The organism is Microvirga sp. KLBC 81 (assembly GCF_003075415.1).
Classification (GTDB): Bacteria; Pseudomonadota; Alphaproteobacteria; order Rhizobiales; family Beijerinckiaceae; genus Microvirga.
In genome coordinates this window covers 222,819-315,064 of sequence record NZ_QDAH01000001.1, presented here as the reverse complement: position 1 = coordinate 315,064, position 92,246 = coordinate 222,819, and the positions used below count along the sequence as shown (strand labels likewise).

General features: G+C 60.0%; 86 protein-coding genes, 2 tRNA genes and 2 pseudogenes (1 of these 90 only partly in view). 41 read left to right on the top strand and 49 right to left on the bottom strand.

Annotation, left to right across the window (positions count from 1 at the left end; genetic code table 11):
* Positions 1-332 precede the first annotated feature (332 nt).
* The 6 genes from DC522_RS01535 to DC522_RS01510 all read right to left on the bottom strand — a co-directional run bounded on the left by DC522_RS01535 (position 333) and on the right by DC522_RS01510 (position 7,020).
* Positions 333-1,091 (bottom strand): ABC transporter ATP-binding protein, encoded by a 759-nt coding sequence (locus DC522_RS01535; RefSeq protein WP_116526923.1) that lies wholly within the window; start codon positions 1,089-1,091, stop codon positions 333-335.
* On the bottom strand, positions 1,088-2,047 hold the full coding sequence (locus DC522_RS01530; protein WP_371678605.1) for an iron chelate uptake ABC transporter family permease subunit: 960 nt from the start codon (positions 2,045-2,047) through the stop codon (positions 1,088-1,090). The genes DC522_RS01535 and DC522_RS01530 overlap by 4 nt, the downstream gene beginning before the upstream one ends.
* Entirely contained in the window at positions 2,040-3,002 is a 963-nt protein-coding gene (locus DC522_RS01525; RefSeq protein ID WP_371678611.1) for an ABC transporter permease, read from the bottom strand. Before DC522_RS01525 ends, DC522_RS01530 begins: the two co-directional genes overlap by 8 nt.
* Positions 3,003-3,121: 119 nt before the next feature.
* Entirely contained in the window at positions 3,122-4,057 is a 936-nt protein-coding gene (locus tag DC522_RS01520) for a siderophore ABC transporter substrate-binding protein (RefSeq protein ID WP_116526921.1), read from the bottom strand.
* A 45-nt stretch (positions 4,058-4,102) separates the two neighbouring features.
* Positions 4,103-4,864: a siderophore-interacting protein gene (locus tag DC522_RS01515; protein ID WP_245443883.1), complete on the bottom strand. Its 762-nt coding sequence runs from the start codon at positions 4,862-4,864 to the stop codon at positions 4,103-4,105.
* 65 nt (positions 4,865-4,929) lie between these two features.
* Complete coding sequence (locus tag DC522_RS01510) at positions 4,930-7,020, bottom strand: TonB-dependent receptor domain-containing protein (protein WP_116526920.1); 2,091 nt, start codon at positions 7,018-7,020, stop codon at positions 4,930-4,932.
* A 398-nt stretch (positions 7,021-7,418) separates the two neighbouring features.
* On the opposite strand from DC522_RS01510, the gene DC522_RS01505 reads away from it, so the two are divergent.
* Entirely contained in the window at positions 7,419-8,873 is a 1,455-nt protein-coding gene (locus DC522_RS01505; protein ID WP_133239206.1) for a glycosyl transferase family protein, read from the top strand.
* A 78-nt stretch (positions 8,874-8,951) separates the two neighbouring features.
* A complete protein-coding gene (locus tag DC522_RS01500) occupies positions 8,952-9,389 on the top strand; it encodes an EamA family transporter (protein ID WP_116526918.1) in 438 nt (145 codons plus the stop codon).
* Between the two features lie 213 nt (positions 9,390-9,602).
* Here DC522_RS01500 and DC522_RS01495 read toward each other — a convergent pair.
* Both DC522_RS01495 and hemA read right to left on the bottom strand, forming a co-directional pair.
* Positions 9,603-9,677, bottom strand: a tRNA-Thr gene (locus DC522_RS01495).
* Between the two features lie 65 nt (positions 9,678-9,742).
* Positions 9,743-10,969, bottom strand: coding sequence for a 5-aminolevulinate synthase (hemA, locus tag DC522_RS01490; protein ID WP_116526917.1), 1,227 nt, complete (start codon positions 10,967-10,969; stop codon positions 9,743-9,745).
* Positions 10,970-11,365: 396 nt separating this feature from the next.
* Here hemA and murA point away from each other — a divergent pair, with 396 nt between their 5' ends.
* The 5 genes from murA to DC522_RS01460 all read left to right on the top strand — a co-directional run bounded on the left by murA (position 11,366) and on the right by DC522_RS01460 (position 15,494).
* Positions 11,366-12,655, top strand: coding sequence for a UDP-N-acetylglucosamine 1-carboxyvinyltransferase (murA, locus tag DC522_RS01480; protein ID WP_116526915.1), 1,290 nt, complete (start codon positions 11,366-11,368; stop codon positions 12,653-12,655).
* A gap of 123 nt (positions 12,656-12,778) precedes the next feature.
* Positions 12,779-13,216 (top strand): DUF2948 family protein, encoded by a 438-nt coding sequence (locus DC522_RS01475; RefSeq protein WP_116526914.1) that lies wholly within the window; start codon positions 12,779-12,781, stop codon positions 13,214-13,216.
* Complete coding sequence (gene hisD, locus DC522_RS01470; protein WP_116526913.1) at positions 13,216-14,508, top strand: histidinol dehydrogenase; 1,293 nt, start codon at positions 13,216-13,218, stop codon at positions 14,506-14,508. Before DC522_RS01475 ends, hisD begins: the two co-directional genes overlap by 1 nt.
* Positions 14,509-14,525: 17 nt before the next feature.
* A complete protein-coding gene (locus DC522_RS01465; RefSeq protein WP_116526912.1) occupies positions 14,526-15,011 on the top strand; it encodes a UPF0262 family protein in 486 nt (161 codons plus the stop codon).
* A 3-nt stretch (positions 15,012-15,014) separates the two neighbouring features.
* Positions 15,015-15,494, top strand: a complete 480-nt coding sequence (locus DC522_RS01460; RefSeq protein ID WP_256369825.1) for a low molecular weight phosphatase family protein — start codon at positions 15,015-15,017, stop codon at positions 15,492-15,494.
* On the opposite strand, the gene DC522_RS01455 is transcribed toward DC522_RS01460, so the two are convergent.
* The 3 genes from DC522_RS01455 to DC522_RS01445 form a co-directional block, all read right to left on the bottom strand.
* Entirely contained in the window at positions 15,459-15,782 is a 324-nt protein-coding gene (locus DC522_RS01455) for an AzlD family protein (RefSeq protein ID WP_116526911.1), read from the bottom strand. The genes DC522_RS01460 and DC522_RS01455 overlap by 36 nt on opposite strands.
* On the bottom strand, positions 15,779-16,480 hold the full coding sequence (locus tag DC522_RS01450; RefSeq protein ID WP_116526910.1) for an AzlC family ABC transporter permease: 702 nt from the start codon (positions 16,478-16,480) through the stop codon (positions 15,779-15,781). The genes DC522_RS01455 and DC522_RS01450 overlap by 4 nt, the downstream gene beginning before the upstream one ends.
* 71 nt (positions 16,481-16,551) lie before the next feature.
* Positions 16,552-17,220 (bottom strand): TerC family protein, encoded by a 669-nt coding sequence (locus DC522_RS01445; RefSeq protein WP_116526909.1) that lies wholly within the window; start codon positions 17,218-17,220, stop codon positions 16,552-16,554.
* A gap of 454 nt (positions 17,221-17,674) precedes the next feature.
* Between DC522_RS01445 and DC522_RS01440 the strand changes: the two genes are divergently transcribed.
* The 4 genes from DC522_RS01440 (at position 17,675) to DC522_RS01425 (ending at position 21,085) form a co-directional block, all read left to right on the top strand.
* The gene (locus tag DC522_RS01440; RefSeq protein WP_116526908.1) at positions 17,675-18,349 is read left to right on the top strand and encodes a tripartite tricarboxylate transporter TctB family protein; all 675 of its coding nucleotides are present in this window, start codon (positions 17,675-17,677) and stop codon (positions 18,347-18,349) included.
* Positions 18,349-19,851 (top strand): tripartite tricarboxylate transporter permease, encoded by a 1,503-nt coding sequence (locus DC522_RS01435; protein ID WP_116526907.1) that lies wholly within the window; start codon positions 18,349-18,351, stop codon positions 19,849-19,851. Before DC522_RS01440 ends, DC522_RS01435 begins: the two co-directional genes overlap by 1 nt.
* Before the next feature lie 60 nt (positions 19,852-19,911).
* Positions 19,912-20,886, top strand: coding sequence for a tripartite tricarboxylate transporter substrate-binding protein (locus DC522_RS01430; protein ID WP_116526906.1), 975 nt, complete (start codon positions 19,912-19,914; stop codon positions 20,884-20,886).
* 122 nt (positions 20,887-21,008) lie between these two features.
* Positions 21,009-21,085, top strand: a tRNA-His gene (locus DC522_RS01425).
* A gap of 84 nt (positions 21,086-21,169) precedes the next feature.
* On the opposite strand, the gene DC522_RS01420 is transcribed toward DC522_RS01425, so the two are convergent.
* Entirely contained in the window at positions 21,170-21,640 is a 471-nt protein-coding gene (locus DC522_RS01420; RefSeq protein WP_116526905.1) for a hypothetical protein, read from the bottom strand.
* A 29-nt stretch (positions 21,641-21,669) separates the two neighbouring features.
* A complete protein-coding gene (locus tag DC522_RS01415) occupies positions 21,670-21,924 on the bottom strand; it encodes a hypothetical protein (RefSeq protein WP_116526904.1) in 255 nt (84 codons plus the stop codon).
* A gap of 115 nt (positions 21,925-22,039) precedes the next feature.
* Here DC522_RS01415 and DC522_RS01410 point away from each other — a divergent pair, with 115 nt between their 5' ends.
* The 6 genes and pseudogenes from DC522_RS01410 to DC522_RS01385 all read left to right on the top strand — a co-directional run bounded on the left by DC522_RS01410 (position 22,040) and on the right by DC522_RS01385 (position 25,264).
* Complete coding sequence (locus tag DC522_RS01410) at positions 22,040-22,279, top strand: helix-turn-helix transcriptional regulator (protein ID WP_116526903.1); 240 nt, start codon at positions 22,040-22,042, stop codon at positions 22,277-22,279.
* A 208-nt stretch (positions 22,280-22,487) separates the two neighbouring features.
* Positions 22,488-22,679, top strand: a pseudogene (locus DC522_RS37150) (HNH endonuclease); the annotation flags it as partial.
* A 100-nt stretch (positions 22,680-22,779) separates the two neighbouring features.
* A complete protein-coding gene (locus tag DC522_RS01400; protein WP_245443881.1) occupies positions 22,780-23,349 on the top strand; it encodes a hypothetical protein in 570 nt (189 codons plus the stop codon).
* 275 nt (positions 23,350-23,624) lie between these two features.
* Positions 23,625-24,374, top strand: a complete 750-nt coding sequence (locus tag DC522_RS01395) for a hypothetical protein (protein WP_116526900.1) — start codon at positions 23,625-23,627, stop codon at positions 24,372-24,374.
* Positions 24,367-24,624, top strand: coding sequence for a WGR domain-containing protein (locus tag DC522_RS01390; RefSeq protein WP_116526899.1), 258 nt, complete (start codon positions 24,367-24,369; stop codon positions 24,622-24,624). Before DC522_RS01395 ends, DC522_RS01390 begins: the two co-directional genes overlap by 8 nt.
* Positions 24,625-24,640: 16 nt before the next feature.
* Positions 24,641-25,264 (top strand): hypothetical protein, encoded by a 624-nt coding sequence (locus DC522_RS01385; protein ID WP_116526898.1) that lies wholly within the window; start codon positions 24,641-24,643, stop codon positions 25,262-25,264.
* Positions 25,265-25,973: 709 nt separating this feature from the next.
* On the opposite strand, the gene DC522_RS01375 is transcribed toward DC522_RS01385, so the two are convergent.
* Both DC522_RS01375 and DC522_RS01370 read right to left on the bottom strand, forming a co-directional pair.
* Entirely contained in the window at positions 25,974-26,345 is a 372-nt protein-coding gene (locus DC522_RS01375; protein WP_116526896.1) for a Flp family type IVb pilin, read from the bottom strand.
* A gap of 555 nt (positions 26,346-26,900) precedes the next feature.
* Positions 26,901-27,221, bottom strand: a complete 321-nt coding sequence (locus DC522_RS01370) for a hypothetical protein (protein ID WP_116526895.1) — start codon at positions 27,219-27,221, stop codon at positions 26,901-26,903.
* Positions 27,222-27,620: 399 nt separating this feature from the next.
* On the opposite strand from DC522_RS01370, the gene DC522_RS35740 reads away from it, so the two are divergent.
* On the top strand, positions 27,621-30,323 hold the full coding sequence (locus tag DC522_RS35740) for a calcium-binding protein (protein WP_133239205.1): 2,703 nt from the start codon (positions 27,621-27,623) through the stop codon (positions 30,321-30,323).
* An 80-nt stretch (positions 30,324-30,403) separates the two neighbouring features.
* Here the strand turns inward: DC522_RS35740 and DC522_RS01360 are convergent, their stop codons facing one another.
* From DC522_RS01360 to DC522_RS01310, 12 genes and pseudogenes are all read right to left on the bottom strand, one after another.
* Positions 30,404-30,703, bottom strand: a complete 300-nt coding sequence (locus DC522_RS01360) for a hypothetical protein (RefSeq protein ID WP_116526893.1) — start codon at positions 30,701-30,703, stop codon at positions 30,404-30,406.
* A gap of 80 nt (positions 30,704-30,783) precedes the next feature.
* Complete coding sequence (locus DC522_RS35730; protein ID WP_245443896.1) at positions 30,784-31,230, bottom strand: hypothetical protein; 447 nt, start codon at positions 31,228-31,230, stop codon at positions 30,784-30,786.
* Positions 31,231-31,492: 262 nt separating this feature from the next.
* Positions 31,493-31,630: pseudogene (rpsU, locus tag DC522_RS35725) on the bottom strand (30S ribosomal protein S21); the annotation flags it as partial.
* A gap of 2 nt (positions 31,631-31,632) precedes the next feature.
* Positions 31,633-31,884, bottom strand: coding sequence for a hypothetical protein (locus DC522_RS01350; protein ID WP_116526891.1), 252 nt, complete (start codon positions 31,882-31,884; stop codon positions 31,633-31,635).
* Positions 31,884-32,522 carry a hypothetical protein gene (locus tag DC522_RS01345; protein WP_116526890.1) on the bottom strand — a complete coding sequence of 213 codons (639 nt, stop codon included), beginning with the start codon at positions 32,520-32,522 and terminating at the stop codon, positions 31,884-31,886. The genes DC522_RS01350 and DC522_RS01345 overlap by 1 nt, the downstream gene beginning before the upstream one ends.
* A gap of 65 nt (positions 32,523-32,587) precedes the next feature.
* Positions 32,588-32,950: a hypothetical protein gene (locus DC522_RS01340; RefSeq protein WP_116526889.1), complete on the bottom strand. Its 363-nt coding sequence runs from the start codon at positions 32,948-32,950 to the stop codon at positions 32,588-32,590.
* 146 nt (positions 32,951-33,096) lie between these two features.
* Positions 33,097-35,169 (bottom strand): AAA family ATPase, encoded by a 2,073-nt coding sequence (locus tag DC522_RS01335; protein ID WP_116526888.1) that lies wholly within the window; start codon positions 35,167-35,169, stop codon positions 33,097-33,099.
* Positions 35,166-35,387 (bottom strand): hypothetical protein, encoded by a 222-nt coding sequence (locus DC522_RS01330; protein ID WP_116526887.1) that lies wholly within the window; start codon positions 35,385-35,387, stop codon positions 35,166-35,168. Before DC522_RS01330 ends, DC522_RS01335 begins: the two co-directional genes overlap by 4 nt.
* Positions 35,388-35,395: 8 nt before the next feature.
* On the bottom strand, positions 35,396-35,635 hold the full coding sequence (locus DC522_RS01325) for a hypothetical protein (protein ID WP_116526886.1): 240 nt from the start codon (positions 35,633-35,635) through the stop codon (positions 35,396-35,398).
* Positions 35,636-35,852: 217 nt separating this feature from the next.
* On the bottom strand, positions 35,853-36,053 hold the full coding sequence (locus DC522_RS01320; RefSeq protein ID WP_205769453.1) for an AlpA family transcriptional regulator: 201 nt from the start codon (positions 36,051-36,053) through the stop codon (positions 35,853-35,855).
* A 95-nt stretch (positions 36,054-36,148) separates the two neighbouring features.
* The gene (locus DC522_RS01315) at positions 36,149-36,838 is read right to left on the bottom strand and encodes a hypothetical protein (RefSeq protein ID WP_116526885.1); all 690 of its coding nucleotides are present in this window, start codon (positions 36,836-36,838) and stop codon (positions 36,149-36,151) included.
* Entirely contained in the window at positions 36,835-38,124 is a 1,290-nt protein-coding gene (locus DC522_RS01310) for a site-specific integrase (RefSeq protein ID WP_116526884.1), read from the bottom strand. Before DC522_RS01310 ends, DC522_RS01315 begins: the two co-directional genes overlap by 4 nt.
* Before the next feature lie 1,220 nt (positions 38,125-39,344).
* Between DC522_RS01310 and DC522_RS01305 the strand changes: the two genes are divergently transcribed.
* From DC522_RS01305 to DC522_RS01290, 4 genes are read left to right on the top strand one after another with little or no spacing between them, the layout of a single operon-like run.
* A complete protein-coding gene (locus DC522_RS01305) occupies positions 39,345-40,466 on the top strand; it encodes a calcium-binding protein (protein WP_116526883.1) in 1,122 nt (373 codons plus the stop codon).
* Between the two features lie 57 nt (positions 40,467-40,523).
* A complete protein-coding gene (locus DC522_RS01300) occupies positions 40,524-42,503 on the top strand; it encodes a hypothetical protein (RefSeq protein ID WP_133239204.1) in 1,980 nt (659 codons plus the stop codon).
* Between the two features lie 57 nt (positions 42,504-42,560).
* On the top strand, positions 42,561-44,270 hold the full coding sequence (locus tag DC522_RS01295; RefSeq protein WP_116526881.1) for a type I secretion system permease/ATPase: 1,710 nt from the start codon (positions 42,561-42,563) through the stop codon (positions 44,268-44,270).
* Positions 44,271-44,281: 11 nt separating this feature from the next.
* Entirely contained in the window at positions 44,282-45,610 is a 1,329-nt protein-coding gene (locus DC522_RS01290; protein ID WP_116526880.1) for an HlyD family type I secretion periplasmic adaptor subunit, read from the top strand.
* Positions 45,611-45,664: 54 nt separating this feature from the next.
* Here DC522_RS01290 and DC522_RS01285 read toward each other — a convergent pair whose 3' ends face one another.
* From DC522_RS01285 to DC522_RS01270, 4 genes are all read right to left on the bottom strand, one after another.
* A complete protein-coding gene (locus tag DC522_RS01285; protein ID WP_116526879.1) occupies positions 45,665-46,879 on the bottom strand; it encodes a glycosyltransferase in 1,215 nt (404 codons plus the stop codon).
* Between the two features lie 139 nt (positions 46,880-47,018).
* Positions 47,019-48,146 carry a glycosyltransferase family 4 protein gene (locus tag DC522_RS01280; RefSeq protein ID WP_116526878.1) on the bottom strand — a complete coding sequence of 376 codons (1,128 nt, stop codon included), beginning with the start codon at positions 48,144-48,146 and terminating at the stop codon, positions 47,019-47,021.
* A gap of 16 nt (positions 48,147-48,162) precedes the next feature.
* Positions 48,163-50,742, bottom strand: a complete 2,580-nt coding sequence (locus DC522_RS01275) for a hypothetical protein (RefSeq protein WP_116526877.1) — start codon at positions 50,740-50,742, stop codon at positions 48,163-48,165.
* Positions 50,743-50,748: 6 nt separating this feature from the next.
* A complete protein-coding gene (locus DC522_RS01270) occupies positions 50,749-51,450 on the bottom strand; it encodes a hypothetical protein (protein WP_133239203.1) in 702 nt (233 codons plus the stop codon).
* A 232-nt stretch (positions 51,451-51,682) separates the two neighbouring features.
* On the opposite strand from DC522_RS01270, the gene DC522_RS01265 reads away from it, so the two are divergent.
* Genes DC522_RS01265 through DC522_RS01255 form a run of 3 tightly spaced genes read left to right on the top strand, consistent with a single transcriptional unit; the run spans position 51,683 to position 57,266 of the window.
* Positions 51,683-53,986 (top strand): polysaccharide pyruvyl transferase family protein, encoded by a 2,304-nt coding sequence (locus DC522_RS01265; RefSeq protein ID WP_165820004.1) that lies wholly within the window; start codon positions 51,683-51,685, stop codon positions 53,984-53,986.
* 45 nt (positions 53,987-54,031) lie between these two features.
* The gene (locus DC522_RS01260) at positions 54,032-55,876 is read left to right on the top strand and encodes a glycosyltransferase (RefSeq protein WP_133239202.1); all 1,845 of its coding nucleotides are present in this window, start codon (positions 54,032-54,034) and stop codon (positions 55,874-55,876) included.
* A 7-nt stretch (positions 55,877-55,883) separates the two neighbouring features.
* Complete coding sequence (locus tag DC522_RS01255; protein WP_116526873.1) at positions 55,884-57,266, top strand: glycosyltransferase; 1,383 nt, start codon at positions 55,884-55,886, stop codon at positions 57,264-57,266.
* A 13-nt stretch (positions 57,267-57,279) separates the two neighbouring features.
* Here the strand turns inward: DC522_RS01255 and DC522_RS01250 are convergent, their stop codons facing one another.
* From DC522_RS01250 to DC522_RS01215, 7 genes are all read right to left on the bottom strand, one after another.
* Entirely contained in the window at positions 57,280-57,591 is a 312-nt protein-coding gene (locus tag DC522_RS01250) for a hypothetical protein (protein WP_116526872.1), read from the bottom strand.
* A 142-nt stretch (positions 57,592-57,733) separates the two neighbouring features.
* Positions 57,734-58,159 (bottom strand): hypothetical protein, encoded by a 426-nt coding sequence (locus DC522_RS01245; RefSeq protein WP_116526871.1) that lies wholly within the window; start codon positions 58,157-58,159, stop codon positions 57,734-57,736.
* A gap of 512 nt (positions 58,160-58,671) precedes the next feature.
* Positions 58,672-61,602 carry a GGDEF and EAL domain-containing protein gene (locus DC522_RS01235; RefSeq protein ID WP_116526869.1) on the bottom strand — a complete coding sequence of 977 codons (2,931 nt, stop codon included), beginning with the start codon at positions 61,600-61,602 and terminating at the stop codon, positions 58,672-58,674.
* Between the two features lie 293 nt (positions 61,603-61,895).
* Entirely contained in the window at positions 61,896-62,603 is a 708-nt protein-coding gene (locus DC522_RS01230) for an outer membrane protein (RefSeq protein ID WP_116526868.1), read from the bottom strand.
* A gap of 293 nt (positions 62,604-62,896) precedes the next feature.
* The gene (locus DC522_RS01225) at positions 62,897-63,352 is read right to left on the bottom strand and encodes an NUDIX hydrolase (protein ID WP_116526867.1); all 456 of its coding nucleotides are present in this window, start codon (positions 63,350-63,352) and stop codon (positions 62,897-62,899) included.
* Positions 63,353-63,395: 43 nt separating this feature from the next.
* Positions 63,396-63,896, bottom strand: a complete 501-nt coding sequence (locus DC522_RS01220) for a phasin family protein (protein ID WP_116526866.1) — start codon at positions 63,894-63,896, stop codon at positions 63,396-63,398.
* A 35-nt stretch (positions 63,897-63,931) separates the two neighbouring features.
* Entirely contained in the window at positions 63,932-64,312 is a 381-nt protein-coding gene (locus DC522_RS01215; RefSeq protein WP_116526865.1) for a phasin, read from the bottom strand.
* Between the two features lie 196 nt (positions 64,313-64,508).
* Between DC522_RS01215 and DC522_RS01210 the strand changes: the two genes are divergently transcribed.
* Positions 64,509-67,226 (top strand): PAS domain-containing sensor histidine kinase, encoded by a 2,718-nt coding sequence (locus tag DC522_RS01210; RefSeq protein ID WP_116526864.1) that lies wholly within the window; start codon positions 64,509-64,511, stop codon positions 67,224-67,226.
* Positions 67,227-67,337: 111 nt separating this feature from the next.
* Entirely contained in the window at positions 67,338-70,061 is a 2,724-nt protein-coding gene (locus DC522_RS01205) for a bifunctional acetate--CoA ligase family protein/GNAT family N-acetyltransferase (protein ID WP_116526863.1), read from the top strand.
* A 58-nt stretch (positions 70,062-70,119) separates the two neighbouring features.
* Here DC522_RS01205 and bfr read toward each other — a convergent pair whose 3' ends face one another.
* From bfr to DC522_RS01170, 7 genes are all read right to left on the bottom strand, one after another.
* Entirely contained in the window at positions 70,120-70,608 is a 489-nt protein-coding gene (gene bfr / locus DC522_RS01200; RefSeq protein WP_116526862.1) for a bacterioferritin, read from the bottom strand.
* Between the two features lie 80 nt (positions 70,609-70,688).
* Complete coding sequence (locus tag DC522_RS01195) at positions 70,689-70,946, bottom strand: bacterioferritin-associated ferredoxin (RefSeq protein WP_116526861.1); 258 nt, start codon at positions 70,944-70,946, stop codon at positions 70,689-70,691.
* Between the two features lie 115 nt (positions 70,947-71,061).
* Positions 71,062-71,631 carry a putative glycolipid-binding domain-containing protein gene (locus DC522_RS01190; RefSeq protein ID WP_116526860.1) on the bottom strand — a complete coding sequence of 190 codons (570 nt, stop codon included), beginning with the start codon at positions 71,629-71,631 and terminating at the stop codon, positions 71,062-71,064.
* Positions 71,632-71,692: 61 nt separating this feature from the next.
* The gene (locus DC522_RS01185; RefSeq protein WP_116526859.1) at positions 71,693-72,367 is read right to left on the bottom strand and encodes a lactate utilization protein; all 675 of its coding nucleotides are present in this window, start codon (positions 72,365-72,367) and stop codon (positions 71,693-71,695) included.
* Complete coding sequence (locus DC522_RS01180; RefSeq protein WP_116526858.1) at positions 72,364-73,797, bottom strand: LutB/LldF family L-lactate oxidation iron-sulfur protein; 1,434 nt, start codon at positions 73,795-73,797, stop codon at positions 72,364-72,366. The genes DC522_RS01185 and DC522_RS01180 overlap by 4 nt, the downstream gene beginning before the upstream one ends.
* A gap of 8 nt (positions 73,798-73,805) precedes the next feature.
* Positions 73,806-74,600: a (Fe-S)-binding protein gene (locus DC522_RS01175; protein ID WP_116526857.1), complete on the bottom strand. Its 795-nt coding sequence runs from the start codon at positions 74,598-74,600 to the stop codon at positions 73,806-73,808.
* Positions 74,597-75,001 (bottom strand): cytochrome c family protein, encoded by a 405-nt coding sequence (locus tag DC522_RS01170; protein WP_116526856.1) that lies wholly within the window; start codon positions 74,999-75,001, stop codon positions 74,597-74,599. The genes DC522_RS01175 and DC522_RS01170 overlap by 4 nt, the downstream gene beginning before the upstream one ends.
* Positions 75,002-75,138: 137 nt before the next feature.
* Here DC522_RS01170 and DC522_RS01165 point away from each other — a divergent pair, with 137 nt between their 5' ends.
* From DC522_RS01165 to DC522_RS01145, 5 genes are all read left to right on the top strand, one after another.
* Positions 75,139-76,572 carry an FAD-linked oxidase C-terminal domain-containing protein gene (locus DC522_RS01165; RefSeq protein ID WP_116526855.1) on the top strand — a complete coding sequence of 478 codons (1,434 nt, stop codon included), beginning with the start codon at positions 75,139-75,141 and terminating at the stop codon, positions 76,570-76,572.
* Positions 76,569-77,756 (top strand): FAD-binding protein, encoded by a 1,188-nt coding sequence (locus tag DC522_RS01160; protein ID WP_116526854.1) that lies wholly within the window; start codon positions 76,569-76,571, stop codon positions 77,754-77,756. The genes DC522_RS01165 and DC522_RS01160 overlap by 4 nt, the downstream gene beginning before the upstream one ends.
* Position 77,757: 1 nt before the next feature.
* Complete coding sequence (locus DC522_RS01155) at positions 77,758-77,871, top strand: DUF2585 family protein (RefSeq protein WP_371678609.1); 114 nt, start codon at positions 77,758-77,760, stop codon at positions 77,869-77,871.
* Positions 77,872-77,880: 9 nt separating this feature from the next.
* On the top strand, positions 77,881-79,236 hold the full coding sequence (glcF, locus tag DC522_RS01150; RefSeq protein WP_116526852.1) for a glycolate oxidase subunit GlcF: 1,356 nt from the start codon (positions 77,881-77,883) through the stop codon (positions 79,234-79,236).
* Between the two features lie 101 nt (positions 79,237-79,337).
* Positions 79,338-80,855 (top strand): chromosome partitioning protein ParA, encoded by a 1,518-nt coding sequence (locus DC522_RS01145; protein ID WP_116526851.1) that lies wholly within the window; start codon positions 79,338-79,340, stop codon positions 80,853-80,855.
* 61 nt (positions 80,856-80,916) lie between these two features.
* Here DC522_RS01145 and tyrS read toward each other — a convergent pair whose 3' ends face one another.
* Positions 80,917-82,167, bottom strand: a complete 1,251-nt coding sequence (gene tyrS / locus DC522_RS01140) for a tyrosine--tRNA ligase (protein ID WP_116526850.1) — start codon at positions 82,165-82,167, stop codon at positions 80,917-80,919.
* 366 nt (positions 82,168-82,533) lie between these two features.
* Here tyrS and DC522_RS01135 point away from each other — a divergent pair, with 366 nt between their 5' ends.
* The 3 genes from DC522_RS01135 to DC522_RS01125 are packed head-to-tail and all read left to right on the top strand — an operon-like array spanning position 82,534 to position 84,704.
* Complete coding sequence (locus DC522_RS01135) at positions 82,534-83,385, top strand: SDR family NAD(P)-dependent oxidoreductase (protein WP_116526849.1); 852 nt, start codon at positions 82,534-82,536, stop codon at positions 83,383-83,385.
* A complete protein-coding gene (locus DC522_RS01130) occupies positions 83,382-83,966 on the top strand; it encodes an NUDIX hydrolase (protein ID WP_116526848.1) in 585 nt (194 codons plus the stop codon). The genes DC522_RS01135 and DC522_RS01130 overlap by 4 nt, the downstream gene beginning before the upstream one ends.
* Positions 83,967-84,026: 60 nt before the next feature.
* Positions 84,027-84,704 carry a DUF2076 domain-containing protein gene (locus tag DC522_RS01125; RefSeq protein ID WP_116526847.1) on the top strand — a complete coding sequence of 226 codons (678 nt, stop codon included), beginning with the start codon at positions 84,027-84,029 and terminating at the stop codon, positions 84,702-84,704.
* Between the two features lie 133 nt (positions 84,705-84,837).
* Here DC522_RS01125 and DC522_RS01120 read toward each other — a convergent pair whose 3' ends face one another.
* Positions 84,838-85,587 (bottom strand): L,D-transpeptidase, encoded by a 750-nt coding sequence (locus tag DC522_RS01120; RefSeq protein ID WP_245443879.1) that lies wholly within the window; start codon positions 85,585-85,587, stop codon positions 84,838-84,840.
* A 211-nt stretch (positions 85,588-85,798) separates the two neighbouring features.
* On the opposite strand from DC522_RS01120, the gene DC522_RS01115 reads away from it, so the two are divergent.
* The gene (locus tag DC522_RS01115; RefSeq protein ID WP_116526845.1) at positions 85,799-86,644 is read left to right on the top strand and encodes a DMT family transporter; all 846 of its coding nucleotides are present in this window, start codon (positions 85,799-85,801) and stop codon (positions 86,642-86,644) included.
* A gap of 6 nt (positions 86,645-86,650) precedes the next feature.
* Here the strand turns inward: DC522_RS01115 and DC522_RS01110 are convergent, their stop codons facing one another.
* Positions 86,651-87,064, bottom strand: coding sequence for a DUF3806 domain-containing protein (locus DC522_RS01110; protein ID WP_116526844.1), 414 nt, complete (start codon positions 87,062-87,064; stop codon positions 86,651-86,653).
* Between the two features lie 176 nt (positions 87,065-87,240).
* Here DC522_RS01110 and groES point away from each other — a divergent pair, with 176 nt between their 5' ends.
* From groES to DC522_RS37065, 3 genes are all read left to right on the top strand, one after another.
* The gene (groES, locus tag DC522_RS01105) at positions 87,241-87,528 is read left to right on the top strand and encodes a co-chaperone GroES (protein ID WP_047190654.1); all 288 of its coding nucleotides are present in this window, start codon (positions 87,241-87,243) and stop codon (positions 87,526-87,528) included.
* 55 nt (positions 87,529-87,583) lie between these two features.
* Positions 87,584-89,230, top strand: a complete 1,647-nt coding sequence (gene groL / locus DC522_RS01100) for a chaperonin GroEL (RefSeq protein WP_116526843.1) — start codon at positions 87,584-87,586, stop codon at positions 89,228-89,230.
* Between the two features lie 131 nt (positions 89,231-89,361).
* Complete coding sequence (locus DC522_RS37065; protein ID WP_305777704.1) at positions 89,362-90,996, top strand: calcium-binding protein; 1,635 nt, start codon at positions 89,362-89,364, stop codon at positions 90,994-90,996.
* Positions 90,997-91,069: 73 nt separating this feature from the next.
* On the opposite strand, the gene DC522_RS01080 is transcribed toward DC522_RS37065, so the two are convergent.
* Positions 91,070-91,522, bottom strand: coding sequence for a DoxX family protein (locus DC522_RS01080; RefSeq protein ID WP_116526839.1), 453 nt, complete (start codon positions 91,520-91,522; stop codon positions 91,070-91,072).
* A 61-nt stretch (positions 91,523-91,583) separates the two neighbouring features.
* Between DC522_RS01080 and DC522_RS01075 the strand changes: the two genes are divergently transcribed.
* Positions 91,584-92,075, top strand: a complete 492-nt coding sequence (locus DC522_RS01075; protein WP_245443889.1) for a MarR family winged helix-turn-helix transcriptional regulator — start codon at positions 91,584-91,586, stop codon at positions 92,073-92,075.
* A gap of 90 nt (positions 92,076-92,165) precedes the next feature.
* Positions 92,166-92,246 carry the 5' end (the start) of a VOC family protein gene (locus DC522_RS01070; RefSeq protein ID WP_116526837.1) on the top strand. It continues 468 nt past the right edge of the window, so only the first 81 of its 549 coding nucleotides appear in the window; its start codon is at positions 92,166-92,168; its stop codon lies beyond the right edge, outside the window.

The window sequence follows — 92,246 nt, the reverse complement described above, 5'->3', positions numbered from 1 at the left end:
CTTCAACGAAACGCTTCATCCGGCCCTCCGCTGATCAACATCAGCTTAGCAGATCAACGCGTTTCCACACAGGCTGGACCCGGAGGCGACCTTCCCAGCGAGCCAGAGATGGTCACGGGCAGAGGTACAGGGACCAACGAGAATAAGGTCTGCCATCAACTCTGATGCCAGCTGGTCTGCGCGTCAAAACAGCGTAGAGACGCGAGTCGCTCTTCTTGATGCTTGACGGAGTGGTCTTCATTGCGAGGTAGAGTAAAGCAGGACTGCATGGAATTTGTTTGATCTTTCCGGCAAAACCGCGCTGGTGACCGGCTCGGCTGGGGCTTGTACAATCAAATGTAGTAGATCGAGATTTTCCGCCCCTGGGCGTCTTGGACCTCGACATCCATCCCATAGACTTCCCGGATCACGTCACTCGTCATGATCTCGGCGGGCGTGCCGTGGCGGACGATAGCGCCATCGCGCATGGCCACAATATAGTCCGAGTAGCAGGAGGCGAAGTTGATGTCGTGCAGTACGAGGACAATCGTCTTGCCGAGCGCATCAGCCGCTTGCCGCAGCAGCTTCATCATGCCCACCGCGTGCTTCATGTCGAGGTTGTTCAGGGGCTCATCGAAGAGGACATAGTCCGTGTCCTGGCAGAGCACCATGGCGACATAGGCCCGTTGGCGCTGACCGCCGGACAACTCGTCGAGAAAGCGGTCGGTGAGAGTTTCGAGGCACAGAAAGCCGATGGCCTTATCCGCTCGGGCGCGGTCCTCAGCCGTGAGGCGGCCCTTCGAATAGGGATAGCGTCCGAACTCGACCAAGTCCCGAACAGTCAGCCGCGAGCCGACCCTGTTGTCCTGCCGGAGGATGGACAGACGCTTCGCCAGGGTCTCGGAAGGGGTTCTGGTGACGTCGAGCCCATCTACGGTGACCGTTCCGGCTGACATCGGCGAAAGCCTGCTGATCATCGACAGAAGGGAGGATTTGCCGGCGCCGTTGGGGCCAATGATGGACGTGATGCCCTGGCGAGGAATCTGCAGCGACACGTCATGCACGACGATGGTGTCGCCATAAGCCTTGCGGACGTTGGAGATCTCAATCAACGGGCAACTCCTCTGATCAGGAGGGCGAGGAAGACGATGCCGCCCACGAATTCGATGACGATGCTCAGCGCCGTATCGAAGGCAAGGACTCGCTCGAGGATGAGCTGACCACCGACGAGACAGATGACGGCGAGCAGCACTGCAATAGGCAGCACGAAGCGGTGCTTTTGCGTTCCGGCAAGCTGATAAGCGAGATTGGCGACTAGCAGTCCGAAGAAGGTCACCGGGCCTACGAGGGCGGTTGATATCGATACGAGAACCGCCACCAGCATGAGAACGATGGTCACCACCCGATTGTGATTGACGCCCAAGTTGATGGAGGCCTCCCGTCCAAGGGACAGCACGTCATAAACGTGCAGGAGCCGCCACATGGCGATCGACACGATCATGACGGCCGCGGTCGACACGGCGAGAAGATTGCTGTCGACGCTGTTGAAGTTTGCAAACAGGCGATCCTGCAGAAGCACGAATTCATTGGGATCAATGATCCGCTGCATGAAACCCGACAGGCTTCGGAACAGCACGCCGAAGACGATGCCCACGAGAACGAGTACGTGAAGATTGCGGCTGTTATCGGAGATGAGCCAGCGGTAGAGCGCGCTGGAGAATGCCACCATCACGGCCACTTCGAACGCAAACAGCAGGCGCGGGTCAAAAGCTGTCACATTGGCTGAGCCGATGGTGAAGATCAGGCTTGTCTGGATAAGAATATAGAGCGCGTCAAAGCCCATGATCGAGGGTGTCAGGATCCGGTTGTGGCTCACAGTCTGGAACAGGACGGTCGAGACGGCGATGGCATAGCCCACCAGAACCATGGATAGAACCTTCATGCCGCGAAAAGGCAGGATGAAGTCCCATCGCCCTTTTGCGTTCAGCGTCATGAACAGCACGATCACGCCCGCAGCAATGGCAGCGAGGATCAGAAGAGCATGTATGGGCCGTCTGTTCTCACGCAAGACGTTCGCGCCCCTTGAGCAGGAGGAGCAAGAACAGGCCGCTGCCGACGATCCCCATGATGGTTCCGATGGGGATCTCGTAGGGATGGTACGCCACACGTCCGACGATGTCGCAGGTGAGGACGAGTCCTGCTCCCAGCAGGGCAATCCAGGGCAGGGAGCGGTGCATGTTATCTCCCATGATCAAGCTCACCACGTTCGGGACGATCAGGCCGAGGAACGGCAGCATGCCGACGGTGACGACGATAGTGGCCGTCACCATCGCGACTATGATGAGGCCAAACGACATGATGCCGTGGTAACGCAAACCCAGATTGGTGGCGAAGTCTCGGCCCATCCCGGCGAGGGTCAGCCGATCCGCGGCGAGATAGGCCATAAAGGTTAAGGCGAACGTGACCCAGAGCAGTTCGTAGCGGCCGCGCAGGACGCCCGAGAAATCGCTGGTCGTCCAGGCGTTCAAGGATTGCAGCAGGTCGAACCGATAGGCGAAGAATGTGGTGATCGCCCCGATAATGCCACCCAGCATGATGCCGACGAGCGGCACGGTCAGCACGGAGCGCAGGGGCACGAGCTCGAGAATGCGCAGAAACAGAACCGTCCCCGCCAGCGCGAAACCTGCGGCGATCAGCATCTTTACGATGACAGGCGCTTCCGGTGCGAACAGGGTGACGATGAGGAGGCCGAGGCTTGCGGACTCGACAGTTCCTGCCGTGGACGGCTCCACAAATCGGTTGCGGGTCAGCATCTGCATGATCGTCCCAGCCGCCGCCATGGCCGTTCCGGCCAGGATGAGGGCCAGAGTTCGGGGGATGCGTGAGATCAGCAGGATCTGAGTGGCGTACTGCCCCTCCTGCTGCGTGACCAGCGCCGATAGCGACAAGTCGCCCGCGCCGATCAGCAGGCTGATCAATGCCAGGATGGTAACGGCGGTTGCTGCGAGAAGGAGACGTTTCACGATCATTCGGGAGCGCTCGCGCTCAGCGCATCAAATTGAGGGTTTCGCATGACAAAGCGGATCGCCCATGGGATGACCCGCGGTCGGTGCAATGCCGCGAAGGGCAGGTCCATTCAAGCCTATTTCTTGGCGATGGCTTTCGCGATCTGATCAACGCTGGCCTGCATCGCCGTTAATCCGCCGCCGACCAGATACCAGTTGACCGGGTCGAGATAGACGACCTGATTGTTCTTTGAGGCCTTGGTTCGGGAAACCAGATCGTTATCCAATACCTTCCTGGCAGCCCCGCCGCCCTGGCCCGTAGCTGCGTCGCGGTCGATCACGAAGAGCCAATCGGGATCCGTCTTGAGGATGAATTCCGCGTTCACGGCTTGTCCGTGGTTCGTGGTGGCGAGACCCTCAACGGCCGGTACGATCCCGAATTCGGTGTGTAGCAGCCCGAACCGAGAGCCCGGCCCGTAGGCGCTCATCTTGCCGCCGGTCGTGAGGATGAGAAGGCCCTTGCCAGCTTTCGATGCGTCCTGCTGGAGAGCCGCCACGGACTGCTCAAGCCTGGCAAGCTGCGAATCCGCCTCGGCCTGCTTATCAAAAATCTTGGCCAGAAGCTGAACGTTGCGCTTGACGCTGCCAACGTAATCCTTGGGATCGACAGTCATGTCGATCGTCGGGGCGATCTTCGCCAGATCCCCGTATTTGGCGCTGGAGCGGCCTCCGACGATGATCAGGTCCGGCTCAGCGGCATTGACAGCCTCATAGTTCGGCTCGAATAGAGTGCCGACCTTTTCGTACTTATCCGCGCCGTACTTCGCGAGATACTCGGGAAACCGTGCAGTTGGGACGCCGGAGACCTCGATGCCGAGCGCGTTCAGTGTGTCGAGCGAGGCGAGATCGAAGGCGAGAACCTTCTTGGGCTTCAGGGGAACCGACGTTTGGCCTTTTGCATGTTGGACCTTGAGATCCTGCGCGTGGGCGCTTGCGGTCAGGGTGCCGAGCGCGAGAGCGCCAGCGACCACAGCGGCGAGAGAATGGGGGAGGCGGGTAGAGAAGTTCACCATGACGTTGCTCTCCAGAAATGTGTTCAGGTGCCGGTTTATGAAGCGTCAGTCGTCAACATGGTCATGGCCACCGATGCGGCCGGGACGCCAGTAGCCCTCCGACGAAATCTGATCGCGGGTAAGCCCTCGTGCGATGAGGGTGTGTCGTTGGCGGCGGACATTGCTCGTTTCGCCGATGATGTACGCGTGGCCTTTGCCGGTCGGCAGAGGGAAATCCCGTGCTACGCCATTCATGAGCTCGCTTGGACCAGCGGGTGCTCCATTGCGATGCACCCAGCGGATGGCGGCGTCCGCTTGCGTCTCGAACGTGAATTCGCCGCTTTTGTCGCCAACTTCGATGAAGGCAAAGGCCTTGGTGCCGACTGGCATAGCCTCCAGGATATGGGCGATGGCGGGGATGCAGGTCTCATCTCCGGTCAGGAGGTGCCAATCCGCATTCGGGCGTAGCACGGTGCCCCCGCGCGGGCCTTTTGCCTCGATCGTATCACCCGGCTTGGCCTGCCGCGCCCAAGTGGGAGCCGGTGTATCGCCGTGGAGCACGAAATCGACGCTGATCGTCCGTGCGGCACGGTCCATGCCACGGATCGTGTAGTCTCGCCGTCCCACTCCGCCTTCGGGCAGGGGAACCATCATGATGATGGCCTGCCCCGGCTTGTAAGCGAACTCATCGATGTCGTCCGCCGTCAGGACGACGCGGCGCATGGTGGGCGACGCGTCGAAGGCGTCGATGACCCGAAAGGTCCAGCTCCGCATCGGTGGCCACTGGCGCGTCGGCTCGGGAGCATCAGGCTTGCTGTCATCTCTCATGCTTGTTCCTGTTGATGCGAATGGGACCGGGATCAGGCGAGGGGAGTGATTGCTCCCCTCAGGGATCAGAATGTGGCCGACATGCTCACCCAGAGACGGCGCCCCTCGACGACCGTGTTGTAGTCCGTCGGCTCGATCTCCTTGTCGAAGACATTGTAGATTGCGACATTCAGGGTCAGCTGTTCCGTGAAGTCGTAGGACAGGCCGACATCCATCGTGGCGTATGCATCATACCTGCGGCCCTCCATGCCGTTGATGATTACCGGCGTGCCGTTGGTGCCGATGCGCGCGCCCCCCACGATCTCCGCGCCGTGAAAGTTTACCGCCGCCCATGTGGCCAAACCGGTCACAGGCGTGATCCAATCCAGGCGCGCATTGGCCATGTGCTTCGGGGTTCGAGCGAGAGGAAAACCTGCGTAATCGCCGGTCCGCTGTTCGGAATCGGTGAAGGTGTAGCTGCCGCGGATCGAAAGTGTATCCGTTGCCCGCCAAGTGGCTGCCAGTTCGACGCCTTGGATCACCGCATCGTCGATGTTGTAGTTGTACCAGAGGCGATAGTTCGGATCCTCCGACCAGCGTACAGGATCGCCCGCACCGTCCAGCACCAAGGCATTGCTGATCTTGTCCTTGAAGTCGGTGTAGAAGTAGGTCGCGCTGGCGGTGAAGCCGTTGAGGTCGTCCCACACGGCGCTGACTTCGTAGCTGGTGCTGGTTTCAGCCTGCAGGCTCTCGTCGGCGAGAATGACGCCGCAGGTTCCGCTCGGGCCGTAGGTGCAGCCTCCGCCTCCGGTGGTATAGGCATAGCCCGGTGCGATTTGGCGGATCTCAGGGGCGCGGAAGCCTGTGGAGACGCCGCCCTTCAAGGTCAGGTTTTCGGTTGCGTGCCACACCGCATAGCTACGCGGGCTGTAATGGGCGCCATAGATCTCGTGGTGATCCATGCGCAGGCCGTTCGTGAGTGAGAACGTGTCGGTCAGGCGCCACTCGTCTTCGGCGAAGAGAGCCCATTGGTTGATCTCGAACGTCTCGTCGCGGCCCGTGCGGCGGCCAGGATTCTGGTCCGTCAGCATCGCATTGAACCACTGCCCTCCGGTCACGAGAGTATGGAGGCCGAGCAGCTCGAAGGGGGTCGTGAACTTGCCGTCGACAACCGTGTTCCTGATCTCGGGCGAGCGCGGGTTTTTGTCGAAGACAGTGGTTCGCGGGTTTTGCGTGTAGCTCCTCCGCTCAGCCCATTCCTGGATGACAGAGAAGTTTGACGTCGGGGGCCCCCACCGACCTTCATGGCTCAGCGACCAATACTTGCGATCGTTGTAATTGTACGTGTCGTTTTCGGTTGCTTCGAGCGTGCCCCACTTCGAGGCATTCCTGCGAACACGCGTGAAGCCGCTTTCCAGCATCAGGTCATGATTCTCGTTGGGCGTGAGGGTCAAGCGCCCGCCGATATTGCCCTCCCGTGCTCCGGTGATGCCGCTCAGCATTTCATCCTCGCCCCGGCCGAAGCCGCGGCCCCAGAGCTGAAGCCCCAGCATCCGGTGAATCAGCGGACCGCTCGTATAGAAGGAGCCTTGAGCGGAGTTGCCGAAATGATCGTGTTGCTGGAGCGTGCCATCCGTCGTGATCGTGCTTCCCCAAGTGTCGGACACCTTCCGCGTGATGATGTTGATCACGCCGCCCATGGCATCGGAACCGTAGAGGGACGACATCGGGCCGCGCACGACCTCGATGCGTTCGATGGCTGAGACCGGCGGGATGAAACTTTGCTCGAAGCCTGAATTGCCATTGGTGCGGGCGTCACGGGTGCTCTGGCGCTTTCCGTCGACGAGGATCAGCGTGTACGATCCTGGAAGGCCGCGAATGAAGATGTCCTTTTCATTGGCAACACCCGTCACAGAGACACCCTGGACCTCCTTCAAGGCATCCGTCAGGTCGCGGAAAGCGCCCTTCTCGAATTCCTCGCGGGTGATGACCGAGATGCTCGCCGGGGCATCCTTGACGCTCTGCTCGAAGCCTGCTGCGGTCACGACTACCTGATCCAGCGTGATCACATCATTGTTATCAGAAGCCGCATTGCTGTCGGTGGTTTGTGCGGCGGCTACCGTTGAGGTGACGAGGAGCGTCGAAAGGCTTGTGCATGCGAAGAGCAAAGTGAGCATGCTGCTCTTGTGCGCCTTTTCATGTCTCGAACGCGATGTGTCCAAGATTGCTTCTTCAGAATTTGTTGTACGAGCTTTCTGCGCTGAATATCCGCTGCAGGTACCCCGCTGAGCTGAAAAGCCAAGCTCACTCATCTGCCCCAAACCCTTTACCTAGATGATTGGTGGGGCAGCTACTAGGTTTGGGGGGAGAACGCGGTCAACGCCTATGTTTGAGAGTCATTCCGAGTTCAGAAAAACGCAAATTATAAAGACTCTAAAGTTGTCTTCCGCTGCTTGAAGGATTCGTCGGAATGCGGAATAGCCAATGAGCATAGAGATGTCGCAGCACCATTGTCCGTCGCCTCTGAATCAGCATTGAAGACAGGAAGATTTTGAATTCTGCACCGGAAGATCATTTGAAACTTGGTCGTCTTCGTCTCCTCTTGGCGCTCGATGTCTTGCTCATGGAGGGAAGTGTCAGCCGCGCCGCTGAACGGCTGGGCATGAGCACGCCGGCAATGAGCCGGCTCCTCGGGCAGATCCGCGAGACCTATGACGATCCGATCTTCATCCGATCATCGCGACGTCTGATTCCGACACCGTTCGCGGAATCCATTCGCCAAAGACTGCGCGCTGTCGCGGCAGAGGCCGAGGCGCTTTTTCAATCGCGACAATCGGTTTCTGGCGGCGTCACCATCGATCCTGCACTCTGGTCAGGAGAACCCGTCATCGAGGCAGCGCCCTTGACCTCCCGGCCGAGCATTCTGCTTGAGGGTGAGCCACTCCCGGAGGCGTTCGCGCGCAAGCTCTCGGTCCTTGGGAACGCAGAGGATGCTCGAAAGCGGCTTGCCAAGCACATCGCGACGGCAGGGGCAGGGATCGGGAATAGCCGTCCTCTCACCATCACCGAAGCGGAGGATGCGCTCTCCATCATTCTTGAAGGCAGGGCGGATCCCGTGCAGGTCGGTGCACTGCTCTCCGTCATGAATTTCAGGGGAGAGACCGCTGCTGAACTTGCAGGTCTCGTGCGGGCTGTCCGGTCGCACATTCGGGCTGCAGATCCTGCGACATCTCCCGTCGATCTGGATTGGCCAGCCTACATTTCTCCGAAGTCACGGAGAATGCCGTGGTTCCTTCAATCGGCATTGCTGCTTGCGGGAGCAAGATACAGAATTCTCCTTCATGGAAGCGATGGAGGCGGCAATACGAAGGGTATGCTCGTGTCGGCAGCCCGGGCACTAGGCATTCCGATATGTGCGAGCATCACGGCCGCGATGAATGCCATCGCCGAGCATGGCATCGCATATCTCCCGGTTGCGGCGATGTCCTCGCAAGTCCACCGCCTACTCTCCCTTTACGGTCTGTTTGAGACGCGCTCGCCAATCAACTCCGTCATGCCGCTTCTCAATCCGCTAAGCGCCCCCTCAAGCATGATGGGCGTTGTGCGCCCGGCCTACCGTGAACTGCACCGCGATGCAGGCGTATTGCTCGGATACGGAGATATGACGGTGCTCGGCACCAGCCGAGACGCTGCCGAGGCGACGCCTTTCCGCTCGAGCACGCTCCTTCGCCTGAGTGCCGGAACAACAGAGGATCTTTTCGTGCCCGCCGTGCCGGAACCGAAGGCTTATCCTCTGACGGGGATGACAAGCCTCGAATACTGGCGCGCCGTCTGGACTGGCACCGTACGCGACGAACGCGCCACGACCATCATCTGCGCGACTGCAGCGATTGCGCTTCTCACATTGAGTGGCGGGAAGGCTGGCCCATTGGAGGTGTGTCAGGCGACAGCAGAAGGCCTCTGGGAAACGCGTCGAAAGGATGTGCGGATAGGGACCGGGATGCTCTGCCCGGCAGTGAAGCAAACCTAAACGGGTTCCCAGCATGTGTGGGTGAGCAGGATCGGGCTCCGGATCAGGCTCCGATGCACGCTCAAATGAGGTTTTGGAATGAGATCAATCTTTTTGTCGTGGCAGTTCTGGGCTCTGCTTTCGGCGACGTTCGCGGCCCTGACCGCCGTCTTCGCGAAAGTCGGGATAGAGAACGTTAACTCGGACTTCGCGACCTTAATCCGCACAATTGTGATCTTGTGTGCTCTCGGGGCGATCCTGATCGTGACAGGCCAATGGCAGCCGCTCGGATCTATATCGGGCCGGAGCTATCTCTTCCTTGTTCTCTCCGGACTGGCATCGGGTGCCTCATGGGTCTGCTACTTCCGAGCCCTCAAGCTCGGCAATGCCGCACAGGTGGCGCCTATCGATAAATTGAGCGTCGTTCTGGTCGCTGTCTTTGGGGTCGCATTCTTGGGCGAGAAGCTGTCGCTACCCAACTGGCTCGGCGTCGGGTTCATCGCTGCCGGAGCGGTCCTCGTTGCCTACAAAGGTTGATGGTGTTTCACCTCTCTCCTTCAGCCGGTAATCCCTGCGCTGAGGAGATGGATGGGACAAGGGAGTGGCGGAGCAAAGATATGCCGCGGAGTTGATCTCCTCACAGAAGCTGTCGTTTGACGAGGAGAGGGGCGGTTTTGTCGCAAGCCCGGGATCGGGCGCCCTAAACCTGAAATCCTGCTTGAAGTTGGCGTAAATCCCGGATGAAAGGGATGGTGCTGCCAGAGAGGATCGAACTCTCGACCTCTCCCTTACCAAGGGAGTGCTCTACCACTGAGCTACGGCAGCCCGCCAACGAAGAGGGCCGCTTACTGCCACAGCGCGGCCCCATGCGCAAGATTGAAATCGATCTTTTATTCAGCTGCCTGTGCTTTTGGCCCGAAAGGGAGCTTCAGGGCGGTCCAAACTTCCACAAGCGCAGCGCCCAGAGCATTGATATGGGCGTCCGTGTGGAAGGGGCCGGGGGTAATGCGCAGGCGCTCCGTGCCGCGGGGCACGGTGGGATAGTTGATCGGCTGAATATAGATTCCGTGCTTCTCGAGGAGGCGATCGGATGCTGCCTTGCAGGCTTCCGCATCGCCCACCATGACCGGCACGATATGGGTCACCGTATCCATGATCGGAATGCCGAGGCCGCTCAGCACCGCCTTGGTGCGGACCACTTGGCGCTGCTGCATCTGCCGCTCCTTGGAGGAGGTCTTCAGATGGCGAATCGAAGCCGTGGCGGCCGCAGCCACCGCCGGCGGGAGAGCGGTGGTGAAGATGAAGCCAGGGGCGAAGCTGCGCACGGCGTCCATCACGGCCCTGGTGCCGCTAAGATATCCGCCCATGACGCCGAAGGCCTTGCCGAGGGTGCCCTCGATCACGTCGACCCGGTGCATGGCACCGTCCCGCTCGGCGATCCCGCCGCCGCGAGGGCCGTACATGCCCACCGCATGGACCTCATCGAGATAGGTCATGGCGTTGTAGCGCTCGGCCAGATCGCAGATGGCGTGGATGGGGGAGATGTCGCCATCCATGGAATAGACGCTCTCGAACACGATGAGCTTCGGCCGGTCGCCGGCCGCTTTGAGCAGCTCCTCCAGGTGCTCGAGGTCGTTATGGCGGAAAATGACCTTGTCGCAGCCCGACTGGCGCACACCCTCGATCATGGAATTGTGGTTCAGGGCGTCCGAGAGAATCAGGCAGTTGGGAATCAGCTTGGCGAGCGTGGAGATGCCGGTCTGATTCGAAACGTAGCCCGAGGTGAAGACGAGGGCCGCTTCCTTGCCATGGAGGTCGGCGAGTTCCGCCTCGAGCTCCACGATGGGGTGGCTGTTGCCGGAGATGTTGCGGGTGCCGCCGGCGCCCGTGCCGAGCCGCCAGGCGACCTCGACCATGGCGCGGGTCACGTCCCGGTTCTGGCCCATGCCGAGATAATCGTTGGAGCACCACACCGTGATGGGGCGCGGGCCCTCGGGGCTGTGCCAGGTGGCGTGGGGGAAGTGGCCCGCCTTGCGCTCGATATCCGCGAAAACGCGATAGCGGCGCTCCGCCTGGAGGCGGTCGAGGGCTGACGTGAAGAAACCTTGATAATTCATCATCTCACCGGGTGGGCAACGCAATGCCCCGGGATTTACGCAGTCATTATGCCAGACGACATTGATCCCGGTCAAAGCCCGAGAACCAATATTGCGGTTGAGGGCCGCTTGCGAAGCCTTTATGGGAAAAGGCGACGATGGGTCGCGTGAACCATGACTGACGTGAAATCGCAAGACAAAGCCGAACGGCTTAAGGCGGCTTTAAAGGAAAACCTGAGAAAGCGGAAGGCTCAGGCGAGAGGGCGGCAACAGGCGGCGAAGGCGGCGTCAACCTCGACTGGAACCGAAAGCGGGAGCTTGAGCGTTTCGGCTGAGCGCGACAAGCCGTCCGACTAGCCTATAAAGCTGAAGACGCGCATAGCATAAGCTCGCATAAGGTAAGGGGAATACAATTTCATGGACCGCATTCGCATCCGGGGCGGCGCGCCTCTCAATGGATTGATCCCGATCTCCGGCGCCAAGAACGCGGCCTTGCCTCTGATGATCGCGAGCCTGCTGACGGAGGATCCGCTTGAGCTCGGCAACGTGCCGCGGCTCGCGGACATCTCCTCTCTCCTGCGCATCATGAGCAATTTCGGCGTGGATCACTCCATCGCTGGCCGCAGGCCCGGCCAGTCCTCCGAGACCGGCCAGACGATCCGCCTGACGGCCCAGAGCATCATCGACACCTGCGCGCCATATGAGCTGGTCTCCACCATGCGTGCCAGCTTCTGGGTCATTGCCCCTCTGGTCGCCCGCTTCGGCCATGCCAAGGTCTCCATGCCCGGCGGCTGCGCCATCGGCACGCGCCCTGTGGATCTGCTCATCATGGCGCTGGCGAAGCTCGGTGCCGCCATCGAGATCGAGGGCGGCTACGTGGTGGCCTCGGCCCCCAGGGGGCTTCGTGGCGCCGAGATCGACTTCCCGAAGGTGACCGTCGGCGGCACCCATGTGGCCCTGATGGCGGCAACGCTTGCTCAAGGCACCACCGTGATCCGCAACGCCGCTCGCGAGCCCGAGGTGGCGGATCTGGCCGACTGCCTGATCAAGATGGGCGCCAGGATCCAGGGCGCCGGCACTTCCGAGATCGTGGTGGAAGGCGTCTCCGGCCTCCACGGCGCCTCCCATGACGTGATGCCCGACCGCATCGAGACCGGCACCTACGCCATGGCGGTCGCCATGACCGGCGGCGATCTGGTTCTGGAGAACACCCGGCCCGAGTATCTCCAGGCTGCTCTGGATGTCCTGGGCCAGGCCGGAGCCGAGGTTTCCTCGACCCATAGCGGCATCCGCATCCGCCGGAACGGGAATGGCATCCAGGCCGTGGACGTGACGACGGATCCGTTCCCGGGCTTCCCCACGGACCTTCAGGCCCAGTTCATGGCTCTCATGACCCGCGCCAACGGCACGTCGCGCATCCGCGAGACGATCTTCGAGAACCGGTTCATGCATGTGCAGGAGCTGGCGCGCCTTGGCGCTCATATCCGCCTCGATGGCGACAGCGCCTATGTGGATGGCGTTCCCGCCTTGAAGGGCGCCCCGGTCATGGCAACGGACCTTCGCGCGTCCGTGTCCCTGGTGATCGCCGGCCTCGTGGCCGAGGGCGAGACCACCATCAACCGCGTCTATCATCTCGATCGCGGCTTCGAGGCCCTCGAGGCCAAGCTCGCCCGTTGCGGCGCCGAGATCGAGCGCCTGCGAGGCTGATCGGGCGGAGGCGCTTTTGCCTCCGCTTCTCAGCGAAACCCGAGACAACACGGCAGGGGAAAGGTTGCACACGAGACTGCGGCTCTCTACCTAAACATCAAAGTTCAACATAGGTTTAGGGCCATGGACCTCCTGAGACTCGTTGCGTTAGACCCGGAAGATCTTGCCGTCATCTCGGCCCACCTGCAGGATTCGCTGCTGCGTGTCGGCGATATGGTCTATCTCCCCAAGGAGCGCCGCTTCGCCATCCAGGTGCGGCGCTACGACTGGGAAGCGGCCACTCCCCAGCGCCGGTTGACCTGCATGCATTTCGAGCATGTGAAGGCGGTGCGCGTGCGCGGCATCGACCAAGCCAAGAAGGATACCGTTCTTAACCTTCTTGCCATTGCCTTTGAGGAAGGAGACGCTCCTTCAGGCACCGCCACCTTGATCTTTGCCGAAGGCGGAGCCATCCAGGTGGACCTGGAGTGCATCGAAATGCAGATGAAAGATACCGGTCCGGTCTGGGCCGCCGAAAGCCGCCCTGAGCACAAGGATCTTGAGCAGGCGGAGCGCCTGTGATGGTTCAACGGCTCGACGCGCGGGAGACCTCGTTCCCGTTAGCCTTCGCGGCTTTGCTTTCGGCCAAGCGCGAGGTGTCCGAGGACGTGGACCAGGCCGTGCGCGCCATCATCGAGGATGTGGTGGTCAAGGGCGACGAGGCTCTCATCGACTACACCTACCGCTTCGATGGACTGGCGCTGCAGCCTGAGACGCTGCGGATCTCCGACGAGGAGATTGATGCGGCGGAAGCCCAATGCTCGAAAGAGGCGCTTGAGGCCCTCGCTCTCGCGAAGGAGCGTATCGAGGTCTATCACCGCACGCAGCGGCCGGAAGATTCGCTGGTGACCGACCCCCTGGGCGTCACGCTCGGCTGGCGCTGGACGGCGATCGAGTCCGTCGGCCTTTACGTTCCCGGCGGGCGTGCGAGCTATCCGTCTTCCGTTCTCATGAACGCCGTGCCCGCAAAGGTCGCGGGCGTTCCCCGCGTCGCCATGGTCGTGCCGACCCCGCGCGGCGAGACCAATCCCCTCGTGCTGGCGGCCGCGCGTCTCGCCGGCGTCGACGAAGTCTTCCGGATCGGCGGCGCGCAGGCGGTTGCGGCCTTGGCTTACGGCACTGATACCGTGAAGCCTGTCGCCAAGATCGTAGGGCCCGGCAACGCCTATGTGGCCGCTGCCAAGCGCCGCGTGTTCGGGCAAGTGGGCATCGACATGATTGCTGGTCCCTCGGAGGTGCTGATCCTCGCGGATGCCCATGCCAATCCCGATTGGATCGCCGCCGATCTCCTGGCCCAGGCCGAGCACGATCCGGCCGCGCAATCGATCCTCATCACCGACAGCGCCTCCCTGGCCGATGCCGTCGAACTGGCGGTCGAGCGCCAGCTCCAGACCCTGCCGAAGGCGGAGATTGCCGGTGCAAGCTGGCGTGACTACGGCGCGATCATCCTGATCGACAAGCTCGGGAACGCCATTCCGCTCGTGGACCGCCTGGCGCCCGAGCATCTCGAAATCGAAGCCGAAAATGCGGAGGAACTGGCGGCCCAAGTGCGCAATGCGGGCGCGATCTTCCTCGGCAGCCACACGCCGGAAGCCATCGGCGATTATGTGGGCGGCCCCAATCACGTTCTCCCCACGGCGCGCTCCGCCCGGTTCTCCTCCGGCCTCGGGGTGCTTGACTTCATGAAGCGAACCTCGATCCTGAAGTGCGATCCGGGCGCCTTGCGGGCGCTCGGCCCCGCAGCCATCGCCCTCGGGCGGTCTGAGGGGTTGGAGGGGCATGCACGGTCCGTGGCAATCCGCCTGAACCTGTGAGGCTTTTCGGAGGGGGGATGTCGAGCACAACGAAGGAGCGGTGCCGCCTGATCGCGGTCACCCTCGACGAGGCATCCATCGGGCGCGGCAATCCCGATCAGGAACATGAGCGGGCCATCGCGATCTATGACATTCTCGAGGAGAATAGCTTCGCCCTGCCGAACTATGACGGTGGCCCTTATGCCTTGCGCATCTCGCTGATCGAGAAAAAGCTCTGTTTCGAAGTCTCGTCGCAGGACGGCGCGCATCTCGTCTCGCATCATTTGTCGTTGACGCCGTTCCGGAAGGTCATTCGCGATTACGACATGATCTGCGAGAGCTACTATCAGGCGATCCGTTCCGCCTCGCCGGCGCAGATCGAAGCCATCGACATGGGGCGCAGGGGGCTGCACAACGAAGCCGCCGAATTGCTGCGGCAGCGTCTCGACGGAAAACTCGATGTCGACTTCGACACGGCGCGCCGCCTCTTCACGCTGATCTTCGCGCTTCACTGGAAAGGCTGACGCGTGGACGAATCGCGCCCGAAGCGGATCCACTCGGTTCTGTTCGTCTGCGCGATGAATTCCGTTCGCTCGCCCATGGCCGAGGCGATTGCGCGCCATTATTTCGGCAAGTCCATCTATGTGCAGTCCGCTGGAGTCCGCAAAAGCGAGCCGGACAGCTTTATGGTGTCCACCCTTGCCGAGATCGGCATCGATGCCTCCAGGCACAAGCCGCGCACCTTAGATGAACTGGAGGAGTGGGAAGGGCTCAATTTCGACCTCATCATCTCGCTGTCCCCGGAGGCGCATCACGCGGCGCTTGAACTGACACGCACCATCGCGGCTGAGGTCGAATATTGGCCGACGCCTGATCCGACGATCACACAAGGCTCGCGCGACCATGTGCTCGATGCCTATCGCAACATCCGCGACGGCTTGATGTATCGCATTCGCCTGCGGCTCAGGAGCTCACAGAAAAGCCCGGATAATGGAGAGGGTGCCTAGGCCCGCGGCAAGACCGAGAAGGTCGATGCGCGTGAGCGCCATTACAGTAATGGCAGCACCAAGCGCGATAAGCGCAGGAAAACCATTGTCGAGAGCAACGGGCAGGATCGTCGCGAGAATGATGGAGCCTGGAAGTGCGCGAAGTCCGCGTTCGATGCGCGGCGTGATGCGCACGTGACTCATGAGCACGACGCCGCCAATTCGGCACAGGAACGTGACGAGCGTCATGGCCGCGATTGCAAGGACCGAGCCCCAGGGGCTCGCGGTGAAGGTGCTCAAGTCGCTCATTCGATCAGCATCCCCGCAATGACGCCGGCCAGCGCGCCGGCGATGATGAAGCCATAACCCGGCACGAGGGCATGCACGACGAATGACACGAAGCCCGCCACCAGCCAGGGGAGGGCGGTGCGAGGCCCTTTCCAGAGTGGCACCAGCATCACGCTGAAGAAGATCGGCATCACGAGATCGAGCCCGAAGCGCTTCGGTTCCGGCACGAGCGCACCGGCGAAGAAGCCGACAATCGTTGCGATCTGCCATACCAGCCAGAGGGTGAGCGCTGCTCCCAGAAGCACGCCAACGTCGCGCCCGCCTTCGTTGTGATAGCGCGTGCCGATGAGCCAGCCTGCTTCCGTGATGAGGAAGAGATTGAGTGCGCTGCGGGCGACGGGCTCATGACGCAGCCAGGGCTGGAGCGTCGCGCCCAGCAGGATCATGCGTGAGTTCACGACCGCGGTGACCGTCATGATGGTGAGAATGGTCGTCGGCGTCCAAACCTGCTGCCAGATCTCGAGGCCGATCATCTGGGAGGCGCCGGCATAAACGAATGCACTGAGCCCCATGGCCTCGGCGAGGGACAAACCCTTCTGGGCCGACGCCGTTCCGAAGGCGGCAGCGAACATGATGAAGCCGGGAAAAGCAGGCAGCGCGGCGCGCGCGCCGTAGCGAAGACCAGCCAGAGAAAAGAAAGGGCGGGGAGAGGAGGGCATGAGAACTAAGCTCTCTGCCCTCCCGCATCCCCGCCGTCAACCGTAACGATGGTTGAGTGTCTCAGCGTTTCTTAGCTGAGCGCGGCGTTCACGTAGGGGGCCAACTCGACGGAACCTTCATAGATCATCTTGAGCGCCACATAGAGAATGATCGCAAGGCCGAGATAGGCGATCCAGCGATAGCGCTGAAGCAGGCGGGCAATGAAGGACGCGGCGAGGCCCATCAAGGCGATCGAGAGGAGCAAGCCGAATGCCAGGATGTAGGGATGCTCCATGGCTGCGCCTGCAACGGCCAGCACATTGTCGAGAGACATCGACACGTCGGCGATCACAATCTGCCAGGCGGCCTGGGCAAAGGTCTTGCGCGGCGCGCCACCAGCGATGATGCCGTCCTTATTGATATCGACACCTTCCAGAGCCTCTTCGGCGGCCTCTTCTTCCTCATGGCTCGTCCGCAGCTCGCGCCACATCTTCCAGCAGACCCACAGCAGCAGAACGCCACCGGCGAGGAGCAGGCCTACGATCTGCAGAAGCTGGGTCGTCACAAGAGCGAAGAGGATGCGCAGGACAGTGGCCGCGAGGACGCCGAGCAGAATGGCCCTGTTGCGCTGTTCCTTGGGCAGGCCTGCGGCGGCAAGGCCGATGACGATGGCATTGTCGCCGGCGAGCGCCAGGTCGATGCCGATTACCATAAGGAAAGCGACAATCTCCGGTCCGAAGAATTGTGAGAGTTCAAACATGCGTTGCCTCGTCGTCGGTTGAAGAGCAGCGCATGCGATACGTTCGAGAAGACGCTTGTCCCGCACCAGTTGACCGGATGGTCCGACCACTGACTTAAGATGCGGGCGCAACCGTCTTCTTGAACGAATCCAGGCCACCCTGGTTCATCCAGTCCGACATCGCCGCCCAAGGAATGAGCGACCAGAGGGGCCCGGCCTGGCTACCAGCGCGAATTTCTAGACAAGCTGAAGCGGTCGATCAAGTCATACTGCCCATGCTTTCCGCGGCTCGCCCCTGCGATATAAGGACTTTTGTCAGGCTTCGTTCCGTAAATCCAGGCTCCCGGCGGGTGAGCAGGATCTGTTGAGAAGACCTAAGCCTTATGGAACAGACGCTTGATCCGAGCTATCGCCTTGGGCCACATAGCAAATGAAAAGGTGGGGCGCCTCAAGGCGCCCGTTCGGGAGGTCGTTCATGTCTGCTTCTCACGAAGGCTCGGGGGCGGCTTCGCGCCATGGGCCGATCCGGGCGCCGCAAAGCCTTGCCGGCGGGCTCTTCCTGGTTTTTCTCGCCGCATTAGCGCTGTGGCTGACCCGAGATCTGGATCAGGGCACCCTGAACGCCATGGGCCCAGCCATGCTGCCCCGCTGGCTCGCCTTCGGCGTCGGCCTGTCGGGGCTTGCCCTTATCGTCTTCGCCTTCCTCAAGGATGGCGAGCCGCTGGAGCGTTGGAGCATCCGGGGGCCCTTCTTCATCATCTGGGCGATCCTGGCCTTCGCCGTGACGATCCGCGGCTATGCGTTCGGGGATCTCGCCATTCCGGGGCTCGGACTCATGGTGGCGGGGCCTCTCGCCATCCTGATCGGCGGCTTCGCGACGCCCGAGGCACGTTTCAGGGATCTTGTGATCCTCAGCTTAAGCCTGACGCCCTTCTGCATGGTTCTCTTTGGCGACAGTGCTTTGCTCAACCTGCCGATCCCGCTGTTCCCGCGGGCCTTGGCCGAGTTGTTCCCTGCTGGCTGGTCGCAGAACGCCATTCTGCGCACCATCGCTGCCATCATGGCTCTTTTGGCTGTCCTTGTATTCCTCACGACCCGCGGCCGTCGCCAAGCGACGATCGATGTCGCCGACCATAACGGGAGGATCTGATGGGCGATCTGTTTTCCAATCTCGGCCTTGGCTTCTCTGTCGCCATCACGCTGCAGAACATCCTCTCGGCCTTTATCGGCTGCCTCGTCGGCACGCTGATCGGCGTTCTGCCCGGTGTCGGGCCCATCGCCACCATCGCGATGCTCCTGCCGATCACCTTCAGCCTCGAGCCGACAGGCGCGCTCATCATGCTCGCCGGCATCTATTACGGTGCGCAGTACGGCGGCTCGACCACGGCGATCCTCGTCAACATCCCCGGCGAGGCCACCTCCGTGGTCACCGCCCTCGACGGCCACCAGATGGCCCGTCAGGGGCGTGCAGGCGTGGCGCTTGGCGTTGCCGCCATCGGTTCGTTCTTTGCGGGCACAGTGGCGACCCTCGTCATCGCGGCTCTCGGCAAGCCGCTCACCGGCCTCGCCCTGCTCTTCGGTCCGACGGAATATTTCTCTCTCATGGTCATGGGCCTCGTCTTCGCGGTGGTGCTCGCACGCGGATCGATCCTCAAGGCCGTGGCCATGATCGTTCTCGGCGTCCTGCTCTCCACGGTCGGCCTCGACCTCGAGACGGGCGAGGAGCGCATGACCTTCGGTCTCGCCTTCCTCTCGGACGGCATCGATTTCGCGGTGCTGGCCATGGGCATCTTCGGCATTGCCGAGATCATGCGCAATCTCGACCATACCGAGCATCGCGACGTCGTTCGCCAAGCCATCGGCAGTCTGCTGCCGACCAAGGATGACTTCCGGCAAGCCTATAAGCCGGCAATCCGCGGCACGTTCATCGGCGCCATGCTCGGCATCCTCCCGGGCAACGGCGCCGTGCTCGGCCCCTTCGCGTCGTACACCCTGGAAAAGAAGCTCGCCAAGGATCCGCGCCGCTTCGGCCGCGGGGCGATCGAGGGCGTGGCGGGCCCCGAATCCGCCAACAATGCCGGCGCCCAGACTTCCTTCATTCCGCTGCTCACGCTCGGCATCCCGCCGAATGCGGTGATGGCGCTGATGGTCGGCGCGATGACGATCCACGGCATCATTCCGGGCCCGCAGGTGATGACCAAGAACCCCGATCTGTTCTGGGGCATGATCGCCTCCATGTGGATCGGCAACCTCATGCTGCTCATCATCAACCTGCCGCTGGTGGGCGTTTGGGTGCGGCTGCTGAAAGTGCCGTATCGCCTGCTGTTCCCGGCAATCCTGATGTTCTGCTGCATCGGCATCTACTCCATCAACTCGCTGCCGACCGATGTCATGTTCATCGCTCTCTTCGGCTTCGTGGGCTACATGCTGATCAAGTTCGGCTTCGAGCCTGCGCCGATGCTGCTGGGCTTCGTGCTGGGCAAGCTGCTGGAGGAGAACCTGCGCCGTGCGCTGATCCTGTCGCGTGGGTCGCTCGAGACCTTCATCGAGCGTCCGGTCAGCGCAGGGCTCTTGGCCGTGGCGGCCATCCTGCTCGTCATCGCGCTCCTGCCCGCCATACGAAAGGGGAGGGACGAGGTGTTTACGGAGTAGCTTGCATTCGAGGCCCTGTGCCCACAATGTAAGCTCATAACTTTCCTTGGGAGGAAATCAATGAAGAAGATCGCACTGGCCCTTGCCGCCGTCGCCAGTTTGGCAGCAACGGGCGCACAGGCTCAGAATTACCCAAGCCGCCCGATCACCATGATCGTGCCCTTCGCGGCTGGCGGCCCGACGGACGTCGTGGCCCGCATCGTGACCGACCACATGTCCCGCACGCTCGGCCAGCAGATCGTGATCGAGAACGTGGCGGGCGCTGGCGGCACCACGGGCATCACCCGCGCCGCGCAGGCCCAGCCGGACGGCTACACCATCATGATGGGCCACATGGGCACCCACGGCGCCGCGCCGGCGCTGTATCCCAACCTGAAATACGATCCGACGAAGGACTTCGCTGCCGTCGGCATGGCCGCCGGCACGCCCATCGTCATCGTGGCCAGGAAGGACTTCCCGGCCAACGACCTGAAGGGCTTCCTCGACTACATGAAGGCCAATGGCGAGAAGGTGAACATGGCCCATGCGGGCGTGGGCTCCGTATCCCACTCCACAGGCATCCTGTTCAACTCGATCATCAAGGCGAAGCCCACCATGGTGGCCTATCGCGGCACGGGCCCTGCGCTGAACGACCTCATGGCCAACACGGTCGACTTCATGACCGACCAGATCGTCAACGTGGCCCCGCAGATCCAGGGCGGCAACATCAAGGCCTTCGCCATTGCGACCCCTGAGCGCTCGCCGGTTCTGCCCAACGTGCCGACCACGAAGGAAGCCGGCCTCGGCGACTATCAGGTCAGCGCATGGAACGCCATGTTCGCCCCGAAGGGCACGCCCGCAGACGTGGTCAAGAAGCTCAACGACGCCCTTGTGAAGTCCCTCGACGACGAGAACACCAAGAAGCGCCTGCTGGAACTCGGCGGCGTTCTCCCGAGCGCCGAGGAGCGGACCGCGGAAGGCCTCCAGAAGCTCGTCAATAGCGAAGTGGCCCGCTGGACCCCGGTCCTCAAGGCTGCCGGAGCCACCGCTGAGTAAGGTTTCGCAAACTTAATCTTTTCAAACGGCGGGCGAAACGGCCCGCCGTTGTCATTTCTGCCTCTGCGACCTCAAAGAAGCCTTGAAATTGATCGCCGGCGCGATTACACCCTGCCTCACGTGCAGCCGTAGCTCAGTTGGTTAGAGCACCAGATTGTGGATCTGGGGGTCCCCCGTTCGAGCCGGGGCGGCTGTACCATAGATTTCAAGCGCTTAGCGGATTCGAACCTCCGACATTAAAGTCTGAGGGTAACGCTCAGGGTAACAGGCACCACGCCAGGTGTCATGCCCCTCGCTCATTCATATTCATCACATCAAGAATGAGCGAGAGGCCGATGAGATGGCCTGCATCCAATCTCTCCTCGAGCACACGCGCAAAATCACCGACATCCTGAATCGCCGCGGGATCCTCCACTACGGCCCGAACCTTCGCGATCATCCCGTCCGGTGTCCTCGCCCGTGTCCTAGCGATCCGGTTCTCCATCTCGCGCACCCTGTCCGAGATCTCGACAGCATGTTTGTGGTATGCGCCGAGCCCTGATGCCCAATCCAGGCCCGCCTTTTCTGCCTCATCCACTTGTCTGTAGGCATCCTGTAAGCGTTCCACTTCCTGTCGGCATTCTTGGCATAGTGCAATAAGGGCGCTGTCATCGCCCGTGGGAGTGGCTGCTGCCGGAGTAGGGGATGCGGCAAGGACCGCAAGTGCGCCTCCCAGGGTGGAACGGCGGGACAGAACGTCTTGCTTTGTCGACATAGTGGTCTCCTATGTGGGGTGACAAGGGATCAGGCGGACGCGCCCGGCTGGCCGTTGGGCAGGTCAGTGAAGTTCGGCAGAGCGATCCCGAGACTTCCTTCCAAATCGCTTGCCAGTGTCTGCATGCGGCTGACAGAGTGTGCGAGGAAATGCAGCTGCTCCCTTATAAGGGTCAGAATGATTTCGCGCTCCCGGCGGATGGCCCGAGCCCGGATCAGGCGCTTGGGAATAGGAGCGATTTGGCGTCCATTGACAGTCACAAGGCGGAGGTGAGGGGTGATCATGAGCAGGACTCCCTGGGTGTTGATGCTTTTCGTTGACGATTAACGATAAGCGTTGAATTATGCAGATGTCAACGGTTTTCGTTTGTGATAATCGGAAAGCGTTGAGAGGGGGCCGATGATCACACCAGCTCAGTCGCGCGCTGCACGAGGGCTTCTCGACTGGTCACAGTTGGAACTCGCAGCTCGATCGAATCTCGGGGAAAGTACCATCAGGGACTTCGAGAAGGGCCGTCGTGTGCCGAGCGTGAACAATCTCGCTGCAATTCAGCGAGCGTTAGAGCAAGCGGGCGTTGAATTCACGAACGGCGACGAGCCAGGCGTAAAACTGAAGCGGAAAAGCCCGGGAGCAGCCTGATCCTCCGCGGTCAACTATCCGCTGGCTACATTCATGTTGGCGCATTCTTGGTAATTGTCGCCCAGTGCTTCTTCGCTTTCGTAGTAGCGAGGCACCGCCGCGGGATGTGTGAGGGTAACTCAGAACTACTCGGAAGAGGCTCTTTTGAGCCGACCCTGTGCCCCGTATCGTTCATCCTCGTGCAGCTTGGCAGTAAAAGGCTGGCGCCGTGGATGCCTATGAAGCCTATATCGCATCGCCCGAATGGCGGCAGAAACGCCAGGAGGCGCTTGTGCGGGATGGCCATCGGTGCCGTGTCTGCAATGCGTCAGAGCAGCTTGAGGTGCATCATCGCAGCTATGGTCCTAGCTTGGGGCTGGAGACGCTCGATGATCTCACGACGCTTTGCGCAGACTGCCACAAAGAAGTGACGACATTCCTGCGCAGACGGCGGTACCGCCTCCAGGCACCCGATGTCAGCGATTACGGACGCGTTACCCCCGCCAGAGCAGAGATCCGCTATGAACTATCAGACATTGAAGTTTCGTCTCATCGGCGCATCACCCCTGGTCATGCACAACGGCAGGCTAGCGAACCCGCTAGACCCGATTGCGAAGGCGATGAAGCGGGTATCTGCGAAAAGAGCGAAGACTGACGCCGACTTTGAGGAGTTAGCGAGACTCGAGTTTCTCGGTGGACTTTACCTTCTTGATGGTGCCCCCTGCATTCCGGGCGAGGTGATCGAGGCGGCACTGATTGAGGCGGCGAAGAAACAAAAGCGCGGGCAGCAGGCGAAGGCAGGTATCATCTCGGACGGGAATTTCCCGGTTGAGTATGACGGGCCTCAGACAGCTGACGAGTTGTGGAAGGATGAGCGGTTTCGCCTTGTGGCCGGTGTGAAAGTCCAGCAGAACAAGGTTATGAGAACACGCCCAATCTTTCAGAATTGGGCATGCGAGATCTCTGTCGACTTCATGCCGGATCAATTGAACCGGAGTGAGGTCGAGGAGATGGTCCAGACGGCGGGCAAGATCATCGGCATCGGTGATTGGCGTCCGAAGTTTGGACGCTTCAGCGTAAAGGCGCTGTAATCTTGGCTAGACTAGGCGCGCCCAGGCTAGGCATGGTCGGATGTGGTCTGGTTAGGCGGGGCTCGGCGCGGTAAGGTTGAGTACGGCACAGCGCGGCCCGGTGTGGCTAGGCTAGGCCCGGCAAGGCGAGGCAAGGGCTCTTAGGAGCAGAGGGCGGTCGAGAGGCCGCCCTTGTGATTGTCTGTCTGCAAGTGACGTTCAGACGGAACCCAACAACGGCATTCGGCAGAGACGAGGTGGGTGAGAGTAGGGCAGTGCCAGATTCTGGGGGTTAGATGATGCAAAACGATCAAGAAGACACCTCAGTGCGGCGGGAGGATCTCCTATTCACAGCTGCCTCACGATTTACCGGGGCCTACCTCGTCCTTGTTGTTCTGGCGACAGCCCTAAACTTTGCTGGGTATGACCGATGGCTATTCGGCTTTAACCCGGACATTGAGTCCAACGCTGTTGGCGATACCCTCGCGGGCACCTTCGCCCCCCTTGCCTTCCTGTGGTTCTTCGTTTCGACCTGGCTGCAGAGAAAAGAGCTCAAAGAAAGCCGGGAAGAACTCGCAAAACAGGCCCAAGAAAGTGCGAACCAAACCAAGATCATGCAGGTGCGCGCAGAGTACGATGAACACCGTCAGAGGCTCTACTACTTGGCAGCTTACCTTGTGAGGGATGGAATAAACATTTCCCTGCTTACCGATACGGAAACCATCTCTCTGATTGACCCTCCCAGCATCAGACTGTCAGAAGAGAATGGGTCTGTTGACGCCATTATTGAGGTGCTTGGAAGGTCTCAGGCGTGGGCACTGAGCCAACTGTCTGGGCGTAATGTCACGCCAGTCGCTCGAATTCCGCTGATGTCTGCGGCCTTGGATCAAATCGCCGATGAGTTGGAGACGCTTGTGCGGAGTGAACGCTATCGGGCCAATCCTCTTGTGCTTGCGCGTATCAGAGGGACTGGTCTCGATCAGATCACCAACACAGCCGTGGCACTCGCGGACAAGGTCCGGGAGTATCTAGTGCAGGATGCTTGATGACATCCGCTCGCCCGTCCAGCACAACGTCGTTCTGCACCAGATCGACCCAGGGCAGGGGATCCGGCGCTTCTACAGCCTCATGATCGAGCGCGACCTGTTCGGGACCGTGCGCCTGGTGCGGAATTGCGGGCGTATTGGCACGAATGGACAAGAGCTGGTTGCGGTGTTCGCCAACGAGCTCGATGCCGGGGTGGTGCTGGAGACAATCGCACGGGCGAAGCGAAAGCGAGGATACCGTGACCTATAGGACAGGGGGGAATTGGATGAGCGATAAAGATCAGAACTTCGAGCTGCATAAGCTAGGCCTGCAACAGCAATTCGATGCCGGGAAGACGCTCGATCAGATCGAGTTCGAAAGAGAAAAGCTCGAACGGGCGAAAATCCTCGAAGCCAGCAAAGAATATGCGCGGCAGGTCCATGACTATTCGATGCAGTACGAGAAGCATCTGAAGGAATATGGCCAGCTTGCACTAAGGACGATCTTTCTTCTCAACGGCGGTGCCATAGTTGCCTTGCTGACATTTATTGGCGGCACGCTCGGGAAGAGTAGCGGCGCCATTACGCTCGCCCCCGCGCTATTCGTTCCCGCCTTTACCAAGTATGCGCTGGGACTTATATGCACAGCTCTCTCGATGCTCTTTGCCTACGTGAACTATATGTTCCACCATCGGACGACCGCAGGGCCGGGCGATCTGGCCAACAACATGATGAAACTCCAAGAGCAGTGGCCCGGCAATTACACAAATGCCAACTCGCGCGGCACCGGCATAAGTTTTTGGCTTGCGCTGCTGTTAGGCAGCGGGGCGCTCGGGTTCTTCGCTTGGGGATGCTTCCAAGTGGCAAACGTCTTGAGCAGCCTGAAGATTGAGCTTCCGGTGCTTGTTTAGGGCGCGCAAAGCGCTGGCGGGAGGTACCGAGATCTGTGATGAAGCCTTGCCCTAATGTTTGCGGTGGCTGTCTACCCAGTGGTTCCAAGCCCGGATGGCAGCTTCTTCCGCTCCCACTTCATCGAAGGCTTTCGCTGGTGGTCCCTGCGTGTCGTCATCCTCGTCGCAGGAATCGCAAATGATGTATGCCTCGACTTCTCCGTTACCTACCTCGGTAAAATCGGTGCTGAACTCGGTTCCGCCGCAAACAGGGCAGGGCTTACAAGTAACCATGTTATTCCTTCCGCAAGTTAGGCTCTGAGCATAGCGGCTTACCTGCGCGGAGGAAGCCAGTTTGGCCCAAGAGGTTGCGGCACGTCCAAACGCTCTGGATTTACTTTAGAGCGATGTGGCGGTAGGGGCGGTTCCTCGCGTTGGCAGTTGTCGCACAGCGTAGGGCGGCCTGATAAAGGTTCACCTTCGACAAACAACAGCACCTGACAACGGGCGCAGAACACCCCATCCTCGATAGCGTCTGACCATTCACCCATGTCATCCTCCTGACTTTCATCTCGTCGCTCGTGGATTGATGGCTGAGCATAGGGGCTTACGCGCCCGTGCGGGAAGATCGTCCTTAATTTCCGATAAGGCAGTTTATGCCAAGCGACGGGGCTATCGTGATTTGTGGTGATTGACGGTCCAACACCCATTATGCCGGCAGGATAGCGGTCTATTTGTTCTTGCCACCGCCATTGCCGTTATTTCCGCTACCGGCGTTGCCGTTGCCGTTGTTGCCGCTACCGCCGTTGCCGCTGCCGCTGTTGCCCCCGCCACCACCGTTGCCATTGCCGTTGTTGCCGTAGTTACCGCCAGTACCTCCAGCGCCGCCGCTGCCCCCCGAGCCCGCGGGTGGCCCGCCGAAGGAGGCGCCACTGATCGCAACGCTCGCTTGCTGCCACTGAGCTGCAAGCTGAGTGCCAGCCCCCACGATGGAGATCAGCGCCGCGCCTGCGATCAGGCCGAGCAAAAGCGAATACTCAACCATTGCCGCGCCGGCATCATCTCGAACGACATGCTGCCAGAACCGCCCCCGCGTCCCCATTGTCTCTCCTATCGAGGTTGTTCAGCTATTAGTGACAGCGTTCCTATCGAGCCGCGAGCGATCAGACGGAGTAATCGCACCGAGCGAGCTTCTTGTGCCGTCCGCCTCGCGCGCGAGAGGCCGGTCTGGCTTCTCTGCTGCGCATGCGAATACTGGTGAGACCTTGTAGGACGATCGGCGGGATATTCTGGTGGCGTGACAGGCCGTCGCTACCCCATTGGAGAATCTCTCTATCCGTTCTTACCAATTTATGCTGTCCATGCGAACCAACTGAGGGAGAACGATGGTTCTGAACCTTCTACAGTCAATTGGTCACATGTTGTTCGATGGGGACGGTCTGGATGAATCCCAGACCGAAGACAATAAGCAAGACGATAAACAGGATGATGCCGAAGTTTAGCCTCGGCGCATCTTGAACTCGAAGACATCCCGTTCATTGCGAAAGCCCAGATACACTGGGCTTGCCTCTCGATAGCAGCGATGAACCAAAAAACGGAGCCGCCAGTACATCCGTGGCGGCCCCGCCCTCATGGCAAGGAACCGGCCCGCTAATCCTCAGCATCGATGGACACGAACCCGCTGGTTCGGACCGACGACATAGCCTTGGACCGCGCAGCCAGGACGATCAACCCGCTGCGGGAGTACCGGGAGAACCGCGCCGGCCACATCGACATCTCGCGGCGGGATGTTCACGATGATCTCTCGCGGCACGATTGGGGCGGTTGCCGGGACGGGGGTGCCATCCGGGTAGCGCAGCACCGGGTCAACGACTGTTCCGTCCGGATTGCGAAGGATCTGATCGGCCTGAGCCAGAGCCGCCGTGGGCAGCATGGCCCCAAGAGCCAGAAGACCGAGAAGCAGCGTGCGGGTGATCATGGGCCGTGTCCTGTCAGAGAACCCCTGAAGGAAACGGCAGGGCGGCCGACAGGTTCAGTCGTATCAAACGTATCAGCCGCGCCTGTACGCCCCGCTCCGGTCTAGCAGCAGGGCAAACGTTGATCAGGCAGCTTTCAGCTTCAGTAGTTTGATCGCGCGGCTGTGAGCACCCGCACCGCCCAACCCAAGTGTCAGCACTTTTTAGCTGATCCGGATCAGAGGGCAACGCAGTGGCGAGAGGCACGTTTCTGGGACTGCTGGCCGGTAAAGTAACAGAGTGTGCGGTAATACCTCTAAAGAGATCGCCCCTCCTTCGGAAGGACTAAGAAAAACTGTGCCGTCAAGATTGCTCAGTTCGCAGAGTCTGCGAATAATGTCTCCTGGGCAGGGGAAATAAACGTGGCGCACATTACGGCAAGTCCCGGATTCCGTCTCCGGATGGATGCGGCTGGCAACATTCCAGAACTTAACAGCTATTGGTCGCAACTGACCACCAAGTCCTACACGTCTTCCTCGTTTTCGACACCGCTGATCAAGGGCGGCTCCTATGGATCGACCTTCTCAATCCAAGTCGGAGGCGCACTTGCATTCAATAAGTTCAAAGCAACTCTGACGGGTCACGTCTCTTCTTTGGTGCTCCTGGAAAACGGTCAGACACGGCTTTCCGTCGCCACCAATGATCCGGTCTATGTCCAGAATGTCTCGCGTCTTCCGCTCAGTCTCTTCGTGCAGGGCAATGATGTCATTACGGGCTCGAGCCTCGACGACACAATCTTTGGCGTGACTGGAAACGATCGGCTCTATGGCAAGGGTGGCGCAGACCGCTTGAACGGAGGCTCCGGAAATGACGGCTTGGACGGCGGTCTCGGAAATGATGCCCTTTTCGGGGGCGATGGGCGCGATACCCTCACGGGTGGCGCTGGAGCAGACACGATCTCCGGCGGAGCAGGGATCGATACCATAAGTTACGTAGGATCGGATGCGCGTGTGAGCATCAATCTATCAACGGGAACAGGTTCAGGCGGGCACGCAACCGGCGACAGGCTGTCGGATATCGAGCGCGTGGTGGGCTCAAGATACAATGACGTAATCGTCGGCAACGGCCTATCGAACACACTCCAGGGCGGAGGAGGTCATGACTGGCTGAGCGGCGGTTCGGGAACCGATGTTCTCGAAGGTGGCATCGGGCGCGACACGTTGAGCGGCGGCTCGGGTGCTGACATCTTCGTGCTCCGGAACATCGCAGACAGCGGCATTGGTGAGACTAGGCGGGATCTGATTACGGATTTCACGCCCGCTGATGTGTTGGACTTGCGAAGCATCAGCAGCCGCTTCGCCTTGACCGGAGATTTCACGGGGAAGGGGGGGCCGCAGCTACACTACTATCATACGACTTCGAGCAACGGCACGCGCATCACGGTGGTTGAGGGCGATCTCAACGCCGACCGCAAAGCCGATTTCCAGATTGCCCTGAAGGGGCACATCGCGTTGTCGGCAGACAACATTCTTGGAGACTTGCTGGTCTCCCCTTCAGGAACTCCCGGAGGAGATCCCTTCACAGGTGGATCCAGAAACGACACGCTCGTTGGTGGATACGGCGCAGATACGCTCGTTGGCAATGGAGGAGATGATCATCTCTTCGGAGGCTACGGGAACGATGCCTTATTTGGCGACTCTAGTGAGCCCAGTTCTACTCGGTACCACGATTGGATCGGCACACCTGGGCACGATGCCCTCTTCGGGGAGTGGGGCAATGACACCTTGTACGGCGGGGCATGGAACGACACGTTGTCCGGCGGCTACAATGACGACGTGCTTTATGGCGAGAGTGGTGACGATGTGCTGCAGGGCGATTCAGGCGATGATGCCTTGGTAGGAGGCGCCGGAAAGGATCTGCAGCAGGGTGGGCTTGGGGACGACACCATCAACGTTGGTGCTGTGAGCGAAATGCTCGGTGACACGGTCGATGGCGGGTTAGGGATCGATACCCTTGTGGCTGACTATTCCGCTTTGGGGACAGGGCTGACCTTTACTGCCGCGGATGATCTCTTCACCTATTTCGCTCCCGGTGGCTTCTTGGTGACGGGCATCGAGATCTATCAGATCACCGGAAGCAAATTCGGCGACTCCATCACGGGCTATGCCCTCAACGACACGCTCAACGGCGGTGGCGGTGCTGATTACCTCCGGGGATTGGGCGGTGATGACAGTCTTGTCGGTGGCACTGGGAGAGACCTGCTGGACGGCGGCAATGGCGAGGATCATGTTTTTGGAGGCACCGATGACGATACACTCATGGGCGGGTTGGGGCGTGACACACTTTATGGTGAACAAGGCAACGATAGCCTGGACGGCGGAGATGGCCACGACACGCTGTATGGTGGGGAGGGCAATGACGGCCTGAGTGGCGGAGCGGGCAACGATACTCTCTATAATGACGCGGGCCGTGACACGCTTTGGGGTGGCGATGGCAACGACACGTTTAAGATTGGTGCTGATGAGGGGGCTGCCGATGAGGTCCATGGGGGAGCTGATGGCGATGAAGTCGAGTTTATCGTGTCCTCACCCTCTTCCGCTTATTCTGCCTATATTGATCTAGAAAATCAGGCGGCGAATGCTGGTATCGCTCACAATGATCGGTTTTCCGAGATCGAGAAATTCATCGGGACCGACTGGGACGACGTTTTCCTCGGGGACGGCATAGCAAACTATTTTGAAGGTGGTGATGGCGGAGATATTTTGAACGGACGGGGTGGTAACGACACTTTGGATGGCGGCCGCGGCAGCGATGTACTCACAGGCGGCGCGGGGGCAGATCTCTTTGTGCTGGACCTCTCCCTCACTAATGGTAAATGGCCCGCAGATATCATCACCGATTTCAATCGCGCGGAAGGCGATAAACTCGTCGTCCAGGGAGGCGTGCCTACCCTCGAACAGGGCCTCGACTCGAATGCAAGTGCAGCAGGCCCGGTTTTCATCTTCGAAACGGACACTCGACGTCTATGGTATGACGCCGATGGGAGCGATCCGGAGGGAAACCCGATCCTCGTTGCCACTCTGCTGAATGTAACAAGTCTCTTCACGACGGACTTCGTTTTATGATCTATTCCAGTGGGGCCGCCGGTACATCCGCGGTCGGCCCCGCCCTCACAAGCGCACCAAAAGCGCCCGTATCGTGCGGATCAGTTGAGAAGATCGTTCCATTCCGCTTCAGCGGTCTTTTGCTCGCCAATCCGCTTGTCGTCGGTATCGGCTGCTTTGGGTGCCAGCTTGGCGTGGACGTAGGGAGCGGCAGCCTGTGCCATGCGATCCCGGCGAGCTGGATCCTCAGCTTCGTTGTTCATTACCGAGAGCATGTACTCGAGCGGCGTGAGACCTTTGGCCCTTGCGAGGGCAATCTGCTCGCGTCCCTGCTTTTTCGGGACACCTTTACTGCTTCCTTTGGGGCGTCCGGCGCCTGGTCGTGTTCCACCTCTCGGCATTTCAAAACTCCTCACGTGAAATCAAAGGAGGGGTAAAATCTCTGCATGAGCCCAAGGCCGGTTCCCGAAGGGTAGAGCCACTAAAGTTTGGACCCGCCCCCTGCCTGCCAGTCCCAGGGTCGATCCCCGGCGCCTGCGTCTCGTGCGGCTCTGCCTGCCGTCTCCGGTCGGATCTGGGCGGACTTGGTGAGCCTGAGCGCCCGTGCTGTCGCGACCATGCCGCGTGTCTCCCGGTCGCGCATGGCCGTGAGCTTCATCAGCCGTTCGAGTCCGCCTTCCACCTTCAGCCAATCCGGTTCGAACTGGTCGATAGCGTCCGACAGCAGTTTGTGCGTGCTGACGTGACGGCAGTGCGCCGCGAGGATCGGCAGCGTCTCGCGTCCGAACCAATCGTGCGGCAGCCGGTTCACGATGGCCCGCCACGTCTCCGCTTGCGCCTCTGTGAGATCTTCTGGCGGTTGTGGGCGAGCATCGAGGATGTTCCTGACAACCGTCAGCTCTTCCCGGCCCTTTGGTCCTCGTTTCATCAAAAAACCTCACGTTTCTCAAAAGAGAGGCCCCAGGCCGGTCCAGGCCCCCATTGCCCCAGAGTTCCGACCTCCCCCCACTCTGGTCATGACTGCCCCCGTGCGGGCTGTATCGTGACCGATGGCGGGCGTTGGTGCGATGGGTGAGAACGGCGACCCTCTGCTGTTGCTGCCCGCCCTTGGCCTTCCTGACGGGCTTTGTGATGAGGCCCTCCCTGATGGCTTTGAGGCGGGCGCGACGATCCGCACGCTCCAGGGCCTTTCTCCGCTTCCGGCGCTCGGAGGGCTTCTCGTATTCTGCGTGGCGGCGCATATCCCGACGCAGACCGGCCTTGCGTATCCCCTTCTCAAGGGCACGCAGAGCGCGGTCCACATCGTTGTCATAGACTTGGACAAGCATGGTCAGAGACCCCTAGCCATTGCACGGGCGAGGTTCCTCTCGCGCTCATCAATTTCGGCCGCCATGCGTTGCTTGATGTCCATCACCCATAGGCTCGGATCGTTGCGCCGCTGCTTGATCCAAAGCGCGATCTTCACCGGGTCCCGGTGCGGACAGTAGACTTGCCGCCCCTCGAACGTGATGGTGTGATCGCATCCCACTGGCTCGGCAATGTTGAGGCGCGGGCGCTTCTCGCGGATGCGGGTCTCTATCATCAGCGGAGTTCCTTCGGGATGTCGTCGCGGGAGATAAAGCCGTTCTGTGCCGCCTCGCGGAGGTAGAGCGCAGCGCGGCTCTGGTTGTCGTGGGGATTGCCGAGAAGGGACGGGAACATCGGATGCAGCGCCGTCCATGCGACATCCTCTGCGCTCAGTGCGTTCGTGAACTGCGCATAGGCGATGTGCGCCTCGTGGAGAACCAAGAGCTTTTCGCAGATGTTCTTCACGAGTTGCTTGTGGTGATCCCTCACTTGGTCGCAGACCAGACGAGAGGCGCGGCCACGTTCCTCCGAGATGCGGCGGGTAAGTTCGACCTGCGCGGCGTCAAGGTCGCTGCGGCGCTTGGTGAGGGCCTGAAGACGGGTGGGAAGTTCGGCTCCCGCCTTGGGAGCAATCTCATCCCCGAGGATTTCGGCAACCCGCTGCTGCTGTGGTGTCACGGTCGGATTGGCCTTGTGTTCCAAGATCTCGTTCTTTACCGCCTCGGTCTCGGCTCTGATCTGGTTGATCTCGTTGTGGATCTCACGCTGCTTCTTCACAAGTGCAGCATAAGTGGGCGACAATTCCTCCAGAGATTGTACCAGGAAAGTTTCCGCGATTACCGGCTCGGTTGTCTTTAGCTTCAGAATAGCCATTGCCGTCTCCTGGGTCTTGGCTTAACCTTCTTCATGAAGCTACGGCTTTGCCTAATCCACTAAAACTATTTCGTGGATACTTTCTTAGTTTTGGCGTACTTTCTTCGAAGTCTTTCAGCGATGCTTCGCCAGGATTTGCGGTCGCCGTATGGATTCAGCCGGCGGGCCACACGGTAGAGGGCCTGAGAGAGGGACCGTGCCTCTCCTTGCTCAAAGAGATCCAGCGCCTCCTCAATGGCTTTGGTGTCGTTCATCGCAGGCCTGCCCGGCGATTGCTGATTCATAGCGCGGGCAGCGCGGGCACAGGCTGCATCACCGGTTTTCTTGGCCAGCGTCTGCAGGGCCTCACTGAGATCGTGGAGGAAGTTGCGTTCTCCGGCCTCGAGGGCGTCAGCCAGGTTGCGGAAGAGGGTGGCTGTATCACGCATGCCGCCCCTCCTGGTGCCGCACCTGATTTCCGCCTTCTGCCGCGCTGCGCCGCACTCGCACTTCCTTAATAGGGAAGTGCGGCGCGGCAGCCGGAACGCCGCACTGCCGCACTCGTGCCGCACTTAGTTTTGCGAAGTTCGGCACCCTAGTCATTGGCCCATTCTCCGACCACGACATATGTCCGAATCTCACGTCGCTCGTCCTTTTCATCGACGAGTCTGAGGGCACCATTCTTGATCCAGGTCTTGACCAGATTGCTGATCTTGGATCGGTGCGCCTTGTTCTGCGGATCGAGGTCAAGGACTTCAGCTACGGCCTTGCCGACCCAATCCCTTGCCAGAATGCTCTCGCGCCAGCGTCCTTGTGAAACGGCTTGCTGCACCTTCCGAAGGTCCCCAACCGTCATATCAGCGAAAGGATCAGGCCAGGCCCAGGATGTGACAACGCCGATGTTGTCCCCTTCAGACCCGAGCGGGCCATTGCCGAGAGGGACAGACGCCAGCTTGAACCAATGGGCTTGGTCGACTGGCGAGAGGTTGGCCTTGCCATTGTCGACCCTGAAGTGCAGTCGACGGTTCTCGACCCCTGCCTTTGCGGCCTCGTCCTCCGACATGGGATTGAGCACCCGGGCTGCACGAGCTGCAGCGAGGAGAGCCACGGCGCCGCGGCCATCCTCTACGCTCACCTCATTGCCGCCGGTCTTCCTAGCGTGGTGCACGAGCTCGATGGCGCAGCCGGTCACGTCAGCAATTTTGGCCCAGGTCTTTGCCACCCGGTCGATTGCGTTGTTGTCGTTCTCCGTAACCCTGTGGGACGAGACAAATGGGTCGATGATCACGAGGCCGATCTTGTTCGCCCTGATTGTCTCGATGACCTGCTCGACCACCGGTCCACAGATCACCGTCCCGCTCTTGGTCTGTTCGGCAATGGCGATATCGGTGTCCCGGCCGGAATTGACGAACAGGCGCCCCTGCAGGTCCTGGGGACCGATGCCGAAGTGGATGGCAGCCGCCACAATGCGCCGCTGCATTTCCTCGAGCGGATCCTCACCGTTCCAGACCCAAACGTTGGTTTGCTCGTCGGGCTGGACTCCGAGGAGAGGGCGGCCTGTGGCGATGGCGAGAGCCTCTACCACTCCGAGCGATGACTTGCCGACGCCGCCTGGTGATACCGTCGTGGAGACGAACTTGCGGATGTAGTGCCGGCCATAGATCCACTGGCGCATTGGGATGCGTTGCGGGTCACACCATTGGAATGGTGCGGCCACAATAGGGGCGGGGGGCTCGGCCTCTTGCGTGACCTGCCCATCCGGCGCCTTTCCCCATGATCGTTCAATCTCAACCCTGAGACGGTCTCGGCCTTCAAGATACTTGGACGCGCAGCCGTTCGGGTGTCGGCGCATTAGGGCTTCCAACTCGTCCGGTGTCATGCCGACCCGGACTGCCGCGTTAACGGCGCTCTGGAACTGTCCGGAACGGTTTTCTCCGCGTTCTGCAACGAGGGGCTCGACTGTCAGCAATCCTTTGCCATCATGAGGCCGCGAGGCGGGCGTTGCGCGCTGTTGCTTCGGCCGCACCGGGAACGCACCGAGGAGGGCTTCAGGAGTCCATATGGTGCCGTCCTGCTGCAGGAGCATTGTGGGCGTCATGACGCGCCCGCGCTTGCGTTTCTTGGCATTTGGAAAGTTCGGCGTTCCAGCGACACGGTAAGGTTGCGTCAACGTTCCGGTGTCATGGTCCGCACCCGCTGCGGCTCTGATCGCGTCACCAATGGGCTTGGCCATCTCCGCTGTGAGAGCTTGGTCGAGAAAGAACCACAGGTGCCGGTTGCCCGGCGATGTTTCGACAATGAGGGATGGTTGCGCGTTGACGTGGCCGGCTTGGTCCTTGTCATTGTCGGAGTCGATCACGAAGGCGAAGACGCCGCGCGTGTCGGCTGTTAAGCCTCTGCCCTTTGTGGCCTTCGGAACGGTGCGGGCTTCGACGTAGACGTTGTGGCCGGATGCAGCATAGTCGAGGCAGGCCCTAACCATGCCGTCAATATCGCCAATGGCGAACCGGGTAGGGGTTGCCCCTTCAACGGCAGGATGAACGACGACAAGCTGCAGGTAGCCGGGATCGCTGGCACCCTCGAATGCGCTTGCGGCATGTGCATGCAGGGTTGTGAGAAATGCGCGGACTGTGGCCTCGTCGGCCTGTATGGGGGCGTGAGCGTTCATTGCGCACCCCCGTTGAGGCGCTCATTGCGCGCGTGTATCGCATCGTTGTGGCGGATGATGCGCGCAAGGCTTACGGCGTAACTCTCGGCATCTTCTCTGGTGGAGAAGGCTACTGCCGGTCCTCTGCGTCCGTTCCGGTAGGCTCTGACCCGCCAGGCGCCATCATAGTATGCGACAGTGATCTGCAGACCGGCTGGCAAGTGGGTGATGTTGCTCATGCCCCGCCTCAATCGTTCTGCAGAAACAGTTCGCAGTTCCATTTGAGGACCCACTCGACGGCGATCCTGATGGCCTCGCTCTTGGAAAGGCCCATACCCAGGACAGCGCCGCCGCCGTCGCTGCTTACGTGGACATCCCAGCCGCGCATGCCCGGGAAGACGTAAATTGTCCGCTCAATGCCACCTACGGGCTTGGCGTCTTCGAGTTTGGGGGCGCGGGCGTTCGGGAGTTGGATGACGTTACTCAACGCGCCACCTCCCAACCGTAGAAGTGGCCTTCGTCGCTGAAGAGTCCCCTCAGGCGAAGGCTTGCCAATCGCGGGCCTTTCGCCCTAGATTTAATGTTGGAAGTTTTACCGAGCTTCTTGAGGCTATTTCCGCTGTTCCGGGCTCCTACCCCCGGAGCGGCGGTTTCTCTTTTGGGCGGTCCTGCCAGCAGGGCAGGGGAGAGATTAAAGCAGCTCATTACGCAGCCCTCTCAGCAGCCCGAGCAATCTCCCATTGTGCAAGATCACTCAATTTCCAGTAGCGCCGGTTGTTGATAATAATAGGCTGGGGAAAGGCGAGCCGCTCATCTCGGAGCCAGCGCCAGAGCGCCATATCGCTGACATTACCGTACCGAGTGCGGACCTGCTTGGCGGTCAACATAACTTCGTTGGGGTTCATCCTCACATCTCCTAAGACGCAAGAACACTTGCGCTGTAAGCACATTGCCTACGGCGTTTGCGGCAGTCTTTTCCCGAGTGAAACGGGAATGGTTTTTATGACGGTGCTGAGAAGCTCAAGCCATACATAGGCAACTGGAGATTAGTCGGGATGCGTACAGTTTCGGATGGTCGGAGTAGCGTGTCCGCGGCTTGTTTTCCGCGGAGTGTTTCACCCTTCAGGCGGTAGGCTTCAGATATGCCAAGGAAGGGGACAAGCCCGTCTAATCTGCACGGGAATGCCTGTGACTGCTCGCTGGCATACAGCGTGTTGGACACGTATGCTGCCCAAAAGTGAGCAACGCTTCGAAATCTCGGCCAGATCGCGTTGTCAAACGTCTTCTTCGATATGCGGATCTTTCCTCGAAGGCGCTTTGCGAGAAATTCCGTTACATCGGCGGCGACGCTTCCAAACTGCACCAAGCCGTTGATATCAGAGCGTCTGACTGCTTCATGGAATACCCATCCTGCCACAGTGCCGTGCCGCATCCTTTCATTCGCTGCGGGATTCAAATCGAGTATGCGTGGGGTCTCCAATGCCATAGCGAAGAGTTCGCGTAGAAAGTCGTGATCAGCAACACCTTCAGGGGGATGTCTTAGAGTCTCCAGTCTTGCGGCTCTCAACCAAGCATCGCGGGCGCCCTCGTCATCTGGCCAGAGCATTGCGGCCTCAACTATCGCGAGGTCATAGCGAATCGGCTGTTTCACGCAGTCTGGTGCTAGGTCGAGGACGAATGCACCGGTCATGCGCCCCTCCCGCCCTGAGGCGCCAGAATGTTGCCGCCGTTGGCTCCTCCAACGAGATTATTAACAAACTGGCCCCAAGCCACTAGCGCCTGCCGTTTCTCATCGGCGTAGGAGTAGCGGTTGTAGACAGCAGCGACACCGCTGACTGTCCCGCTGGTGTGATTCAAGACTGCCTCAATGATGTGCGGAGCATGTCCAAGCCGGGCGAGACCAGATGCCAGGGTGCGGCGCAGATCATGGAGGCGCCATTCGGGCAGATGAACGCTCTCCGGATCATAGCCGCGCTCCTCGGCCTCCTTCCGGGCCTCTTCCAGCATCCGCTTGTCGAGGCGGCGCTTGGCGACAGAGTATCCAGAGATCGCGGAGTCGCCAGTTGTGGTGAACAGGTATCCGGCTTTGCTCAAGACACGGGGCATGCCGGCCAGAACCTCCTGAGTGGCGGCGCTCAGCGGCACGTCATGGGCAATGCCGTTCTTGGTTCGCTCGCGGGGGATAGTCCAGAGATCCCCATGCTTGATTTCGCCATATCGTGCCTTTGCCACCTCGTCGCGGCGCTGTCCGGTGAGAAGGAGGAGACGGACGAAGGGGCCAAAGGGATAGCCTGTGCGCTCCGTTGCCTTCCACAGCCAGCGGATTTCGTCATCCGTTAGGATCCTGTCGCGGCTCGTCTCCTCCGCGGGAGGTTTCACCCGGGCACATGGGGAGGTGTCGAGTACCGACCGCTCAATGAGCCAGTTGTAGAACTTGCGGACAGCGGCAAATGTCCGGTTGGCTGTTGTTGGGGAGCCGCGGTCGATGAGACCGTCAAGCAACTCGATTACATCGCGTCTGGTGATATCCTGGACCCGTCGCTCACCCCAGACCGGGCGAACCTCCCGGTTCAGGAGCCGCTCAACCTCGCCGGCGTACCTAGCGCGCCCCTTGGCCCTAACATGCCGCTCGAGGAAGACATCGAGCTGCGCTGATATAAGATCCCGCTTGGGCTCACCATCTTTGGCCTTTTGCGCCGCCTCCCGCTTCTCGGCCGCGGGATCCTGACCCTCCGCCACCTTTTGCAGCGCATCGCGAGCTCGGGATCGGGCCGTTCCCAGATCAAGAGCAGGGTAGGGGCCGAGGGTGAGCTTGCATGGCTTTCCGGCATATCGGTAGCGCACGGCCCACGAGCGGGCGCCGCTTGGCTGGATAATGAAGTAGAGGCCAACAAGCAGGCCATCCGGAATTTCCAGCCGCTTGCCCGAGTCGGGTTTAAGACGCTCTACACTCTGGGCTGTGAGGGCCTTGGCCAATATTGCCTCCTGTCAGGGTATCATTAGGGTAACGGAGTCGAGGCGTTATGGACCGTTACCCAGAATGATAATCATAGCCTAACAATTGGCTTAAAACCTTATGGTGTAAGCAGTTCTCCACTAGAAAAGCATCTGACCTTGTTAGGGGTAGTTACCTAAAGTCATCTGCTTGTGGATCTGGGGGTCCCCCGTTCGAGCCGGGGCGGCTGTACCATTCAAAATCAAGCACTTAGCACTCGCAGGTTCGAGGGCTGCTCACACCAGATCGGTGAGTATGACCAAGCGGTGCTCCCCTCCCTTTTTACGCATCCAATGAGCCGGCCCTTAGGGTCTGGTCCATGCTGCAGGTCCGGTTTCTCTTGCAGGTAACAGGGGCTGCATACCTGAGTGCAGGATCCCAGACAGCCCAAAAGTGATTGGTGAGGCGTGCCGGGAGGCTAATAAGCTGCCCCTGATGGCCGGTTCTTGTTTTGGAGAAAATCGATTTGAGGTGATAGAGCACTGCCTGGGCGCCGACCCATGTTCATTCGCAATCTACTGCGTATCCAGGCCTCTGAGAAGCGCCGAGGCGACCCGAAGTTCGGCCGGGATCAATGGAAAGTCCGTTCCAGGATTTCGAGCGCCAAGGGCCGATTCTCGCTTGGGTCATCGATCAGGAGGAGGGCACGGGTTTCCTGAAAAAACATTGGAGGCCTGCTGCACGATAGGATTGGTGCGAAGATCGTCAGGTTCGGGTGAGCAGATGAGGCCCCCATGACACTCCGGGTACGTTGGAATGACGGCACTATTGGCCGCCCATGATCGACCGGCAAGATCAATGCGTTTCCCCGAAGTTGCGAGAGAACTGTCCCCTCGTAAATACTCCAACGGCAGGCATCTTCTGTTTGTGCTCTACTTCGACCCTGATCGAAGATTGTTGGCTCAGTTACCCTTCTGATGCGAGATTCCGCTACGAGAGGTACAGTACATTGTCTCCTTGATCAGAATATCTTCCAGATTTGGCGTTCTTACCGAAGCCCTACCTATTCGGGTAGTAGAGGCGAGAATGCTCATGTCGTATTGCCATACTGTACCAAATTGCCCTCTCCAGAGAGTCGGTAATGGGTAGGACATGCATCGAGAGGCAGAATTGTCGGAAGTTTTGCTATAACCTTGCGAAAGGTTATAAATTAGGTTATCGGGTGACAATTCTCCGGAAGTGAACAGAAGAGGGGCAGACTATGGCAACGACGCCAAGTGCATTTTTCAACGGATTTGGGAACGAGCCGGGTCTCGCAGACTTGGCTATTAACAAGACCCTTCCGAGGGGCTTCGTCGAATTCGAGAATTTCCACCGCGGCCGGTCTAGTGCAGAGACTTTTAGGGGCACTCGCGGCAACGATGTCTTTATCGTGGGTGCTGGCGACAGGGTTGCCTTCTCCGGCGGTTATGATGCGGTCGTGACGGATCAGACCTTCTCCATCGGCACGGCGCTTAACGTGGGTACCGTCCAGCTGACTGGCTCCACCAACGCCAGCATCACGGGCTCTTCGCTGAAGAACAATCTCATGGGCAATGCCGGCAACAACGTCATCAGGGGTGGCGATGGTGTGGATATCCTGGCGGGCAATGCCGGCAATGACGCGCTCTATGGCGGTTACAAAAACGACATCGTTCTGGGTGGCGAGGGCAACGACAGGGTCTACGGCAATAACGAAGACGACGTCGTGAAGGGCGGCGCCGGCAATGACACCGTCGATGGCGGCTCGGGCAGCGACAAGGTCTACGGCGATGACGGCGATGATTCTGTCAACGGCGGCGCTGGCAATGACACCGTCCGTGGTGGCGCCGGCAATGATCGGGTCGTCGATACCTCCGGCAGAAACAAGCTCTACGGCGATGCCGGCAACGACACCATCAAAGCTGGTTCGGGCAACGATACCATCGACGGTGGCACGGATAACGACAAGCTGTATGGCGGCTCCGGCAATGACAGCGTCCTCGGTGGCGACGGCGATGATTTGCTCTTCGGCGGCTCCGGCGACGACAGGCTCCTGGGCGGCGCGGGCAACGACACCATCGTGGGCGACGCTGGCTCCAATGTCTTCACCGGCGGCGCCGGCGATGATCTGTTCATGATCGAGCAGCAGACGGGCAAGTTGGACACGATCATGGACTTCGATGTCGCTGGTGGCGATGTCATCGACCTGTCGGATACCTATGCTCAGGGCATGGGCGATCTGAAGATCGAGAGCGACGGCAGGGGCAACACGATCGTGACCGTCAGCGATGGAACGAAGTTCAAGCTCGTCGGTGTCAATCCTGACGCTCTGGACGCCACGGCCTTCCACTTCGGTCTCTAACCGATAGGTAATCCCGTGGGCCAGACAGCTGCGATGCGTCCTCAGGATGCCTCGGACATGGCGGGCCCACTCTGGTGTGTGCCGGTTTCCGGCGAGATCGGAGCAGTCTGGGGGAGCTTTCCCCCAGGTTGCCAATTTTTAGGAATCGAAGGTCCAACCGGCTTTGTGGCGCCGATCGAGCGTCACCGGATCTTCTCCCAGTCGTTCTCCACGGTTTTTTACACCATCCCAATTCGCGGCCTTCAGGACGGACGATCGATTTGCGCCGTCCTTCGCGATTCCGGTGGTGCTGAAATCAAGCCTGTGCTCGATTTCAGGCTCGGCTACTGGCAGGTTCCCGGCGTGCCGCAGATCGTGTCGTTCATCGTCTCGCGCATTCTGCCCAAGCTCCGGGGAATGAACGACCACTCCACTCTCGAGCGCTTCCTCTCGTTCCTGTGCTCCTGGCGCGCATCATGCCGACTTGCCGCCGAAATCGGCGACAAGGCCGTTTACTCGCTCGATATCGCACCCAGGCTCTTCACGCCTGAGCAGGCCTGTCTGTACGTCGCGCAGCAGAGGCTTCATCGCGCATCAGCAGGCTGCTTCGGGACAGAGGGGCACGCAGTCCTGGTCGCTCCTCGGGAGGGATTCGAGCGGGCCTATACCGAGATCAATGGCGAGCTGGTGCAACTCGACCTGCTGAATGATCCTGTCACGGAGCAGGAGGCCATCGTCTGGATTCAGAACCTCGCTCCCTCGGCAAAGAGCAACCTGCTCGACCGTCTGTCGCCGACATCGCCGGATTATCAGAGCCTTGCGCCGTTCCTGATCGCTGCCTCGCCGAAGGCAGCTGCAATACCTCTGGCTGAGCGAGGGGCAAGATTCAGCATTGAGCGTGCCTTCTCTGCATCCGGCCAATTGTTTGTGTTTCTTGAGAGTACGGGCGAAGCCCCTCTGGACAACCTGCAGATCGAGCCGTTCGGGGCCTCGTGTGATCGACAGACCGCGCTGGATCTTCTCTCCTGCACTTGTCCTCATGATGAGCTGCTGAAAACCCGCTTCGTTGCAAAGGTGGACTTGCGTGATCAGCCGCCCTCTTCGGTCTGCCGAGTTCGTGTCGACATCGGCGATCAGCATGTGCAGCAATGGGTTCAGATCCAGCCGGGAAATACAGATCGTTGCCTCGATTTCATCCAGGCGTTCTGGCCGTTGGCTGACGGCGACGAGCGCTTTCTTGCAGAAATTGCGTCGCCACTCGCGCGAGCATGGGCTCGGCGCCCGATCATGCAGCCAGTCAGACGGATGGGCCTGTCTTCTCGCAGCGAAAATCCGCCCAGCATTGATCTGCAGATTGCCGCAGAGGCAAGTCTTACGCGGCTTCACAATACTCTCTGGGGTGTGAGGTCATCGATCGCTTCGGATCAGCCGATCCGCGTGACCCTGCCATGGACAGATGATCCGGAGGGAACGTGTCGCCAGGCTAAGGAATGGATCTCCCGGTACGGCTTTCAAGGCTCGGTTGAGATGTTGCCTGCTCATGCGACTGAAGCCGCTGCACTCCACCTTCGACCGCAGCAGCCTTCAATAGCTCTAGTTGCGCTAAAGGCGGGATTTATCCCGCCGCGTGACGGGTGGTTGGCAGAGGTCGCAAACCATCTTCGCCAGGCGCCGCGAACCGCGCTGATCGGCTTGGCGCCGAATCGTAGGCAGAGGGGGCTTGGCGTAGCCGAGATATCTGCCGACGATCTGTGTTCTCTGTTGAACGATGACGCCATCGTGGCCGTGGCTGTCTCAAGCGATCTCATCGGATGCTCGCCAATGCGCAGTTTGGTCTGCTGTACACTGGCCGGTGCGTGGGTTGAGTGGCTCATAGGCATTCTGGGGCAGGGGGGACGTGTTCATCATCACGCCGGTCTCGAGCTTTGGGACACGGATCCGTCCCACAGGTCGAGAGGGTTTGGCATTGCCGTCGACCTGATGTCCCTCTCGCAAGAGGCCGGTATGGCGGAATATCACGAGCGACAGACGCCACGTGATAATGTAATAAGTGCATAATACGAAAATTGAAGCCTTCCATTTTGCGGAACAGGCCGGAAGAGCGTTGGGTTGCACATGAATCAGAAAGCTGGCGAAACCGTCGTCGCACTGGCAGTTCGGCATTGCCGGTCCCACTTCGCCTATGCGCTTGGTTTCAATGTCCTGGTCAATATTCTTCTGCTGGCATTCCCGCTGTTTTCGATCCAACTCTATGATCGGGTGCTGAGCTCGCGTAGCATCGAGACGCTTATCGCCCTTTTGGCCGGGCTGATTATCGCTCTTGCCTTCAAGGCCGTGTTCCAATGGGTTCGCGGCGCCCTTTTCGTCAGAGCCGCCATGCGGCTCGACCGTCTTCTGGCAGACCGCATCTTCGCGGCCTTGATCGAGCGCAATGCCAGAGGAGCTTCAGCTGAAGGAAGTCAGGCTCTCCGCGATCTGGATACTTTTCGGCAGTTTGCAACCGGACAAGGCGCATTGGCGGCGATCGATGCGCCTTGGGCCATCGTCTTTTCCGGCGTCCTGTTGGTTCTCGATTTCGAGGTCGGCGTTGTCGCGATCGTCTGCACATTGCTCATGGGCGTTGCCACGGTCGTCAATTCGCTGGTCACAAAGCAGGCTCTTGCTGAAACCTCGCAGGCGACGACCAAGTCCTACACCTTTGCCGAGACCAACCTGCGTGGCTCCGAGGCCATCGTCGCCATGGGCATGGTGGGACCGGTGGTTCGGAAATGGCGGCAATTGCGCAACCCGAGTCTGAGCACTCAGGTCAAAACCAGTCAGCGAGGCGTGCTCTTCAACGCGATCCTGGGATCGGCCCGCATCCTCGTTCAGGCTCTGATCATGACGATCGGCGTGATCGAGATCATTACCAGCGACGCACCGAGCGGAATGCTGTTTGCCGCCATCATCATCTCGGGTCTCGCCATGCGCCCCATCGAGCAGCTGGTCTCGGCTTGGGAGCAGTATGTTCCGACTCGTCAAGCGCTGCGGCGCATTGAGGCTGTTTTGAGCGAGGAACTGCGGACGAGGGATGGGATGCCGCTGCCCAAGCCGCAGGGGCATCTGACCTGCTACGGCCTCTATTATATGCCGTCGGGAAGCGAGCGCCCGATCCTGTCAAACATCAACCTGGCCATTCAGCCCGGTGAATCTCTTGGCCTGATCGGTCTCAATGGATCTGGCAAGACGACGTTGGCTCGCCTGCTGGTCGGCAATCTGAAGCCGACACGGGGCCAGATTCGTCTTGATGGCGTCGACATCTGGTCCGCCAATCGTGAGGATCTGGGTCGCCACATCGGATATCTGCCGCAGAACATCTCCATCCTGAACGGGACGGTCGCAGAGAACATCGGTCGGTTCGGTATGCTCACGCATGACGAGATTGTGGATGCCGCCAAAGCTGCAGGTGCTCACGATCTGATCCTTCGTCTGCCCAAGGGCTACGACACTGAGATCGGAGAGGGTGGTCATCCGCTCTCAGGTGGACAGCGGCAGTTGATTGCACTTGCGCGTGCTGTGGCCGGGTCCCCATCCCTGGTCGTCTTGGATGAACCGAATTCAAATCTCGACGGTCAGGCGGAGGCCGCTCTGGTTGCTTGCATCGCCAATCTGAAGCAGCGTGGTATCAGTTCTGTGCTCATCACCCATCGCCCGACCCTGATCCGTGATCTTGACCATGCTGTGGCGTTGAAAGAAGGGCAGGTCGTCAGTGCTGGCGCAACCGAGAACGTCTTCAAACGTCTTGGCCGCCCGGTTGTCGTGAAGAACGCCGGACAAGCAGAGTAGGAGTTGAGCCGATGAGCATGGCTGCTTCGTTGTCATCGGACAGCACCTTGGACAATTCGGCGGATTCTGCGCGAAATCCACTCCTGATCGGTGGAGCCGCCGCGTTTCTCATGGCGCTGCTCCTCGTCGTTTGGGCCTCGACCATGTCAGTCTCGGGTGGCGCGATCGCCGGCGGCAAGGTGGGGATCGAAGGCAATCGCAGGGCTGTTCAGCACCGCGAGGGCGGGCCCGTCAGGGCCATTCTCGTTCGCGAGGGACAACGCGTCGAGAAGGGACAACCACTTCTCGAATTGAAATCGACCGATCTCCAGGCCGAGGTTTCCATTCTGGAAAGCACGCGCGTCGCAACCCTGGCGAGACTCGCGCGCCTGCGGGCCGAGGCGCGAAATGCAGAGGAGATCACATGGTCCGCTCCGCTCCTCGATCTGCGCGGCGATATTCAGGCACGCTCGATCCTTGAGCAGGAAACGTCTGTTTTCGAAGCTCGCCTGTCCGCGTATCGCGGGAACGTCAATCTCCTCCAGCAGCAGATCGAGGGACGCCGCCGCCAGATCGAGGGCTTGGAGGCACGCTTGGTCGCGACTCAGACGCAGCTTGTGTCTGTCGATCAGGAACATGCGTCTCTGCTGCCGCTTCTCGAGCAAGGCTTGGTTGCGCGCCCCCGTGTTCTGACTCTGGAGCGGACTTCCGCTGCGTTGACCGCAGATATTCAGACCATCAAGTCGCAGATCGATGCGGAGCGCAGCAGCATTCAGCTGGCCGAGACGCAGATTGCCCAGTTGCAGCGAGACCGGCGTGAAGCCGTGTCCACGGAAATCACCGAGATGGAAGCCAGACTTGCCGAAGTCGCACCGCGCTTGACGTCAAGCAAGGAACGGCTTGAGCAGACCACGATCGTGGCGCCTGAGACTGGCTATGTCTACGGCCTCAACATCTTCAATCAGGGAGCCGTCGTCATTCCTGGTCAGACGATTCTCGAGATCGTTCCGGATGCAGATGCTCTCGTTCTGAATGTCGAAGTGAACCCGCAGGATGTGGAACGTGTGCGGCCAGGTCAGCAAGTCACCGTGCATCTGCTCGCCTATTCGCAGCGCTACCAGTCGGTGGTCAAGGGGCGTCTCGAAAAGGTTTCGGCGGATCGCTTTGACGATGTTCAGAAGCAGAGTTCCTACTACAAGGGTGTCGTGAAGATTGATCCCGCCGAGCTGAAAATGGCGAATGTCGAGCTTGTTCCCGGGATGCCTGTTCAGGTGGTGATCGAGACAGGCGAGCGTACGATCATGTCCTATCTGCTGGAACCGATCTTCCACGTGGCCGATTTTGCCTTCAGGGAACGGTAAGACGAGAGCATTGCTCACAAAAACCCGGTCGAGAACTCGAAAGTTTTTGTTTTCTCAGCCTTGAAGAAGCTCGAGGTACCTCGGGAACGTGCGCGTTGTGAAATCATAGTTCTCGACGATTGTCTCCCGCGCGCGGCGGGACAGGCGTTCACGCTGCGCCGGATCGTCGAGCAGTTCGCAGACCGTGTCGACGAGGGCCGCGCGATCGAAGAAGCCGAATGTGCGCCCGTTTTCTCCATCTTTTAGGACGTCGAGAACCGGACCGGTGGCGGATCCCACCATCGTACAGCCGCAGGCCATGGCCTCCAGGAAGGACCAAGACAGAACGAACGGGTAGGTCAGATAGACATGCACGGACGAAATCCGCAGCAGGTCCAGGTAATCGGCATAAGTGAGATTGCCAAGGAAGTGAACGCGGTTGGGGTCCAGGCTGGCCCCGACCTCGTCAAGCATCACGGATTTCCACGATTGGCCACTTAGGTGTCGTCGGCCATAGCTCACATCTTCGCGTCCGACGAGCACAAACTGCGCCCTGGGCCGCCGGCGCATCAGCTCCGGAAGAGCCCGCATGAAGACATGGAAGCCGCGGTAGGGCTCCAGCGAGCGGGACACATAGGTCACAACCTCATCCGCCCTTGTCAGCGTTGCTCCGTTCGGCAATCGGAATGATGCATGTGGATGAGGTGCAACAAGAGCGGTGTCGATGCCTTCATGCAGCACGTGAAGCTGTGACCGGATCGGCGGCGGAAAAAGGCTCGCCTGCCATGGCATCGGCGTGATGCACCGCGAAGCGGCTGCGAAGGCCATGAGGTTGGTGGCATTGCGCATGGGTACGTAGCGCATGTCGATGCGGGCCGGTGGAAACTCCGGGTCGAAGTCGAGGTCGCTGTCGCGGGTTTTGTAGAAATACTCAAGATAAGCGATGAACTTGGCCTCGGGAAAGACCTCAGAGACGAACATCGCATCGCCCCAGCCTGGATGTCCGAGAACAACATCCGGGCGATAGCCGCGATCACGCAAACGGGTCAGAAGATCAGCGACGCTTTTTCCGGTGCGGGCATGTTCGGCGAAATCCTGCGCGACCGGAAAGACCGCTTCGACGGGCCCGGTCGGGTGGCTGTAATGGACATAGTCCAGGTGCCCAGTCTCAGCCTCGCTCCGCTCCCCGTTCCCGACCCCAACCAGCCGCCACCCCTCGCGCGCGGAAAGCGCCTTGGCGAGCAGCTTGAATTGACCAGGGAAGTTGGGGTGGATGAGGAGGAGGTTCATGAGGTAGGGCGCTTCCTCGATTGCAGAGGGAAATATGACATTCTGAGTTGTCAGGGACACAGATGGTTGAAGAGCAATGCGATGCCCATCGCTCTTCAACTTGCCTTAATAGAGTTTACCCTACTGTCCAAACACCTGCTTAAGGCTGATCAAGCATATGCCTGTGATAGCGCATGTGTGCCTCGACATCGCGACGCTGGTACACGTCGGCAATCCAAGGCTCACTATAATAGATCGGCTCCCATGAGACGTCATCGTTCGGAGAGCCATTCCGTACAGCCGCATAGACCGCATTCGCAAAGCCCATTGCTTCCGCCTGGAAGGGGCGATCTTCCATAAAAGCCTGGCCGCCTTGGGAAAGGTTGTAGGCGAGCTCTTCGTTGGTCACAATTTCAATCAACGCACTTGCAATGGACTCAGGCGTCTGGTGTGCCAGGAGCATTCCCTCAGATGGAAAGTCGTAGATTGTGTTGTTGCGATACAGATCTACTGTCGGCAAACCGCACGACATCATTTCGAACGGCACACGAGACGGATTCGATGAGCTGATGCATAAGCCAGCAAGTGCTTCGTTGTATAATCCGGCAAGCTCGCGAGGTGAGATGATTCCAAGCTGCTCAGTCTCAAACCACAAGTCTATGGGCTCACCACCAAAGAGCCTGATTCGTACCTTCGGCAGTCTCGCTTTGACAATTCCGAGAGCTTCCAGAGCAAGGCGAGTGCACCGTCTTGGCTTCTCGGGCTGAACAATTGCACATACAGTCAGCTCGCGATCATAGAACGACTTGTATGTGCGATAGACTCCGCGGTCCACGCCAAAATCGATAGAATAGGGAGTGTTGCCGAACTCCCGCTTGAGACGCTGGCTCAGCCATCGCCCAAGTGTGATTGTTTGAAGTCCATACAGATAGCTTGCTTCGCCAAAGACGAAGCCGTCTCCCATAGGGTTGAAGCCTGCCTCATAGTCTTGAACCAGATATAGTCTATGGCTGGCGCCCGAGTCGCGTGCGATAACGGCGGTATCCCAGCGCGTTGCGATCACGACGTCGTAGCCAGAAAGGTCACAAGGCCAGCTTTTAAAGCCAAGCCCGTTTACCGTGTAGAAATCCGTCACCTGTCGCGAGACGCTTTGAGGATCGTCGATCGGATCGATCACCACCACATCGACGGCGCTGCCGCGGGCCATGAGTGCAGCACCATAGCTGAAGATTGTCCGCAGGCCGCCGGATCCCTTGATGGGAGCAGGAGATAGAATTGCGATACGCATTATTTTGCTCATAGTCTTAATGGGTAGATAAGCAGAGGATCACCGAGACTTCATGAGGGCCTTCTAGAGCCGGAAGCTGGATTGATGATCGCGAATTCTCGTGGGCGATGATTCTGCCGTTCTCATCTTCGGGAGCATTCGAGGCAATTGCGATCGGGCGCATAATGATGTAGCGGCGGCCTTCACCGCTTTGGCAATTTCTCACCGAAACGAGAATTTTGTCGACGTAGACACTGGGGTCGGGACCGAGATTGACCCACTCCAGCTCCATCGATGTCATCGTAAAAAAGGAAGCATAGGAGATTGCTCGTCCGTCAGCGGATATGAAGTAATCTGCTGGGAGATCCAGTTCCTCTCCGGTTGATGCGGTCAAATACATTCGAGCTGCGCAGAAGCGTTCATTACATGGCATGTGAAAACCGGCCGACTTGAGAAGGAGCTTCTCAAACATATGAGGCCGATCATGCTTCATGAGTCCAAACAGCCAGTAGGCTGGCAGATGATTGAGCTGGTCAGCAGTACCATAACGAACCAGTTCGCGGAAATACAGATCGCAGATCTGCTCCGCAGTCTCCGAGCCATTGTTCTCTTCGTGGTTCCATGTACCGATCTCGGCAAGCTCGGCGTCTGTCGGCAGAACCGTCAAACGGCCGAGTAGAATCTGCAAGGCCACCTCCATGTTTGCCAGGGAGGTCGGCGCAGCTCGGTAATGTGGATCGTCCCGCAGGACCAGATAGCTCTTGAGGAACTGTCTCACACCATTCCTTAGATCGCGCAGAAACAGGCTCTGTGCAGGATGAGTGCTGTTGTGAGAGAAGAGAACCTGGCCTTGCGGTCCGTAGCCTTTGACCGATCCGACGTCAGCCGAACAGACCTGCTCGAAGATCTCCTTGCAGCGTAGGATAATGTCGGAAACATTGCGGGGCAGGCCGCAACTAACAAGAAATCCTTGTGACAGCGTGCCCCGTGCGATCTCATCCTTCGCGTTATTGTCAGTGGCGAGATACAACCCAACTGTGGGATTGTTGCAACCGACTTCCTTAAGTGCATTCTCAAGAACGCGCTGTGACTTAGTGGTCCACCCCAAATCGACGAGGCCAATAGTTTCCTCATCACGGCGAAGCTCCAGTGCTCCAGCCATGGCATCGACATAGCGCTTGAACGAAGCCCTTTGCCTCAGAGCCCAGCTTTGAATGGGTGACCGGAACTTATTGGAACTGCTTAGGGTTCGAATGATCGCATCAGTCTCCTCTGAGCCGCTCCGGAGGGGGAGATCGCGGAGGAGGGCAGGGAACTCGCTAGTGAGCTCAGGGGCGCCAATCCGTGCAAAGAAACTTCGGAGAGTCAGCGGAGTGCGCCGCGAAAAGAAGAAAGTCTTGAACTCGTCGGCGTCGCAATTCTGAAACAGAGTAGGATACGTAACGGCCCTGGAGGAAAGAAAGGGTGCAGCGAAGACGCGAGCTCCAGTATGCTCCGCATAAAGGTTAATGAGTTCCGAGAGAAACAGGCCTTCGCGAGTGAGGCAAAAGAGCTTTTCAATGCCGAGCTTCGTTGCGCGCCGGACAATCCATTCGACAAAGCCGGTTAGAACCGGTCCCACAGTCGCAAAGGCAAGGTCTGAGGCGAGAGACGGTGAATGGATGTGTCCTCTCGCCGCGAAGGACACATGTCTGCGTAGAGGATCGATCCCTACCTGCAAATCGTCGCTGCTCCAATCGTAGCCTAAAACTGCAGCCAACTGATTCTCAAGATAGGTTCGTTCCCTGTCGATATCCTTGAATTGTCGGAGGAAGATTGGAAACGCACCAATGCGTTCGGCGCCAAGGTAATCAGCTTCATGGCTGTCACCGATATGCATGATCGCAGCTGGTGAGAAGCCGAATTCATCGACAACCGATGCTAGTAGACCTCTTCCCTTATCCACATGCCTCTCGCACGAGACGAAGATGTCCTCGGCTCTCACCTCAACCGGAAGCTTGCCCTCAAGAAGCCTGAGAATGTGCAAGGCAGAGAAGTACGTGTCCGAGACGTACGCGATCTTGAGGTCCTGCGAAGAAATCCAAGCGATAAGGTTCGCAATGATAGGATCGAGATAGGTGTTCCGGCGCTCGAACTCTACTTCGACCTCTATTGCGGCCGATCTTGGCCCCGCAATGCAGGCTTCAAGCTCCTGATAGATCTCATCAAGGGTTACTTCCCAGATCTCGCCTCGGGCAGTCTTCTTCACTCGTGCCCGCGTTTCGGCAGCACGTCGGGCTTCGGCGAATGCCGCAGGTTCGATAAATGGCGAGAGGAGACACTTAGCTCGCAATTCACGCCCTAAGCCCAGGAAAATATGATGGGGAGCGCGGGCAGGGCGCCAGACCACGGTGTCAAAAATATCAAAAGTTATACATGAGGGGCGGCGACGAAGGATTATTTCCTTGATCTGCTCAATGCAGGCAAGGTGCTCATGCATCTTGGCGCCATCGGCGCGGCCCAAATCCATATTGACGACGGACTTGAGGCGCTCTTTCAGATCCGCACGGTTTACAAGACCGCGATTTCGGATCGAGCTGATCTTGAATACTCTCCCAGGTGCCTTTTCAATCGACATTGGTCTTCACACAGTAATCAGATATCGGGGTTGGGGGATGGCAGTGAACCGAGCCATGCTGATGAGCTGATTGCCGCTGATCCTGTGAAACCCACTGCGACTCTGCCCGATGGTAATTTCCTTGCTCACATCTCGGTAAGTTGCGCGAATGACTTTTGCTGTCACGGGGCCGGCAGCTTGACGCAGGTCCAACCTGAAACTGCAGGCGCCAGCTGCGTATCCGGTCTCGAAGAGATCCTGCCGGTATTCCGTCGGCCAAGCGAAGAATTGTCTATTATCAATGATGAGAGAAACAGGCTCATCGTTGTTGGCGAGCGGCGACCATGCCCACCCGCTAATGACGTCGTCTTCAATGGAGTCGATGTGCAATTGGGTCCGGTTATAACTGGCGGCCGGAACGACCATCACCGGACTCTTATAGTCTTTCCGACCAATGCGGATTTGCAGGGAAACATCGTCGCTTTGGAGGGATTCATCATCGACAATGTACTCGAACCCTACAAAACGATGAGAAATCTGAGACGGGAGACTGTCCGTCCAGAAAGTATCGCAGACTATCTTTCGCCGCTTGCGCTGTATCGTGAGGTCAATAACGACAGGTTCAGACTGACCACTCACATGCGCCGCCCAGCCGCTCAAACGGCGACCATTAAGGCGCCAGCGGCCGATAACGGCTCCTTGGGCCGAATTGATATAGCCAGACAGCAATGGATGCCCCCGTATGGCGTGCATTTATGGTTCGATAATTGCAGGTAGTGCTATATGCAATTTTGTGGCAAATATCAAATGCTATATCATCCCGCATCATAGCGGCGTGAGATATCGTTAGGTATAAGGAATAAGGTTGCGTAAAGGATACTAACCCTCAGTTCAAATTGAACCTGGCTGAAGCGATTATGTTCAAGATTCGAAATCAAGTACAGGCGTAGAAAAGATGAATATGAATATGCGCGCTGCGATCATTTCAACTGGCGGGGACGGTGCCATCTCCGGTAGTGCTCAGATGGAGACTCGCGATCTCTATTCGCTGTGTGGCTTCAATACAGGCAATCTGGCCTTCTGGTACGGAATTTCTCGCCATATTGCAGATGAAAAGGATTATATACCTTGGTCATTTGATCCAGATGAGGTCCGTGAGAAATATGACATTCTAGTTTTTCCTGCGGCCAACCAGATCTCAGCCGACAATGACTTGGGATACTTTGCCGACCGCTTTGAGCGGACAGGGTTGCCGTGTATCATTCTTGGGCTTGGAGCGCAGGCTCCCAAAATCGGCGCTAAATTTCAAATCCCGGCCGGAACGCGTCGTTGGCTCGATATCATTTCAGAGCGGAGTACCATGCTCGGTGTCCGCGGGACGTACACTGCAGAAGTTCTGTCTACACTCGGAATTCACAATGTCGAGGTAACAGGGTGCCCATCCTTCTTTATTAATCCCTCGGTGACGCTTGGGAGTGAGATTGAGCGTAAACTCTTTGGTGCCACAAAGCAGGTGGCCTTCTGCCAGGGCGAACTGAACGCGAACCAACTTGGTGTCGAGCAGAAGATTTTTGAGTGGGCATATACTCAGCGAGCCCCTTACATCTGTCAGGCCCCTGACCGAATGGTTTCGCTTGCCCGAGGGCGCTTGAGCGAGTTGTCGAGAGCAGAGGTTGAAGAGATTTGGCGCTTTCTAGCTCCTGGAATCTTAACCGAGGAATTCATCCAGTTCGCTCAGCAATTCTTCAAGGTGTTTTTTGATGCTACTGTCTGGCTAGAGTATCTGAAGCCGTTTGACCTGAGCATCGGATCTCGCCTCCACGGCAACATATTGGCAGTTCAGGCAGGCGTTCCGGGCATCATCGTCCCCCATGACTCCCGAACAAACGAATTAGCCGTAACGGGACAGTTGCCCATTGTAGACGCTGATACGTTTTTGCAGTGCGCAGATATCGAGCGTATCAAGGATGCGGTTGAATTCGATGGCGCGACCTTCAACAAGACACGCCGTGAACTCGCCGCCAGAATGGCTGCCATCATTCGAGATAGTGGGTTAATTGCAGGACGCGAGCTTTCTATCTTGTCAGGTGGAGAAGATCCTGAGGCCATCCAGGGTGCCTCAATGGCCGTAACTGAAAAAAGCACCAGGAATGTAGCTGCGAAGAATCCACATAAAGGGGAAGTTCGTCGCAGCATGGGAGCGGCTATGTCCTATACTCATCCGCTGCATGTCCGGTCCAAGGGGATTTGGCCGCAATACTATGGCCTGGGAACCCGCCTCAGAGGAAAAATCTTCTACTCGGACATTCTGCAGCCGAGTGATGAGTGGAGTGATTGGGAGGGAAAGCCTGTCTCGGTCGTTTCTTTGACGGAGCAGCGGCCAGAAACCTACCATGACACACACAATCATTACCAACTCGTGTTGTCGGAGGTAATGAACTTCACTCCGGATACGAACGCCATACCGTTCTGGGGAGATGCCGCTGCTATCGCCAATGGATCAGGAGCGTGGGGTGCGTTCTTCTCGGCAAGGTCGGCTTATTATGATCCGGCGACGATGCCGAGCCTTACGCTTGGCGCCTCTGCTCCGGAAGGTTTCAAGGCTGTTCCGCAAAGTGACTTCGACTGCCAGCTGACTGGACTTGAAGTCGATGTTCTCAATGGCGGAAAACCTGGCGTTTATCCAAACAAGGCAAAACACGGGATCCAGATCGTAGGCTTTGGCAATCCCAACTCTCATGCCCTATCTGTTATTTGCGAAAACTTCGATTGCGAACCAGAGAAGCGCAAAGGTCAATTCGAGTCAGGGATCTACTTCCAGAATTCTATCCACCCTGACTATGGGCGCGTCTTGGTCAGCGATTTGACGACTGCAAGAATGGGGCTCGACTTTAGTCAGACATTGTTTCGGTCCGGTGCTATTCAGCTCAAGAGTGAAGGACCCGGAACGGGCATTATTTTTGATGATGGCCGAGGAGGTGAGATTTACACCGGAACGCGTTGGGTCGGAACAGAGACTCCTCGATGGCAGACGATCCGCATGGCGGAGGAGGGGATTCGCATTGTCTCTCCCGATGGAAAACGAGAGCTGCTTGCAATTGATGCGTACGGTGGCGTCTATCTGAATGGCGACCTGTATATCAATGGACGCAGATTTCACGCGCAATCGGAGGCATCCCCTGGAGCCCTCCTGATGCAAGTTGCAAGGACTCTTCTGCAGCGCATCCTTGGATGGCTCCAGCCTTCTCCGGATCCGCGCGGCTGAAGCGCTGCTAATCCTCTCGTGTGAAGTCGGTTAAGAGCTAGTTCAGTGAAACCAAAGGTCATGTCGGTCGCTGGGATGAGTTTGGAAGTCGAGAGGCTGATTGCGCTTTTCGATCATATGGCTCTTGTCCTTCGGGCTCCGGACGGATTGCAATTCGAATCCTCCCTGTCCATCAAAGTCATGCAGGGTGGCGTCGACTGCTCCATTGCATTCGACCAATGGATCGAACTCGACAGCGCCATCGTCGCTCCGACAAAGCGAGGCAAGTCGGTTTCGGGGGCGCTGACCGGTATTCCGGAAGGGCGCCGCTTCCTCGCGGCTCTTCCGAGAGAAGTTGCCGGCCACTTCAAGCCTGAGGATCCGGTCGAGATTTCGCCGAACGGCGCGCACGCCAGCCAGGGCATCAGTATGAAGGCTACCCCTTCGGTCCCCGCCGATCTCACCAATGGGCTTGGCCCCGCGTTGGCAAGGAGCCTCATCGGATCAATCCCCGACGACATAGCCATGATCCTGGCGGCTGACATCACCGTCAAACCCATCGATGCTTCCGAAGACTCTGAGCTCGAACACATCGCCAGTGCCGGTAACGGCTTAGTGGTGAGTGGATGGATTGCGAACCTGGCGGACCGCACCATCCATATTACAAGCGAGGACCTGCGGACCTGGCTCTTCAAGTCTTCCCTCAAAGCAGTCGCTCGGCCTGATGTGCACACACATCTGCGTCAGGAAAAACGGCTGACGAGCGCGTCGAATGAGCACGGATTTGCATTCGTCATGCCGCATCAGCCGGACAAAGAGCAGGCCCTCTATTTCGTGGAAGTCTCGCCGGACGGGCGGGACGTCATCTTCCATGGTCCGTTACAGGCGACACCTGAGCAGGACGAGGCCTTGGCTCTCGACCTTGTCAGCAAGACATTCGGTGATATCCGCTCTCTGCCGATAGAGCAGGTGGATCGAACTTACCGGCTCCTTCTCTCGCCGCCAAAGGGCGAGATGCGGGCTCAAGTGTTCGATTTCGGGCCTGGCCTGCAGACAGGAAAGCCTCTTTCCTCCATCATTATCCCGTTCTATGGCGATGCTTTCTTCCTGAATTGCGTCCACTACCTTCAGCGCATTCTCGACGACAGCTTCGAGCTGGTGCTGGTCGTGGACGATCCTCGCATCTGGGATGAGATCTACAACGGATTGTCGCTGCGCAGTCATGCCATCCGTGTGACGACACGGTTGCTGCGCAATTTCGCCAATTATGGTTATGGCGGCGCCAACAATCTCGGCGCCAACCTCGCTCGCGGTGACGTGCTGTTTCTCATGAACTCCGACATTCTCGTGAAGGATGCGCAGGGGCTTGTAAAGGCAGCCGAGACCATCCGGGGGCGCAAGCAGGCCTCAAGGCCCGAGCTGCTGATCGGGTTTTCGCTGCTCTATGAGGACAACACGATCCAGCACGTCGGAATCGAGTTCATGCGTTCCTCCATGGCAGGCGATTTCTTCCTGGCCGATCACCCTCTGAAAGGGCTCCCGTTCGCCTTCTACAAAGGAGATGCGGTTCGGCATGTTCCAGCGGTGACAGGGGCCTTGATGGCGCTCTCGAAGGATCTCTTCTCGAAGCTTGGTGGCTTCGATCCTGCCTTTGTACGCGGTGATTTCGAGGATGCGGATCTGTGTCTGCGGGCGCGGCGGATGGGAGCCGAAATCCAGCTTCACGTGCACCCCGGACTTTATCATCTGGAGCGCCAGTCCGTTCCAGCGATGGGGGATGCAGATATCCAATCGGCGATCAACTACATAAACTGCGTGGAGTTCAATCGGCGTTGGGCTGCTGAGTTGTCACGACCCAAACGGGTTTTCAAGATTTCCGGAGGGCAAGCACCTTCCGGCACCGGGCAATAAGAATGGTATGCATCAAGCGTACAGGTCTCACGTTTCAGGGGCAGTTTTCACGATGCGCGTAATGGTCCTTTCCCACGGACATCCGGAACTCGGTGCTGGTGGCGCGGAGCGGGCCGCCTATTCCATCTTTCAAAGGCTCAAGGCTGACCCGAGAGTTGAGCAGGCGATCTTCGTGGCCCGCTCCGAATACGTGGGCATTGGACACAGCGCTTGTTTTGGAAGTTTCCGTGGACGCCCAGATGAAATCCTGGTTTGCCCTCCGCCGTTTGATCGATTCACGTGCCAAAGTCTGAACCATGATCTGCTTGCCCAGCTGATTGATGAGCTTGTCCGTTTCTTCCGGCCTGATGTGGTGCACATTCACCACTATATCTTCTGGGGTCTTGATATTCTGGAGATGTTCAGGCGGGCCGGCGTGCGCGTTGTCTTGACGTTGCATGAATACGCGGCGATCTGCACTAATCTTGGCCTGATGGTCAAAAGCGGCAAAGGTCTTTGCTATGCGGCATCCCCGGCCGAGTGCAGCCAGTGCTTTCCATCGATGAGCGCCGGAAAATTCTTCGTTCGCGAATCCATCTACAAAATGTTCTTCGAGAATGTCGATATTTTCGTGTCGCCCAGCGCCTTCCTGAAGGAGCGCTATGTGGACTGGGGGCTGCCTGCGGAGCGCATTGAAGTCATCGAGAACGTGATGGATCAGGACGTTCTTGATCGGAGCCGAATACCTGTAATCGCCCGGCCCCGCCAGTCTGAAGACCGACGCTTGATCCTGGCGTTCTTCGGTCAGGTCAATCCGTTTAAGGGTGTCGATGTCCTGCTTGAGGCTTGCGCATCACTTCCGAAACGCATGCGCAAGAAGCTCGAAGTGCGCATCCATGGCGAGAACAAGCATTTCCGCGATGGCGAGTTCGCACAAAAGATCGAGCGTCTTCTCGGGGAGACTCGTGATGTCGTCCGCATGATGGGAGGCTACAGGAATCAGGACGTCATCAATCTGATGCGAGCCAGTGACTGGATCGTCGTTCCCTCGATCTGGTGGGAGAACTCACCCATCGTGATCCAAGAGGCCCGCATGGCCGGGCGTCCGATCATCTGTGCAGATATCGGCGGAATGATCGAAAAGATTGATCGTAATCTGGATCTGCCGTTCTCGGCAGGCAGCGCTGGGGCGCTTGCGGATATCATCAGGTCTCTTGTCGAGGGTAGCTCTCAGACGGATCCTGAGGCCGTCTCACGGTTTCCTGAAGCGCGGCAGGAAGCGCGGCAGGCGCTTGATGCGGAAAACTATCATCGCCACTTTGCCCTGTATGGGCATCCCGAGCACAAGGGGGGCGCTAACTGCCATGTCAATAATGGCAAAGGCAGCACGCTGTCAGAGGTGGCATGCTAGGCAGGCGCGCTCCTCAACGAGAGGCTGTCATTCCTGCCGCTTCCGGAACAGGGCTCTTGGTCAGAACCATCTTGCCGGTGCTGCGGTGACAGGAGATCGTGACGAAACCGTCGGAGGCGTTGATCCGAACGCTCGTCTCCTCTTCATTGTTGATCAGCTGTACGGGGGCCTCGTGTAATTCCTGGGAAGCCTCGGCAATAATCGACAGGCAATCGGCATAGGGCAGGGTGGCAATGCGGGTATTCGCATCGTCTGCTTGGGCAGCGGTGTGGCTTGACAATATTCCGAGAAAGCCGAGCAGAAAAATCATCGTCCATGAACGCATCGATCCGTTCTCCCAACGCTCGGAAGATCACCACGCCCGAGACTTTGCCGCTGTGCTGTACCACACATAGGCAACGTAACCCCCTGGCGAGCCGTTCCTGCTGCCGGTGTCGCAGGAAGAACTCGCCCGCTCGGGAGAAACCTTAGCCGCTCGATTCTTTCGATCTTGCGAATATCTCACGGCCTCGTCTTTCCGCTCTCTCCAGAGCCTCGGCAAGCAGACGGCGTGCTTGCGGCGATGTCTCACGATCCTGTGTACCGGTGATCTGTGCGAGGATCGTGTCCGCTTCTGCTTCATGGCGTTCTTCAGGCATGCAGAATACTCGTTTCAGAGGATCAGGGATATCATTGCAACCGTTATGGATCCTTTCAGGTTCCTGCACTCTGCATATCAACCGGCAAGCTAGGCCCTGCGTCGTCGTGAACCTTGCGCTTGAGCAGGAAATGTAAGACAGTTCCATCAAGAACAAGAAGCCCGCAGATCGTTGCATGGGCTCGCTGATGGGGCTGTTTTCCCATTGATATTGGAGTTCGGTTTCTTGCGTGCCGTTGCGGGTCGGGATCGTCATTCCGGCCGGCAGAAGAACGAATATTGGTCTATCTCGTTGTGGTTGGGACTTGAGGTCCCTTTGAAGTTTTCGCGTTCAGTCATGATTCATCCCAGAAACGTCAGGGGTGGTCCTATGAAAGCTCTCGGACCAGATCCCTTACAGGACGCACTCGAATTGAAGGCGCATGTCAGAGGCCTGAAGGCCCTGCTTGAATTGCAGCGCTGGCAGATCGAGGTGTTGAACGAAAGGCTCTATGCTTCCGCGTCTGGAGGCACGGCCGCCCGACGCTTGCTGGCTCTCAAGCAAAGTGAGGCAGGAGCATCACGCCTGCGCAAAGGCACAGGCTCCTAGAGCATCGGACGTGAAAAGTGGACTTGCACTTTTGGGATCGATCCGATGCTCAGCCTTGAGAGGAGCGCATCGTTTTGAGCGGAAAACCGGATCCACTTTTCGCTGACGCGGACCTTCGGTTCCGCACGATGCGCTAAAGCACCGTGCGGAAAACCGGGTCCATCTGTCTGCACGGTGCGTTACCGCTCCTGCCGACGTAGTTTCCGGTCTTTCAGGAAAAGTGTGTCCAATTCAGCGATACCGAGCTGGCCTGCCTCCCAGGATGCCACCAGCTCAGGAATGGAACTGCTTGGGCTCGCCATGCCGAAGAGAAAGCCTTGACCGAGGTCGCAGCCCTGGCTGCGCAGGAAAGCCGCCTGCACAGCCGTTTCGACGCCTTCCGCGACCGTGTTGATGCCAAGACTCTTGCCAAGGCTGAGAACTGCCTGGAGGATGGCCGGATCATCGGGGTTGCTCGCCAGATCGTGCACAAAGGAACGATCGATCTTGATGGCGTCGACCGGGAATTGCTTGAGGTGGGAAAGCGAGGCATAGCCCGTTCCGAAATCATCGAGTGCGATCTTGACGCCTTCTGCGCTCAGCTTGCGGAGGGCCTTTTCGACGAACTCAGCACCACGTCCGAGAAAGACGGTTTCGGTCACTTCGATCTCGAGGCAATGGTTTGGAATATCGGCTGCACGCAAGCGATCCAGAATCCTGTCGGCGAATTCCATATCCTTGAACTCGGCGGCCGACGCATTGATCGCTACATGCCCGAATGGGATGCCGTCCTGCAGCCAGCGGCGCATGTCATCGAAGACCATGTCGTGCATCTGCTTGCTGAGAGCAACGGCGAGATGCGGATCATCGAAGGCCGCCTGGATGCTCGCAGGAAGCTCGATGTCGGCGCGGCGATTGCGCCACCTGAGCAGGGCCTCGAAGCCCGCGAGAGCGCCGGAATTCAGGTGCACCTTGGGCTGATAGAAAGGCTCGATGCTGCGCTCATCGATAGCCCCACGGGCATTGCTGCGCATCTCAGCCTTCCGTTGCGCCTCCGTGCGCATGGAAGTTTCGAAGACGACCACCTTGTCTCGTCCGGTCGCCTTGGCCGTGTAGAGCGCGACATCGGCTTGCTTCAGCAGGTCTTCGGCCTCCAGTGCATGGTCTGGCCAGATGCTGGCGCCGATGCTGGCGCGGCAATCGAGTGCGCGTCCCGCGTAGGGGAGGGGCTTCTGCAACTGCTCCAGGATGGGTGCGATGAGCGTGTTGATATCCTGCTCGCCATCGATTTCCGGAAGAATGATCGCGAACTCATCACCGCCATTGCGGGCGACGGTGTCAATGGGGCGTACGGCGGCGCTGAGCCTGTTGGCAACTGTCTGCAGAACGGCGTCGCCCGCGTCGTGGCCGAGAGTATCGTTGATCTCTTTCAGGTGGTCCACATCGAGGATCAGCAGGCCGACCTTCCGTCCCAGGTTTGCCGATTGCTCCAGGGCCTTGCTCAGACGCAGCTGGAAAAGCACTCGGTTAGGGAGCCGTGTGAGAGGATCGTGATGAGCGGCCCAGATGATCTTCTCTTCCGCCTCTTTCTGCGCGGTGACATCGCTGATGATGCCCTCCAGGAAGGCGGGCTCGCCCGAGGCGTCGAAGATGCATTGCCCGCGATCGACAACCCAGCGGGTTTCTCCCGATCTGGTCGTGATCCTATAAACGAGGTTGAACGGCTGCTTCGCCGCGATGCTTCCAAGGATCGTGTCGTCGACCATCGGGACGTCTTCCGGATGGACGATCTCCCCCCAGCTGAGCCGCTTCTCCATGAACGCGCTGGCCGGATAGCCCGTCAGAGCCTCTGCACCTTCGCTGATGAATGTGAATGGCCATGGTGCGGCTATATCGCATTTATAGACGAGACCTGACAGATTATCGATCAGCGTTGCGAGCTGACGCTTGCTTTCGATCAGCTGTGCCTCGGCCTCCATGCGCTCTGTCAGGTCGCGTGAGATGCCGATGACTCCGACGATGTCGCCATTCTGCCACCAGGGTACCTTCACGGTCTGGAACTTACGTGACTTGTCCAGGATCGGGATATCTTCCTCGATGGTGACAGGTTCGCCCGTGGTCAGCACCTGATGATCTGATCTTGCGTGAATATCGCTTGGATCCCGCGAGAAGAATTCCCGATCGAGCACGCCCTCGACCGGCCCGCAGGCTTCGGTCAGTTGACGGTTCGAGAAGACGAAGCGTCCCTCCCGGTTTTTCACGAAGATCAGATCTTGGATGCTGTCGATGACGACCTGGAGCAGATCCTTGCTTTCTCGCGCCTTCTCCTCCGCCATCTTCCGGGCGTGAATGTCTTCGGCGACCGTGATGGTCGAAACGGGTGTTCCTGTATCGTCAGAGACGAAGGAAACATTCACCGCACACCAGATTGGTGTGCCATCGGGACGGATGTAGCGCTTTTCGATCTGAAAGGGCTCAGCGGTTCTGAGGTGCTTTTGGAAGAGGGCGATGTTCCAATCGACGTCCTCTTCATAGGTGAAAGCACGCATGGGCAGGCCGTCCAGCTCTTCCTTGCTGCGGCCCACGATGTCGCAATAACGCTGATTGACCATCAGCACGCGCCCCGTCAGATCCCGGTGCAGAATGCCGACAACGGTTTGGCCGAAAACGGTGGCGAGTTGCCGCTCTCGTACACGAAGAGCTTCGGCTGCGGTGCGACGCTCGTTGATGTTTCGGAAGATGACCATCAGGTCATCTTCCACGGGCGTGGCATGCACTTCGTACCAGGCTGACAGGGGCTCGAAATAAGCCTCGAAGATCCGCGTCGACTGCTCCTTCATCGCGCGGCGGTAATTCTCTTCGAAAATCGTGCCTATGGTCTTGGGAAAGAGCTCCCAAATGCATTGGCCGATAACATCGGCCTTGATATTCAGCTCTATTGCTGCGCGCGGATTGAAGAAGGTGAAGCGCCATTCGCGGTTGAGAAAGAACACGCAGTCGGATGTGCTCTCCACAAAGGCGAGAGCATAGTTCGAAAGCGCGGAAGAAGAGGATTGCTGATGGTGAAAATGTGATTGCCCGCGCGTGTCGGAGAAACGCTGGCGCAGCCATGAACGGCCCCAGAAACGCATAGCTGCACTCTTTAAAGTCTGCCCATACCACAGTTCATCTGCGGCTGCTTGTTTATGTCAGTAAACCTCCTGCGAGATTGCAGGAAGAATGATCTATAGTAAAAACAATATCTAATTATTGCGTTGTCCTAGAGCATAAAGCAACCCACAAAAATTGCCGAAGGGGAGTTGCGAATTGTATATATGTTATAACATAGACATAGCTTCGCTATTTCCGGATTTCAACGTGGTTCGTCCAACGAAAAAGCCCGGTGACGACACCGGGCTTTCAGAGTTGTGAGTTGTGCTCGAGCTCAGTTGAACTTGTAGTTCAGGCCAGCGCGGAGCACGCCAAATTCCGTGTCGCGGCGGATGTTGACGCGGTTGGCTAGGGCATAGCTATCGCTGGTGTCGAGGTTCACATAGAGACCTTCGACTTTTGCAGTGAAGTTGTCGGTAACGGCATATTCGAGGCCACCGCCCATGGTCCAGCCGCCGCTCATGTTATCGTCGCGGCGATAGCCGAGCGCTCCATCCAGAGCTTTGTTGCCTCCAATTTCGCCGTAGGCGAAGCCGAGGGTTCCGAACACAAGAGCCCGATCGAAAGCCAGACCGGCGCGAGCGCGGACCGTGCCGAAGTAGCCATCGGAGTCGCCCGGATAATAGGTGCCGCGGTAGGTCGCACCCTTGTCGCCGACAGCGGCATATTGGAGATCAGTCTCGGCGCCGACCACGAACATGCCAAGCTGATAGTTATAGCCACCTTGGATACCGCCAATGAAGCCACTCTTGCGGCCGCCGCCAGTGACATTGAAAGCGGGATCATAATATTGGCTGACGCCGGTGCTCCGGCCGTAACCGAGGTTCGCGCCTGCATAGAAGCCGCTCCAAGTGAAGGTCGGGATGGCATTGTAGGCGGAGGCCGGAGAATAGCGCGATGGAAGGTCGGCTGCCTGCGCGCCCGAAGCGGCAATGGTGAGAGCTGCGGTAGCAGCAAGCAGAGCGAAAGCAGGGTTACGCATTACTGGAATCCGTTGTTACGTCGAAGCACGCTAGGCATTAATTGCCTGTCCCGGGTGTAATAGGCTCGGAAGAGGTACTACTGCAATATGATTGCTTGTATTCGGTGTCGGTATGCTTGATGCTTTATGAACATTTACCTTTTATATACCATGAGCAATCAAGGTGATTGCTATGGTGAATATTTCGTGAGTAAATGCGTTGCTGAATTCGAGCCCATGGCTCAAAGTTTAGAGACAAAGAAACTTCTGCCCTGCCGAAAGGCGGGGCTTTTTCTTGGTCAGGGCAGGGCAGCTCAGGCACAGTCCGTCTTGTTCATGGCGTCGGCCTGCCGGGCGATCACATCCACATCCGCACTCATGGGCAGTGTCTTCGGATCGAGATCGGCAATGGGAAACCAGCCGGCCTCAAGGGCGTCGTCGCCGGCGATGGCGTCGCCGGAGATCCAGCGGCATCGGACTGCGATCAGGATATAATGCTGGCGAATGCTGCCGTCCTCGGACGGCACGAGGATATCGAGCGCCGTAATGACGCCCTGCGCCTCGCCTTCGATGCCGGTCTCTTCCAGAAGCTCTCGGGTGGCGGCCTCCGCGACCGTCTCGCCGAATTCGATCTTGCCGCCCGGAAAGCCCCAGAGGCCTGCATCCGGCGGGTTGGCTCTGCGCACGAGAAGGGCCTGACCCTCGTGGATGACGACGGCGATCACGGCCGGAACAGGGGAGGGCGAATGAGAAAAGGCTTGGCCAGTCATGGCCAAGCCTTATCGCAGGAGGCTGATTTCCGATAGCAGGCGATCAGCGCTGATGCCGCATCAGAGCCGATTGAAGGGGCTCCACGCTCTTCGTCATCCAGTGGGCCGTTGTTTCGGCAATGTCCTTCCACTGCGCGGAGGCGGTCTCGAAGGCCTCGCGCGCCGCACCGGTCTGAGCATTGAAGCCGCCGGGCTGGTGGGAATTGTCGATCGCCGTGCGCCACAGGTCGAGGGCTGCGTGCCCTTGAGTCTGCAGAGCCTGGATGATCTTGTCGTTTACCTCAAGGGCGCCCTTGGCCGACACGGAAACCGCTTCGCGCACAGCTTGGCGGAGCGCCTCGCTTTGGTCGCGGAGGGAGAAGACGAAAGGCTCGCTCTCCTGGGGCTTTGCCTTGGCGGAGACAGAGGGCTTGGGGGCAGGCGCAGATTTTGCAACCTGTACGATCGCCGTCGCTTCAGCGGCAGGTGCTGCCGCCATCTCGACGAGATCGGCCTTCGGAGCGCTCTTGGCGCTGCGGGTCCTGGTCTTCTTGGTTTCCGTCATCGTGACGTCCTCGCGGAAGTTTTGTGAGAAGGCGCTTACTTCTTCGAGCCAGGCTGCTTCATGGCAGACTGAGCAATCGAGCCGAATTCCTTCATCTGGGTCTGCATGGCTTCGAACTGCGTGCGGACGAACTCGGCCTGGATCTGCATGGCTTCCTGCATGTCCTTGGCGCGCACCATGCGCTGGGCGAGATCGAAGGCCGCCGCCAGGTTCTGTTCGGCGTAGGAGAAGGTCTTGCGGGTGGCGTCCTTGGCGCTGGCCTGGACCGTGTTCGCCGAGCCTTCGAAGGTGTCGACGGTCTTCTGGGCGGCGCTCATGAAGCCATCGATGGCCTTGCGGGCCTGCTCGACGCTCTTTTCGGCGAAATCGCGCATTTCGGCCGGGATTTCGTAGGACTGGTTCGGGTTCGTTGCCATGGGTCGCTCCTCTTCGGCGTTTGTGCAGTGCAATATCACATTGTGCGGTGCGAAATCAACTGCTTTTGGACCTGCCCAATTAAGGTTACCTCAAAGTAAAAGGATTCAAGGGCTCAAGCCTGCTGCCTCCTTGCCAACATTCGTCTAAAACCGCTTCAATAGGGTAACGCCAAGGCGGAGTAGGATCGAGGCCGTCATGAACGGGGCTCTCAACAAGTATGAAGCGCTGATCGCGCGGCTTGCCGCCGAGCCGGGTTTAGGGCTCATGGCGAGGCCCGGGGCGCCCGTGCTCGTCTGGGACCGGTCGGTCGAGAGGCTGCTCTGGACTTCTCCGGCAGCGGAGGGGCTGGGTAAGGCCTTCACCGACAAGACGGGTCGTCTCGTGTCGGATCTTCGTGCCCGCGAGCGCCTGAAGGCTCTGGCCGCAGGGGGCGCTCCCCGCGAGGGAGCGCGCCTTGAACGACTGCGCCTCAATCCGATCCGCCCATGGCAACCCGTTCCCTGCGCTTGCCGCCTGGCGGTTCTGGAGAGCGGTGAGGAGATCCTGGTGACGGCGCTTCTGGGGCCGGTCCCACAAGGCTTCGAACGCCCGAGCGCATCCTCGATCTCAAATGCTGAAAATCAGCCCGCTTCCCAGATCTTCAGCCCTCCTTCCGAAGAAGTCGTGGCTCCTCGGGAAAAGCCAAGCGGCTCCATCCGCTTCGTCTGGCAGGCAGATGCTCAGGCGCGGTTCACGCAGGTCTCCCCCACCCTGGCCGAGGCCGTCGGCACGCGGGCAGGGGATATTGTGGGACGGACCTGGGATGAACTGACTCACACGGTGGTTACCGATCCCGAAGGGGAGATTGCAGGCCTCTTCGCGAGTGGCGGGACCTGGAGCCGGCGAACCATCTTCTGGGCGCTGGACGAAAAGGCCAAGCAGGTGCCGGTCGATTGGGCGGGAATGCCGATTTTCGGAACTGGGCGTGAGCTCATCGGGTTCCGTGGCTTTGGTCTGCTGCGCATGGACGAGATGCGCGAGCGGGAGGCTTCCGAGCTTCCCGCTGCCGATCCCGATGCCTTCCTGACGGATGCAGCCCTTCCTTTCGCTCCGCCGGAGGAAGCGCAGGTCGAGGAAGAAGAGGACATCTCTGCCCCATCTCGGGAAGACGAGAACTGGGTCGCCGACTTGCGCAACAAAGTGACGGAAGCGCTCGTCAGCACGACGCCTGCCGAGGAGCCCGCAGAAACGGATGCCGCGGCTCGGTCGGAGGAGGCCGACGAGAAGGCGCACCCCGCTCCCGCATCGAGCCTGTCCTCTGCGGAGCGCAATGCCTTCCGCGAAATTGCTCGTGCCTTAGGCGCGCGACTGGAAGAGAAAAGTTCACAAGCGGCAGCGGCTCCTGATGAAAGAGCAGCCCAGGACGAGGAGACCAACGGCGAGATTGAAGCATCCACCAAGGAAGGGCAGGCAGTACATGTTGCTTCTGACACTGGCGATCGGATCCTCGACCGTCTTCCCGTCGGCATTCTCATCCATCGCGGCGAACACATTCTCTTTGCCAACCGCTTCCTCCTCGATCTGACAGGCTATGAAGATGTCGGGCAGGTGACGGCTGACGGCGGCATCATTCAGCTCTTCCGCGGCTCTCCGGCGCTGAGCTCCTCTGCCGAGGAGGATACAGGGCTCGCGCTCACGACCCGCCATGGCGAGAACATCGCCGTCAGCGTGCGTGCGTCGGATGTGGAGTGGAATGGCAATCAGGCTGAGCTGATGCTTATCCGCAAGTCCTTCGCTCAGGACAGCGCACCGCGCCCGCAGGACAGCCGTGTGCAGGAACTGGAGGCGATCCTCGATACGGCGACCGATGGCGTGATCTTGTTCGACGGGACGGGCCGCATTCTTTCGCTCAATCGCTCGGCCGAGGCGCTGTTCGGCTACCGTCAGCGCGAGGTGATGGGCAATCTCATCACGATTCTGCTCGCTCCCGAGAGTCACAAGGCGGCACTCGATTATCTCGAAGGCCTTCGCTCGCCGGGCGTGGCGAGCCTGCTCAACGATGGCCGCGAGGTTCTGGGCCGCGAGCGGCAGGGCGGCACCATTCCGCTTTTCATGACCATCGGCCATGTGGGCGAGGGCGAGAACCGCAAGTTCTGCGCCGTGCTGCGCGACATGACGACATTCAAGAAGGCCGAAGGCGAACTCGTCGGCGCCAAGCGCGCGGCGGAAGAGGCAAGCGCGCAGAAATCCGACCTTCTCGCCAAGATCAGCCACGAGATCCGAACACCGCTCAACGCCATTATCGGCTTTGCCGAGGTGATGCTGGAGGAACGCTTCGGCCCCGTCGGAAACGAGCGCTACAGGGAGTATCTGCGCGACGTTCACGCCTCCGGCTCGCATGTGATCAGCCTCGTGAACGATCTGCTCGATCTGGCGAAGATCGAAGCAGGACGCCTCGAATTGTCGTTCACCGGCGTCAATCTCAACGATCTCGTCTCGTCCTGCGTCACCCTGCTTCAGCCGCAGGCCATGCGCGACCGCATCGTCATGCGCACGAGCTTTGCATCGAAGCTGCCGCCGGTCGTGGCCGATGAGCGCTCCGTGCGCCAGATCGTGCTCAACCTCGTCTCCAACGCCATCAAGTTTACCGATGCGGGCGGTCAGGTGATCGTCTCGACCGCGGTAACGGATCGGGGCGAGGTGGCGTTCCGTGTACGGGATACGGGCATCGGCATGACGGAGGAGGAGGCCAAGGCTGCCCTCGAACCGTTCCGCCAGATCGCGACCTCCCGAAAGCCCGGCGGAACGGGTTTGGGGCTCCCCCTCACGAAGGCGCTCGTGGAAGCCAATCGTGGCGCTCTGCAGATCTCGAGCCATCCCAACGAGGGCACGCTTGTCGAGGTGATCTTCCCGCCGACCCGAGTTTTGGCGTAATAGCCGCCCCTCTCCTTCAGGACGTTTGATCCAGGACATTTGACCCTCGGGCTTTAGGCATTAGCTTTGGTGAACTGCTTCCCAAGGCTTCTGCGGGACGAAGGATCGCCCATGTCCACCTATCGCCTCGACACCTTGTTCTCACCCCGGTCCATTGCGGTCGTGGGTGCAAGCCCGCGCCCGGGCTCGCTGGGGCTGACCTTCCTCAAGAATTTGATCCAGGGAGGGTTCGCGGGAGCGATCTATCCGGTCAATCCGCACCACAGGCAGATCGAGGATCGGCCCTGCTTCTCCTCGATCGCCAAGCTTCCCGAGACGCCCGACCTCGTCGTCATCGCCGTGCCGCCCCGCAACGTGCTGGATGTGGTCGAGGATGCGGGTAAAAGAGGTGTGGCCGCCGCCATCATCGCCACGGCCGGCCTCGGCTATGGCGCAGATTCTTTGTCCGGCCAGGTGAGGCTCGCCGCACGTCGCTACGGTCTGCGTATCGTCGGGCCGAATTGCATCGGCGTTCTCTCTCCTCGTGCGCGCATGAACGCAAGCTTCGCGGCACATGATGCAAAGCCTGGTGATCTCGCGCTTATTTCCCAGTCGGGTGCGGTTGCGGTCGGCCTCGTGCAATGGGCGGCGCAAAGGCAGGTGGGTTTCTCCGCCGTCGTATCCCTTGGCGACAAGATGGACGTCGATTTCAGCGACTGCCTCGATTTCTTCTCGGCTGACGCGGGCACGCGCGCGATCCTGCTCTACATCGAGTCCATCGATAACGCGAAGAAGTTCATGTCCGCGGCGCGTGCCGCAGCACGCATCAAGCCTGTGGTGGTGATCAAGGCCGGGCGACATGCGCAAGGCGCGAGGGCGGCTGCGACGCATACGGGTGCATTGGCGGGCTCCGACGCAGTCTATGATGCTGCGTTCCGTCGCGCAGGTTTGCTGCGCGTCCTCGATCTCGATCAGCTGTTCTCGGCGGCCGAAACCCTGGGTCGGCAGAAACCTTTCCCGGGAAAACGGCTTGCGCTTCTCACCAATGGCGGCGGCGTCGGTGTTCTGGCGACCGACCGGCTCATCGACATGGGCGGAACGCTTGCCAATATCTCGCCGGGGACGCTTGAGAAGCTGAACGCCTTACTCCCGCCGACCTGGTCACAGTCCAATCCGGTGGACATCATCGGTGATGCGGATCCCGCGCGCTATGCAGGCGCTCTCGAAGTGCTGCTCGCCGATCCGGAAAACGACGCCGTTCTCATCCTCAACGTTCCGACCGCGATTGCCGGTGCTGCCAATGTCGCGACGGCCGTGACCGAGGTCATCAGGCGCCATCGCGCCAAGGGCTATCAGCAGAAGCCGGTCTTCGCAGCCTGGATCGGTGAGGATCCGGATTCCGCGCGCGTGTTCGAAGAAGCGCGTATTCCCCATTTTGCGACCGAGGCCGACGCGGTCCGCGGTTTCCTCCAGCTCGTGCGCTATCGCGAAGCGCAGACAGAGTTGATGGAAACACCCGATAACCTGCCGCATGATTTCTCGCCCGATCCAGAAACGGCCCGCGCGATTGTTGCAGAGGTGCTGGCGCAGAACCGCCGCTGGCTTAACCCGCTCGAAGTCAATGCGCTGCTCACGGCCTATGACATTCCGACCGCCCCCGTGACTTTGGCCAAGACACCCGATGAGGCAGCCAGGGCCGCGCAGCCCATTCTTGCCGAAGGCGGAACGGTGGCGGTGAAGATCCTTTCACCCGATATCGTGCACAAATCCGATATCGGTGGTGTGAAGCTCGATCTCACGACGGAAGAAGCCGTGCGTAGGGCCACCGCCGATATCTTTGAGCGTGCGGCGCGCCTGAGACCGGATGCATCCATCACGGGCGTCACGGTTCAGCCCATGGTGCGCCGCGCGAAGGCGCGCGAGCTGATCGCCGGTCTCGCGGACGATCCGTCCTTCGGTCCCGTCGTGGTGTTCGGTCGTGGCGGCACGGCCGTCGAGGTCATCAGCGACAAGGCCCTTGCCTTGCCGCCGCTCGATCTGAAACTCGCCGACGATCTCATTGCACGCACCCGCGTGTCGCGTCGCCTCAAGGCCTATCGGGATGTGCCGGCCGCCGACGAGAGGGCCATTGCGCTGACCCTCGTGAAACTCGCGCAGCTTGCCGCCGACGTGCCGGAGATCCGCGAACTCGATATCAATCCGCTTCTCGCCGATCACACTGGCGTCATCGCCGTCGATGCACGCGTGCTCGCCGCACCTGAAGTGCGAAAGGGGAGTGGGCATCCGCGCTTTGCGGTGCGGCCTTACCCGAAGGAGTGGGAGCGCACGATCACGCTTCGCAACGGACGCAAGGCCTTCGTGCGTCCCGTCAGGCCGGAGGACGAGGAGGAGTTCAGGCGCTTCTTCGAGAAGATCACGCCGGAGGACCTGCGTCTTCGCTTCTTCGCACCTGTCCGTGATTTCAGCCACACCTTCCTCGCGCGCCTGACACAGCTTGACTACGCCCGCGCCATCGCCTTCGTCGCATTCGATGAAGAGACTGGAGAAATGATGGGCGCCGTTCGCGTGCATGCGGACGCCAACCATGAGACGGGAGAATACGGCATCCTCCTCCGTTCCGACCTGAAGGGTTTAGGACTCGGCTGGATGCTGATGCGCCTCATGATCGAATGGGCGAAGGTGGAGGGGCTGCATGAAGTCGAGGGTCAGGTGCTGCGCGAAAACTCGACGATGCTCGACATGTGCCGCAGCCTCGGCTTCTCCATCAAGATCGATCCCGACGATCCGGAGCTGCGCATCGTGACGCTGCCGATCGCCTCTATCGATGAGCCCGGCAAGCTGGCGGAGACGGCCTAGATGCAGAATGGCCCGCTCTTGAGCGGGCCGATGCATTCATCAGATTGAGTTTTGAGCCTTAGTGCTCGTGGCCCTCGAGCCCGCCGATATGCTTCTGGGCGTAGAGCTCGACGCCGATCTGCTCGATGAGGGTGAGCTGGGTTTCGAGGAAGTCGATATGGCCTTCCTCGTCGGCCATCAACTCCTCGAAGAGGTTCTTGGACACCCGGTCGCCGATGCTGTCGCAATAGGCGGCAGCCTCCCCGTAAAGATTACGGGCGTCGTATTCGGCGGCGAGGTCGGATTCGAGAATTTCCTGGATATTCTGGCCGATGCGCAGTGGGTCGAGCACCTGCAGGTTGGCGAAGCCGTCGAGGAAGAGGATGCGCTCGATGAAGCGGTCCGCGTGGTGCATCTCTTCGATGGATTCCTTGCGCCAGGTCTTGGCCAAGTCCTTGTAGCCCCAGTTGTCGAGCTGCCGGTAATGCAGCCAGTACTGGTTGACCGCCGTCAGCTCGCTGCGCAGGCCGCGATTGAGATACTCGATAACCTTCGGATCACCCTTCATCCTACCCTCACGTCAAAACGGCGACGAAAACGCCCGACCATCTTTAGAGGATTTATGAACTAGGGTGAAACCCTCTTTGTTCAAAGATGCGGCTCGGCGGCCACTTTTTCGAGAGAGGCGGGGCAGCAGCCCTTCTGGCAGACAGCGACCGGCGCCACGCCTGCATCGGCAAGCGCCTTGTCCATGATGTCCCGGATCGTCCGGGCGCAGCGCCCGCAATTGGGGCTACAGCCAAGGCAGCGATAGACCTGCGCTGGTGAGCGCGGGCAGTCCGGTCCGGGCTTCATGCAGGCTTTTATATCGCCATCGGAGAGGACGTTGCAGGAGCAGACGATCATGGGATTTCTAGTTTAGAATGATTAAAAACTACCTTTGATTTCAAAGACTTACACGAAAAGAGATGCTGGCGCCACGCTTTTTGGCGCGCCCAGATGCCACAGGGGAAAGTGCCGTTCAGCGCAGGCGCTTGAAGAGACCGGGATAATCCAGAACGAAACTGTCCTCATCCACAGGCAGATCGGCCGTGAAGTCGCTGCCGAGGCTCTCGAAACGGTAGAGGGAACCGGGTCTCAGCGCCGTATACCGCTGATCTCCGGGAGAGACGGTCAGGTCAGGGATGGTGATATAGCAGAGGCGAATATCGACGGCTTGTCCGGCCTCCCATTCCAGACGGCGGATCGGCAGAGTGTTGGTCAGGGGCGTTGCTTGAATGTCGACGTCGATGCAGCCCTGTAGTGCTGGTTGAGGCTTCCCGTTCTCAATCCAGCTGCCTTGCCCGTTGCTCTCCAGATCGAGAACGCGCCCCGATGTCGTCTGAAGATGGACCGCTCTGATGCGCCAGGAGGAGTCTACTTTCAGCCGGTAATGCAGGCCGAACTCCGTTCCGTCCTGCCGGCCGATCACCACGCCGGAGATGGTCAGGCCGCCATCGGCCGGGCGCACATCGACATGCTCCAAGCCTTCTTCGCTGCCGCCCCAGGCCGACCAGCGAAGATTGCGGAAAATCAGCGGGCGAGCGGGCATCGGGACCTCCAAGCTGCGCAGGACAAGAATATGCCTCTGCGCAGACTTTTCGAGTCCGTCCTTAATCCCGCACCACCACTACATGCAGCCGCCGGGGACCGTGGGCGCCGAGCAGCAGGGTCTGCTCGATATCGCCGGAACGGGAAGGGCCGGTGATCCAGTTCACCGTGCGGGGCATGCCGCCCTTGCCGAAGGTGAATCGCACCCGGTTCCACACGGACTCATAATCGCTCGCGATGTCCTTGGCCGAGACCACGATGATGTGGTTGTCGGGCAGGAAATTGAGGGTGGAGGGGTTCTCCGGACCTGAGACCATCGCAAGCGTGCCGGTCTCCGCCACGCCGCCGAAGGCATGACTGACGGCATTGAGATCGCGGCCCTCGCTCGGACCGTGCGAGATCTCCAGCGTCGTCTCGCTCCAGGGCATCACCTTCAGGCGCGGGTCCTCGCCCATGCGCAGGCTGGCCGGAAGGTTGTGATTGCGCAGGAAGAGCGCGATGGATTGCGGAACTTCCATAGCGGAAGCCACTTCGGTCACCGTCGCAAGAGAGGCTTCGGCCATCGTCTTGAAGAGAGCGAGGCGCTCTTCGCCGGAGACCTGTCCGCGAGCGGGGATGACGCCGCGAGGCGCGCGCTCCAGCCGGTCCTGAACGATCTGCTTGCGGATGGTCTCGTTGCCTTTCACGCCGAGAGAACGGCGGATATTGGCGAAAATGTCGTCGCGGGCGCCGGTCATGCTGCTCTCCGGTTGCGCTCGCGCTTCCAGCGCGCCTGGAACGTTTCTCCTTGCGGGGCAGGGAAGTCGCGATACTTCGTCCAGCCCTTCGCAAGCGGCAACCAGGAGAAGCGGCCGCGCTGGCGTCCTGCGAAGCCAAGCGTTGCCATCGCGGCGCGTGTGGCGAGCTGATAGAGGGCGGGGCGCTTGGCGACGAAGCCCCAGAGTCCCAGGCCCGAACGCACGGAAGCAGGCGTGAGATGCCGCTCGAATTCCCGCTCGCGCCAATGACGCATGAGCTTAGGGAGAGGAATGCGCACGGGGCACACGCTCTCGCAACGTCCGCAGAAGGTGGAGGCGTTGGGGAGGTGCCCTGCCTTGTCGACGCCAATCAGCGAAGGAGTCAGAACCGCGCCCATGGGACCAGGATAGACCCAGCCATAGGCATGACCACCCACTGCGTGATAGACGGGGCAATGGTTCATGCAGGCGCCGCAGCGAATGCAGCGCAGCATCTCCTCGAAGCTCGTGCCGAGCATGGCGGAGCGCCCGTTGTCGATGAGCACGACGTGATAATTCTCAGGCCCGTCCGCATCGCCGGAGCGGCGAGGACCGGTGGAGAAGGTGGTGTAGACCGACATCTCCTGGCCCGTGGCCGAGCGGGCAAGCACGCGCAGCAGCTGGCTCACGTCTTCGAGCGTCGGCACCAGCTTCTCGATTGAGGCGAGCACGATATGCGTCTTCGGCAGGATCTGCGTCAGGTCACCGTTGCCTTCGTTGGTGACGATGATCGACGTGCCGGTCTCCGCCACCAGGAAGTTCGCACCCGTGATGCCGACGTCCGCCGCGAAGAAGCGCTCGCGCAAGACGGCGCGCGCTTCGGTCAGCAGCTGCACGGGTTCCGACAGATCGCGCTTGGCATCGAGATGCGTGTGCACGCGCCGGAAATCCTGCTCGACTTGGCTTGCGTTGAGATGCACCGCGGGCGCGATGATGTGGCTCGGCATCTCGTTGCGCAGCTGGATGATGTATTCGCCCAGATCCGTCTCGACGGGGCGAATGCCATTGGCCTCGAGATGGTGATTGATCCCGATTTCCTCGGAGATCATCGACTTGCCCTTGGTCACCGTCTTCGCGCCGGCGTCACGGCAGATCTTCAGGATGATCTCGCGCGCTTCATCCGCGTTGCGCGCGAAATGCACATGGCCGCCCGAGGCCTTCACCTTCTCCTCGTAAGCCTCGAGATAGAGGTCGAGATGTTCGAGCGTGTGGTTCTTGATGTCGCGGGCGGAATCCCGCAACGCCTCGAACTCGGGCAGCTTGTCGGCCGCGGCCCGGCGCTTGTCGATGAAGCCCTGCTTCACGTTGTTCAGCGCTTTCTGCAGCTGAGGGTCGTGAAGCGCGCGGGCGGCGTTCTGCTTGAACTGGGGAGAGGTGGTGTGAACGGTCATGGCTGAATTTACTTGCGCAATGCGTCCTTGGCGAGGCCGATGGCCGGTTCGTCCGTCATGCCGGCTAGAATCTCGGCCACGTGACGCACCTCGATGGGCTTGCCATCGCGGCTGAGCTTGCCTGCCATGTTCATGAGGCAGCCGAGATCGCCCGCGAGCAGGGTCGGTGCGTGCGAGGCCTCGATGTTCTTGGCCTTGGCATCGACGATGGCGCCCGAGATGTCGCTGTATTTCACGGCGAAGGTTCCGCCGAAGCCGCAGCACACGTCGCTGTCGTTCATCTCGACGAGGGTGAGGCCCTTCACGCTCGCCAAGAGCTTGCGCGGCTGACCCTTCACGCCGAGTTCGCGGAGGCCGGAGCAGGAATCGTGGTAGGTCACGGCACCTTCGAAGGAGGCATCGACCTGAGTGACGCCGAGCACGTCCACCAGGAAACTCGTGAGCTCGTAGGTCTTGACGGCCAGGGCATATGCCTTCGCACGCCAGTTCGGATCCTCTTCGAACAGCTCCGGATAATGTTTCTTGATCATGCCGGCGCAGGAGCCCGAGGGAGCCACCACGTAGTCGAAGCCTTGGAAGGTCTCGATCAGCCGCTGTGCCAGGTCGCGTGTGGTTCCGCGGTCGCCCGAATTGTAGGCGGGCTGGCCGCAGCAGGTCTGGACAGGGGCTTCGACAATGCAGCCCGCATCTTCCAGGAGTTTCACGGCGGCAAAGCCCACGGAGGGGCGCATCAGATCGACGAGGCAGGTCACGAAAAGGCCGACCCGAGGTTTCCCGAGTCGGCTCACGGTCAGATCGCTCATTGGGTAACTTTCTGCCCCTGAGCGTCGAATTGTTTCAGGTACGCGACGAGATCGTTGGTCCTCTGCTCGTCCTTGAGGCCGGCATAGACCATCTTCGTACCAGGAATCTTGGCCTTCGGGTCCTTGATGTATTCGCGGAACGTCGCCTCGTCCCAGGTGATGCCGGAATTCTTGTTGGCGGGGGAATAATTGTAGCCCTCAATGGTGCCCGACTTACGGCCGAAAAGGCCATTCAGCACGGGACCCACGGCGTTCTTCGCAGTCGGACCGACCTGATGGCAGGCGCGGCATTGAGCGAACACCTTTTCACCGGCAGCGGCATCCTGGGCCTGAGCTTGGTTGAACTGGGCCTGAGCGAACCCGGCGAGCAGCAGGGCGGCGGAGAGAACCAAGGAACGCATCAAAAACTCCTTCTCTGGACGAATGTCCCATCTTAGAGAGGCTCTACATTATTGGAAAATTCCCTCAAGGCCAGCTACCTTGTGGGGAAAGGCAGCCATGCCGTGGAAGCAGCCGGAAAACGCCCAGGGAGGGTGTCATGACGATCGCATTCCCCAAGCCGGATGAGGCCATTCTGGCCCGTCGCAAGGACATTATCGAGGGCTTGAGCCGGCTCGTGGCCTCCGAGGCCCTGATCGTGTCCGAGGACGAGCGCCGGGCTTTCGAGACCGACGGCCTGACCGCCTATCGCCAGATACCGCTCGCCGTGGTGCTGCCGTCCTCGACGGAGGAGGTCTCGGCCATCATGCGATTCTGCCATGAGCACGGGGTGAAGGTGGTGCCCCGCGGGGCGGGAACCTCGCTCTGCGGCGGGGCGATCCCGCAAGAGGATGCCATCGTGCTCGGCGTCGCCAAGATGAACCGGGTGCTGGATGTCAATTTCGAGGGGCGTACGGCCCGGGTGCAATCCGGCATCACCAATCTCGGCATCAGCCAGGCGGTGGCCTATGAGGGGTTCTTCTACGCCCCCGATCCGTCGAGCCAGCTCGCCTGCACGATCGCCGGCAACATCGCCATGAATTCCGGCGGCGCTCATTGCCTGAAATACGGCGTGACCACCAACAACCTGCTCGGCGTCACCATGGTGCTGCTCGACGGCACGGTGGTGGAGATCGGTGGCGAGCATCTCGACAGCCCCGGCTATGATCTGCTCGGCCTCATCTGCGGCTCGGAGGGCCAACTCGGCGTCGTGACGGAGGCGGTGGTGCGAATCCTGCGCGCTGCAGAAGGCGCGCGCCCTGCGCTCTTCGGCTTCGAGAAGGTGGAGGATGCAGGCGCCTGCGTCGCGGCGATTATCGGGGCGGGCATCATTCCGGTCGCTCTCGAATACATGGACAAGCCCGCCATTCAGATTTGCGAGGCGTTCGCCCATGCAGGCTACCCGCTCGATGTGGAAGCCATGCTGATCGTGGAGGTCGAGGGCTCGGATCAGGAGATCGACGACATGCTCAAACGCATCGTCGCGATTGCCGAGCCGTTCCGGCCGAAGACCATGAAGGTCTCGCAATCGGAGGCCGAAAGCGCCGCGATCTGGAAGGGCCGCAAGTCGGCCTTCGGCGCCACGGGGCGCGTGGCGGATTACATCTGCATGGACGGCACGATCCCGACGGGGCAGTTGCCTTACGTGCTCAAGCGCATCGACGAGATCGTGAAATCCTACGGCCTCGGCGTCGCCAATGTGTTCCATGCCGGCGACGGCAACCTGCATCCGCTCGTCATGTTCAACACGAACGTGCCCGGCGAGATGGAGAAGGCCGAGAAGGCTGGCGAGGATATCCTCAAGCTCTGCGTGGAGGTCGGCGGCTGCCTCACCGGCGAGCACGGCGTCGGCATCGAGAAACGCGATCTGATGACGTACCAGTTCAGCGAAGCCGATCTCGCGCAGCAGATGCGCGTGCGCGGCGTGTTCGATCCGCGCTGGCTGCTCAATCCGGCCAAAGTGTTCCCCCTTGAAGGAAGGCTCGCTGCGTGACCAGTCATCTTCCCCGCGACGAGCAGGACGCCTCTGCCATCATCCGTGATGCCTCCGAGAAAGGCATCCTGCTCAGCGTCTCGGGTCAGAGCACCAAGGCCGAGATGGGGCGTCCCAACCAGACGGACGCCTCGATTTCTTCTGCGGCGCTGACCGGCATCACGCTCTACGAGCCTGCGGAAATGGTGATTTCGGCGCGCAGCGGAACGCCCGTGTCCGAGGTGGTGCGCACGTTGGCCGAGAAGGGGCAGGAATTACCCTTCGAGCCCATGGATTATCGCCCATTGCTTGGCACGAAGGCGGAGCCGACTATTGGGGCGGTGGCGGCCATGAACATCTCCGGCCCGCGCCGCATCATGGCGGGTGCCGCGCGCGACAGTCTGATTGGTGTGCGCTTTGTCAATGGGCGCGGCGAAGTGGTGAAGTCCGGCGGACGCGTGATGAAGAATGTCACGGGCCTCGACCTTGTGAAGCTGATGGCCGGCTCGTGGGGCACTCTCGGCTTCCTCACGGAAGTGACCTTCAAGGTGCTCCCCAAACAGGAGCGCATGACGACGCTCGTGCTGCGCGGCCTCAAGGATGCTCAAGCCATCGAGGCACTCTCGCAGGCGCTCGGTTCGCCTTACGACGTGACGGGTGCCGCCCACATTCCGGCGCGCGACAGGCCGGGCGCGAGCACGCTGATCCGGCTTGAAGGCTTCTCCGTCTCGGTCGATTACCGTTTCGGCGAGCTGCGCCGCCTGCTCAAGCGCTTCGGCGGATCCACCGATGTCCTGGAGGGCAGGGGTGCGGAAGCCGTGTGGCAATCCGTGCGCGATGCGACAGTCCTCACCAATGGTGCTGATCGCGTGATCTGGCGCGTCTCGACGGCGCCGACCAAGGGTTCCGAGTTCACGAAGCGGATCGCGCAATCGCTCGAAGCGCAGTGGTTCTATGATTGGGGTGGCGGCCTCATCTGGATTTCGACGCCGCTCGCCGGTGATGCAGGCGCTTCCGTTCTGCGCGAGGCCACTCAGGAACTCGGCGGTCATGCCACGCTTGTTCGCGCGCCGGCCGAAATCCGCTCGGCCGTCGACGTGTTCGAGCCGCAGAACGAGGCGCTGATGACGCTGACAAAAGGCATCAAGGCCTCCTTCGATCCGTCCGGAATTCTCAATCCGGGCCGGATGTATGCGGGTGTCTGAGATGACCGTGAAGGAGGCGGTCGTCGGGTACTGGATCCACGACAATCCTGCCCTCAATATCATCATGCTGATCCATCCGATCGATGCCATCAACCAGTGGCAATCGGTGATCTGAGATAAAACGATGCAAACGAATTTCACGCCCGATCAGCTTAAAGATCCAGCAATGGCCTCCTCGGAGAAGATTCTCCGCACCTGCGTCCATTGCGGCTTCTGCACGGCGACCTGTCCGACTTACCTGCTCCTCGGCGACGAGCTCGATTCACCGCGCGGGCGCATCTACCTGATCAAGGACATGCTGGAGAGCGGCAAGCCTGCTTCGCCCGAGGTGGTGAAGCATATCGACCGCTGCCTGTCGTGCCTGTCCTGTATGACCACCTGTCCGTCGGGCGTGCATTACATGCATCTCGTCGATCACGCCCGCGCCTATATCGAGGCGACCTACAGGCGTCCGTGGCACGATCGTCTCCTGCGTTCGGCTTTGGCGAATATCCTGCCGTATCCGAACCGCTTCCGCCTCGCCATGGGCGCGGCGCTTCTGGCGAAGCCCTTCAAGGGGCTGATCGGCGCATTGCCGGTTCTCGGCCACCGGCTTCAGGCGATGATCGAGCTCGCGCCCGCCCGTGTGCCGGCCCGCTCACCCTTCGGCCAGCCGGGCGCGTTCAAGGCCGAAGGCGAGCGTCGCGGCCGCGTGGCGATTCTCTCCGGCTGCGCCCAGCCGGTCCTGAAACCCGGCTTCAACGAGGCCGCCATTCGCCTGCTCAACCGGCATGGCGTCGATGTGGTCCAGCCGAAGGGGGAAGGCTGCTGCGGCGCGCTCGTTCACCACATGGGCCGGGACCAGCAGGGGCACGAATTCGCCAAGCGCAACATCGACGCCTGGATTGCCGAGATGGATGGGGAGGGGCTGGATGCCATCGTCATCACCGCCTCCGGCTGCGGCACGACGATCAAGGATTACGGCTTCATGTTCCGGGACGACCCGGCCTATGCCGAGAAGGCGGCCCGGGTTTCGGCCATCGCCAAGGACATCACCGAGTACGTCATGTCCCTCGACCTGATGGAGCCCGTGCGGGAAACCGACTTGGTGGTGGCCTATCACTCCGCCTGCTCCATGCAGCACGGGCAGGCCATCCGCACCGAGCCCAAGACCCTGCTGAAGAAGGCGGGCTTTACGGTGAAGGACGTTCCGGAAGGGCATATCTGCTGCGGCTCGGCCGGCACCTACAACCTGCTCCAGCCAGAGATCGCCACCCAACTCAGGGCCCGGAAGGTGGCCAATATCGAGCGCACCAAGCCCGACCTGATCGCCACCGGCAATATCGGCTGCATGACCCAGATCGGAAAAGGGACCGAGATCCCGATCGTCCATACGGTCGAGCTTCTGGATTGGGCGATCGGTGGACCGATGCCTGAAACCCTTGAAAAGGCAGGCTTTCAAAGCCGTCTCTCGCAGCCATTGACCATTGCCGCCGGGTAACTATGTCACAGCCTAAAGCAACGAAATTATGTTTTCAACCGACCTGACTCTGGGTTAAAGATGCCCCGAGTGTGACAAATAGGCGCAAAAGGGGCGGCACCATGTCTTCGGGTTGGACGTCTTTCAGAAACCGTTTCGGGGGCAAGAAGCCAGGTGAAGAGGTCGTCAGCGTTCTGCCCGCTCAGGGTGACGTTGCGGCATCTGCGGCTGCCGCTACGACCGTCGTTCCCCAGGACAAAGCAGAGCCCATCATCGTCCGTCCCAACGGCGCGCTCGATTCCGTGGGCCAGAAGAACGAGCTGATCCGCGTCCGCTTCGCCAACATGATCGACCGGCTGGAGGAAATCCGCAGCCTGAAGGAGGACTTCGCCCTCCTGAGCGAGCCGGTGAACGACCTCATCCGCAGCTATCCCCAGCTCCAGTCGCGCCTGCTGGAGACGGAGGCCGTGCTCAAGCAGGAGACCGAGACCACGGCGGCGCTCCGCCGCGAGCTGCACGATCTCAACACGGTCCATGCCCGCACCATGGACGATCTGTCCGCCACGGTGTCCCAGCTGCGCAAGGCCGAGTCGAAGACCCGCGAGCAGGAATCCTTCATCGAGGACCTTCGCCTCAATGTAAAGGACAAGGAGGCGACGGTCGCCGATCTCGAGAACCAGCTGGCGATCGAGACCGAGCGCGCCCGCAACATCACGGAAGAGAACCAGGCCCTTCGCCTGGAGGCACAGGAGGCCGACCAGACGGTCGCCCGCGCCGAGCGCGAGCTCATCGAGATCCGCGAGCGCAACGGCCTCCTCGATCACGAGGTGAAGCGTCTGCAGAAGGTGGCGGAAGAGCAGAACTATCGCCTCTCCAGCCTCACCAACCGCTACGGCGAGCTGGAGACTCAGCTCGAGGGCACCCGCCAGCGCGCGTCCGAGCTCGAGACCAAGCTCATGGCCGAGCAGGTGCTGCGCCAGCGCCTCGAGACGCAGCTCGATTCCGAGCGCTCCTCGCACCAGACGGATCTCTCGGCGCTCGACATGAAGATCGAGGGCCTCAACTCGCGCCTTGCCGCGACCGACAAGATCCTGTCGCACACCCGCGACCAGCTGCGCGACAAGAACGAGGCGCTGCGTGGCGTCGAGCGCAGCCTCAAGGAAACCACCATCGAGAAGAATACCCTCGACCGCCGTCTCGAAGCGACCCAGCAGGAGGTCGAGCGTCAGGTGGCCATGGTCAACGAGCTCCAGCGCTCACGCATCGAGCTGCAGGAGCGCGTGGAGATGCTCAACAAGGCCATCGCCGCCAAGGACTTCCAGATCGAGAGCTCCGACAACAAGCTCGCGAGCCTCACCGAGCGCATCGACCAGCTCACCAAGCGTTTCGAGCAGGAGCGCAGCACGCTGGAGGCCGCCAATCGCCGCCTCACGGAAGAGCTGCAGAACGAGAAGGCCGAGCGTTCGCTCGTCCAGGGCGCCCTCGAGATTGCCCGCGAAAGCCGCATCAAGATCCAGAAGAAGTACATCGCGCTGCGCAAGAAGACCCGTCTCGACGCGCAGGAGGACGATGCCGGCCTCCTCGACGAGGACGAGGTCGAAACGAATGTCCATCCGCTGAAATCCACGGATGCCGAATAAGACAAAAAAGCCCCGCCGACGCGGGGCTTTTGCTTTCGGGCATAGAGTCGGGACACCGCCGTCAGATCGCCTTCACCAGGGCATGGCGCTTGCGTCCTGCCGTGAGCATGAGGACGCCGTCGCGCAGGTTGGACGTCGTTGCCGCTGTATTCTCGTCGCTGACGGGTTCTCCATTCAGCTTGGCTCCGCCACCCCTGATCAGGCGACGTCCTTCGCTGCGCGATGAGGCGAGACCAGTCTGTTGCAGAAGAGCTGCCACGGGAATGCCGAGATCGAGCTCCGCAGCCGGAACCTCGATGCTGGGCAATCCTTCAGGCGATGCTCCTTCAGCGAACGTGCGATGGGCCGTATCTGCGGCTTCGCGTGCAGCCTCCTCGCCATGAGCGAGGCGCGTCACTTGCGTGGCGAGAATCCGCTTCGCCTCGTTGATCTCCGATCCCTGCAATTTGCCCAGGCGCTGAACCTCGTCGAGCGGCAGTTCAGTGAACAGGCGAAGGAACCGCGCGACATCGTCGTCCTCCGTGTTGCGCCAGAACTGCCAGAACTCGTAGGGGCTCAGACGCTCATCGTTGAGCCAGACCGCACCTCCCGCCGATTTGCCCATCTTGGTTCCTGACGAGGTCGTCAGGAGCGGGGTCGTCAGGCCGAAGAGCTGCCGCTGGTCGATCCGCCGCGCCAACTCGATGCCGTTGACGATGTTGCCCCACTGATCCGACCCGCCCATCTGCAGCACGCAAGAATGACGGCGTGAGAGCTCAAGGAAGTCGAACGCCTGAAGCACCATGTAGTTGAATTCGAGAAGCGTCAGGGGCTGCTCGCGCTCGAGCCGCTGGCGCACGCTGTCGAACGTCAGCATGCGGTTGATGGTGAAATGCGTGCCGAAATCGCGCAGGAACGGCAGGTAGCGCAGCGGATCGAGCCAATCCGCATTGTCCACCATCACGGCATCCGTCGGTCCGTCGCCGAAGGTGAGGTATTGCGAGAACACCTTCCTGATCCCGGCGCTGTTATGCGCGATCTGCGCGTGATCAAGCAGGGGGCGACTGCTGTCGCGGAAGCTCGGATCGCCGAGCTGCGTCGTGCCTCCGCCCATCAGGATGATTGGCTTGTGGCCTGACTTTTGCAGCCATCGCAGCACCATGATCTGCACAAGGCTGCCCACATGGAGGCTGTCCGCCGTCGCGTCGAAGCCGACATAGGCCGCGATGGGTCCTGCACGGAGCGCCGCATCCAGCGCTGCGAGATCGGTGCATTGATGAACGAAGCCGCGCTCCGCGAGCGTCTTCAGAAAGAGAGATTGAGGTTGTGTCATTGGGGGTCTCCTGGGCTTTTTCGGGAAGCCGCAGACCGGAGACCGATCCCAAAATGAAAACGCCGCCGGAATGCGGCGGCATGGATCGTGAGGTCGCAACCAAACGCAGCCGCCCTATGGGGACGGCGTATAATAGCTGACGAAGATGGTGCGGCCTGTGATCATGGGCATGTTTCTACCGGCCCTGTTCTGATGCGTCAATGGCTCACAATATCGAACCTGCCCTTGGCAGCGCATCGCGCAGCGCCACTTGTGCGGCAGGCAGGCTCTTGCCGAGAGAGGCAGAGCCGCCGCTTGCCAAGCTTTGGCATTGGCAGCACTACTGCGCGAACATTGGCCGAACCTCATTGGCAAAGGACATCAACGATGGCTCATCATCCTGCAATCGCTCCCAACCGCGTGGCCGTCATCACTGGAGCTGCGAGTGGCATCGGGCTCGCGGCGGCAAAGCGCTTTGCGGAACTCGGGCTGAAGGTCTGCCTTGCGGATCTGCCGGGCGATGCTCTCCAGCACGCAGCGGATGAGGTGGCAGGCATCAACGGCGCCGAGAACGTGATCGCCGTTCCCACTGACGTCAGCCGCCGTGAGGATGTCGAGCAGCTGAAGGAGAAGGTTTGGGCAGCCTTCGGCGAAGTGGCCGTGCTGATGAACAACGCGGGCACCGAAGGCGGCGGTCAGCTCTTCGGCGATCCTCAGCGCTGGCAGGCCATTCTTCAAACCAATCTGTGGGGCGTCATCAACGGCGTGCAGGTCTTCGCGCCCGCCATGGTCGAACAGGGTACGCCCTGCGCCATCATCAACACGGGCTCGAAGCAGGGCATCACCACGCCTCCCGGCGACACGGCCTATAACGTGTCCAAGGCCGGCGTGAAGGTGGTGACGGAGGCGCTGGCCCATGAGCTGCGCAGCAAGCCGGAATGCAAGGTGACCGCGCATCTTCTCATTCCCGGCTTCGTCTTCACGGGCTTCACGCGGGCGCGTGGCGTGACCGAAAAGCCCGCCGGTGCCTGGGCGCCGGAACAGGTCATAGACTTTCTCCTGCCGGCTTTGGAGCGCGGCGACTTCTATGTGCTCTGTCCGGACAACGAGACGACCCGCGCGATGGACGAGAAGCGCATCCGCTGGGCTGCGGAGGACATCATCGAGAACCGCCCCGCGCTCTCCCGCTGGCATCCCGATTACAAGGATGCGTTCGCGAAGGTGATGGATCAAAAATGAGCGACGCTTTCAATCCGGCAGCCTTTCGTGCGCAGATCGCGCATCTGCTCGATGCGCATGATCGCGCGTTCGGCGTCGTGAGGGGCAGACATACGGTGCTCCGACAGCAGATTGAGAGCGGGGACGACATTCATTCCCGCTCAACGTTTCCCGGACACGTCACCACGTCGGCCTTCATTCTCGACGAAGCGGGCCGGCGCATCCTGCTGATCCATCACCGCTCCCTCGCACGGTGGCTGCAGCCGGGCGGGCATTACGAGGCACCTGAGCGGCTCGAGGCTTCCGCCTTGCGCGAGGCCTTCGAGGAAACGGGCGTGGAGGGGCTCGCCATCGATCCGTGGCATCGGGCCTCCGGCATCCCCATCGATATCAACAGCCACCTCATTCCGGCCCGGCCTCGGAAGAGCGAGCCTGAGCATTGGCACCACGACATCCGCTACATCGTGAGGGCGGAGGAGGGGGCGGTGCGTCCCGATCTGTCGGAGGTTCATGGTGCTGAATGGCGCGACGTGGCCGAGCTGGAGGGCATCGCGCCTGAGGCCTTGCGGAATATGCGCAAGCTCGGCCTTGTCCGCCTCTAACAAAACACGAAGCCGCGCTTACATGAGGGATCAACGGTCCACGCGCGAAGGAGGTTTGCCATGAACGATCAGGAACGCGAGGTCATTGCCGATATCTTCCGACGGCTCGAACAGGTGGCGAACCAGCCCCGCGATCCGGAGGCCGAGCGCTTCATTGCCGAAAAGCTGCGCCAGCAGCCCTATGCGCCCTACGCCATGGCGCAGGCGATTTTCGTGCAGGAGCAGGCGCTGGCAAGGCTCCAGGAAGAGAATGACCATTTGCGTGCCGACCTGGAGCACGCGAGCCGCCAGCCGCAGCAGGGCGGCTTCCTCTCCAGCATCTTCGGTGGCGGAGCGCGCCCACCGGGTCCGGCCTACAACACGCCGCCTGCTCGCCGCGCATCGCCCTGGGGCACGCCGCAGCAGCCTCCGATGCACCAGCCGCCCTACGGGGCACCGGGTCCTTGGGGCGGCGGCATGATGCAGTCGCGTGGCGGCGGCTTCCTGCAGACCGCACTTTCAACGGCTGCCGGCGTCGCGGGTGGCATGATGATCGCCAATGCTTTGTCCCATGCCTTTGGGGGTGATGAGAATCCTGCGGAGGCAGGACAGTCGGCTCTTGCGGATCTCGGCAACGATCAGGGCGGCAATACGGATTTGGCCGGCATCTCGGATTCTCTTTATGAAAATCCTGATCAGAACCGCGACGACTTCTCCGACTTCGGGGGCGATGCCGGTGATGACGGCGACTGGGCTTAATCGCGTGATCTCGAATTTTTCTCGCGTCATCCCCGGCCTTGTGCCGGGGATCCACGTCTTGGGAACCGCAACGGCTTAAAGACGTGGATGGCCGGCACAAGGCCGGCCATGACGAGGAGAGTTATGACGATGCTTAAATCACGATGACGGTCGTGCCGACCTTCACGCGGTTGTAGAGATCCACCACATCCTCGTTGAGCATGCGGATGCAGCCGGACGAGACGGCCTGTCCAATCGTGTGTGGCTCGTTGGTGCCGTGGATGCGGTAGAGCGACGAGCCGAGATAGAGCGCGCGCGCGCCGAGCGGATTGTCAGGGCCGCCTTCCATATAGCGCGGCAGGTCGGGACGACGGCGCAGCATCTCTGCCGGCGGGCGCCAATCGGGCCATTCGCGTTTCATCGACACCGTCTTTCGGCCGGCCCATTCGAAGCCCGGACGGCCGACGCCGATGCCGTAGCGGATCGCCCGCCCGCCCTCCTGCACGAGATAGAGGAACTTCGCGTTCGTATCGACGACGATCGTGCCCGGGCGCTCCCTGCCGCGATAGGATACGATCTGCCGCTGGAACTGAGGCGCAATCGCATAGTCGATGCTGTTGTCGTAGCCGGAATCTTCATAAGTCTGCGGCAGAGTCGCAACCTGCGTGCCGGAGCGACGGACGGAGCCCGTTGCAGACGGATAGTAGCCACGTGAGGCAGGACGCGTGACGAGGGGATAATTCTCGCTGTAGCCGTCCTGCGTGCGGGCGTAAGGATAATTGTATTCCGAGGAGATGTAGGTGCTGCCGTAGAAATGCCCGCCGCCATAGGCGTATTGAGCCGATCCGGAGGTTGGCGTCAGGGCGACGAAAAGCATTGCGGTGCAAGGGATCCAAGCGCGCATCGAAGCATCCTATCCTATGATTTTCTTCAATAACGACAAGCGCGGCGTTTGTTTCCGCCAAGCTCCGCAAAAATGCATGAATGCTCATCGTCCTTTTCTGTCGACAGTGAAAAACGGCGGATGAAGCGGCAGCCAAATTGCTGTAAGAGCTTCGCTCTTCTGCGAAAGCTCTCATCCTGAGAGCTCGTGCCTCACATCGTCGTGATCTTAAATGAAATACGGTCCCGCCCTTCGGGCAGCCGCAGGCATCGCGGTTCTGTCCGTCATGGATGCGGTCATCAAAGGGATGTCCGCCTATTACCCGACCTTTCAGGTCGCCTTCCTGCGTTTCATCTGTGGGACCATCGTCGCGACCGGCGTGGTTGCCGTCATGCGACCGGGCTGGCCGAGCCGCGAGACGGTGCAGGCGAATGTGCTGCGCTCCGTGATCGCAGTCGTCACGGCTGTCAGCTTCTTCTATGCGCTTGGCGAATTGCCCCTGGCAGAAACCCTCGTCCTCTCGTTCCTCTCGCCGATGTTCATCGCGCTCTTCGGACTGCTCATGCTGAAAGAGCGGGTGGATCCGAGGATCGTCGCGGCCATCGCCATCGGCTTCGGCGGCACGCTCGTGGTCGTGCTGGGACAGACGGAGGAGGCGGGTGCTGCCCGCTCCTGGATGGGCGTCGGCGCGGCGCTGTTGTCTGCCATCACTTACGCCTTAAGCCTCGTGCTGCTGCGCCAGCGGGCCCAGCGGGACAAGTTCCTGCATATCGTCTATTTCCAGAATATCGGCCCGGCTCTTCTCGTCCTGCCCTTCGGGCTTTGGGCCTGGCAGCCCCTGAACGTGGTGCATCTTGCCTGGTTCATGCTCATGGGCGTTCTCGGGGTCATCGGCCACGTGCTCATGGCAACCGCCTATGCGAAGGCCGAGGCTGCCCGGCTCGCGCCCCTGGAATACACTGCCCTGCTCTGGGCGGTTCTGATCGGCTATGGCGTGTTCAGCGAGATCCCCACTCTGGCGACCCTGGGGGGAGGGCTCCTCATCGTGGCCGCGGCCATGCTGACCACCCGGCGGTAGAGAGCGCTATCCCAAAGAACTGCGGTCCTTGGCGTCGACATCTTTGACGATGGCTAGGGCTTCTTGGATGAAGGCTTGGATGTCAAATGGAATGTCACCGTCTTCAAAACGATTAGTTACAGCGGAAAGGGGAGCGATCACCGCGATCTTGTGGGGGTGAGCCACTACGGGTTCAGACCCATAACTGTCGTCGATGGTAGCCCACTCGAAACCGGCAATGCGGATGAGTTCATCCCCGATCAGAACCCCGAGTGCCTCTTGGTCCTCGAAGGCATCATCTGCCACAGCTCCATGGTCGAGGAGGCGTTGTGCGCCCTCGATGGAGACAGGGGAGAGAAGGCGCGCCAGACGAGCCCGGCGGTCGGCCAGAAGGGTAGCGTGAGTGCTCCAGAGGGGCTGGTAGAGAGATTGGTTTGTCATAAGTAAGTGTTATTGAATAACTTTACTGCTTAATCAAGTTCATAGGCCCGCCTTGACTCTCCTTCTGCGCCTCCTTATCTCGCTTCCGCGTTAGCACTCGTCTCCCGACAGTGCTAACAGGGATAAGACCAGGGCGCGGCCATCGGGGCCGCGTTAACAGTCAAAGGGGAAGTTCCATGAAGTTCCGTCCGCTGCACGACCGTGTTGTCGTCCGCCGCATCGAGGCCGAAGAGAAGACGGCCGGCGGCATCATCATCCCGGACACCGCCAAGGAAAAGCCGCAGGAGGGCGAGGTTGTCGCCGTCGGCCCCGGCGCCCGCGATGAGACCGGCAAGGTCGTGGCTCTCGACGTGAAGGCCGGCGACCGCGTTCTGTTCGGCAAGTGGTCCGGCACCGAGGTGCGGATCGACGGTCAGGATCTCCTGATCATGAAGGAATCCGACATCATGGGCATCGTCGGCTGATCAAGCCGCTACGATCCCCATTACACGATTTCCAATTTAACTGGAGGCTGAGCCTATGGCTGCCAAAGACGTTAAGTTTTCTTCCGAAGCCCGCGAAAAGATGCTGCGCGGCGTCGACATCCTCGCCGATGCGGTGAAAGTCACCCTCGGCCCGAAGGGCCGCAACGTCGTGATCGAGAAGTCCTTCGGCGCTCCGCGCATCACCAAGGACGGTGTCACGGTCGCGAAGGAAATCGAGCTTGCCGACAAGTTCGAGAACATGGGCGCCCAGATGGTGCGCGAGGTCGCCTCGAAGACCAACGACATCGCCGGTGACGGCACCACCACCGCGACCGTTCTCGCTCAGGCGATCGTTCGCGAAGGCGCCAAGGCTGTGGCCGCCGGCATGAACCCGATGGACCTCAAGCGCGGCATTGACCTCGCCACCGCGGAGGCCGTGAAGGACATCCAGGCTCGCGCCAAGAAGGTGAAGTCCTCCGACGAAGTTGCCCAGGTCGGCACGATTTCCGCCAATGGCGACGAGTTCATCGGCCGTGAGATCGCCAACGCCATGGCAAAGGTCGGCAACGAGGGCGTGATCACCGTCGAGGAAGCCAAGACCGCCGATACGGTCGTGGACATCGTCGAGGGCATGCAGTTCGACCGCGGCTATCTCTCGCCGTACTTCATCACCAACGCCGAGAAGATGGTGGCCGAGCTCGAGGATCCCTACATCCTCATCCACGAGAAGAAGCTCTCCTCGCTTCAGCCCATGCTGCCGATCCTCGAGGCTGTCGTGCAGACCGGCAAGCCGCTGCTCATCATCGCCGAGGACGTTGAGGGCGAAGCCTTGGCGACTCTGGTGGTCAACAAGCTGCGGGGTGGCCTGAAGATCGCGGCCGTGAAGGCTCCGGGCTTCGGCGACCGCCGCAAGGCGATGCTCGAGGACATCGCGACCCTGACCGCCGGTCAGACGATCTCCGAAGATCTCGGCATCAAGCTCGAGACCGTGTCGCTCCCGATGCTCGGCCGCGCCAAGCGTGTCCGCATCGACAAGGAGAACACCACGATCATCGATGGCGCCGGCAAGAAGCAGGACATCGAGGCGCGCGTGGCTCAGATCAAGGCGCAGATCGAGGAGACCACCTCGGACTACGACCGGGAGAAGCTGCAGGAGCGCCTCGCCAAGCTGGCCGGCGGCGTCGCGGTGATCCGCGTCGGTGGCGCGACCGAGGTCGAGGTGAAGGAGAAGAAGGACCGCGTTGATGACGCGCTCAACGCCACCCGCGCTGCGGTGGAAGAGGGCATCGTTCCCGGCGGCGGCACGGCTCTGCTCCGCGCCAAGGCTGCGGTTTCCAAGCTCGCGACCGACAATCCGGACGTTCAGGCCGGCATCAAGATCGTGCTGCGCGCTCTTGAGGCTCCGATCCGCCAGATCGCCGAGAACGCCGGCGTCGAAGGCTCGATCGTGGTCGGCAAGATCAACGACAACACGAAGTCCGAGACCTTCGGCTTCAACGCTCAGACGGAAGAGTTCGTGGACATGCTCCAGGCCGGTATCGTCGATCCGGCGAAGGTCGTCCGCACGGCTCTGCAGGATGCCGCCTCCGTGGCCGGCCTCCTGGTCACCACCGAGGCCATGGTCGCCGACGCTCCGAAGCGCGAAAGCGCTCCCGCGATGCCCGGCGGCGGCATGGGCGGCATGGGCGGCATGGACTTCTAAGTCCTCGTCCTCGCGTCGTTCAGCAATAAAAAGTCCCGGGGGAAGCTCCGGGGCTTTTTTTATTACAAATTACTCTTGCCAAACATTATAATGTTATATATAAGTTTATATGCCTACAAGGGGAGGAGAGTATGGCCGTTCACATCATCGATCCATCCAATCCGTTGCCTCCCACCCATGGAGACAATGAAGACGCCCTCACCTTGGGAGTCGGTGAAACCGTCATCCTCAAGGCTGGAGCGGAGATTGCCGCTTATGGTGAAGGCTCGTTAGCAATCTCTGGCTATTGGGATAACACCTTGCTGATTGATGGTCGTGTCCACAGCGAACGGTGTTCGGCGGTCGGCATCCAGGGCCTCATCAATGTTGGAGCTGCTGGTTCGATTACGGGTGCAGCGGACGGCGTGTATCTCTATGGAGAAAACGAACCCGGCAGGCCCAATACCCTGATCAATGCAGGCTTTATCAGCGGGGGAGTGTATGGGGTTCGCCTGGAGGCTGACGAAAATATCGTCTCGAATTCCGGCAAGATCGTAGGTGATATTGGGATCGAAGCCTCTTTTTCGGATCAGTACCTGACCATCAACAATACGGGCCTGATCAAAGGGACTGGTGGTGTGGCTATTTATGGCGCTCTCTACGGCTCCAATGTTGTCACGAACAGTGGGCGGATTGAAGGAGACGTTATTCTTGGCGGAAATAGCTGGATAGAACCCGCCGGTCCACCGACGCATACCTATGACGGCCGTGGTGGCACGATCTCGGGAGTCGTGCGCTTCGCATCGGGGAACGACATTGCCTATGGCGGCGAGGGTTCCGAGACGTTTGTGCTGGGAGCGAACACCAACGTCGTCGATGGCGGCGGCGGCATCGATACGCTGGTCTACGATTTCCAGACCACGGTCGATCTGAGGATTACCACGAAGCAGCAGACCGGCAGCCACGCTTGGGATACCATCCAGAATATCGAGAACCTCAGCGGTGGCAGCTTCGCTGATGTCTTCATCGGTAACGACGTCACCAATGTCCTCGTCGGCGCGGCCGGCAACGACACGCTGGACGGCCAGGGTGGGAACGATCTTCTCAACGGTGGAGCCGGCAACGACAGCCATCTGGGCGGCAGTGGCACGGACTTTGCCACATTCACCGGCCGCCTCTCGGATTATACCATCACAGTCGGTCGAGGCGGCGAGGTGATCATTTCCGACAATCGCGCCTCCGGCGACGGTGTGGATGTGCTCACTGATGTCGACTTCGCGCTCTTCAGCGACACGATCTTCACCTTGCCAACCGTACCTGCCACACCTTCGATACCAACCACTCCTCCCGCCGCACCGGTGATTAAGAATCTCACATTCAAGGGCGGCAAGAAAGCAGATGGTCTGATCGGCGGAAAAGGGAACGACTACCTCAATGGCGGCCTTGGCAACGACAGGCTGACCGGCGGCGACGGGCAGGACACGTTTGCGTTCAGCAGCAAGCTGAGTCCCAAGAATGTCGATTGGCTTGTGGACTTCAAGCATTCCGACGACACGATCAGGCTGTCGAAGGCGATCTTCAGCAAGCTTAAGAAGGGCATCTTGTCAGAAGACGCCTTCTGTATCGGAGCGAAGGCTCATCACAAGAGCGACCGCATCATCTTCAACGAGAAGACGGGAGCCCTGTCCTATGATGCGGACGGCTCGGACACGAAATACGCCGCCGTCAAGTTCGCTCAGCTCAACCCGAAGACGCTGCTGAACGCAGACGACTTCCTCATCGCGTGATGCTGATCACATCGCTTTCATTATAAAGGCCCCGGATTTCTCCGGGGCCTTTTTGTTTGTGTGATGCAGAATTTTAAACGGCAGGCTTCAGCGAAGCCGAACCGGAGAGAAGCGGCAGGCGGGTCGACGGGCTCAGAGCGTAGGCGCCATCGCCCAGCAGGGCCTGCGCCACCGAGAGCACGATCAGGTACAGCGGATATTCCCAGCCGCCGCCAGGGGCGGAGAAGACCCAGCCGTTGCCGATATGGACCCAGGTGGCTCCTGCCAGGACCGGCAGGAGGGCAAGCGCTACCCAGCGGCTCTGGACGCCGAGGACCAGCAGGATGCCGCCGATGAGCTCGGCGAAGAACGTGGCATAGGCCAGGAAGGCCGGCAGGCCGAGGGACTCGAAATACTGCGCCGTGCCCGCCAGGGTGAAGGTCATGTACTTCAGGACCAGGCTGTGGGCGATGAACATGATGCCCAGAGAGACGCGGAGGAGGAGAACGCCATGGGCGGTGCTGGAAGAGGTGGTGTTGTTCGACATCGGGAAACTCCATGCAGATGCATGAATATTCATATGCACTTGCATGAAAATGTCAAATATGATGAAATTGCATAGAAACAGGAGGTGCTTTGCCGTGGTGCAAGACGTGCAGGAGCCATCAGATGCCGTGACTGACGCCTGGGTCCGCCTGGTCCGGGCGGAGAGGGAAGTGGTGGGCCAGATCGAGGCGGAGCTGAAAGGCGCCGGGTTTCCCTGCCTGTCGTGGTACGACGTGCTCCGGCATTTGAAGCGCCAGCCCGATGGCCGTTCCTCCCCGAAGGAGATTGAGGATGCGGTATTGTTCGAACAGTACAACCTCTCTCGGCTTCTGGACCGCATGGAGGCGGACGGGCTCGTGCGCCGCATCCCCTATCCCGGTGACAAGCGGCGGCAATTGGTGGAGATCACCAAGGAGGGGCGGGCGCTTCAGCGGCGCATGTGGGGCGTCTACGGTCCGGCCATCAACCGCTTCGTCGGTTGCAAGCTGACCGAGGCGGAGGCGGAGCAACTGGCCTCTCTGCTGCTGAAGCTGATGCGGCCCAAGAAGGATTAGGAAGAAGGATCAGGGCCAAGAACGAACTGGACTGACGGGCGTTCATGGGAGAAGACGGCTAAGTTTTTTGCCGCCCATGAGGGATGCCCCGTGACGACATGCTCTTCTTCATTCACCGGCCTGCGGCGCAGCATCCTGGCGGGCCTTGCCATCCTGCCAACCGCAACTTTC

Excerpts from the sequence above, each read along its gene's own strand:
- DC522_RS01520 (WP_116526921.1), bottom strand. The coding sequence starts at position 4,057 with ATGGTGAACTTCTCTACCCGCCTCCCCCATTCTCTCGCCGCTGTGGTC.
- DC522_RS01515 (WP_245443883.1), bottom strand. The coding sequence starts at position 4,864 with ATGAGAGATGACAGCAAGCCTGATGCTCCCGAGCCGACGCGCCAGTGG.
- DC522_RS01510 (WP_116526920.1), bottom strand. The coding sequence starts at position 7,020 with ATGCTCACTTTGCTCTTCGCATGCACAAGCCTTTCGACGCTCCTCGTC.
- DC522_RS01500 (WP_116526918.1), top strand. The coding sequence starts at position 8,952 with ATGAGATCAATCTTTTTGTCGTGGCAGTTCTGGGCTCTGCTTTCGGCG.
- hemA (WP_116526917.1), bottom strand. The coding sequence starts at position 10,969 with ATGAATTATCAAGGTTTCTTCACGTCAGCCCTCGACCGCCTCCAGGCG.
- murA (WP_116526915.1), top strand. The coding sequence starts at position 11,366 with ATGGACCGCATTCGCATCCGGGGCGGCGCGCCTCTCAATGGATTGATC.
- DC522_RS01475 (WP_116526914.1), top strand. The coding sequence starts at position 12,779 with ATGGACCTCCTGAGACTCGTTGCGTTAGACCCGGAAGATCTTGCCGTC.
- hisD (WP_116526913.1), top strand. The coding sequence starts at position 13,216 with ATGGTTCAACGGCTCGACGCGCGGGAGACCTCGTTCCCGTTAGCCTTC.
- DC522_RS01465 (WP_116526912.1), top strand. The coding sequence starts at position 14,526 with ATGTCGAGCACAACGAAGGAGCGGTGCCGCCTGATCGCGGTCACCCTC.
- DC522_RS01455 (WP_116526911.1), bottom strand. The coding sequence starts at position 15,782 with ATGAGCGACTTGAGCACCTTCACCGCGAGCCCCTGGGGCTCGGTCCTT.
- DC522_RS01450 (WP_116526910.1), bottom strand. The coding sequence starts at position 16,480 with ATGCCCTCCTCTCCCCGCCCTTTCTTTTCTCTGGCTGGTCTTCGCTAC.
- DC522_RS01445 (WP_116526909.1), bottom strand. The coding sequence starts at position 17,220 with ATGTTTGAACTCTCACAATTCTTCGGACCGGAGATTGTCGCTTTCCTT.
- DC522_RS01440 (WP_116526908.1), top strand. The coding sequence starts at position 17,675 with ATGTCTGCTTCTCACGAAGGCTCGGGGGCGGCTTCGCGCCATGGGCCG.
- DC522_RS01435 (WP_116526907.1), top strand. The coding sequence starts at position 18,349 with ATGGGCGATCTGTTTTCCAATCTCGGCCTTGGCTTCTCTGTCGCCATC.
- DC522_RS01430 (WP_116526906.1), top strand. The coding sequence starts at position 19,912 with ATGAAGAAGATCGCACTGGCCCTTGCCGCCGTCGCCAGTTTGGCAGCA.
- DC522_RS01420 (WP_116526905.1), bottom strand. The coding sequence starts at position 21,640 with ATGTCGACAAAGCAAGACGTTCTGTCCCGCCGTTCCACCCTGGGAGGC.
- DC522_RS01415 (WP_116526904.1), bottom strand. The coding sequence starts at position 21,924 with ATGATCACCCCTCACCTCCGCCTTGTGACTGTCAATGGACGCCAAATC.
- DC522_RS01410 (WP_116526903.1), top strand. The coding sequence starts at position 22,040 with ATGATCACACCAGCTCAGTCGCGCGCTGCACGAGGGCTTCTCGACTGG.
- DC522_RS01400 (WP_245443881.1), top strand. The coding sequence starts at position 22,780 with ATGAACTATCAGACATTGAAGTTTCGTCTCATCGGCGCATCACCCCTG.
- DC522_RS01395 (WP_116526900.1), top strand. The coding sequence starts at position 23,625 with ATGATGCAAAACGATCAAGAAGACACCTCAGTGCGGCGGGAGGATCTC.
- DC522_RS01390 (WP_116526899.1), top strand. The coding sequence starts at position 24,367 with ATGCTTGATGACATCCGCTCGCCCGTCCAGCACAACGTCGTTCTGCAC.
- DC522_RS01385 (WP_116526898.1), top strand. The coding sequence starts at position 24,641 with ATGAGCGATAAAGATCAGAACTTCGAGCTGCATAAGCTAGGCCTGCAA.
- DC522_RS01375 (WP_116526896.1), bottom strand. The coding sequence starts at position 26,345 with ATGGGGACGCGGGGGCGGTTCTGGCAGCATGTCGTTCGAGATGATGCC.
- DC522_RS01370 (WP_116526895.1), bottom strand. The coding sequence starts at position 27,221 with ATGATCACCCGCACGCTGCTTCTCGGTCTTCTGGCTCTTGGGGCCATG.
- DC522_RS01360 (WP_116526893.1), bottom strand. The coding sequence starts at position 30,703 with ATGCCGAGAGGTGGAACACGACCAGGCGCCGGACGCCCCAAAGGAAGC.
- DC522_RS35730 (WP_245443896.1), bottom strand. The coding sequence starts at position 31,230 with ATGAAACGAGGACCAAAGGGCCGGGAAGAGCTGACGGTTGTCAGGAAC.
- DC522_RS01350 (WP_116526891.1), bottom strand. The coding sequence starts at position 31,884 with ATGATAGAGACCCGCATCCGCGAGAAGCGCCCGCGCCTCAACATTGCC.
- DC522_RS01345 (WP_116526890.1), bottom strand. The coding sequence starts at position 32,522 with ATGGCTATTCTGAAGCTAAAGACAACCGAGCCGGTAATCGCGGAAACT.
- DC522_RS01340 (WP_116526889.1), bottom strand. The coding sequence starts at position 32,950 with ATGCGTGATACAGCCACCCTCTTCCGCAACCTGGCTGACGCCCTCGAG.
- DC522_RS01335 (WP_116526888.1), bottom strand. The coding sequence starts at position 35,169 with ATGAACGCTCACGCCCCCATACAGGCCGACGAGGCCACAGTCCGCGCA.
- DC522_RS01330 (WP_116526887.1), bottom strand. The coding sequence starts at position 35,387 with ATGAGCAACATCACCCACTTGCCAGCCGGTCTGCAGATCACTGTCGCA.
- DC522_RS01320 (WP_205769453.1), bottom strand. The coding sequence starts at position 36,053 with ATGAACCCCAACGAAGTTATGTTGACCGCCAAGCAGGTCCGCACTCGG.
- DC522_RS01315 (WP_116526885.1), bottom strand. The coding sequence starts at position 36,838 with ATGACCGGTGCATTCGTCCTCGACCTAGCACCAGACTGCGTGAAACAG.
- DC522_RS01305 (WP_116526883.1), top strand. The coding sequence starts at position 39,345 with ATGGCAACGACGCCAAGTGCATTTTTCAACGGATTTGGGAACGAGCCG.
- DC522_RS01300 (WP_133239204.1), top strand. The coding sequence starts at position 40,524 with ATGGCGGGCCCACTCTGGTGTGTGCCGGTTTCCGGCGAGATCGGAGCA.
- DC522_RS01295 (WP_116526881.1), top strand. The coding sequence starts at position 42,561 with ATGAATCAGAAAGCTGGCGAAACCGTCGTCGCACTGGCAGTTCGGCAT.
- DC522_RS01290 (WP_116526880.1), top strand. The coding sequence starts at position 44,282 with ATGAGCATGGCTGCTTCGTTGTCATCGGACAGCACCTTGGACAATTCG.
- DC522_RS01285 (WP_116526879.1), bottom strand. The coding sequence starts at position 46,879 with ATGAACCTCCTCCTCATCCACCCCAACTTCCCTGGTCAATTCAAGCTG.
- DC522_RS01280 (WP_116526878.1), bottom strand. The coding sequence starts at position 48,146 with ATGCGTATCGCAATTCTATCTCCTGCTCCCATCAAGGGATCCGGCGGC.
- DC522_RS01275 (WP_116526877.1), bottom strand. The coding sequence starts at position 50,742 with ATGTCGATTGAAAAGGCACCTGGGAGAGTATTCAAGATCAGCTCGATC.
- DC522_RS01265 (WP_165820004.1), top strand. The coding sequence starts at position 51,683 with ATGAATATGCGCGCTGCGATCATTTCAACTGGCGGGGACGGTGCCATC.
- DC522_RS01255 (WP_116526873.1), top strand. The coding sequence starts at position 55,884 with ATGCATCAAGCGTACAGGTCTCACGTTTCAGGGGCAGTTTTCACGATG.
- DC522_RS01250 (WP_116526872.1), bottom strand. The coding sequence starts at position 57,591 with ATGCGTTCATGGACGATGATTTTTCTGCTCGGCTTTCTCGGAATATTG.
- DC522_RS01245 (WP_116526871.1), bottom strand. The coding sequence starts at position 58,159 with ATGACGATCCCGACCCGCAACGGCACGCAAGAAACCGAACTCCAATAT.
- DC522_RS01235 (WP_116526869.1), bottom strand. The coding sequence starts at position 61,602 with ATGCGTTTCTGGGGCCGTTCATGGCTGCGCCAGCGTTTCTCCGACACG.
- DC522_RS01230 (WP_116526868.1), bottom strand. The coding sequence starts at position 62,603 with ATGCGTAACCCTGCTTTCGCTCTGCTTGCTGCTACCGCAGCTCTCACC.
- DC522_RS01225 (WP_116526867.1), bottom strand. The coding sequence starts at position 63,352 with ATGACTGGCCAAGCCTTTTCTCATTCGCCCTCCCCTGTTCCGGCCGTG.
- DC522_RS01220 (WP_116526866.1), bottom strand. The coding sequence starts at position 63,896 with ATGACGGAAACCAAGAAGACCAGGACCCGCAGCGCCAAGAGCGCTCCG.
- DC522_RS01215 (WP_116526865.1), bottom strand. The coding sequence starts at position 64,312 with ATGGCAACGAACCCGAACCAGTCCTACGAAATCCCGGCCGAAATGCGC.
- DC522_RS01210 (WP_116526864.1), top strand. The coding sequence starts at position 64,509 with ATGAACGGGGCTCTCAACAAGTATGAAGCGCTGATCGCGCGGCTTGCC.
- DC522_RS01205 (WP_116526863.1), top strand. The coding sequence starts at position 67,338 with ATGTCCACCTATCGCCTCGACACCTTGTTCTCACCCCGGTCCATTGCG.
- bfr (WP_116526862.1), bottom strand. The coding sequence starts at position 70,608 with ATGAAGGGTGATCCGAAGGTTATCGAGTATCTCAATCGCGGCCTGCGC.
- DC522_RS01195 (WP_116526861.1), bottom strand. The coding sequence starts at position 70,946 with ATGATCGTCTGCTCCTGCAACGTCCTCTCCGATGGCGATATAAAAGCC.
- DC522_RS01190 (WP_116526860.1), bottom strand. The coding sequence starts at position 71,631 with ATGCCCGCTCGCCCGCTGATTTTCCGCAATCTTCGCTGGTCGGCCTGG.
- DC522_RS01185 (WP_116526859.1), bottom strand. The coding sequence starts at position 72,367 with ATGACCGGCGCCCGCGACGACATTTTCGCCAATATCCGCCGTTCTCTC.
- DC522_RS01180 (WP_116526858.1), bottom strand. The coding sequence starts at position 73,797 with ATGACCGTTCACACCACCTCTCCCCAGTTCAAGCAGAACGCCGCCCGC.
- DC522_RS01175 (WP_116526857.1), bottom strand. The coding sequence starts at position 74,600 with ATGAGCGATCTGACCGTGAGCCGACTCGGGAAACCTCGGGTCGGCCTT.
- DC522_RS01170 (WP_116526856.1), bottom strand. The coding sequence starts at position 75,001 with ATGCGTTCCTTGGTTCTCTCCGCCGCCCTGCTGCTCGCCGGGTTCGCT.
- DC522_RS01165 (WP_116526855.1), top strand. The coding sequence starts at position 75,139 with ATGACGATCGCATTCCCCAAGCCGGATGAGGCCATTCTGGCCCGTCGC.
- DC522_RS01155 (WP_371678609.1), top strand. The coding sequence starts at position 77,758 with ATGACCGTGAAGGAGGCGGTCGTCGGGTACTGGATCCACGACAATCCT.
- glcF (WP_116526852.1), top strand. The coding sequence starts at position 77,881 with ATGCAAACGAATTTCACGCCCGATCAGCTTAAAGATCCAGCAATGGCC.
- DC522_RS01145 (WP_116526851.1), top strand. The coding sequence starts at position 79,338 with ATGTCTTCGGGTTGGACGTCTTTCAGAAACCGTTTCGGGGGCAAGAAG.
- tyrS (WP_116526850.1), bottom strand. The coding sequence starts at position 82,167 with ATGACACAACCTCAATCTCTCTTTCTGAAGACGCTCGCGGAGCGCGGC.
- DC522_RS01135 (WP_116526849.1), top strand. The coding sequence starts at position 82,534 with ATGGCTCATCATCCTGCAATCGCTCCCAACCGCGTGGCCGTCATCACT.
- DC522_RS01130 (WP_116526848.1), top strand. The coding sequence starts at position 83,382 with ATGAGCGACGCTTTCAATCCGGCAGCCTTTCGTGCGCAGATCGCGCAT.
- DC522_RS01125 (WP_116526847.1), top strand. The coding sequence starts at position 84,027 with ATGAACGATCAGGAACGCGAGGTCATTGCCGATATCTTCCGACGGCTC.
- DC522_RS01120 (WP_245443879.1), bottom strand. The coding sequence starts at position 85,587 with ATGCGCGCTTGGATCCCTTGCACCGCAATGCTTTTCGTCGCCCTGACG.
- DC522_RS01115 (WP_116526845.1), top strand. The coding sequence starts at position 85,799 with ATGAAATACGGTCCCGCCCTTCGGGCAGCCGCAGGCATCGCGGTTCTG.
- DC522_RS01110 (WP_116526844.1), bottom strand. The coding sequence starts at position 87,064 with ATGACAAACCAATCTCTCTACCAGCCCCTCTGGAGCACTCACGCTACC.
- groES (WP_047190654.1), top strand. The coding sequence starts at position 87,241 with ATGAAGTTCCGTCCGCTGCACGACCGTGTTGTCGTCCGCCGCATCGAG.
- groL (WP_116526843.1), top strand. The coding sequence starts at position 87,584 with ATGGCTGCCAAAGACGTTAAGTTTTCTTCCGAAGCCCGCGAAAAGATG.
- DC522_RS37065 (WP_305777704.1), top strand. The coding sequence starts at position 89,362 with ATGGCCGTTCACATCATCGATCCATCCAATCCGTTGCCTCCCACCCAT.
- DC522_RS01080 (WP_116526839.1), bottom strand. The coding sequence starts at position 91,522 with ATGTCGAACAACACCACCTCTTCCAGCACCGCCCATGGCGTTCTCCTC.
- DC522_RS01075 (WP_245443889.1), top strand. The coding sequence starts at position 91,584 with ATGAAATTGCATAGAAACAGGAGGTGCTTTGCCGTGGTGCAAGACGTG.